Here is a 115,343-nt window from a genome sequence, read left to right on the forward strand (position 1 = left end):
CCTTTGATCCAACACAAACTTACATTTATCCGCGATGTGCGGACCAACACCAAGGATTTCCGCGAGCTGGTGGATGAAGTAGCAACATTGATGGCTTATGAAATTACAAGGGATATCCCGCTGGAAAGCATTACGGTGCAGACACCGGTTGCTGAGACAGAAGGTAAAGTGATTTCCGGACGTATGCTGGGTCTTATTCCGATTCTGCGTGCAGGCTTGGGTATGCTGGATGGCGTAGTAAAACTGCTGCCTGCAGCAAAGGTGGGCCATGTGGGACTGTTCCGCGATCCTGAGACGCTGCAACCCGTAGAATACTATACGAAGCTGCCTACAGATGTAACTGAGCGCGAATTGATCGTGATTGATCCGATGCTTGCAACGGGTGGCTCTGCAATTGCGGCGATTGATGTGTTGAAAAAGAGAGGCTGCACTCAAATTAAAATGATGAATCTGATTGCTGCTCCTGAAGGAGTCAAAGCTGTGCAGGATGCACATCCTGATGTAGACATCTATGTCGCTGCACTGGACGAGCGTCTGGATGATCATGGATATATCATTCCGGGTCTTGGTGACGCGGGAGACCGCTTGTACGGAACCAAGTAGACTGCCTTTGGCAGTTCGGCAAAATCTATGGACGTTATACAGGTCCTTATTTTAAATAATGGAAGATCTGTGAAGCGGACATTTATTATGAAAAGGGGTTCAACAGAAAATGTCCAAAATCAAAGTGATGACAATTTTTGGTGTGCGTCCGGAAGCAATTAAGATGGCTCCTCTTATTTTGGAGCTTCAGCGTCACCCGGAGCATATCGAGTCCGTGGTATGCGTTACAGCTCAACATCGCCAGATGCTTGATCAGGTTCTGGAAGTTTTCAATATTCACCCTGATTATGATCTGGACGTAATGAAGGATCGCCAGACACTGAATGAAATCTCCATGCGGGTACTTCAAGGTCTGGAACCTGTATTGCGTGAGGCCAAGCCCGATATCGTGTTGGTTCACGGTGATACACTGACGACTTTCCTCGCCAGCTATGCAGCCTTTATGCAGCAGATTGAAGTAGGGCATGTGGAAGCGGGTTTGCGAACGTGGAACAAGCTTTCTCCATATCCTGAAGAAATGAACCGTCAGCTCACAGGCGTGCTGTCTGATCTGCATTTCTCGCCTACTTCTTTATCGGCTGGAAATTTGCGGAAGGAAAACAAGCCTGAATCGCGAATATATGTTACAGGCAATACAGTAACTGACGTATTTCAGTATACGGTTCGCCAGGATTACGAGCACCCTGTACTGGAGTGGGCTCAGGGCAAACGCCTGATTCTTATGACAGCACATCGCCGGGAATCCCAAGGGGAACCGCATCGTCAGATTTTTAATGCGGTTAAGCGAATTGCGGATGAGTTTGAGGATATCGCTATTGTTTATCCGGTTCATCCGAGTCCGGCTGTGAAGGAACCTGCATTTGAGATTTTAGGCAACCATCCGCGTATTAAGCTGATTGATCCGCTGGATGTCGTGGATCTGCACAATTTTTACCCACATACACATCTGATCCTTACGGATTCCGGTGGGCTTCAGGAAGAAGCGCCTTCGTTCGGAGTACCTGTTCTGGTGCTGCGTGATACGACTGAAAGACCGGAAGGAATTGAAGCGGGCACCTTGGAACTGGTGGGTACGAACGAAGAGAACGTGTACAATCGGACCAAGGCACTTTTGACAGATTCCGCGTTGTACGATTCTATGAGTCAGGCAGCGAATCCTTACGGCGATGGAAAAGCATCAGTAAGAATTGTCAATGCGATTTTGCACCATTATGGCGTTCAATCCGAACGTCCTGAAGAATTTCACACAATGTTCACAAAAGGTGTTCGTCCGATATAATTATTCTTTACAAGGCAAGCATACAGTTAAACTGTACGGTTACCAAGGGATACAGCAATTTAAGATGCTTTGTCGTTTGATTTTATACTTTAGGGCGCTAAAATATCTCAATTGACAAAGCATCTTATATTTAAGTAAAATGGACTGGAATTGCAGGGGTGACATGGAAAAGTGGTCAAACCTTCCAAGCAAAACAACAACCGAAATAACACCGGAAATGCCTTCAAGGCAATTGGATTGGTGAGCGCGATTGGCATTGATTTGGCGATATGCACACTGGGTGGTTTCTATGCCGGAAATTGGCTCGATGCCAAACTTGGTGGCTCCGGAATTTGGATTGGCGTAAGCGTTCTCGCAGGCTTGGTTGTAGGCGCATTAAGTATTGCCCTTGTGATCGGAAAGGTATTGAGGGATAACCATGAATGAGATGACCCGTATGCAAAAAATGTTATGGATCGTAGCGCTTGGTATTATGGCTCTGTGTTTCCTGGTCTCCGCCTTCATGCCCCAACATCGTGACATTGCTCACGGAATCATTCTGGGAACGGGAGTAAGCTGTCTAAATGTGCTGTATATGGCCTACAAAATTCGACAGGTTGCGAGTGCGGCCGCCGGTGAAAGAAAGAAGAGAGTGTATGGTATTGGCTTTGGCGTTCGATTAGGGACCTCAATTTTGGCAGTGGTGCTGGCGATAGAATTTCCGGCCTACTTCCATGAGATCGCTGTAATGGCAAGCCTGGTGACTGGGCAATTTCTTCTGTTAATTATAGGCATCATATTCGCGCTTCAGGAAAAATGATAGCTCAACTGAGAAAGGGGTGAGAAAACATGTTGCATGAATCACCGATTATCCAATTGGGCGGGTTTAACATTGACTTGTCCGTCATTATTATGCTTATTGTGACCTGCGCGATTGTATTTGGACTGGCATTTGCTGCAACGCGCAATTTGTCTGTGGACAATCCAAGCAAGCTGCAAAATTTTATGGAATGGGTCGTCGAATTCGTTCAAGGACTGATTACCAGCACAATGGATTTGAAAAAAGGGAAGCCATTCCTCTCTTTGGGGATGACGCTGATCATGTTCATCTTCGTGGGAAATATGCTGGGATTACCGTTCGGGATTGTGACCGAATTCGATAATGTGCAAAGTGCCCAAGTATTTGGACATGAAATCATTCCGGTCAAAGAAGCATTAGAACAAGCACAGGCGTCTCACCCGGGAGAAGCTGCCCATGTAGGCATCAGCTGGTGGAAATCACCTACCGCAGATGCAGGGGTATCCATTGGACTGGCTTTGATGATCTTTGTCCTGGTTCATTTCCTGGGGATTTTCCGTAATACCAAAGCTTACTTCAAGCATTACGTTCAGCCATTTCCATTCTTTTTGCCAATTAACTTGATTGAGCAGTTCTCAAAACTGTTGACACATGGTATGCGTCTATTCGGTAATATTTTTGCCGGCGAAGTTTTGATCAGTGTTCTGCTGAAAATGACAGCACTTGGTGTGGGAGGTATGGTTGCTTCCGTATTGGGACTCGTGGTCTGGCAAGGATTCAGTATTTTTGTCGGCAGTATCCAAGCGTTCGTCTTCACGATTCTGACGTTTGTATATATTTCACAGTCTATTGACACGCATGAAGAAGAGCATTAGACAAGCTCGTTTTCTGGTTTTAAGTTAAGTTCAGGAGTACGCTTCGCTCTTAACTGCAAATACATGTAACACACAAATACACATCACTAAGGAGGATTTTTTAAAATGGGAGTTTGGGCATATATCGCAGCTGCAATCGCAGTAGGTTTGGGCGCTTTGGGCGCTGGTATTGGTAACGGTCTGATCGTAAGTAAAACAGTTGAAGGTATCGCTCGTCAGCCTGAAGCAAAAGCAACGTTGCAAACGGTAATGTTTATCGGTGTAGGTCTGGTCGAAGCCCTGCCAATCATCGGGGTCGTTCTGGCATTCATTTTCTACGCAGGTGCTTAATTGAATGGAAGCAAGGTTTGGCGGGGAAGGCACAGCCATCCGCGCCTTCTTTGTTCGTTTGAACATGAAAGATCCAGAACCGACGTTCACCGGAAAGGAGTGACTTCAATTGAGTTTAAATTGGACAAGTATCGTTTTCACAATCATTGCATTTTTGATCTTGTACTGGTTACTGACGCGTTATGCATTCGGACCTCTCTTTTCCGTTATGGAGAAGCGGCGTCAGCTTGTATTACAGCAAATGAATGAAGCGGCACAGACGCGTGAACAGGCTGCTGCTTATGTTGAGGAGCAAAAGCAGGCTCTCCAGCAGGCACGTAAGGAAGCGTACGACATTATTGAGCAGTCAAAACAAACAGGTAACAAACAAGCGGAGCAAATTATTGTTCAGGCCAAGGACGAAGCTGTCCGCCTGAAAGACGAAGCTGTTCGTGAAATCACAAGCGAGCGTAATAAGGCGGTTGCCGAACTGCGCAGCGAAGTGGGTAAAGCTTCGGTACAAATTGCTTCCAAACTGATTCAAAAGGAAATCAAGGAAGACCAAGTCCAGGGAGAGCTTGTCGACCAATACCTTAAAGAGGTAGGAGGCAAAGCATGAGCCGGGATACGGTAGTAGCCAAACGGTATGCGAAAGCTTTGTTTGAAGTGGCAGAGCAGGAACAGACCATTATGGAAACCGAGCAGGAGCTACGTGCTTTTGTAGAGGCTGTATCGGGGGATGCTGAAATCCGTAAATTCATTAATTCTCCTAACATTACGGAAGCGGTCAAGCTTCAAGTTCTGGCTAACAGTTTTGAAGGCAAGTTGTCTGCCTCGCTAATTAACACGATCAAACTGTTGATTCAGCGTAGTAGAGCAGATTTGTTCGAATCTCTCCTTGCCGGATACCTCGATATTCAGGAATACAAGCTGGGACTTGCTCATGCAAAGGTGTATTCGACTTATGCTTTAAGTGATCAGGAAAAAACAGCGGTAGCCGAGGAATTCGGAGCCCGTGAACATAAAACAATCCGTGTGGAAAATATAGTGGACCCGAGTCTGCTGGGCGGATTAAAAGTGGTTATCGGCGATACATTGTACGACGGCAGTCTGGCCGGCAAGCTGGATCGTCTCGAGAAATCCTTTAACAGACGAGTATAGAAGATAGGGGTGAACACACTTGAGTATCAAACCTGAGGAAATCAGTTCATTGATTAAAAGTCAGATTGAACAATATAAAAATGATATCGAGGTCGTTGAAGTCGGCACTGTTGTTGAAGTCGGCGACGGTATTGCCCGCGTCTACGGACTGGAAAAAGTTATGGCCGGTGAATTGGTTGAATTCGACACTGGCGTATTGGGCTTGGCGCTCAACGTGGAAGAAAGCAATGTCGGTGTTGTTATTTTGGGTCAATTCTCCGACATTCGTGAAGGTGGTCAAGTAAAACGTACAGGCCAGATCATGCAGGTCCCTGTAGGGGAAGCAATGATTGGACGTGTAGTTAACCCATTGGGGCAACCAGTAGACGGTAAAGGACCGATTGCTACAACAGAATTCCGTCCGGTTGAAAGTCAGGCTCCAGGCGTTATGGCCCGTAAATCGGTACATGAGCCTATGCAGACGGGGATTAAAGCTATTGATGCGATGGTTCCAATTGGCCGTGGTCAACGTGAGTTGATCATCGGTGACCGTCAAACAGGTAAAACATCTATCGCAATCGATGCAATTTTGAACCAAAAAGGTAACGGCATGAAATGTATTTATGTCGCTATTGGTCAAAAACAATCCACGGTAGCTCAAGTTGTTGAAACATTGCGTCGTCACGGTGCGCTGGAATATACGATTGTCGTTACGGCATCAGCTTCCGAGCCATCACCATTGCTGTACATTGCTCCTTACTCTGGCTGCGCTATGGGTGAGTATTTCATGTACAAAGGTGAGCATGTCCTTGTTGTTTATGATGACTTGACTAAACAAGCGTCAGCTTACCGGGAATTGTCCCTGTTGCTGCGTCGTCCACCGGGCCGTGAAGCATATCCGGGTGACGTTTTCTATCTTCACTCTCGCTTGCTGGAACGTGCAGCGAAGCTGAATGATGAGTTGGGCGGCGGATCACTTACCGCATTGCCGTTCATCGAGACACAGGCTTCCGACGTTTCTGCATATATTCCAACCAATGTTATCTCCATCACAGATGGACAGATCTTCCTGGAAGCTGACTTGTTCTATGCAGGACAACGTCCGGCGATCAACGTAGGTATTTCCGTATCTCGTGTAGGTGGTTCAGCTCAGATTAAAGCGATGAAAAAGGTAGCAGGTTCCCTGCGTCTGGATCTTGCTCAATATCGTGAGCTTCAAGCGTTCTCCCAATTCGGGTCCGACTTGGATAAATCCACAAAAGCCCGTTTGGATCGCGGCGCACGCATGATGGAAATTCTGAAACAGGGTGTTAACCAACCGCTTGCTGTAGAGCAACAAGTAGTGAGCTTGTATACTGCTGTAAAAGGCTTCCTTGATGATATCCCTGTAGCGGATGTAAAACGTTTTGAAAAAGACTTCCTGTCTTTCATGGTGTCTGACCATCAGGACGTGCTTCAATCTATCCGCGACACGAAAGACTTGGTGGCTGATAACGAAACGGCTTTGAAGGCAGCTATCGAGAAATTCAAAAAATCATTCGCCACGTCGGTATAATACATTGGAATTTGCCTGTTTATGATGAAAGATGTTCTAAGGAAGCGTGCCCTCCGGGTTTTGGCTTCCTTGGCATGTTTTACCCTCAATAACAGGCCCTCTAACATATGCCCGGCTGGATTTGAATCTTACGAAGTTAGCTTTGGCTTTGCCAAAGCTTGAAGGTGGTGAAATCATGGCAAAAGGTATGCGCGAGATTAAACGTCAGATTAAAAGTGTGCAGAGTACGAAGCAGATCACGAAAGCGATGGAAATGGTCGCTGCATCCAAGCTGAGAAAAGCTCAGGAGAAAGCGGAGTCGGCTCGTCCTTACTCGGAAAAGCTTAAGGAAGTTGTGAGTAGCATTGCTTCTGGAGCGAATAACATCAAGCATCCAATGCTGGAAACGCGTCCGGTTAAAAAGACTGCTTATCTCATCATTACATCTGATCGTGGTCTGGCTGGTGGTTATAACGCCAATATTTTACGACAGGTTACGCAGACGATTTCTGAACGTCACCGTTCACAGGATGAATTTGTGATTTTCATCATTGGGCGAAAAGGACGGGATTATTTTAGACGTCGTGAATTTCCTATCGCTGAATCAGTAACAGATCTGTCGGATACACCTGCTTTTGCAGATATCAAAACGATTGCAAGCAAGGCTGTACAAGGCTTTGAACTTAAAGAATTTGATGAGCTTTATCTATGCTATAACCGCTTTGTCAACGCATTGACTCAAATTCCAACAGTTGACCGTCTGTTACCAATGGCGACACCGGATTCAGCTACAGCTTCATCCTCAATTAACTATGAGTATGAGCCTTCACCAGAAGGAGTGCTGGAAGTATTGCTGCCACGTTACGCGGAAACGCTCATTTACGGCGCTTTGCTGGATGGTAAAGCTAGTGAACTGGGAGCGAAGATGACGGCAATGGGATCTGCTACGAAGAATGCTTCCAAGTTAATTGGTGAGCTTTCCTTGACCTATAACCGTGCTCGTCAAGCGGCTATTACCCAGGAAATTACGGAAATCGTTGCAGGAGCAAGTGCTCAGTCTTAATCAGGCTTATAGCGACTGTTTTATAGCAGAGTCTACACTATTATGATAAATTGCGGGCGCAAAACAAATCAGAGTGGTTCGGATTTGCGGCTGTGCAAGCTTGTAGGAGGGAAACCAAAAGATGAACAAAGGACGCGTAGTGAGCATCATGGGTCCGGTTGTCGACGTTGAGTTTGAACGTGGACAACTTCCGGAAATCCTGAATGCCATTCATATTGGGACTGTGCTGGAGAGCGGAGTCAAAATTGACCTGACGCTCGAAGCTTCAAAACATCTAGGTGACAACCGTGTGCGTTGTATTGCCATGTCTTCCACAGATGGTTTGGTTCGTGGAGCTGAAGCCATAGATCTGGGAGCACCTATTTCAGTACCTGTCGGCGAAGCAACTCTTGGACGCGTATTTAACGTACTTGGAACGCCAATTGATAATGGTGCTGATATGAGTGAAACGGCTAGAAACCCAATTCACCGTCAAGCTCCTTCTTTCGATGAGCTGACAACTCAAGCAGAGATGCTCGAAACCGGTATTAAAGTTATCGACTTGCTGGCTCCTTATGCCAAAGGTGGTAAAGTCGGATTGTTTGGTGGTGCTGGTGTAGGTAAAACCGTAACCATTCAAGAATTGATTAACAATATCGCTCAGGAGCATGGTGGTATTTCTGTATTTGCGGGTGTAGGTGAACGCACACGTGAAGGAAATGACTTGTACCATGAAATGAGAGATTCCGGCGTTATCAACAAAACAGCGATGGTGTTCGGACAAATGAACGAGCCTCCGGGTGCACGTTTGCGTGTAGCTCTCACAGGTCTGACGATGGCGGAATACTTCCGTGACCAAGAAGGCCGTGACGTGTTGCTCTTTATTGATAACATTTTCCGCTTTACCCAAGCGGGTTCTGAGGTTTCTGCCCTGTTGGGACGTATGCCTTCAGCAGTAGGTTACCAGCCTACGCTGGCTACTGAGATGGGTCAATTGCAAGAACGGATTACTTCTACTAAAAAAGGTTCCGTTACTTCCATTCAGGCGATCTACGTGCCTGCGGATGACTACACTGACCCTGCTCCTGCTACAACGTTTGCCCATTTGGATGCTACAACGAATCTGGAACGTAAAATTTCCGAAATGGGTATTTACCCGGCGGTTGATCCACTTGCATCAAGCTCCCGGATTTTGGCTCCAGACGTTGTGGGTGAAGAGCATTACAATGTAGCGCAAGGGGTAAAACAAATTTTGGCCCGCTACAATGAGCTTCAGGATATCATTGCCATCCTGGGTATGGATGAGCTGAGTGAAGAAGATAAAATGTTGGTAGCACGTGCACGTAAAATCCAGCGTTTCCTTTCTCAACCTTTCCACGTTGCCGAAACATTTAACGGCTTCCCGGGTAAATATGTGCCGGTTAAAGAAACTGTACGAAGCTTCAAAGAAATTTTGGAAGGCAAGTATGACCACCTTCCAGAAGCGGCCTTCCTTTTTGTAGGAGCCATCGAAGAAGCAGTTGAAAAAGCTAAAACGCTGTAAACATACAGGCAAAGATTAGCCGAGCCTTACGAAGTGAGCTGTCTGCGGACAGCTTCCAGGAGGGATTCAAGTGAGCACGTATTTACTAGAGATTGTGACGCCGGAGCGCCTGGTCTATACAGAACAGGTAAACAGCATCAGTGTTCGCGGCTCGGAAGGCGATCTTGGGATTTTGCCCGGACACCTTCCCTTGGTCACTCCCTTGAAGATTGCACCGATACGCATTAAAATCGGTGGTCAAACTGAAGTGATCGCGGTCAATGGGGGCTTTCTTGAAGTCCGCAAGGATAAAGTGGTCATTTTGGCTGAGAGTGCGGAACGTTCCGAAGAAATTGATGTGGAGCGTGCCCGTGCGGCAAGGGAGCGGGCAGAACTGCGGCTCCAGAGCAAGCAGGAACAGATAGATCATCATCGGGCGGAAGTAGCTCTGCAACGGGCGCTTAACCGTCTAAATGCTACAAGCATCAGAACCAATAAGAATTAATATTGGAGTTTAAGTGGAATTTTAAAAGGGTTCGGCATAGTATACGGATGGAACGACAAGGAGACCAATTCATAACTTCTGCCAGAAAATGTCCGGTAGAGGGTGAGGAGGAACCTTGCTTCCTTCGATCACTGTGATCGGACTCTTTTTTAGCTGTTATTACCAAATGTACAGTCCTATTTCTTGCCTGGCTGCTAGGTATTTAGTACCTTTTAAATTCACGAAACAGAAGTGATTAATCACATTTTGTCGAAATAAATGTCCTAAAAACAGAAATAGCACTGGCATATTAGGCGTTCGCCGAGTATTATAAAGAAGTCTGTGACGCAGATGGGGGGAATTAAGGTTGAACGGGAAACAGCAATTGGCAGAACAGCTAAGTCAATCGGCGAGTATGACCGCGCTGATCTCTATGATCGTATCGCTCATTTGTATAGCATTAGCTTGGTGGGCTTTACAGAGCTTAAAGCTGGATTTGTTAATCCGACAACCGAAAGGACCGCAGGGCAGATTGCTGCACTTGTTTCTTGCTATTATTTTGGGACAGTTGGTTTCGGGGTTCCTGTTGAGCTACATCTCTTGGAGCCAGATGCTCTAGAATTTGTTTTAACATGAAGTAGGCGGGTTATATGACCTTATGACTGTGTCTCTGCGGGAATTGTCGAATAACATCGCGTCATATTGTTAACAATGGTAAACAAAAGAACCATGCATGTATAGCTGGCTGAATCAGTTAGAGTACAATGGTCGTCAAGTACAAAAAAACGCTTGTATACTTGTTTTAATCAGTGGTATGATGGCAGTTAGGGTATTAGTAAAATCTTGTTTTTTTATGTAATGAAAAAGCAAGGCATGAAAATAGCGGAATATGTTCTTTTTTTCCAGAATGGAAAAGAGAAATGACGCGCGGAGGGAACCATAGATGAGCAAATTTATCGTCCGCGGTGGCAACAGATTGACCGGGAGTGTCAAAGTCAGCGGAGCCAAAAACTCAGTTCTGCCGATCATCGCCGCTTCTCTGCTAGGAGAAGAAGGAGAAAGTGTTATTATTGATGCACCTCCTCTAGACGATGTGATGACCATTAACAAAGTGCTGGAGTCCTTAGGAGCAGGCGTTACATACCAAGATGAGGTCATTCGTGTTGACGCGCGGAAGATAATTTCCTGTGAAGCCCCTTACGAGTGGGTTAGGAAAATGCGCGCTTCATTCTTGGTTATGGGACCGCTGCTTACACGTTTGGGACGCACAAGAATCTCGCTTCCAGGCGGATGCGCAATCGGAACGCGACCCATTGATCAGCATTTGAAGGGTTTTGAGGCATTGGGCGCGGAAATTAGCCTGGGCCAAGGTTTTATTGAAGCTAAAAGTAACGGGCGTCTGCGTGGAGCTAAAGTTTATTTGGATGTAGCCAGCGTAGGGGCAACCGAGAATATTATGATGGCCGCTACTCTTGCTGAGGGCGTAACTACCATCGAGAATGCCGCTAAGGAACCCGAGATTGTTGATCTCGCAAATTTCCTGAATGGAATGGGTGCCAAAGTACGTGGTGCGGGCACGGGCGTTATTCGTATTGAAGGCGTTGAGAAGCTGCATGGTGTAAAACATACCGTCATTCCCGACCGGGTAGAAGCAGGTACTTATATGGTTGCTGCTGCGATCACAGGCGGGAACGTATATGTAGAAGGCGCAATATCCGATCATTTGGGTCCGGTTATTTCCAAGATGGAAGAAATGGGTGTAACCATTCAACCTGATGAGAACGGAATTCGTGTCATTGCAGATAAGCCGTTAAAAGCCGTTGATGTTAAAACGTTGCCTTATCCAGGTTTTCCCACCGATATGCAGTCACAGATGATGGCACTTCAGCTTGCCGCTGAAGGAACGAGCATTATTACGGAAACCGTGTTTGAAAATCGTTTCATGCATGTGGATGAATTTCATCTCATGAATGCGGAGATTAAGGTCGAAGGCCGTTCTGCCATTGTAACGGGTAATGCTAAGCTGACAGGTGCGAAAGTAACCTCTACAGATTTGCGTGCAGGTGCTGCGTTAATTCTGACCGGACTCATTGCAGAAGGTACAACGGAAGTATCTGGTGTACATCACATCGATCGTGGTTACGTTCATTTGGCTGAGAAGCTGACCGGATTGGGAGCGGACATTTACAGAGTGACCGTGGAAGAGTCCAAACTGGATCATTCACCCAGTACAGAGCGCGTAATGCCGGAAGAGGCGTCTGGGAATCTGTTTAAGAAGATTCAGCCTTCCCTCGCCTAAGCTTTAACGCATGTAGCTTCATGTTGCATACGTATATTCTTAAACAACGAAGAACCAAGTCCGAGAGGACTTGGTTCTTTTTATTGTTTATAGCCAGTCTTTTTCATTCTTTCAGTTCTCTTAAAATGGTTCTATCAAAGTGGACGACTTCATATGATTGAAAATATCTGCTGGAGTATATCTATACTTCCAGCCGGACACTTAGCCCTTTGATGGAGGTTCAGCCTATGAAAGATTCGCAGGTTCGCATCCGTATACCCATTCATCATCCTAAGGAACATCGCCAGGCTTCACTTGCGGAGGAAGACACTGGCTCTATAGCTACCTTGTTACAGAAAAATAAGCTTATGCAACAGCAGCCGGACGCAAGAGGTACATTGCCGACTGGCGTCAAGCCCAATCGGCGTACAACAGCCGTGTCTTCCGCTGCGAACTCCGTTGATACGGCTCTGCCTATCGCTGGTGTAGCGGCCCATGACACACGCGTTGCAAGCCCGCTGCCGCACCTGCGTCCTTCCGCCGGGCGTGCCCCACGCTGGGGCAGCCGCCGCCCATGGCTGCCATTCGCCGCCATGGCAGGGGTGCTGGTGCTTGCCATGGCTGTGCCCGCGCTAATGGCGTGGCCTCGCCAGACGGCGCAGCCGGTGCCGCCAAGCAGCCGCACGGCAGCACCGGCTGCGCCTAGCGTGACGGCAAAGGGTGAGGCGCCCGTCACGCGCTTACCGGGCGTCCCGCCGATGCCAGCGGTGCCCGCTGCTCCAACGCGCAGCGTACCGGCGGCAGAGCCGGACGTGCGTGTGTATGTCACGTCCACCGGTCGCACGGAGACGTTACCGCTGGAGCAATACATTGTCGGCGTAGTAGCCGCCGAAATGCCGCCCAGCTTCGAGGGGGAGGCACTGAAAGCGCAGGCCATTGCCGCGCGTACCTTCATTGCCCGGCGCTTGCTGGCTGATGACACTAGCGGTGCCCCTGCGGGAGCAGATGTGACGGATACTGTTAAACATCAGGCTTATATCTCCAAAGCTAAACTTACTAGAGAATGGGGGCATTCTGGTAAATCCGCAGAGCTGGCTAAAATTCAGCAGGCCGTACGAGACACCAAGGATACGATCATGGTATATGAAGGCAAGCCCATTACGGCATCTTTTTTTTCTACTAGCAATGGCTACACCGAAAATTCAGAGGATGTGTGGGCGAAGGCAGTGCCCTATTTACGAAGCGTATCAAGTCCATGGGACAAGCAGTTGGCCCCGCGTTATACAGAAACCGTCACACTGAGTCGTCAAAGCGTGTTCGATAGATTGGGGTTAAGTCGTACTGCAATTGCCGCCTCTACTGGAGGAGGAAGTATGCCAGAAATTCGTATACTCTCCAAGACAGAAGGACATCGCATCAAGAAGATTGAAGTTGGTGGCTCAATCTTTACAGGACCGGAGATCCGTAACAAACTGGGGTTGCGTTCGGCTGAGTTTACGTGGAAGGCTGAAGGGGACCGGATTGCTATAACAACCTATGGTTATGGTCATGGTGTTGGTATGAGTCAGTGGGGAGCCAATGGAATGGCCAAAGAAGGTCATACTGCCACTCAAATACTCCTTCACTATTATACTGGCATTTCTTTTGCGCAAGCCTCTCGTATTCTAAGTTAGTAAATATTTCGAAACTTTGAAGTATAAAAGAGTTGCACCCGGTAACACTGGTTACTGAGGTGATGAGCAAATGAATGAACAAAATAAAAACCAGAACCAAAACCATGAAGAAACACCCAAAACCTTTCAGGGTGGAAGAGCTTCACGGCCGTCTTCGTGGAAAAAGCTGTTGTCCAAAAGGTGGGCATACCCGGCAGCCTACATTGCCGCAGCAGCCATTATACTAACTTTAGTGTGGGTCTATCAGGATGCCAGCCAGAAGTCTTTCAAACCTGACCCAGCTAGTCCATCGGTACAAAGCACAAGTGCAGTGAATACCGATGTTAACGGACAACAGCCAGAAAGCGTGGAAGTCGTTGCCCAGTCGGAAAATATCGCATGGCCAGTGGCAGATGCTGGCGCAGTACAGGTCGTAAAGCCGTTCTTTGATGAGAACGCGACCGCTGATGAGCAGGCGGCAGCTATGGTAGAGTACGATAAAACATTTACCGCTAACACTGGGATTGATCTTTCCCGGACTGACGATCAGGCGTTTGAAGTAAGAGCCGCCCTGAGTGGCAAAGTATCTCGTGTGGAACAACATCCGCTGGTAGGTAATGTCGTAGAAATTACGCATGATAATAATCTCAAAACGGTGTACCAAAGCTTGAGTGATCTGAAAGTAAAAGAAGGCGATCAAGTGAAACAAAACGATGTGATTGCTTCAGCGGGTCGTAACGAGCTTGAAAAGGATTTGAAAACACATTTGCATTTTGAAGTGTATCAGGATGACAAGCCTGTGAATCCAGCAGGTCTGCTTCCTAAAAAATAAATCTGGTCATGGCTTTGCATGCAAAGCGGGGAATCCATATTCCCTGCTTTTTCTTGTGTAGTTTTTGTGCATAAGGTAAACATAAGCTGCTTTTGCCAAATAAATAGGCCTTCCGAAGCATGTCTTCCCGCCAAACCGCGAATATATAGGCACGCTCCTCATATAATGTACCAAACTATCCACAGTAGGGAGGCGGGAGCGTGCACGATTACATCAAGGAACGGACCATCAAAATCGGTCGCTGTATCGTGGAAACAAGGAATACGGTCCGTACGATTGCCAAGGAATTTGGTGTCTCCAAGAGCACGGTGCATAAAGATCTGACCGAACGGCTGCCTGAAATCAACCCGGATCTTGCCGATCAGGTGAAGCACATTCTTGAATACCATAAATCCATCCGCCATCTGCGGGGGGGAGAAGCCACGAAAATTAAGTACAAAAAAACGAGTGGCAAACGAAGGGAGATTCTCGTTTCCGGCAAGTCCTAAAAATATATAGTGAATTGGCTGGCAAAGCCATTGAATCAACCCCCTGAAGTATGATATGTTAAAAGATGGTACAAGACGAAAAATGACATGTAACCGTAGGTTTATACATATATTTGCCGCTTCTTGTCGAATCTTAGCTTTTTAAAATATCACTTTGGGGGCCTTTTTAATATGTTCAGTAATGATATCGGTATCGACCTCGGTACGGCCAACGTGCTTATCCACGTCAAAGGGAAGGGGGTTGTTCTTGACGAACCTTCCGTTGTCGCGATAGAAAGCGATACAAAAAGAGTCCTGGCTGTCGGAGAGGAAGCGCGCCGTATGGTGGGACGTACTCCTGGTAATATCATAGCCATCCGTCCATTACGTGATGGTGTCATCGCCGATTTTGAAGTAACAGAAGCGATGTTAAAATATTTTATCAATCGGGTGGGGGGAAAAAGCTGGTACAGCCACCCTCGTATTCTAATTTGTGCGCCAACGAACATTACCTCAGTGGAGCAAAAAGCGATTCGTGAAGCGGCGGAACGTAGCGGGGCCAAGGAAGTATTTTTGGAGGAAGAGCCAAAAGCGGCTGCCATCGGAGCAGGAATGGATATTTTTGAGCCTAGCGGCAACATGGTAGTGGATATTGGTGGCGGAACGACTGACGTTGCAGTCCTCTCTATGGGGGATGTCGTAACAGCTTCTTCCATTAAAATGGCAGGGGACAAATTTGATACAGCCATCATGAAATATGTAAAAACGAAGTACAAGCTTCTGATCGGAGAGCGTACGGCTGAAGATATCAAGATTGCTATCGGAACTGTGCATCCGAGTGGACGTCGCGCAGAGATGGACATCCGTGGACGGGATATGGTATCCGGATTGCCCAAAACGTTAAGTATTTCTGCAGATGAAGTGCAGGATGCGCTCCGAGATCCTGTGTCGGCGATTGTTGCTGCGGCCAAGTTTGTATTGGAGCAGACCCCACCGGAACTGTCAGCTGATATTATTGACCGTGGTGTTATTTTGACTGGTGGCGGTGCCTTGCTTAGCGGATTGGACGAGCTACTTGCTGAAGAACTGCGCGTTCCCGTACTGGTTGCCGAAGATCCGATGCATTGTGTTGTTAAAGGTACAGGAATTATGCTGGATAATTTGGATCATGTGGTTAAGAAAAAGTTCTAATCTGCCGATAGTGACTATAAGAGACTCGTGTGCGGTCAGGCAGGTTGCCTAGCATTTTGGCCTTCGTGCCTCCGCGCGAGCATATGATTTTAGCAGAGTATTAGGATTGGGGTGCACGTTACATGTTGAGAGGTTTATATACTGCGGCCGCCGGATTGATGACACAACAACGACGCCATGACACCGTGACGCAAAATATTGCTAATATGAATACGACGGGATACAAACAGGAGAACAGTGTTCAGCGTTCTTTCCCCGAAATGCTTATATCCATGACGGGTGGTAACCCTGATAACCCGGACCGTACGGTCGGCAAGCTCAATACTGGCGTTTTTGCTGAGGAAAGCCTCTCCCCTTACATTCAGGGAGCATTAAAGGACAGTGGACAAGCGACGGATTTTGCGATACAGTCCAATATTAATGTGAACGACCCAGCTACTGGTCAACCTATGGCTTTTGATCAGGCGGGAAAATTCATCAATGCTAACGGTGAAGTCACCTACCGTCCAGAAGCGTTTTTTTCGGTGCGGGACAGTAATGGGAATGTTCGTTATACACGTGATGGGCATTTTCAAGTAAATGGAGCGGGAGCATTGCTTTCATCGACTGGCTCAGCGGTGCTGGATACGAATGGAAACCCAATTCAATTGACCGGGGCTGTCTCAGAGCTTAAAGTAAATGAGCGGGGCGAATTGGTAGATAGCCAGTCCAACCAGACATTGGGGACGACGCTCGGTATTAGTGTCATTGATCGTCCGTACCAGCTCGTTCGTGAGGGTAATGGGAATTTCCGTCTGAATGATACTGATGGTGCTACAGCTAGGATGATGACCGCTAATGATGCTGTATCCGTTCGTCAAGGTTACCTGGAGGTATCTAATGTAGATGCTTCACAGTCAATGGTGGATATGATGGCTGCGTTAAGAGCGTACGAAGCGAATCAGAAGGTAATTCAATTTTATGATAAAAGCTTGGACAAGGCCGTTAATGAAGTAGGCCGTGTATAACAGGGGGTAAGTGATGAACAACTCCATGATTGGTGCAATGGTATCTATGGCCAGTGTGCAGCAGCGTTTGGATTTAATTGCCGATAATATTGCCAATGTCAATACAGTTGGTTATAAGAGTAAACAGGGTTCCTTTGAAGATGTATTGGCCAATGTGAAACAACAGCCTTCAACGTATCTCCAAAATGGACGGGCCATGCCGCTCGGTTATAATTTGGGCTACGGAGTTAGAACGGCCGCAATCATGAAAAATATGGAGCAAGGTCCGCTCAAGGAGACGGGACTTCCTACTGATCTGGCGATCCAGGGTAATGCCATGTTTGAAGTTCAGGGAAATGGGCAAAAAGCTTGGACCCGTGATGGTAGCTTTCATTTTATTCCTGATCCGAATGATAGTGCGACGATGATGTTGACCACTGCTGAAGGTTATTCCGTGCTGGATAACAATGATGTTCCTATTACAGCTCCAGCGGGTTCCAAGGTGGCTATTAACTCGGATGGCGAGTTGCTGATTCGTGCTAATGGAATTGGGGATCCGACAGTTGGTCAGAGAATCAAGCTAATGGATGTACAGCGTCCAGAAGGACTGGAACAGCGGGATGATAACCTGTTCGTGTTGTTGAATGGTGTGACAGAGGCAAATGTATTCGGAGCTGCAGGTGTGGCAGGTGCTGTTCCAGCGGACGTATCTGTGCGTTCCGGTTATCTTGAGGAATCTAATGTGGATTTAGCGGGCGAAATGACGGATATGATGCAAGTTCAGCGGATGTATCAACTGGCGGCACGGGCATTAACTTCTAGCGATACGATGATGAACATGGCCAACAATCTGAGGGCTTAAGGATTTGGTGATGAAAGAAGAACAATCTGATTCCCGTCCGGTGCCTGTAAAGACGAAGTCCCGCTGGCGTACTGCTCGTTATTTCATAGTTCCGTTGCTGCTCCTGTTATCGCTGTTAGGCGGCTTAATTGCAGGATATGTAATTGTAGGTAAGCAAGGGTTGTCAGGCGTATTCGAGTGGAAAACCTGGCAGCATGTCATTGATCTTATATTTGCGCCTTAGTTTACTTTAAATGAGTGGGGGCGGGAAAAGGTCGCTCCGCGAATGATTTGATCTTACGATCGCTGTTGCAGCGGGATTTTCTTATTTTATAAATTATTCAGATGTAAAAATCCCGTTGCAAAGGCGAACGCTCGCGCTTCTCCAGATTCAAATCCTTCGCTCCGCTGCTACCCGCCATCAGGGCCACTTTTATTAAAATAAACCACCCGCAATTTGTGTGGGGAGTATAGCATAACAAAACCCTGTGCCAGTGGCGCGGGGTTTTGTTATGCTTTTAAGGGAGAGGCCTCCAGCGTAGCACGCATGGATTGTGGTCAATGAAGGCCATCACAGGGGCCTTCGGTTTTCTCTGCCCTTCACGGCAAGTGAGTATTATTGAAGCGAGGCTTTCCTTTTGGGCCAAAAGTAACTTGGCGGAGGGGTTTATTTGAATCTGGAGAAGCGATAGCGTTCGCCTTTGCCCCTAAATTTTAACCTTGCAGGTTTTATAAAATGAAAAAATTAAGGGGCAACAGCGATCGGAAGATCAAAAAAATCACGTAGCCCTCCCCCCTTGGCTCAAGTCAAACTTCGCTTCACCCCCATAATAGGAGCAACAAATATGGTACTTCCGCGTAATTTTCTTTTTGCATCTGATAACTGTATAATGATGGGGAAGTTTATAACACTGCGGGGTAAAACCAAGCACGGGCAAAAGGGCTTCTTCCGCCTCAGGTTGCATAACCGGCGGAAAAAGCCCCTTATCTCAACCTCCACTTCTGCAGTAGGTGAAGGATATCTAACATTGTTGCCGCCAAGAGCTGTTTTTATACAGCGTAGGCGGGGTAATATTATGCTTGCAGTAACTCATGATTGATACAGAGTCAGACCTGCAAGCGGGAGGAGTTATTAAGGTAAATGGACAAATTGCAATTGGATGTTAATCAAATTCAGGAGATTATCCCACATCGAGCGCCATTTTTATTGGTGGATCGTATTATTGAGCTGGAGGAAGGGAAAAGAGCAGTAGGCATTAAAAATGTAACGATGAATGAGCCTCATTTCATTGGACATTTTCCGGGGTATCCCGTTATGCCTGGTGTGTTGATTACCGAAGCACTGGCTCAAGTTGGGGCAGTCGCATTACTGCACCTAGAGAGCAATCGTGGCAAAATCGGATTCTTGGCAGGATTGGATGGTTTCCGTTTCCGAGGACAGGTGGTTCCTGGGGATACGTTGACGCTTGAAGTGGAAATCACTCGTTCCAAAGGCGCATTTGGCAAAGGGAAAGCTACGGCTAAAGTAGGCGATACGGTAGTAGCTGAGGGCGAAATTATGTTTGCTTTATCTGACCCTCCCCAATAAATAAAGCTCTTCCGACATAAGCACGAGGTCTGAACCGAGTGCAAGTGTACATAGAAATCCTGTTTTGATAAACCAAAAATGGAGAGGGGAAATTCCGTATGACGCAGTTGAGTAAAAAAGCATTAGAAGGCATTGAGAGCTGGCTGCAAGACCCTTATATTGATGAAGAAACCAAACAGGAGTTGCGCGCATTGGAAGGCAACGAGCAGGAACTGGAGGATCGCTTTTACAAAGAGCTGGAATTTGGCACAGGCGGTCTGCGTGGAGTGATCGGAGCAGGGAGTAACCGGATGAACCGTTACGTCATCGGACGTGCGACTCAAGGGTTGGCTCGCTATATTTTAGAACAGCATGCTGGTAAAGAAGGCAAACCTTCGGTTGTTATTGCACATGATTCGCGTCACTTTTCGCCAGAGTTTGCTCTGGATGCAGCTTTGGTGCTGGCAGGCAATGGTATCGTGGCTAAGTTGTTCCCTTCCTTGCGTCCAACGCCACAGCTTTCGTTTAGTGTACGTCATTTGGGAGCCAGTGGAGGGATCGTTGTAACAGCCAGTCACAATCCTCCTGAGTATAATGGATACAAGGTATACAACGATGAAGGGGGTCAGCTTGTTCCTGATCAGGCTGAACAGGTAATTAGTTATATCCGTGAGGTTCCTTCTTTTGCTGACATTCGCAGTCTGACACGTGAGGAAGCAGAGGCACAGGGATTGTTGGTTTGGCTTGGAGAAGAGGAAGATGAAGCGTTTGTAGATACGGTAGCCAGTGTGAGTGTGAACCGTGAGCTGATTGCAGCCGGACCAGGCAAAAACTTCAAAGTTGTGTTTACGCCTCTCCATGGCACTGGAAATGTACCGGTTCGTCGTGTACTGGAGAAAATCGGCTTTGAACAGGTGCATATTGTACCTGAGCAAGAGCTGCCAGATGCTGAATTTTCGACTGTTAAGTCGCCAAACCCGGAAGAACGCGATGCGTTTAAACTGGCAATTGCGCTAGGTGAGAAAATTGGTGCAGATCTGTTGATCGGAACAGACCCTGATGCTGACCGTATGGGTGCAGTTGTGAAAAACCGTGATGGCGAATATGTAGTATTGTCCGGTAATCAGTCTGGTGCGATCATGGTTTACTACTTATTGAATCAGCTGAAAGAAACAGGCAAGCTTCCGAATAATGGGGCTGTTATCAAAACCATCGTAACCAGCGAAATGGGTGCAGTTATTGCCGAACATTTTGGAGCAACCGTGTTTAACACGCTAACTGGCTTCAAGTATATTGGCGAGAAAATGAACCAGTTTGACCAAACTGGCGAGTACACCTACTTGTTTGGCTATGAAGAGAGCTATGGTTATTTGGCAGGGAATTACGCTCGCGATAAGGATGCTGTCTTGGCGGCTATGCTGATCGCTGAAGCTGCTGCTTATTACAGCACACAAGGTAAGACGCTCTATGATGTTTTACAAGAGCTGTACGAGCAGTTTGGCTACTTCCTTGAGAAGCTGGAGTCTCGTACTCTTAAGGGTAAGGATGGAGTAGCACAGATTCAGGGCAAAATGACCGATTGGCGTAGCAACGCGCCTCAAGAGATTGCAGGCGTGAAGGTAGATAAGGTACTGGACTACTCACAAGGTCTGGACGGTCTTCCACAGGAAAATGTACTCAAATTCTTACTGGAGGACGGTTCGTGGTTTTGCCTGCGCCCTTCGGGAACAGAGCCGAAAATCAAAGTATACTTTGCGGTACGCGGTTCCTCGCTGTCAGACGCGGAGCAAAGAATCAGCCACCTGGTCGATGCTGTTATGGCTCGCGTAGACGCTTGAGAAAAATCCCTTTATAATAGAATAGGTTAAGGTAATTGGATAAGATATAGTAATCGGTGACCTCTCACGGCAAAGGGCAGTACGCCGTGGAGGTCATTTCTGTATTGCAGAATAACCTGGAAGAGGCTTTGGGAAAATAGGCTTATTCCGGCAACGGAGGATTTTGCAAAATTCAATGAGTGACCTACCAAAAGGTTGAGTACGACAAGGTGGGCAGCATTGAATTTTGCAAAATCCCGAATATTAAGGAGGTTCTTTGGTGTATCAGAAATGGCAATATTGGAATACGGCTTCTCGAAAATGGTTATGGATTTTGGTGGCTGTCGGCTTGCTGGCTTCCATTCCAGTCATCGCCGATCGTGTGAAGACAGAATCCTCGAGTAAAAAAGTAGAGATTGTATTCGATTATCGGGATTTGACGGAGGCAGCCTCGTATCAGGCTCATCCGCAGGACTATCTGAATGAGCAGCTTGACCGCTTACAGCAAGCGGGTGTGAACAGCATGGCGATGTATGAAAGTACGTTGGATGATTTCCGTAAAGCGGGCCGTGTCGTAACCTATACGACTCAGAACGTTGCCGATATGGAAAAACGGCTTTCACCTGCAAATGAGAATTTTACGTATATTGTTTTTGCTGACAAAGAAAATGCGGAGGCATTAAAGCCGTTAATTTTACGTACGTTTACAAGCCTGGACATAAATGTAAAACCTTGGACTTATCAGGGACAGGAAGGGTTAGTTGTGGAAACATCTCCAGAGGATGCGTACCTCAAGCCCATGCAGCCTGACCCGATTGCGATGAAGCAGCTTCGGAGCAAAGGATTTTTTATTGTTCCACGGATGAGCGACAGTCTTCCTTACAACCAGGAGTTGACAGAAGAGATGCTTGCTTCCTTTCAGCAGAATGGTGTAAAACGCATTTTGTTTGAAGGTGATTCAGTCAAAGGCTTCACCGATAACGAGAAAGAGCATAGCTTAGCGGCATTTGCTAAATTGCTGAACAAATACGATATTGGCCTAGCTGCTATCGAAAACTTAAAAAAACCGCAAGCAGGCTTCAATAAGCTCGCTTACGATATCCACTATAACGTTGTGCGTTTATACTCATTGAGCGATAAAGATGCAACGCTGGATGTGGAAACGTTGGCCGATCGTTTTGCTCTGGCTACCAAGGATCGTAATATTCGCATGTTGTATCTGAATACCGCGCCTAGCCGTAGTATTGCTGAAGCCAAGGTGAAGGATTCGGTAGATAACCTGATCCACAGCTTGGACAAGCCGGGTAACGCTGTACAACGGATGGAGAAAAAGGGGTTTGAACTCGGACAGGCTGAACCATTCCAAGTAGTCGATTCGTCCATTCAGCGCTATCTGAAAATGATTGTCGTACTAGGTGCACTGGCATTCTTCTCCATTATGGTGTCCTATTTCGTCCCGGCATTGACTTTGCTGGCATTTGCACTCGGTTTGGTAGGTTCAGCAGGACTTTATGTTTTGAACTCCAGCTTGATGGAGCAAGGTCTAGCCCTACTCGCGGCGATTAGCGGACCAACGGTTGCAATGATCATTGCTGTGCACACGATTAGAATTAAACGTGAACAGGGGTCTGAACTTTCTGCAGGTCAGCGTTTGATTCAAACGCTTATACTGTACGTACGGACAGCGATTTTGTCGCTGGCTGCAGTACCATTTGTTATTGCTCTGTTGAATAATATTGCTTACAGCCTTGTGCTGAACCAATTCAGAGGTGTAAGCTTGCTTCACATTCTGCCGATCTTCTTGGCAGCGATATATATTTTCTTTTATCGTGGCGTTTCTATACGAGAGGAAATTTCCAAGCTGCTACGTACGCCGATTACTGTATTGTGGGTGATCGCACTGGCTGTTATCGCAGCCGCAGGTTATTACTATTTGACTCGTACTGGAAATGCGGGCACAGTGTCGAACACGGAGCTGGCATTCCGGAACTTCCTTGAAAATGCGTTTGGTGTACGTCCACGCAATAAGGAATTTTTGATGGCTCACCCACTGTTTATTGCAGGAGCGTTCCTGAGTTTGAAATATCGCAAAGCAATCTATTTGCTGATTATAGCTGCTATTGGTCAAGCCTCTATGGTGGATACCTTTGCTCACATTCACTCTCCAGCGGCACTGTCGCTTAGTCGCGGGCTGTTAGGATTGGGCTTCGGTCTGGTGCTGGGAATCATCGCAATTGTCGTGTGGCAAGTGCTGGAAGGGTGTTGGAAGAAATGGTCACCACAGCTCAAACGATAATCATCTCGGGTTATTACGGCTTTCACAATAGTGGGGATGAGGCGGTGCTCAAGTCGATTTTGACAGCTTTAGAGGAGGAGAGCCGTCAGGCGGGTATCACGGTCAAGCCTGTTGTTCTATCTTCTGACCCTGCTTGGACACAGAAAATGTACGGAGTAGAAGCTGTACCGCGGATGAGTTTGGGGGAAGTTCGTAGAGCGATTAAAAACAGCGATGGGCTAATAAGTGGCGGCGGGAGCCTGCTCCAGGATGCAACAAGCCCTAAAAGTATTCCGTATTATCTGGCGATTCTGAAATTGGCCCAATGGGCTGGAAAGCCGACATTTGTATATGCTCAGGGCATTGGCCCGGTACAACGGAAGATATTTTATCCTATGATCCGTTCTGTGTTTCAGCGCTGTGAATATGTTTCTGTAAGAGATGAGCAGTCTGCCGCACTACTGGATACTATGAAACTAAAGAACCCGGTTGTTGAAGTTGTTCCTGATCCGGTAATGGGGCTTCCATTGCCCCCAGGTTCCGAGCTGCATAAAGCAGCAACTGAGACTGATCAGGATCAACCTCCGATCGTTGGCGTATCTGTACGTTACTGGGATAAGGAATGCCGCGATTTGAAGGCTATCGCGGAGGGCTTAAAAAAATTAGCTGCTGAGCGCCGTGTACACTTACGCTTTTTACCTTTCCATCTGCCTGATGACGAGCAGGCTTCAAGGATGGTAATGGATTTGTTGGGGGATATTAGGGGGACGGGAAGCCTTGTAAGCATGTGTGATCAAGTCACCGATCCTCAACAGATGCTTTTGGAAGTCAGTCGTTGCAGTTTGATGATCGGGATGCGATTACACAGCTTGATCTATGCAGCATCCCATCAGGTGCCTCCGTTAGGGATATCCTATGATCCTAAAATTGATCATTTCCTCAGCCGTGTCGGTAGCCAGCCTGTAGGCACTACAGAGGCACTGGATGGACAAAAACTGGCTAATGAGTCTATGCGGTTGCTGGATCAGCGAAGTCAATGGATCGAGAGCCAGGGAGCAGCCATTGCTTTGTTAAAAAGTGAGGCTCGCTTACCGGCGCAGCATATCGTTAATTACTTGTGTCGCAAAGGATGATGGATACAGTGACAGTTGATAAGGTTACGAATGTGCCTACCGTCCCGATTTTCGGTGTTCCGGTATCAAGGCTTAATATGAAAGATACATTAAATGTATTAATTCAAGCAGTGGAGTCTCGCCGGCCCCATCAAGTGATCACTGCCAATCCGATAATGGTAATGGCAGCATTGGAAGATCCAGTGTACATGAACGTTATGAAACAGGCGGAGCTGATTGTCCCGGATGGGACCGGCGTAGTGTGGGCTGCAAACTATGTAGGACATCCTGTACCTGAGCGTGTAGCGGGCTTTGACTTGTTACATGAATTACTTGCAGCTGGCGAAAACTATCATTGGAAGGTTTATTTACTGGGATCAACATCTGAGGTGATTCAAGCGACCGCAAAGCGGGTACATGAGCTTTATCCCGCAATTACGGTTTGTGGCAAGCGTGATGGTTTTTTTGGACCAAAAGAGGATGAAGCCGTAATTGCAGCTATTCGTGAAGCAAATCCTGATTTATTGTTTGTAGCACGTGGAGCGGACACACAGGAACCCTGGATTGGTAAATATAAGGAAAAGTTGGGTGTACCGGTGATGATGGGGGTTGGCGGCAGCTTCGATGTTATATCAGGCAGAACCAAACGCGCACCTAAATTGTTTCAAAAGCTACGGGCTGAATGGTTATATAGACTCCTCAAAGAGCCAAGCCGTTACAAAAGAATGCTTGCGCTGCCGAAATTCGCCGCGAAAGTGATGCGCGAAAAAGAAAACGTCACAAAAGTGTGATAAATAGCTTGAATCTGCCTCCAAAACCCGCTAATTTGCCAGAATATGAAGCTTGGTATTTATTTTTGATCAGAGTATAATTCAATGCGGTTACATCTGAAAAGGGATTGCTTTAAAATTGGGGGTCGAATGATCAAATGTTATTGATCTATATTATTGGGTTCATCATGGCACTGGGACTTGCGCTGTTACTGACACCGCTCGTCAAGAAATTCGCTGTGAAGGTTGGAGCCGTCGATGTACCGAATGCCCGAAAAGTACATACCCGAATTATGCCGCGTCTTGGCGGACTGGGGATTTTCTTGGCATTTCTGTTGTCCTTATTGGCGGTGTTACCTTTTGTGCCTGACGGAATGCTGTCCTCTCGGGATATTAACTTTATCGCAGCCTTTCTGATTGGCGGTACGCTGATTACACTGATTGGTGCTCTCGATGATCGTTTCGATCTCAATGCAAAATTGAAATTTTTGGCTCAAATTGCCGTTGCGTGTATGGTCGTGTTTGCTTTTGATATTCGTGTAGATTTTGTAAATGTACCTTTTCAGGATGCATACTCATCTTTGGAAAGCTGGATTTCCATTCCACTTACGATTTTTTGGATCGTAGGTGTAACGAATGCCATCAATTTGATTGACGGTCTGGATGGACTGGCTGCAGGTGTCTCAGGCATTGCGATTGGAACTATTTTTGTGATGTCGATATTGATGGGTAATTACATGGTAGCTATGCTTTGCCTTGTGCTGCTGGGCAGTATTATCGGATTCTTATTTTTTAACTTTCATCCTGCAAAAATATTTATGGGTGATACTGGGTCATTATTTTTAGGTTTCTGTCTGGCCATGCTATCCATGCTTGGTTTCAAGCAAATTGCTATCGTATCTTTTATTACGCCATTGATTATTATCGGTGTACCATTGTCAGATACATTCTTTGCTATCATTCGTCGCAAGTTGCAGAAAAAACCGATTTTCTCTCCGGATAAAGGTCATTTGCATCACTGCCTACGCGAACTAGGTTTCAGTCACAGACAGACGGTGTTGATTATCTACGGTATTGCTGCATTTTTCGGTGTATTGGCCGTGATTCAATCGTCTGCTGCGCTTAATGAAGCGAACTGGGTCACCTTTGTCGTGATTTGTATTATGATGTTCTTCCTACAGATCGGTGCAGAGGTTATTGGTCTTGTTGGCAAAACCAAACGCCCAGTTATTAACACACTGATTCGGTTGTTGGCTAAGCCAGATTCCCAGACGCGTTCGAAATTATAATTTTAATTTAAAAGTAAGCCTTCAAGCTTGGCGGTATACCGCGGGTTTGAAGGCTTTTTTGATGTTTGCTGTAAAAAAACTCCCTCCTTTTTTGAGAATTTACTAATTTTTTGTATGTTTACTACCGATAAAAAAAGTATTGAATGATTACGTACCCCAAGGTGCGACAGAATCAAAGGAGGACAATGATTTGAAACGATTGCTATCCATGTTGCTGACGGTTGGTCTCATCATTGGCTTGGTGCCGGCGGCCCTGGTAGGTACGGCTCATGCTGCGACAGGAACTTATTTCATTTTTCCAAATGAGAAGTATGATGCGGATTCGGCCAGATCGGTGAACACCGACCGTATTACAGTTAACGGTACGATTAACGGAGTGAACGGAAGCACGATATCATATAGTGTATTCCAGCTCTCTAAAAATGGAACGACCCTTAATGTGGTGAATAAAAATGAGAGTCAAAAAGGCGGAATTACGGTCAGTGGCTCTACACTTCAAATTACAGACATCAAACTGTTTCCTGGTTTGAACCGAATTACATTCCAAAGTAGCCAAAACTCGGCTGAGATGAAGGATTCTATTTACGTAGAGTACCAGGATGGACCCAAGGTTTATGATCTGTCTGCTACGCTGAATGGTGAAACAGAACAATTAGTAGAGAACCAGACAGCTGTGTTAACAGACGCTCGCAATAGCGGTACGGATGATGTTAAAGTAGTCATTCAAGGTACGGCGCCTAATGCCGACAGTGTAACGCTTACGTCTGCAAAAAGCAGTAATACGTATAATGTATCCTCTTACACTGGCTATAAACTAACAGGTAGTGTGGTACTCAGTCCAGGTAAAAATATAGTGAATATTAAAGTGAATAACGGAACTCAGGCTCTTACAGTTACACGTGAAATTACGATTTATACGGGAAAACCGGAATTCTCTGATTTGACCTTGAATAAGGATGGGAATGTTTCTGCCGATCTGACCACTTCGCCTGACTTTACCGTATCGTCTACAAGTGGTGTGGTTTTAAAAGGTAATGTTTTGGTGCCAGGCGGTCCAACCGATCCAGGAGTTGCCACAATCAATGCGCGTTTTACCGATGTGAGTAACAATGGTAGCGCTGTGGGTAGTGCGACTGGAGTTGATGCCACAATTGATACTGCAAATGTGGTTACATCAAATGGTTATAAAGTATATCCATTTCAGGTGACTGTACCTTCAGAAGCTGTTATTGATCATTTGACCAGGGCATCTCTGGGCATAACCTATACGGATAGCAGTACACCTCCAGCTCCATCGGCTGTCCAATTTACATTGCGCAGCAGCACTCAGCCGTATATTGATGATATTAACTATCTTCCTGATTTTAATAATCAATTGTTGAGCAGAATTAAGGGAAGCGGGTCTGATCAAGCAGCTGCTATAGATGAAGCTCTGAAATTAACTGGAAGCTCTATGAAGAACAAGACTACAGATGCTCCATCTGTTCCTGTTGGTATGGAGTTCATCGTTGTTAACGGTGCACCTTCTTCAATTAGTGAACTTTCTGGTGTGTCAGTTCATACTGTAGGATCACCTCAAGATGTGATTCGGACAATCAATGGTAAGTCAACACAAGTGAAGAAAATCGTTGCTTATGTAGACACTTTGCCTAAAGAAGGACAAAACGTACTGAATTTTTACCTGAATGGCGACTCGACCAAATTAATTAAAGCAACGGTGAATCTGTTGCAGGGTCCGTTCATGAAATACGATACGATTTATGATGGGCAACAAATTCCGTTAAATACATCCAGCTCAAACTTGAATACCTATAAATTGACTCAACTGGGCTACTTTAAAGGTAAATTGCTTGATGTGAGCAACGCAGCGGATATTCATTACACTGGAAGTAACCGAAATGTATTCCTGTATGTTAATAATGTATTGGTTGATCTGGATGGTTCAGGAGCGGACTTCAAGCTTGCTGCTTCCTCAGAGACAGCCGCAGCCAATGCCTTGGCGAACGGGAATAATGAAATCAAGTTTGTGTACAAGCCAGGTATTGAGTACAGCAATACGGTAAAAGTAAACTTTACACAGACGAATATTCCAGTAATTCCTGTTCCAAATACACAAGGAATCATCCCTTTTACACCAGTTAGCGGCTTGAGCAATACACCGAAGTATAGCGAAATTGCTCCGAAATCAAAAGATGCTAATTTCACCAAAGTGGATGATACTAACTACAATACATCTCTGAAAAATATCAATGTATTTGGTACTTTCAGTATTGCCGATTTGGGTAAAGCAGATCAGGTAAATGGTTCGTTAAGTGATATTGCCAATAAAGATCAATATATTTTGGAGATTAAGGGATCGGATGACAGTGAATTCAACTGGACGTTGAGTAACGAGTTTTTCTCAGCAGAAGATGCTAAGACAACATACAATTCCGGTTCTACTACAGATAAATTTACTAATAAAGATTTAAAAGACCTGCTTGTGTACTACCATCCGGACAAAAAGTATTTCAGCTTTGTGTTGAAAAACCAAACTATTTCGCAAGATGGAACACCAGTAGCTTATAACATTACCTTGTACAATAGCGGCAAGAGCGGACCATTTGCTACTTTCCGACTGCAAGTATCAGGTCAATCTACATCTTTTGATATTTTGCGTCCGCTCCCTGAAAAGAGAATCGTGAATCAAAACTTTGTGCAAGTTGTTGTGAACGCAGGTAACGCAGATAGTGTTATGGTAGGTAAGGAAAAAGCGGTTCAAGAAGGATTTGATTCTGACTATGATGGTACCGTTGATTACCCATCAACTTACAAAGCCATCGTAACAGGTCTAAAAGCCAACAAAGATAATAAAATTGACGTAGTGGTTACAGTAGGCAAAGAAAAACTGAAACAGACCATTACTGTTAAATATGTGCCTACAAATATTCCTGGCGAGCAGTACATGGAAGCGATGAAAACATCGCACAAAGTGTTCGATGGTAATCTTACACTTGCTTTTGCGAAGGGAACGAGTCTAATTCGCCGGGATTACGATCAACCACAGCAATTCAAAAACCAGGTTTTCTCTGGGCATACTTTGTACTTTGCGATAGCAAATAGCGAAGATGGTGTGGTAGACCGTCATGAATTTGAAACTGAAAAAGCATTGTCCGATATGCGGAGCTTGATTGCAGACGGAAGTAGATACTTCAACCGGGATTTCCCAAGTCGTTTTACCAAGTCCAGTCCAGTATTCTGGATTGACCCAGGTACCGCAGATGATATCAAAACGGATGCTTACGATCCAGTGACATATGGTGCTGATCCTTATCAATTGGCTAACAAGTCGCAAAATGACAGCAGCAAGATCAAAAACTTCTACTGGCGTGACCCATCTAACGAGTTAGTACCTTCCAAGCGTGCTACATTGACGCTGACGTATGATAGTAGTATTGCTCAAGATGCAGGGAAACAAATGTCGGTGTTCTATTTTGATTCTGATCTTAAAGACTGGCAGAACATTGGTGGTGTGGTGGATCCGAAAAAACACACCATTAAAGTACCGTTTGATCGTTTCGGTTACTATGTAGTTGCTAAAGTTGGAGAAACGTATAGTGATGTCATTAAGCACAAATACGCCAGAGATTACATCGAAGCCATTTTGGCTAAAGGTGTCATGAACCCAATGGATCCAATTAATAGCTTTGGACCTGACAGCTACATTAAAAGAGGCGAATTTACGTCTATGATCGTCAAAGGTCTGCAAATTCCGCTTAATTTCAGCGGAGCGAAGCATTTTGACGACGTGTCTATTCCAAATACGATATCAGCAGATGCGCTCTATGATTATCGTTATATTGAAACAGCTGCACGCGCTGGTATTGTCAAAGGTTCGCAACCAAGAATCTTTATGCCGGAAGATGTAATCACACGCCAAGATGCAGCAGTCATTATCGCTAAGGCATTGAATTTGAAGCTTGAAACAGATCATGACAAGATCATGAAGAATCTGTCTAAGACCTTTAAAGATGCGGACAAAATTGATTACTATGCACAGGCATCTGTGTTGGCTATTGCCAAGAAAGGCTTTATTACGGGTTCACCTGTTGATGCAAGCGATCTGAAAAAAGGATATATGTTTAATCCTACTTCTCTGACCTTGCGTGGAGATGCAGCCATTATTGTAGCTAAAGTTATGGCTGATAAAAAGCTGCTTCCTAAAATCTAATTAACAAAACACCTGAAATTATTAAACATCCCTCCATGCGAAATGGAAATTCCCTTTCATATACATGAGAGGGATGTTTTTTATAAATCAGCTATTTGACTGGAATTAAGGGCCTATGCCATAATATCAATGAGGTAAGAACTTTGGATTAGCCTTACAACGTTTTTTATTTTGGATATAGCTTAAACGTCTGTAATTAATTTCTTTTTTTTAAGCTTTTATCTCAAAATGTGTTTATTATTTTTTTATATGTTTTTTTTGCGCATTTATCTGAAACTTTACGCTTATTTCATCGTAGTAGTGGATGTGTGTGCTTAAATATTACATAGAGAAGTGAGTGGGGAGTGATGAGATGTCTCAGTTTTCAATACGCCGTCCTGTAACAGTATTTATGTTAATTATTGCTTTGTTAATCGGGGGCGGTATTTTTGCGTTAAGACTTCCTGTAGAGCAAATGCCGGATATGAAGCTGCCATTCGCTGCAGTGGTGACTAGTATTCCAAATGCAACGCCTACAGAAGTTGAGGAATTGGTTACTAAACCTATTGAGAAAAGTCTGGCTTCTATTGAGAACGTGGATAAAGTCATGTCCGAGTCTTCAGAAGGAACATCTATGGTCATGATTCAATTTAACTGGGGAGTAGATATCAATCAAGCAACCCTCGACATGCGAGATAAAGTTGATGGGGTTAAAGGGTCTCTTCCCAAGGCGGCTAATTCGCCGCGTGTCCTTAAGGTGGATCTCAACGCAACGCCGGTTATTACGCTCTCTCTTACAGGAGACCAGGATATTAACAAGTTGAAGCCTATTGCTGAAGATATTATTGAGCCGCGGCTTGAAAGAATTGCGGGAGTAGCTGCAGCCAACATGTCAGGTGGGCAAACTCGGCTTGTGAAGATTACCGTAGATCAAGCCAAACTTCAAAGCTATGGCATTACGTTAGATCAAATCAGCCAAGCGCTATCGTCTAATAACGTAGCGGGTTCTGCTGGTTCGGTGTACCGAGGCAATACAGAAATCCAACTTCGGGTTCAAGGTGAATACAAAGCTGTTTCAGAAATGGGTGAAACGCCAATTCCAGTAGGGAAGGGAAGCATTAAGCTAAAGGACATCGCGAAAGTTGAAGATTCCTTGGATGATGTTACAACCATTTCTACCTATAACGGAAAGCCAAGTATCAATATTTCTGTTACTAAAGCTACAGGGGGGAATACCCTTTCAATCGCCGATTCTGTAAAGGATAGTTTAGATTCGATACGGAAGGAATTGCCTCCGGGAACTCAATTGGAGATGGTAACAGATGCATCCAAACCCATTAGCGACTCCGTACACTCATTAGTAGAGCATGCTATATTGGGAGTTATTATCGCAGCTATTGTGTTGCTGTTATTTTTGAATAGTATACGTTCTACCATTATTGCTACTATCGTTATTCCAATTTCCTTCGTAGCTACGTTTATGATGATGTATTTCACCGGACAAACCATTAATATTATTTCACTGAGCGGTTTGCTTCTGGGGTTAGGATCCTTTGTCGATTTTGCGGTTGTTATTATTGAGAATATTTTTAGACAGCGACATGAAGGGAAAAGCATGCTACAAGGGGCTATTGATGGCTCCAAGCAGGTGGGTAATGCCGTTATGGCATCTGCACTTGCGCAGATCGTAGTATTTTTACCAGTTGTTTTTGTTGACGGAATTGCGGGAGTTCTATTTAAACCGTTGGCGTTAACAGTTATTTTCTCTCACATTGCAGCCTTGCTTGTATCCCTTATGATTGTGCCGATGCTGGGCTCACGTTGGCTACCTACCGTGCCAGATGAATCCATTTATTCTTCAGGTACTTATAAGGGTGTTAACCCTATTATGTGGTTTAATATTGGCTTCGAGAAATTTAAGAGTGGGTATCGCCGTATACTGAAGTGGGGAATTAACCATAGAAAATCTGTGTTAATTATTACTTTATTAATGTTTGTGGCAGCTGGGGCTCTAGTTCCTTTCGTTAAGGCTGAATTTATCCCAGCATCCGATACTGGGGAATTCACAATTAACGTGAAACTTCCTAATGGAACGGTCTTGGAAGAAACGGAAAAGGTTGTTCAAGATATAGAAAAAGAAATTTTGAAAGTTCCGGATCTAGATAAAATGACAGTGACTGTTGGTTCTGGTGGCAATTCTGGTTATTCAGGGGCAGCTCCAACTAATTCGGCGGATCTAAGCGTAACGCTGAAGGATGGACATCAGCCAACAGATGGTGTAGTTGAGGGCCTTCGTAAGAAATTTGATAGCATTCCGGATGCAGAGATTACAATGGCGTCTACAACAGGCCTTTCAAGCGGAGCGGCTGTTAATATTAACTTAAAAGGTGACGATATTGACGTCCTGAGAGAACTTTCAGACAATCTCGTTGCGGACGTAAAAAACATACCGGGTACGGTCAATGTGAAAAGTACCTTGAGTGCTGTTCGCGAAGAATATGAGATTACCGTTAATCGGGAGCTTGCGAGTCGATATGGCTTATCAGCAACTCAAATTTTATCAGCAGTGAATACTTCTTTTAATGGATCAGTCGCCACAAGCTATCGTACAGGTGAAGATCAGATTGATGTGAAGATATCGTTGCCAGAGCAAAACCGCCATGATTTGTCAAATCTTAAAGCCTTACGGATTACCACTTCGCAAGGTATTGATGTACCTTTGTCTTCCGTAGTAAGTATTGATAAACGGACTGTACCCGATACTGTTACTCGTGAAGACCAGACACGTCAAGTACAGATTACAGCTGATATTGATGGAACAGGGGATATTCTTACTATTAATCAAAAAATAGATGCTCTTTTGAAGAGTACTCACTTCCCAGAAGGCTACAGTGCAGACACGGGTGGTGGACAAAATGAACAAATGCTGGAGTCTTTCATGAACTTGGCGATAGCTATTTTGCTATCTGTCGTGCTCATTTATATGGTTATGGCAGGACAGTTCGAATCGTTGCTCACACCGTTTGTTATTATGTTTTCCGTTCCACCTACGGTAATTGGTGTGCTTATCGGTTTAGCTGTAACCGGGGCGAGCCTCAGCGTTTCAGCTTTGACGGGTTACATCATGCTCGTCGGTTTGGTCGTCAACAATGCCATAGTTATGATTGACTTTATAATTCAGCTCCGAAAAGACGGCCAAGATCGGGATGAAGCTATTATTCATGGAGCGTCTGAGCGGTTGCGTCCGATTTTGATGACCACGCTGGCTACTGTACTAGCTTTGATCCCAATGGCATTCGCTACAGGAGAGGGTAACGAAACACAAGCACCGATGGCAGTTGTTGTTGTATTCGGGTTATCCTTCGCAGCTGTTATTACATTGATTCTTATTCCGGTAGTCTACGTCATCATGGATAATATGATACAAAAACGTAAGAATCGGAAATTAAAAAGACAAGCGAAGAGAGAATTAAAAAAAGAAGCGAAACTACAAAAAAGTGTTCATATATAAGGTGAGGTGGAGAAACATAATGAATAAAAAAAGTGCTCTGATTGCTACAACTTTGCTTTTATCAGTTGCATTAGCGGGTTGCGGTGGGGGAGAGGCCCCTGCCGCACCGACTACGGCGCAGCAAGCCATTCCAGTTCAAGTAGCAAAAGTGGCTAAAGGTAGTATTAACGATTCAACAGGTATTATTGGAAGCTTTGCTCCCAAAGAGACAGCTCAGGTGTCTCCGAAAATTAGTGGTAAAATTCAAAGTATTAACCTTACAGTGGGCCAAAAAGTAAATAAAGGCGACACATTGTTTACTATAGACCAAAAGGACTTGCAAGACTCGATTAAGCAATCCCAGGAGTCTTACCAGGTTGCCCTGGCCAATTTAAAACAAGCAGAGTCAGGTGCGGCGCAATCGGTACAGCAGGCAGAATCCAGCGTGGATCAAGCCAAAAGTGCGCTTGTCCAGCAAGACAACACCATCACCCAAGCTCAGACCAGTCTGGTCGATGCTCAGAGTTCCGTGCGTGATGCTCAAAATACGCTCAACCGCAACCAACAGTTGTTTAGTGCGGGTGCTCTATCACAATCTGAGTTAGAGCAGTCTCAAATAGCGCATAGAAGGGCTTTAACTGCAGTGGAGAATGCGCAGATAACACTTCACAATGCACAAACGTCCAAGCAAAGTGCGCAAACAACATATAGCAATGCTCAAAAATCATTACGTCTTGCCCAACAGAAAACAGGCATTGACGTAGCTCGTGCTTCTGTCAATCAAGCTAAGTCCAGTTTAGACACAGCACGTAGCCAACTGGTGGATACTGTGGTCAAAGCTCCGATTTCCGGTACGATATCGGTAGTAACAGGAACCCAGGGGCAAATGGTTAGTGCACAATCCGCGGTTGCTACAATAGCGAATACCAATCCTATTATTGCTAAAGTTAACGTTTCTGAATCTGAGCTTCTCAAGATGCAGGTGGGTTCATCTGTGACTGTAGGCGTGGACTCGTTAAATAAGCGAATTGAGGCCAAAGTATCGGCTGTCAATCCGGTAATGGATAATGATCTGAAGGCATACCCTGTTGAGGTATCAGTTCCTAATGGTTCTGGCGAATTAAAATCAGGGATGGTTGTAACTGTATACATGAAATCAGAAGCTCCTAAAAACATTTTGGTATCGCAGGATGCCATTACGGAGCAGGCAGGGAAAAAGTATGCTTATGTAGTGGAAGGAACAGTGGCTAAGCGGGTAGAGGTGCAGACAGGCCAGGAAAGTGCCAAACAGGTTGAGGTAACCAAGGGGCTTGCTGAAGGACAAAATGTTGTCGTTAAGGGCGTTAGTCTGCTTACGGATGGCGCGAAGATTAATGTAGTGAAGTAATTTGTCGCGGCTATATTTACGGTAAATCACTGTTACTCCGTCATTTCTACTACCTAAAGTGTATTAGAGTATTAGATTTCAAGGGAATCTATAGACTTTATGTACTTTATATATTCTATGGATAATTCTTAACGAATATACTCCATTAAAGGCCGATTTCATGTACGAAAATAACCCTTGTACATTTAAGGTTGATAAGGTAAAAGTTGTAGGATGACGGAGGAACAGGTTCAATAGTATAATTATGACTGTGGAAAGCGGAATACATAATTCAAAAAAATAATTTTTTTTTTGAAACAGACGCAACTTTTTGAACCCATGCTACGTCTAATTGGGTGAGTATGAAACAAAGGGGTACAAAAGCGTAAAGACAAAATTCGCTAAAAAAAATCTTTACTGCATTGTTATCACATTGTATAATACTGGAGTACGTCATAAATGGACGCTTTCTTTCAACTAGATTCCAAGCTTCTGTGATATTGTCACAGATATCATTTTATAAGGGTTCTCATAAAGCTCGGAAAGGAGGTGTAACGACTGATGAGTGACAAGATCCGACAAAAAGACAAAAATAATATTTCTGGTTATATTCAAGGAGGAGAAAAAAAGGTTATGACAAAGTTTAATAAAAAAATGATCAACGTGCTGGCAACAGCAACATTGGTTGCTGGTGTAGCAGCTCCAATCGCAGCATTGACTGCACCAACTGCAATCCATGCATCTTCTAGTTTCACAACTGTGAATACTCCTACTATTAGTGGAAACGCTGAAAACTTCACTAATCTTGATAGCAGAGTGAAAATTACAGTGAGCAAAGCTTCTGTAAGAGATGGCTCTTCTTTTACTGTTACTTTGCCTAAAGGTTTTTATTTTAACAGCAGTGATGTTGCGAAAATTGCTGGTGTAACTGGAACACAAAATGGCCCAGGTAGTGTAAGTGATGCTACTTATGGCTTAGGTGTATACGCTGATTTTGATGATAATAAAGATACTGGTATTAAAGTTGATCCAATCATCAACAATTATGACACTGATGGTAAACCAGTTAATGTAAACTCTGCAAAAATTACTTTTACGGGTCAAGATAACATTAAAGATGATGTTACTCTCTTCTTGAACTTCAGTAGAATTAATGTAGCTGGTCCAAGTAACGGTCCAGTTAAAGCAGCAATTGATGCTGCTTCCAATAGTGGTTTGACTAGTGGCGAAATTACAATCGCAAACGTTGTTTCTTCCGGTCAAGTTTCTCTTGCTGCAAACGATACAGTTTCTAGTGAAGATAACTTCACTGCAACATTGAAAGTTAAAGAGGAAACTGCAGGTTCTTTGACAGGTAGTAACTACATCAAGTTGAAATTGCCAAGTGGTTTTAAATGGGATGCTTCTGGTACAGCAGCAATTCTTTTTGGTGATATAAAAGCTGCTGACATTGATGCTAAATCCGATGGTGATACTCTTACTGTAAGATTGAAAGATACTGTGAAAAGCTCCAAACAAAATTCTTTCCAATTGCCAGTTAAATTCCATGTAGATGATGAAACAAATGCTAAACAAGGCGATGTTACTGTTAGCGTTTCTGGTAATGCAACAACTGATGTTAGCTCTCTTGTTGTTGGTAACTATGGCGAAATCGGTGGTGGTGTTACTGTAGCTACTCCAACAACTATCCTTGCTGGACATGACGAACAAAAAGTTGGCGACATCGTAATTAAAGAAACTGTTGCTAAATCCTTTGTAAAAGGACGTACTGTGACTTTGCGTCTGCCTGAAGGTGCTCGTTGGCAGGAAACTTTCAAGAGTAACAACCCAGGAAACAGCTTCGCTGGTTCTATGGAAAATACTAACGGATTGGGTGGAGCAGAGGTATCTTACACTGACTCTGACAAACGTACTTTGAAACTGACTTTCAACAACCCTAACAGCACAACTGACGCTGGTACTTTGAAACTGAGAAACGTTGAAGTTGCTACGCAACCTGGTTTCTCCGGTGATCTGAACGTTGAAGTTGCTGGTAGCCAAGGTCTGAGCGGTAATGTTAAGGTTGCAACTGTGAAACAAGCAGTTACTCTGGCTGCTGCTTCCAAACCAACCCTGACAATCGGTCTGGGTGACCAACAAGTTGGCGATATCACAATCACTGAAGCTGCTAAAGAAGCTTTCGTTAAGAAAGACGGTAGCCGTGAAGTAATCTTGGAATTGCCAACAGGCGTACGTTTTGCTTCTACTCCAGAAGTAAAAGTTACAGCTGGTGACGTTAAAGTGAAGAGCGTATCTACTGATACTTACGGCGAAAGCAACAAAGGCCGTCTGAGCTTCTACATCGACAGCGAATCTGCTACTCCAAGTACAATCACAATCTCGGCTCCTAAGCTGACTGTTGACCGTACTGTAGCTCAAGGCGACATCGTTGCTAAGCTGAAAGGTAGCGCAGTATCTTACACTGCATACAAAGGCGCAACTGACAACACTCAAAACTGGAAAGATAACAACACTGCAGCTGCTGAAGTAGCAATCGCAACTGTTGGAACTCCAGCTCCAGGTGCTACTAAAACTAAAGCTGTCTTCACATTGGGAAGTACTTCCTACACTGTGAACGGCGAAACTAAAACAGCAGAAGTAGCTGCTTATGCTGAAAACGGACGCACTTACTTGCCAGTACGTTATGCAGCTGAAGCTCTGGGTGTATCCCCACAAAACATCCTGTTTGACAAAGCAACTTCCACAGTTACCCTGATCAAAGGTAGCACTGTTGCTCAAATCAAACTGAACACAAACCTGTTGACTGTTAACGGTTCTGTGATTCGTATGGACGTTAAAGCTGTAACTAACAAAAACCGTACTGTACTGCCAATCGCTTGGGTGAGCAGAGCGCTGGATGCATCCATCACTTATGATGCAACTGCAAAAACAGTTACTGTTGAAAACAAAAACTAATTTAAGAGCAACTCTTTTGAGTTAACTGAATTAGATGAGAAGAGGGTTCCTTTTGGAGCCCTTTTCTTTTATTAGTCTTATTGACAAAGGAGAGAAATTATGAAACGTTTTGGAGTGGCAGTACTGTCCACACTGGTTCTTTCTTCTGCGTTCGCCAGTCTTGCAGGAGCTCAACCAGGTGATATAAAGGTTATTATTAACGGCGTAACTCAGCAATATACCCAGTCCCCGGTTGTTAGTCAAAATACAACCTTGGTGCCTCTGCGTGGAGTTTTCGAAAGCTTGGGTGCGAAAGTCGATTGGGATAGCAAAGCTAAAAAAGTGACAGCATCTAAAAATGACGATACGTTAACTTTAAATGTTGGTTCTAAACTTGCTTATAAAAATAGTAATCCTGTACAGCTTGATGCAGCTACTCAAATTCAAAAGGGTCAAGTACTCGTTCCTTTACGTTTTGTGAGCCAATCATTAGGCGCCAAAGTAAATTGGGATCAGACTACACGAACAGTGACCATTTCGAATCAAGGTAGTGGTAGTGCTACTGACACCAATAGCTTGTCTAGTAAGCCACTTGCAGCTCCTGTGACCAAAGTTACTTATGATACTTACTATAATAACTCCTTGACCTATGACGATGCAGTCAAACTGGCTATTGCTGATAGTACTTCAGTGAAAACAGGAGAAGTGAGTATTGATCAGGCAGGAAAAATTTTAAAAGAGACAGGCAAAAATATTGACTTTGTTCCAGCAGAAGCAGGTAATGAGGGTCAAGATAAAGCTTACAAAGGTTATGCCCAAACGAACCTTAATTATGAGGCTACCAAGAAGAATCTGGAAATGACCAAAGAAAGTATTGAATATAATGTAAAAGATCTTTACAATAAGCTCCTTCAAAAGCAAAATGCCGTTAAGCTGGCTGCTTTGAATATCGAAGATGCTGAGCGCAAGCTTAAAGTTGCACAAATTAAAAGAGATAATCAAATGTCGAGTGATTATGAGGTCACGCAAGCGACTAATCAGTTGACTCAAAATCAAGCTGCTTTAGAGAAGGCAAAAAAAGATTTAGATAGTGCATATGTATCTTTGAACCAAGTGATTGGTTACAAACCAGAGCAACGTTATGAACTGAAGGATAAGCCTGTCTATTCTGAATTTAAAGATAATGTAGAGACAAAAGTAAGCCAAGTACTTACTAGCAGTACTGCTATTTGGTTGAGTGAGCAAAAAGTGGATTTGGCTGAATTGAGCTTGAAGCTTTACAACTTCAATACTCCAGGAAATACCCCTTATGAAGCTGAACAACTTAATGTTGAAAAAGCTCAATATGCTACAGAAGGCACAAAGAGACAACTCGAAGAAGCTGTAAGAACAATTTATAACAATATCAAAGCATTGGAAAGTCAATATTCACAGATTCAAGCTGGCTTAGTGAGTGCTAGAAGTGCGGCTGATATGGCTAAGAAGCAATTTGATGTTGGGTTGGCTACAGAGCTTCAGGTTTATGAAGCTAATTTGAAAGTAACTACTGCTGAGCAACAGGCGGAAGATATAGTTTCAAGTATTGATACTTTGAAGGTGGCTTTCAATAAGCCTTGGGCTATGCAAGGTTCCACTGGAGCAAGCGCGCAATAATTAAAACTTAACTATACTTGCTATAACCTGCTGTAGGAGGACTTCATGAAATCACGCTATAAAGTATCGTTGGCTGCAGCTTTACTTGGGGGAGGAATTGTAGCAGGCTCCTTAATGAACAATTCAGTTAACGGAGCCTCCAGTTCTGGACAACCTGGTACAGCTGATGATCCAGTCGTAACCAAAAGCTATGTTGACCAAAAAATTGCCCAGGCAATCAAAGGTGGAGTGCCCGCAAGTAACACGAGTAGTAAAACGACTAGTTCGCCTACTCCAGCGACAAACGCTACCTCTAACACAACGGCGTCAGGAACTTCTAGTGCAGGAAAAACTTCCACACCAGAGCAGACAGAGGTTTTAAAGGTTGTTGATGTAAAGCCTGGTCAAAAACTGATTGCCAAAGCAGGCTCGGAATTTATTTTACGTAATGGTTATGCTGTTGTGTATAGTATGGATGCCAGTGGGGCTATTGATATTACTTCTGGAACGGAAATTGTTCATAATCAGGCTGTCGAAAAAAATCATTTATTATCGTTTCCTAGAGAAGGAAGAGGTATTCAAGTAAAAGAAGGTCAGAAGTTTGGTCTGGTCGTTATGGTACGAGGCGGTTATTCTGTTCAGTAAACTGTTTTGTATTTAAGCTGCTTTCGGCGGCTCTTTTTCTTAAATACTGTTTGGGATAGCAAATTGTTCTTGGCTAAGTTGAACCTAATCGCTGCACACTAACCCCATGAAAGACAATACATTTAGTGGAGGGTGTATACGAGATGGCGTCAAGAGGTCAAAGACGATTAATTCCCGAGAGTCGTGTCAGGTTAGATGATTTGAAGTATGAAATTGCTGCTGAGTTTGGGCTACCTGTTTATAATCCCCAATATACACATATACAACCTAAGGCTGACAGTGAATTTGCTGCAGAATTGGGGGAGTTTGCGGGGGGCGGGAATGTAGCATGGCGTGATTTAACTTCAAGACAGAACGGTTCGGTTGGTGGTGAAATTACTAAGCGACTGATACAATCTGCTGAACGTAGCTTATCTGAATATGGTACATTGTAAGTTGCAATAATTTCTACAGTTTTTGAACATATAGTAGCGTAAAATCTGGGGTAATTTACATGTAAATCAAAAATGGTTTGCATGTAGATTTACCCTAATTTCGAATGTTGTCATTGGGTGACACGAATTGACACCTTGTTTTAAATAAGATATCATGGCATTTGAGGCTTGTACGCAACCTTTTCCTACCGGAGAAGGTTCATTTTTTATTAATCAGGTGTAACAAGATACCTCCCGCCATTTGATGGCTTGAAGGTATCTGAATAATGCCATTACCATGTCAGGATTTTTTTATTAAATCCTCATGTATTTTAATTGTGGGAGGTTGAAATTCATGTCTGTAAAAGGCCGTCATTTGTTCACGTCCGAATCTGTAACAGAAGGCCATCCGGATAAGATCTGTGATCAGATATCCGATGCTGTATTGGACGCCTTTCTGGCTAATGACCCTAATGCACGGGTAGCATGTGAAGTATCGGTAGCTACTGGTCTCGTTCTCGTCATTGGTGAAATCAGTTCCAAATCGGAGTACGTGGATATTCCATCCATTGTACGTAATACGATTAAGGAAATTGGCTATACACGTGCGAAATACGGTTTCGACTATAATACTTGCGCTGTATTGACTTCTTTGAATGAACAGTCGCCGGACATCGCTCAAGGGGTTAATGCTGCCTTGGAAAGCCGTGATCCTGCTGAAGTAGATAAAGAAACGGAAAACATTGGGGCTGGAGATCAAGGATTGATGTTTGGTTTTGCTACGAACGAGACGCCGGAGTTGATGCCTTTACCTATCGCTATGTCTCACCGTATTGCACGGCGCTTGTCTGAAGTGCGTAAGGATGGAACACTGAATTACCTTCGTCCTGACGGTAAAACCCAAGTAACGGTAGAGTATGAAAATGGTAAACCTGTTCGTATTGATGCTATTGTAGTTTCTACGCAGCATGCGGAGGATACTACTTTGGAGCAAATTCAAGCAGACATCAAAGAAAAGGTTATTTTGCCAGTTGTTCCTGCCGAATTATTGGATGAGCAAACCAAGTATTACATTAATCCGACAGGACGCTTTGTTATCGGTGGTCCTCAAGGAGATGCAGGTCTGACAGGTCGTAAAATTATTGTGGATACGTATGGTGGTTATGCACGTCACGGCGGGGGAGCATTCTCCGGTAAAGATCCGACCAAAGTGGACCGTTCCGCTGCTTACGCTGCTCGTTATGTAGCGAAAAACCTCGTAGCAGCTGGATTGGCAGACAAAGTGGAAATTCAGCTTGCTTATGCCATCGGTGTAGCTACGCCTGTTTCGATTAACGTCGATACATACGGTACGGGTAAAGTGAGTGATGAGAAGCTGGTTGAATTGATCCGAAATAACTTTGATCTGCGCCCAACAGGTATTATTCGCATGTTGGATCTGCGTCGTCCAATTTATAAGCAAACTGCTGCCTACGGTCACTTTGGACGTACAGATTTGGATGTACCATGGGAGAGCGTAGATAAAGCTGAAATTCTAAAAGAACAAGCGGGGCTGTAATTCCTCGTATGTTATCAAAATAAAAGCAATAACCCAAAAAGACTGTTTCATGCTTTGCATGAACAGTCTTTTTTTGATGTGTTTCGCTGTTAAGTACGAATTTGTTCTGATGTACCGAATGCTGAGTGACTACTCGGATATCGGAGCATGGTCCAATAAATTTTTAAGTAAACGACAAACCTTTTGCAGTTCCTTGTACTGCTCCAAATACGCAAAAAGGGCTTTCAGGAGACCTTTCTGAGGGTTCGATTTCAGAGCCTCTTCCTTTAAATGAGCGTAGATTTGCTGACACTCCTGTTTCTCCTCTGAACTCCAAGAAGACAGCAGTATACTGTCTTCCAAAGAGTGGAGAAGGCTGTTAATTTGACGGCCTTGATCAAAAGGATTACTTAGAGCACTTTCGGGTAACCAGCCTTGCTTGCTCCAGAACAAATGTGGAGCTGAATCAGCATTGTTCAGGCTGGTTGCCAAGGAACTGGATAAGAAGATAATAAACTGTGTCAGATGTTCAATCGTTTCATCATTCATGCGATCGGCAAAGAAGCGAATATATTCAAACACAATGCTTTTAAGTACAAAGGTCACGTCCCATGCATGATCTTCAATGCTCGGTCCAAAAATATCAATCAGGCAGTCGCGAACCCATCTGTACAATTTGTATTCATGATTCTCGAATGCGTAATTAAGTTGTTCATTCTGGAAAATAAGCATGGAAGGCTCAGGAAGATCCATCATGAGATACACTTTGTTTTCAACGAGATTTTTCAAGTAAAGTACAATAAAACCGTGTAGTTTATCGTGCTTAGAAAGATCAGGTTTACTGTAGAGAGCCCGGATGTCTTGTTCAATATTATTTTCCAGAATGATACACATTTCTAGAGGGAGTTCTTCTTTTCCCTGAAAATATTTATAAAAGGATGCCTTCGCCATCCCACTTTCTTTGGCGATTTCTTCAACAGATGTTGAATAATAGCCTTTTCTGGAGAACAGCCGAATGGCGGCCTGTAAAATATCATTTTTTTTGCTTTCCATACATACTTCCCCCTAGGGACCGACTAACTCGACAGCATGCGAACTCACTTCATACATCATAAAGATTGATCAGGTGTGATAACTGTGTGCTGCTGTCTTTTGAGTTGACGGCGCATCTTGTATTTGGCCATGATCATATACAAGGACGGCACGACAAACAAGGTTAACAAGGTCGAGAATAACAAACCGAAAATGACGGTAAACGCCAGTGGCTTAAAGAGCAGGCTTCCCAATAGTGCCAACGGAATCATACCTACAATGGCTGCCAAGGATGTCAATAAAATCGGTCTGAAGCGAGCGGCGGCCGCCTGTATTACGGCTTCCTTCAATTCCATTCCTTCATGTCGTGCATCCTCGATAAATTCAATTAACACAATCCCATTCCGCACAACAATGCCCGCGAGTGCAATGATTCCCATGATGCTCATAAAACCGATAGGCATATCGGTTAAGAAAATACCAATAATCCCGCCGGCTGCTGCCAGGTACACGGTCGTCATAATAATAATAGGAATGGAGAGAGAATAAAATTGCATAGTAATCAAGAGTAAAATGAGCAAGACTACAACGATAGCCAGCTGTCCTAAGTCCTTGAATATGGTCGATTGGTCAGAGGTTTCCCCACCAACCTCCCATTTGTAGCCTTCTGGGAACTTCATTTGCGCCAGCTTACTTTCAACATCAACCATCGCTTCGCTTGCAGTTCGTCCGTTCAAATCGGCTTCCACCGTAATCGTCCGCTCCATATTGTAATGCTTGATTTGCTGAATAGCAAATGACGGCTTAATCTGGACAAGCTGGTTTAATGGAATTTGCTTACCAGCTGCATTAACTACACTTAATTGTTGGAAAAGCTTACTTGGCTCCTCGTCGCTGTGATTCAAATACATTTTAATATCCACCAGACTGTTTCCAGTATCAAATTGGCTGACTTGGGCTCCTTCTTTTAATAGAAGCAGGGTGCGAGTCAAATCTGTGTAACTTACCAGGTATTGATCCATCGCTTGTTTGTTGACCTCAAGCTCCAGTGCATATCGTTCAATTCCTATATCATCCACGATGCCTGTTGTGCCCTCTACTGTCGCGATCTGCTCCTTTGCCTTTTGGGCAAGAGTTTGCAGTTCATTCAGATCCTGACCTGAGATACGAATAGAAACGGGCTTACCCACTGGAATCCCGAGACGAGGAACATACATCGTAACTGTAACTCCAGGATAGGATTTCTTAACATGTTGTTCCCAAGCATCAACTGTCGTATTGAGATCGAATACGTTTTCTTTGCCGACGACAGCAATCTGCCCCACCGTTTCGTTATAACTAATATTTCCACCCGAACTATTAATGTCACTAAACAGTTGTGGGGCAGTCCCTCCAGCGCTGTAGACGACCTTGGAAGTTTCAGGTTGCTTTTTCACCCAGCCTGCAAGGTCTTTAACGACCTGGTCGGTTTCCGCAATTGAAGTGCCTACAGGCATTTTTACATTTAGTGCAACATGAGGATCTTCCGACTCAGGAAAAAGTTCAACTGAGGTAAAGGGAACTAATCCATAGGCGGCTGTTCCAAGCATGAGTCCGACCATGGCTGTCAACAAGGGACGCTGAATGACCTTAGGCATCAGTTTTTGTGAATAGAGCTTGTTTAAAGAATGAATCTGCTGGCCGAGCAAGCCTGCTGGTTTAGATTTACCCTGAGGGTGACGAGCCTGTCTGCGCTTCTCATACCATTCTCGAAAAATAGGGATGATGGTGAGCGACATGATCATAGAGGCAAGCATGGTCAGGGAGACAATAGCAGGAATAGGTTTAATAAAGGCACCTACATTTCCAGGAAGAAACAACAATGGCGCGAAAGCTGAGATGGTAGCCAGAGTTGCAACCAAAATAGAAAGCATGACCTCTTTGGTACCTTTTACAGCTGCGACTGAGGGTGATTCTCCTAATTCCGTAAGTCTACGCTCAATATTATCATTTACAACTACGGCATCATCCACGAGTATGCCGAGTACGATGATCAGACCGACAACGGAAATCTGATTTAGAGTGATGCCGAACATAGGCAAAAAGATAATGGCAATCGAAACCGAAATAGGAATGGCCAGTGCAACAAATGCAGAGGTGAGCAAATTCAGCCCCAACATACAAACGAGAATAACGGCCACAATCGCAAGAATCGTTTCACGCTTTAAGTCGTCAAAGATATGGCTTACCTGATCCTTTTGTGCAAAAAGAGTTTGAAAGTGAACACCTGCGGGAAGTGTTTTCTCCAGTTCTTTGAGCTTGGTATTGACCTTTTCGCTCATAGAAGGGATGTCTGTGCCTGTTTCTGCTCCAATACTTAACGTAATGGCCGGTTTACCCTCTACATAGGCAAAGTATTCTGTATTAGGATGGGCCAGTTCCGTTGTGCCGATATCTCTTAAATAAACAGGATTACCCTCTTTGGTGCGTGTCAAAAGGACCTGATTCAATTCATCAGCTTTTTCGGTCTCGCGAACAATAAGTTGATAGGTACGTCCGTTGTATTCAATATTACCAGTAGGGACCCGATCAATTTGAGCCTGAACCGCTTGAGCCACTTGTCCCCACGAAAGCTGGTATTGCTGAAGTTTCTGATTGTCAATATGGACACGTACTTCTTGATCAGGGAGACCATTGAATTTGACGCTAGATACGCCAGAAATGGTATTGAGCTGATCTTTCCAAGTCGTTGTTAAATCATTTAGTTTATACAGCGGTGCGGAAGAGTCAGCCGTCAGGGCATAGGAGCCGATAAAAGAGCTGGTTAGTTTGTCATTTACAACAGGCACTTCAGCGCCTTGAGGAAGATCCGCTTGTGCATCTTGCACTTTTTTACGCATATCATCCCAAACCGTTTGAGGATCAACTCCGTTTTTGGATTCAATTAAAATAGAGGAGAATCCGTTACCAGAAGTCGAATTAATCGTTTTAACACCTTCAACTTCCTTAATGCGTTTCTCCAGCTCTTTAGTTACGGTTTGTTCTACTTTTTGTGGTGAAGCACCAGGGTAGACTGTTGTTACCATAGCATTCTGTATGGTGACATCCGGCATTTCCTGCTGTGGTAACTGGAAAAAACCGAAGATTCCGACCAAAATCAGCATGACAAAAAACAGCAATGTAATTTTTCGTTTTTTTACGATGTACTCAATCATGGGCGTCCGCCTTCCTCCGACTGAATCGCATTTCCATCAAACAGGTTTTCTGCCCCTTTAACGATAATACGTTCGCCTTCACGAAGTCCCGATACGATTTGCAACTGATTATCTACAACCTGATTACCAAGCTCCACAGGGGTTTTAACAGCTTTTCCTTGAATGTCTTTGAAAATAAAAGGCTTGCTTCCCGTGTTAATGACTGCTTCGGCAGGAACGAGAATCCCATTCTTGTCGGTCACCTGTTGAGCAGCTTTAATGACCTGACCGGGTAACCAGTCTCGCTGTGGATTGTTTATAACAATCTCTACGTTAACCCTTCCTGTGTCGGTGCTGGTTGAAGGATAGACGTTAGACACCGTACCTTGACGGGTCTCTTCATAGAGCGCTACTTCTACTTGTTGACCCTTTTTCCAATCCTTAATTTCACTGTCTGGTACAGGAAGTAGTACTTTGAGGCGGTCGATGGAGCCTATGCGATAGACGGCTTGCCCTGACGCGACCAAATCACCTGTATTCACGATTTTGTCTAAGATTACACCGTTCACAGGAGAGATTAGACGTGTGCGTGAAAGTGCAAGTTCTGCCTGCCCCTTGGCAACAAGGGCTTTTTCGTAGTTGGCATGGGCTTGTTTTTGGGAAGCCACAGCCTGTTCACTGGCCGCTAGGGCTTTGCTTTTACCTGCAAGCGCATCTTGAAAGGAAGCTTGGGCGGATTGATGATCTTCGGCTGTGGCCCCTTCCAGCAAAAGGGACAGGGATTCCTTGGCTTGTTCCAGGTCTTTCAGGGCTGCGGTAGCATTCAGGCGAGCATTTTCATTATCTGATGCGGTAGCAGCGCCTGCCTCAAACAGCTTCTGTGTACGCTCGCTATCCGTCTTGGCCTTGTTATAAGCGCTTTGTGCCTTATCTACAGTAGCTTGCGCTTGTTGTTTCTCTTGAGCACGTGCGCCTTTATTGACCTTGTTAACATTCGCGCGAGCTCCTGTAATGCCGGCATCGGCGGATTGAATTGCGGAGGTAGCAGCCTGTAAATTAGCCTGTGCGTTATCAATACCAGCCTGTGCCTCCAAAATGGAGGCTGTCGCCTGTGCAACCTGCAGTCTATAGTCAGCGTCATCTAGACGGGCAATGGTTGTACCTTTCTGTACAGCCGTCCCGGTAGTGATTTCTGCGCTAGCGACGATACCTCCGTTCTGAAAAGCCAGTGTACGTTCTTCATAGGCTTGAAGAGTGCCTGACAAGTTATAGGCAGTATGAAGTGGCGTTGATTTGACGATTGCGGTCCGCACAACGGTTGGCTGTACAGATGAACCTAGAGCGGCATCTTTTTTTTCTGTAGAACATCCGGTCATTGCGATGCACAGGGATAAAGTTGATATGATGATGGCCCGTTGTTTATTCATGATTATCAATCCTTCCGATAGGGTCATAATTAGAGAAGTGAACTAATAAGTATTATTTGAACTAACGAGTTCAAATGTATTATAGTGCGCCGATATTGCATTCGTCAATTCATCGTTTTAGATTTTATGAATTAGTTGACGGGACTTTCGTAACTTTTGCCTATATAATAAGTCTATTAACATAAGAGGATTTTTTTGTTTATTGATAGAGTACATGCGCGGAACAAAACCGTTTAAATACATTGAAGATGGGAGCTATTATCCAAATGTTTTTAAGTAATAAGAAACAGAGTGAAGTGAAAGTTAATGGCAGAGGAATCGCTAAAAGATGGGCCGTGTTAACACTGGCAGGGGTATTATGGGTCGGTCCGGTTGCTGGAACGGGGGCTCTAATTCCCTTAAATGGTTGGATGTCTGCTCCAATCGCAAGTGCAACCTCTGGTTCGACTGTAAAATTGGGCGAAGAGATCATTACTTCGGGTGCAACATTATTGAAATATCGTTTTAAAGGGTCCAAAGGAACAGCACTGGCTGATATCATTCGAGTAGACTTGCAAAATCCGTACGTTAAGCTGGATGTCATGACGGGGAAGAATGGACAGTTTACGACCCGGCAGAGCACAGGCGGCATGGCAAAAGAGACTGGAGCGGTTGCTGGTGTAAACGGGGATTATTTTAATACCTCAAGCGAGGGAGCTCCGATCGGTGGACAAGTATCCAAGGGTGTGTTGATGTCTACTCCATCTGATTTAACGGGCATGTATGCCTTTGCTGTAACCAGAGATGGTTCTCCGATGGTGGAGCAGTTTACTTTTGAAGGAACAGTAAAAGCTGGAGACGGGTCGTCTTTCTCTTTGGCGGGGATGAACAAGGCTTCGTATTCGCCTGAGACGAGCGGGGGCAGTTATAGTCACTCTAATGCTATGTATATTTATACATCTGCTTGGAAAGCAATTGAGCGGCCCAAAAACAGTTCGACAACGCCTACCGAGGTATTGGTACAAAATGGTGTGGTTACGCAAGTCTCCGACAATGCTACATTGAATATGACCGTTCCGCAGGATGGCTATATTTTACGTACTCACGGTAAAGCGGCTGATTATGCCAAAGCGCATCTGACCGTGGGACAGACGGTAGAAACAAGCTATCGCCTTCGTGTTAAATCGACAGGGAGTGAAGTAGATCCTTCCAACCTTCAGATGATGATTGGTGGACATACCATATTAGTAAATGACGGTCAGAAAACCTCTTTTTCCCGGAGCACAACAAGCATAGGCGGGACGCGTGCGCGTACAGCTTTGGGATATTCCCGTGACAAGCGTTACGCTTATGTCATTGCCGTTGAGAAGAATGGGAACAGCGTTGGTGTATCCCTGAGCGAGCTGCAAACGCTGATGAAAGATATTGGCGTTTGGAAGGGTATGAACCTCGATGGGGGCGGTTCTACGACCATGGTGACTCGTGATTTGGGGGATACGACAGCGGGACTTACGTTCAATACGGAATATGGTACAGAGCAACGTAGTATCGTAAATGGAGTGGGGGTATATACCAATGCTCCTAAAGGAACGCTCAAAGGTTTCACCATCAAGGGCAATAAAACGCTGCTGATTGGTCAGACCGGAAGCTATTCCTTCAAAGGCTATGACAACTACTACAATCCCTTCGATACCTCAAAAGTACAAGTGACGTGGAAGTCCAGCAACCCGGCTGTTGTGTCAGTGAGCGGCGGCGTTGTGAAGGGGGCCCAACCGGGAACGGCTACTTTAACGGCATCCAGTGGCTCAGCCAGCGCTACAACTAAGGTCACCGTGCTTGGAGCAGATGAAATTTCATCACTCACCGCAGGAAGTGGAACTGGCTCGCTTACCGCTGGAGCTAAAATCGCTGTACCGGTAACGGCAAAGACAAAAGATGGACAGAGTGTCAGCATTACGTCAGATGCGCTCAAATGGGAGTTCATTGGCTTTAAGGGAAGCGTTAAGGACAATCAACTTACAGTAAATACGGTGGATGCAGGCGTGAAAACGGGCTATGCCATCGGTCGCTATGATGGTTTCAGCGCTGTCGTCTTCTTGTCTGCTGGCGGAGCAAGTACAAACAATTGGGAGAACTTCGAAAATGTTTCGTATCCGGTTGATTTTACTTCGAATGTGGAAGGTGTTACCGGCACAGTGGCTGTTGTACAAGGAGATGGTGACCATGCCAATTCCAAAGTGCTGGAACTGAACTACGATATGACAAATGGCAGTGGTAAAATGTATGCTTACGCCCAATTGAACGGCACGTCCGGGAAAACGCTTGAACAGGCGGCTACTTCCATCTCAATTGATGTCAGAGGGGATAAGAGTCTGAACTGGCTGCGTGCGGAGCTAGAGGATGCCCAAGGCAAAACAGCATATATTGATCTCGCTAAAGTGATCGACTGGAACGGTTGGAAAACCATTAATGCAGATATGAGCGGTTTGAATATTTCGTATCCAGCGAAGCTGAAACGTCTTTATGTGGTCAATGTGGCGGAAGGTCAGGACGAGCGTGCTAAAACAGGCAATGTTGCTTTTGATAATATTTCTTTTAATACACCGGGAACGGTCGGCACAGAAGGACTTAAAAAGGGAACAGCTCAAATGACGATCGGACAAAAATCAATGACAGTAAACGGAACACCTACAACAATTGATGCAGCTCCGATGACTCGCGATGGTTCAACGTATGTTCCGATTAAGTATGTGCTGGACGCATTTGGCGGACAAGCCAAATGGAATGCGGGCGATCAACGGATCACCGTTATGCGCGGCGGTGTGCTGATGGATTTGACCGTAGGGAAAAAAGAAGTTGTTCTGAACGGGAAGCGTCAAAGTACTGATGTTGCACCCGTTGTGCTAGGGGGTAGGACTTTAGTCCCGTTGAGACTCGTGTCTGAGCAGTTAGGAATGACTGTAAAATGGGAACAAGAAACGAAGACCATCACCCTTCAATCATGATATGGTATGATATATACTTGAAATGCTAGGATTGGAGTAGAACATTTGTGGACTTTCAAGCCGATATCATAGACCGAGTCATTAAAAATGCCATCCAGGTGATGGAGAACAGCAAATATCAGATGTTCGAAATATTGGACACGGCCCGGACCGAGCTGGTCACGTTAAATCAGGAGCTCCAGAGCGTCTTGAAGGAAACAGCAGAAACGATCGAAAAGGTGGACCAGCTGGAAATGAACTATCGGCGGTCCCGCATTCGGTTGACTGAGGTCAGCCGTGACTTCGTTCGCTATTCGGAAGAGGATATCAAGCAGGCTTATGAGAAGGCAACACAGCTTCAACTCGATGTGATGATTTTCCGCGAGAAGGAAATGTATCTCAAAGCCAGAAGAGATGATCTTCAAAAGCGGGCCAAAAGTGTTGAGGCTTCTGTCGAGCGCGCCGAAACCATCGGTTCGCAGATGGGAGTCGTGCTGGAATATTTGTCGGGCGAATTGGGACAAGTGACGCGGATCATCGAATCGGCTAAAAACCGGCAGTTTATTGGTCTGAAAATTATTTTGGCTCAGGAAGAGGAGCGTAAACGCATATCCCGTGAAATTCACGATGGACCTGCGCAGCTCCTTGCGCATCTAGTGCTTAGGACGGAAATTGTGGAAAGAATGATCGCCAAGCAGGAATTTAAGATGGTTCAGGACGAAATAGTAGACTTGAAGAAACAGGTTCGCTCCAGTCTTGAGGAAATGCGAAAGGTCATTTTCAATTTGCGTCCTATGGCCCTGGATGACCTGGGACTTATTCCGACGCTCCGGAAATATGTGCAGGATTTTGAAGAAAAAACGAAGATTAGATCGCTTTTTGAAACAAGGGGCAAGGAACACCGTCTCTCTTCCGCGATGGAAGCAGCCATTTACCGTCTGATCCAGGAAGCTTTGACCAACGCTGCCAAGCATGCTTATCCTACCTATGTGCTTGTTGAGATTACCTATCAGGCGCAGCTTGTAAAAATCGTGGTGCAGGATAATGGTTTGGGCTTCAAGCCAGAGCTTTTTCAGCAAAAAAGCAAAGATCATGGGCATTTTGGTCTGATTGGTATGCGGGAAAGGGTTGAACTGCTCGAGGGGAGAATGGAGATCGAATCAGCTGAGAATCAAGGCACCAAGATAGTGATTCATATCCCAACCAACGTGGAAAAGGGAAAGGAGTAACAACATGGAAAATCAGGAAATTAGCAATGCACCCATTAAAGTTCTCTTAGCGGACGATCATCAGTTGTTCCGTGAAGGGCTTAAACGTATTTTGAATATGGAGGACGACATTGAGGTCATCGGAGAATGTGGTGATGGTATTCAAGTGTTGGAATTCTGTAACGTAGAGAAACCGGATATTGTTCTGATGGACATTAATATGCCAATCGAAAATGGTGTAGAGGCAACTGAAAAACTGCGTGAGATGTTCCCGGATGTCAAAGTTATCATTTTATCCATTCATGATGATGAAAGCTATGTATTTGAGACGTTGCGCAAGGGAGCCAATGGTTATCTGTTAAAGGATATGGAGGCCGAGTCCCTCATTAATGCTATTCGTTCGGTTCATGAAGGCTATGCGTTTATCCATCCGAAGGTAACAGGTAAGCTCATTCAGCAACTCCGCCGGATGACCTACTTGAATGAAACAGGGGCTATGGCTGAAGGTCATACGAAGGAAGCCGGCGTGAAGTTTGTCGCAGGTGAAAATAATCCATTGACCCGTCGTGAAGCTGAAGTATTGCGTCTGATGGCTGAAGGTAAGAGCAACAAGATGATCGGTGAATATTTATTCATTAGTGAGAAAACGGTCAAAAACCATGTCAGCAGTATTTTGCAAAAAATGGAGGTTGATGACCGTACACAAGCAGTTATTAACTCAATCAAATATGGATGGGTTACGCTGTAAAGTGTAGTTTTTCCATGCATTAGACGATGCAGCTGCTAATAGATATGAATGCTGTACCGTCTTTCACTCCGGGCGATATGTCCGCTCATACAGAAACCCAGTACATAACCGTGACACCTCTTCCTGTTATACGGCATATATTGTCGCTATAGGAGGAGGTGGAACCCTCGTGACGGCTCACTTGGTTTGGATATTGCTTATATACGGCGTGGGGGCCGCTGTCGTGCATCTTATGTATATACGACAGGCGGTTCAGGCTTATCACAATGGCGAAGATTCATGCGCGATATCTCCAGGTCATCGCGCGATTCGCTATATTGTGATTACGTCCAATGACGGAGATCGTGTGGAATGGGTGATGCGTTCGTTGAACATACTTGCCTGGCTGCACCGGAGGCCGCTACATGTGACGGTACTGGATGATGAATCTATGGACGATACGCTACCGATTCTGACACGGCTAGTGCGCTATAGTCATACGGATGTTTCAGTCATTTCAAGTCGTTTTTCACCGGGGAACCCGGTTTTACCGAAGTCAGGCGGTGAAAAGCAGGTTGTTATTGATCTTAGAACAGTCAAGTCGTTGGCGGACGCTCCGCTTGTTCCTTAGCAACAGGGGATTGTGGACATCGTGGTCAAAATCGGATATAAATGTTTATAAACAGTTGCATAGGCAAGACAACAGGGATATCGTTGAGATCTACTTGATGTGAAGCACACTTCAGGCTATTAGCCACAGAAGTGTGCTTTTTTGCTGTTCTCTGGGGTGATAAGAACCCAAAAAGTAATGAATGGGGGGAGAAGGGGAAGGTGAAAATTGCAGTATATGCAGTGAGGTATAAGGGGAATTGGAATCTCCGATTATCTGTGGATATTCGAGTAGATATGACATGGTGGATGAATCCAGATGAGGGGCAGGGGAATGTTGTCGAAAGGTGGGTGTTATTAGGAGATGAGCTCCCCTTGTCCTGGGGAACAAAGCTGTGTGAAACATTTAAGGAATTAGTAGGTATGGAGCGATGGGGGAAACGGCAGTGGTGGGCTTATATTATCGCACAGCTAAAAAGTGAACTGGCTCTTGAACCTTTTGACGGAGAACGAATTTTATCTGGAAGAGTAGAGAATATATGCATTTGGGATCATGTACAAGGTTGGACTTCTCGCACAGAAAGTGGGGATGAGAGACGAGAAACAAAGGGAGTTTTACGTTCTATTCAAAAAAGGGACCTCGTCACGGGAATGGATGGATTGGAGAGGGAGTGTTTAACACGACAAGCGAATGAACTGGCTAATTTGTTGTCAGGACGCCAGTTACTCGTTCCAGAAGTCGAAGCGCTACTGGCAGAGGCAGCGCCAGGTTTGGAGCGTACTTGGCGATCCGCTGCACAACTTGCATATCTGCAAGGCCGACTCAGCTTTGCTACTGGCCTCGATCCAGCACCTCGCACGCGCTGGTCTGCCGCGCGTACGCATGAACTCCGCTGCAACCGTTGTGGCAGCGGGATAGTGCACCGCACGAGCTGCGCATCGTGCGGCCGTAAGGCGTGCGCCTACTGCGAGACATGTCTCGCACTTGGACGCAGCCGTGAATGCTCGCTGCTGCTGCGCGGTGCAGCGAAACCCGCGCTGCCGTGCACAGCAGGCATAGCCCCGGCGACGGAACTCGACCGCTGGGGGCTAAGCCCAGCGCAGCGTGCCGCCGCCGAAGCGGCGCTGCGCTTTTTAGCCGCACCGCACGGCGAAGTGCGGGGACATTTTCGCCCGGAAGGCCGTGGGCTCCGGGCGTTGTTCCGGCGCGGCATGGTTGCGCGCCGGGGATCAGAAGCTGCCTCTTCGCAGAGCAGCAACCTTGCCCGTAGCAGGCAGCCTTCGCCGAAACCTGGCGAAGGTGCGAGGCACAACGCTGCTGATCAGCAGGTGCCTGGTACTAAGGTAGAGCGTTTTTTGCTCTGGGCCGTAACGGGCGCAGGCAAGACGGAAATGATGTTTCCGCTCTTGCAATATGTGCTAGACCACGGAGGAACGGCACTTGTGGCAACACCACGCCGCGACGTGGTACTGGAGTTAGCCCCTCGTTTGGCCATTGCTTTTCCCGATGTGAGCATGGTGACGCTCTATGGGGGAAGCGCAGAACGCTGGCAAAGGGGACAGCTGACACTGGCAACGACACATCAGCTATTGCGTTATCGTCAAGCTTTTGATTTGGTTGTGATTGATGAGATTGACGCGTTTCCTTATCACAATGATCCTATGCTTGCCTTTGCTGCACGAGCAGTATGTAAGCCGAAGGGGAAGTTTATCTATTTGTCTGCTACACCACCGCAATCCTTGCAGAAAGAGGCTGCACGAGGTCTGCTGCCACACGCCAAGGTTCCCGTTCGTTTTCATCGTCATCCTCTACCTGTCCCATTTCGTTTGGGGGCTGCTTCAGTGCAACAATGGCTGCAAAAAGGTCGGCTTCCCGCATCCTTTATTCAACGCCTACGCGTATCCATACAACGTGGGGCACAGGTTTTCCTGTTTGTGACACGAATCTCACATATTCAGGGACTTGTGAAGCTGCTGATTAAACATTTGCCTTATGTACCTATTGCGGGCACCTCCTCACAGGATGAAGAAAGAACCGCTAAAGTACGCTTATTTCGAGCTACTGAAATACGTGTTCTGGTTACAACGACTATTTTGGAGCGAGGGGTAACTGTTCCACGGAGTGATGTGTACGTATTAGACGCGGACAGTAGTCTTTTTGATGAAGCCTCTCTTGTCCAAATGGCTGGTCGCGCGGGCAGGTCCAAGGATGACCCATGTGGAGTTGTTATTTTTACATCCCCCCAATGGACACGAGGTCAAAAAAGAGCAATTAGACAGATTAAACGTATGAATGAACTGGCTCGGAAAAGAGGATACCTGAAGGAGGCGAAGCACTAAATGCATTAAATAAAAAAAGTTTTTTTGGAAATGTGAAACCTGAAACAATGTCGGTACGTAAGCTACCAAGAAAGGTGCATTCTGATATGGGGATGATTCCAACAACCCGTCTATTTTTGAATTGGTTATTCCATCGCCAGTCCCAAACATGTATGGCTTGCGGCACTCTCACAGGGCGTTTTTCCGAATTCCCCGGGATTTGTACTTCTTGTTCACTTCAAATTCCTTGGGTTTACGATATTCGTTGTGTTTATTGTGGACGTCCGACGTCTTGCCCGGATTGCGTAAGGCTTGACCGATTAGTACGTTACTATGTGTGCAATCGGAGTGCAACCAGCTATACACCGATGATGAGAGAATGGATTGGGCAGTTCAAATATCGCGGGAATGAAAAGTATGGTTCCCTGCTGGGTGAGATCATGAATCGAGCCTATCAGGCGATGAGGTATGAGTTTGCAGGTCTTAAACATTCTCGTTTCAAGCGATCTTTGTGGAGTGTGGATGTAGTGACCTGTGTTCCGGTAAGTGAGAAGAGGCTGACAGAGCGAGGTTTCAATCAGGCTCGGATCTTGGCAGAAGAGATTGCTAAGCGGAATAAGCTCCCCTTCCTATCTTTACTTGCTCGTCCACAAGATACAGGCAAACAAAGCTTTAAATCAAAAAAGGAACGCATGAACACAATGAATAATGCGTTTTCTGTTCACCCCAATATGACAAATTTACTGAAGTCTTTTATTTTAAAAGCTAAATCTCAATGTGTTACGGAAAATAAGCTTTCCGTTACCGTTTTGCTTGTTGATGATATTTATACAACGGGGAGCACATTGCAGGCGTGTGCACGTGTTTTGAGAGAAAAGGCATTAGAGCAAGGAATACATTTGACTATTTTTTGCCTGACCTTAGCAAGATCATAAGTCTAAATATCTGGTATTCCCCATGAAATTTCGCTTGAAACTATGAAAAAAAGGTTATAATTCTCTTGAAAGAAGGGTTAAATGATAGAGCAAAAAGTCTTTTAAGCCGTACAATCAGCAGGATTTGACAACAAGCTAGAGAGAGGTATATAATAAAAAATATAGAGACAAACAAAAAGTAAGGAAGTGAGGGATGAAAACAGAATATTTCAATTTAGAGGTTGATTTTTTTGGAAAAGAGGAGTACAATTTCTATCTGTTGATAGCTAACATGATTGGTAATAAGTGATTAGCTAATGACTAAAGAGCGGACATTGGGAGTGTCTCGCTCAGTAGTAAAGCAGTTAATTAAAATTTAAAGTTAAAAAGAGGAGAGAACAAATCATGAAAAACGTTATGAAAAAAGTAGCAGTATCTAGCATGTTGGCAGTAAGTTTGGGTGCAGTATCTTTGTTGAGTCCACTTGCAACAGGTCAAGTAATGGCGAAATCCGGCTCCGATTACGAAAAACAACAATTGGAAGACCAAATCATGAGAGAGCAGCAAGAAGCAGCACAAAAAGCATTTGAAGCTAAGTATTTTAAAACTGAAACTACTGAAAATGCAGCAACTGTAACACCGGCTCAACCAGCTACTGAGAACAACAATCAAGCAACAACCACAAAACCAGTAACGACTACAAATGAAGCACCAGCAACTGTAAATACAATCAAAGTAAATGTTCAAGAGGGCGAAACACTGGCTTCTATTGCTGAGAAATACGGTGTAACTGTTGAGGAATTGGTTAAAATTAACAACCTGGTTAAAGTAGGTCAAGAACTGCAGGTACCGCAAACAAAAACAAATAAATAATTATTATTATAAATGTATAATGAAGTATGGTTTTTAAACCAAGCGTTTGACTATAGTATACGGGAAGGCCACTATTAAAACAATGCTTTTTTGAATAATTATTTGTGAAATAGCTTGTTTTTTTGGGTTGCAAATTTCCACTGGTGCATCTAGCTTGATTTCAGATAGGTTATAAGTTGAGATGATGTTAGGTCCATGAGATTTATGAATACCCACACTCCATGTGCGGAGCATTCGTATGGCGCCGTTCCCCCGGATTTACAGGACTTTCTTATTGTCATTCGGGGCACAGGTGAACATGAATTCTTCTGAGGATTGTTTCGCCCGGTTTTTCCCTCATCTTGATAATTAATTTCTACATTTACTCATATTCATATAGCTATTTTAATTGTATAATGAAGCGCTATTCCCGAAAACAACTGGAATGGCGCTTATTTTATTTTCTATCTAAAGTAGGGAGCAATGTTTGACGATAAATAGACACATGCAATAGGCTGAACATTAGCTTCCATGAGCTTCTTTATTTTATGTCATTGCATATTGATGCATATAGATGTTAATAAAATTTCACTGATGGATCTTTCTCTCTTATACTCTTATTATGATAACTTATAAGATGTGCGATTGTGTAAAATCTGAAAATCCCTTTTTGAAATATTTGCTAGACGAGGCTCTCCATTATAAGGTAATGTAAGGATAAAAGTATTTTAAAGATCGGAAATTGGAAAGGGGCGCTACAGAGGATGAATTTGGATAACTGTCCTCGATGTGGAAAGCTGTTTATTATGAACGTCAGGGGAATCTGCCAGAACTGTATTAAAGAAATTGAGATTGAATACGAACGCTGTGTCAAACATATACGTGAGAATAAGGGCATTCATATGCATGAGCTTTCGGAGGCTACTGAGGTATCCGTAAAGCAAATCACGACATTTATACGCGAGGGACGTATTTCCATTGCTAATGCGCCCAATATGACGTATCCTTGCGAGGTATGTGGGATACCGATTCGTGCAGGACATATGTGCGATTCTTGTCGAACACGTCTGACTAAAGACCTGCATCAGGCTGTGCGCGAAAGTAGTAATCAGGATCAAAGTAATAATATGGGCTCAGGTACCTACAGCGCGATTGATAAACTTCGTGGAAAGTAGTACAGGGGAATTAAAAACGCATTCAGCTATTCAAAAAGTTTCAAATACCGCCGATAATCTTTATAGAGCTTATCGGTTTTTTTATTTTTAGCAACCATGCACAAAATAAAGAAGTGAGGCATAATACGAACCATGTTCGACGCTATGTCGTCTGATACATTCTGACCATATCAAATAACTAAGGAAGGTGGAAGTTATGAAAATTAACGAGACCAACCGCATCGGAGCTATTAATCCATACCAACGAAATATTGAAACAGGACGTCAAGAGGAGCTTAAGAAGTCTCGCCGCAAGGACGAGGTCTCGATTTCTCCGGAAGCGATGGAAATGCTGAACCGCAGCAGTGATGCAGATCGTGTTAAGAAAATTCAGGAGCTTAAGCAACAAGTAGCTTCGGGAACCTATCGTGTAGATGCCGATAAAATTGCAGATAAGCTGTTACCTTACTTCAAGCAGTCTTCCGAAAGCTAGGTGAAGGAATATGCCTTTAGAGCGTTTGATTGATGTGCTGGAGCAGCTAGATCAAAAGCATCTTATCTTATTAGAATTAGCTAAAAGTAAGAAAAAAATTGTTATGGAAAATGATATGGATAGCCTGGTTCAGCATTTGAATCAGGAATCCAGACTCCTTAAACAGGTGGAACAGCTAGAGGAAGCTCGTATGGAGTTTTCGTTTGAGCTTCTTCGTGAACGTGGTATTAAGTCTCAGCTTAACTTGACTATAACCGAGCTGGCACGCCTTGTTTTTGATCCTGAAGATAAGAACAAACTCCTCAGTGTCCAGAGCCGCTTATCCCACACTCTCTCAGAATTAAAGGAAATTAATGCAATCAATCAAAAGCTCATCGAGCAATCGTTGGTGTTTATTGATTACTCGTTAGATCTACTTGTAGGTCGTCCTAATCAGGAGATGACTTATATGCATCCAGATCAGAAAAGTAATCAACCTGCACGACCTGGATTGTTCGACACTAAGGCTTGATCCGAGGAGGAAAATAGAGTGCCATCCACATTTCATTCCATAGAAACAGCTAAAAGAAGCCTTTTTACACAAACGGCAGCTTTAAATACAACAGGACACAATATAGCTAATGCCAACACAGAAGGCTATACACGGCAAACGGTTAAGATGAGAGCTTCTATACCTATGGAGGCATATGGTATTAACCGTTCTAATGTGCCTGGTCAGTTGGGAACAGGTGTTGAATTTGATGCTATTGAACGCATTCGTGAGAAGTTCTTGGACAGTCAGTACCGCGGAGAAAATACTGAGCTGGGTAGTTGGACAATTAGAAGTAACACACTTGATAAGCTACAACAGATTATGAATGAGCCGTCTGATACAGGGATTCGCAAGGTTTTGGATAACTTTTATAAATCTTGGTCTGATTTAAGTAAAGACCCAGAAAGTGTAACCGCACGAACTATTGTTAAAGAAAATGCGCTTGCGTTGACTGATGCAATGAATCATATGAGTAAACAGTTAAGCAATCTATCTGCGGATTTAACCTCAAATGTGGAGGCTAAGTCTAGCGAGCTACAAAGTTATGTGAACTCCATAGCGGACCTGAATCAATCAATTACTAAAATTGAAGGCTTGGGAGATAACGCTAATGATCTACGTGACCAGCGTGATTTGATCGTCGATAAAATTTCGAAGATCGTTAATGTAACGGTAACTGATACTGATCAAGGCTACAACGTTAATATGGGTGGTCAAGCATTAGTAACTGGGTTTGCACCGACTACTGGTATTAACGGCGCTTTTTTACAAGCTGCTTTTGCTTCCAATGATTTGCAAGGAGGCGAAATACATGGAATGATCATTTCCAGAGATCAATTTGTAGCAGATTATACTGCACAAATGGATAACCTTGCTAATACATTGGCCAACGGTGATATTTCTGTAACGCTACCTAAAGGCTCAGTATTGCCAGAAGGCACTGTACTGAACGGAGTGACTTATACAGGGACCAATCGCACACTTCAATCGGATTTAACAGTTACGGTTAAAGGTCTTAATGGTTTGCATCAATTGGGTTATACCCAAGAGGATAAAGATGCTAACGGTAATATGGTTGCAGGTAAACCTTTTTTTGTAGCTTCAAATAATGGCGGGGCGATAACGGCAGGCAACATCACGTTAAATACTGCTATAGTAGATAATCCTAACGCCATTGCAGCATCCCTTCGTGTAACAGGCACTGCTCCTACTGAGGAATTGGTTAAAGGCAATAATACATTGGCGTCCCTCATGTCCAATTTGAAATTAAACAATTTCACTTCTGTTTCTACAGGGAACAAGGCTACTATTGATAGCTTTTTCAGTTCTATGGTTGGTCAGTTGGGTATAGAGGCTCAAGAGGCGACAAGACAGACACAAAACTCGACAGCCCTCGTATCTCAGGTTGAAACTATGCGCCAGTCTGTGAGTGGTGTTTCACTGGATGAAGAAATGTCCAATATGATCAAGTTTCAGCATGCCTACAGCGCCGCTGCTCGGTTTATGACCACATTCGATCAATTATTGGATAAATTAATTAACTCCACAGGTGTAGTGGGAAGATAAGGATGATTAAATATCTTGTGTTTTTATATACAGGTGGTATTTAGTTACGGAGGGGTGTAATTATGCGAGTTACTAACAATATGCTGAGCTCACAGCTTCTGCTGAATTTGAATCGAAATTCTGAGCGTATGAATAATACGCAAAACCAGATGGCGACTGGACGTAAACTGAACAAGCCCTCTGATGATCCTGTAGGGATTACGTATTCCTTAAGGTACAGGTCTGAATTGTCTTCAAATGAACAATACCAACGGAATGTGGACAGCGCAGTGTCTTGGCTTGATTTTAATGATACGGTCATGGATCAGGCAGGCCAAATTATGCAAAGAGTACGTGAACTTACAGTACAGGCCTCTACGGGAACTAATCCACAATCTGCGCTGGACAGCATCAATAAAGAAATTGGCCAGCTTAAGGAACAAATGATTGATGTTGTGAACAGCCAATTGAATGGGAAATATATATTCAACGGTCAAACCTACGACAAGAAGCCTTATGACCTCCCTTTGAATGCTGATAATACGCATGATACGTCTGGCGCAGCATCCATTGCTACGGATACAGGAAATGTTAATTTTATAGTGGGTGAAAATGTAGCTTTGCCCATTAACGTTACTGGTAATGAAGTCGTAGGAACAAGCACGGATGCCGATAATTTATTTACAATTTTTAATCAGCTATCTGCAGCTTTGGCAAGTGGTGATATTAAAGCGAGTGGGGATCAACTGGCCAATATTGATACGCGTATGGACAAAATGCTGAAAGTCCGGTCGGAAATGGGAGCTAAATCCAACCGTGTGGAGTTAATGCAAAGCCGATTGAGCGATCTGGAAGTAAACTTAACGGACTTGCAGTCTAAAACGGAGGATGCGGATTACGCTGAGCTTTTAATGAATTCCAAGATCCAAGAGAATATTTACAATGCTTCTTTGTCAGCTGGAGCTAAAATAATATCCGCATCATTGGTTGATTTCTTGAGATAGTCTAAGGAGGGGGAGAGATGTCCATCATTCCGACACTTCAGATCCGGCAAACTCCGGCTATCCTGCATATTGACGCAGACCCTGGGCAGTATTCGATTCGACAGCCCTCGGCAGATATGGAATTAACGACACGCCGTGCTCAACTGGAAATTCATCAGTATAAGCCACAGCTGACCATAGATCAAAGTGCAGCCTTCTCTGCCTATAACGGTGGCAATTACCTTGAGATGAATAATCGAATCTATTCAGGGGTGCCACAGATATTTTTACAAGCTCTTGCACATAAAGTGGAGCAAGGTAATCGGATGGCGGATATTCACATTCCTGGGAATACTATAGCCAATGTTTTTGGAGAGGATACTGAAACGCATGTGCTTCCTGAATTTAGGGGTCCAGCATCTATGGATAATGTTGATATTCATGTTGAAACGCGTGCACCTGATATTGCCTTTACACCTGCTGTATCGGAAATGCATGTGACCGTTAATCGTCCAGAAATTGAGTATACTCGGGGGAAACTGGAGATTTATATGCAGCAGTATCCATCAGTGGCCTATATTCCACCTGAAATTGATGTCGCGATGTAAAATAAGTTAAGGTTATAGAGGTTATTCAAGCCATCTATAGCCTTTTTTTTATAATAAAATGTATATATCTGATTAAATATTGGAGGAATATTAGTGATTATATCCACATCTATTTGGGGTGACATTGAAGTTAATGAAAAAGAGGTATATCGTTTTGAAAAAGGAATTCCGGGATTTGAGGAGACGACCGAATTTGTGTTGCTTGATCAGGATGAGGCTCCCTTTTACTATCTCCAGTCCCTTCAACAGAAAGAACTATCTTTTGTCTTAGTGGATCCTTTTATTTTTTATCCTGAATATGAGTTTGAATTACCTGATAGTGAAACGGAAGAACTGGAGATTGAATCTAATTTAGTCGTTCGTAGCATATTAACATTACATGAGCAGGTAGAGAACTCGACGATCAATCTATTGGCACCTTTGGTATTCAACCCCGATAATAGGCTAGCCAAGCAGGTTGTTTTGCACCAGTCTCCGTATTCGACCAAGCATTCACTGCAACCCACTAAGGAAGACAAAACCATCCGTTCAAAGGAAGGTGAATAATCATGCTGGTACTTTCGCGTAAGAAAGGCGAGTCTATTATCATTCAGGATCACATTGAGGTGACGGTGCTCGGAGTAGAGGGAGATACTGTCCGTATAGGAATTTCAGCACCTAAACAGATGGACATCTTTCGCAAAGAAATCTATTTATCCATTCAAGAGTCCAATCGTGAATCTGCTGCCCATACGCAGTCAAATTTGGATGCTTTACGCAAGATGATAAATAAAAATAACGAAAAATAAAAAAAAACCTAAAATGCTATTAAAAGATCGACGAGAATGTCGATATATATAGTACAAGCTATTACGGAGGGGCGGCCGACTTCAACGAATAGCTGTAACAACAATAAACCACATGGATGTGGGACATTTACCTTCAGGGAGGAAATTTAAAATGATTATCAATCACAATATCGCTGCAATGAACACTCACCGTCAATTGAACACAAACACTTCTAACACAAACAAAGCAATCGAAAAGCTGTCTTCCGGTCTTCGTATTAACCGTGCTGGTGACGATGCTGCTGGTTTGGCAATTTCCGAAAAAATGCGTGGTCAAATTCGTGGTTTGGATATGGCTTCCAAAAATGCTCAAGATGGCATTTCTTTGATCCAAACAGCTGAAGGCGCACTGAACGAAACACACAGCATCCTGCAACGTGTTCGTGAACTGGCTGTACAATCTGCGAATGATACAAACACTGATGCTGACCGTCAGGAACTTCAAAAAGAAGTAGCAGAATTGACAACAGAAGTAACACGTATCTCCACGGATACTGAGTTCAATACTAAAAAATTGTTGGATGGCGCTGGTGTCAGCGGTGCAGTTTTCCACATTGGTGCTAACATCGACCAAAATATTAAATTGTCTATTGGTAACATGAGTGCTGCATCATTGGGTATTTCCTCTGTTTCTATCTCCACTCAAACAGGCGCTAATGCAGCTATTTCAACTCTGGATGCTGCTATTAAATCGGTATCTTCCGAGCGTGCTAAATTGGGTGCAAACCAAAACCGTTTGGAGCACACAATCAACAATCTGGGAACTACTTCCGAGAACCTGTCTGCTGCTGAATCCCGTGTTCGTGACGTAGACATGGCTAAAGAAATGATGAACCAAACGAAAAACAACATTCTTGCTCAAGCTTCCCAAGCTATGTTGGCACAAGCGAACCAACAACCGCAAGCTGTTCTTCAATTGCTTCGTTAATCTTTTGCTTAATGGAACTGCTGAGATTATTCTCAGCAGTTTTTTTGTGTTTATATTTTACATATAAGGAATTATTGTTGCCTTCATATTTTATAAGTCGAATCTAACTTATAATTATCAAATAACCGATATATATACTAACAGATTCGTAAATGCGAAATGAGAGGAATACATGATGAAAACAATTGCGTTATGTATGATTGTAAAAAACGAGCAAGAGCATCTTAGAAGATGCCTTGATAGCGTAAAGAACAAAGTAGATCAGATTGTAATTGTAGACACAGGTTCAACAGATGAAACTGTTAATATCGCTAAGGAATATACTAATGATGTACATCATATGGAGTGGGATAACAATTTTGCTGCTGCCAGAAATGAATCCATTAAATATGCCACTACAGACTATATTTTAGTGTTAGACGCTGACGAGTATCTAGAAGGATCTGCTGATTTACAAAAGGAAATCACCTCAGGTGCAGACTACTATTTCACAAAAATACACAATATTATGTCATTTGAACGTGCTTTAAACCATTTGGCAATCCGAATTTTTTCAAATAGTAAAGACCTATATTATCAGAACCGTCTTCATGAACATTTGAATATTATGGACGAAAAACGTAATTTGATAAGTGGACAAGCCGGGCTTGTTATTATGCATACTGGCTATACAGATGAAATGATGGAGGGAAGGGAAAAAGCCAAAAGAAATCTCCCTCTTATGTTGAAGGAAGTTGAAGAAAACCCAACGGTGTATAACCTATTTAATATGGGAAGAACCTATATGTGGGTTGGGAAATATGAAAAAGCAATAACCTTTCTAAAGAGAGCTTACCCAATGAGTAAGAACTTAACGATCGCTTCAGATTTAATTATAACTTTATGTCGAAGCTTAGGGGAAACGAAACGGTACAATGAGGCACTACAAATTTTACAAGAAGCAGTAGTTGTTCATCCTAAAGAGGTAGACTTGCTTCATCTACAAGCACTTTACTTTATGGAAATAGGATACTATAGAGATGCAATAGCGACGATGACAAAGTGTCTTGATATCGGTGATCAAGGCATTACCGTTACGGAAGGTCATGGGAGTTATATAGCACACTTTAGATTAGCAGAATGGTATGAACTACGAAATGATTTGACGAAGAGTTATAAACATATTTTAGAAGCTTTTAAGCTGAAAAATGACTTTGCGCCGATTATGGGGAAATATTTTAAAATTATAGAGAAAGCAAATGTTCCATTAGAAGAAGTATTCGTAAGTACAAACCAGTTGTATCCGATATCAAATAGCGGACAGCTAGAAAAATTGTTAGAAGTGATGTATCAATTGAGACACCCCCTCTTGCAAAGATATTTGACAGAGTATAACGTGACTGTTCAAGATAATGTAATGGCTACTGCAAGACAATATGCTAGGGACTACGAGGGAGCGCAGGCCCTGTGGTTGGAAATGGCGGATATTGATGAGCGGAATGGAGAGGACATTTTATTATTGTCTATTATCCTCAAGGATGAAACTCTATTGAGAAGAGCAATAACACTGCTTAATCTAAGTCAAAAGGAACAAAAAAATATATTTAAAATCATAATGAATGATCTTTCTGAAGATGATGTTAAATTAACACCACATCTCGAGAAGATGCTAGAGAAAACACTGCTGCATCTAATTCGATTACAGGAGTTCGAAACATTTGAAATGATATTGAATTATTTGTGGCAAGGTAGTGCTGATGTAAAAGTTAAAGTCTGTGAGCATCTTGTAGCCTATGGTTTCAACGAGATAGCTATTGATCTATTAGTTAAACTGTTTGAGCAATATCCAAGGAATGTAAGAATCATCGAAATATTAGGTGATGTTTGCCTTCGTTCTGAGTATTACCAAGATGCACAGCTTTTCTATGCTAAACTGTTAGAATTTCGTCCTGATTATAGCTCATATGAAAGTTGTTATTTCTTATCAGAAAAAGTTGGTGATCAAGAGGGTTCTTTTAATATTAAAGAGAGCATTAAATTGAAATTTCCTCTTTCTAAATGGGCAGTAGATTAGAATTATAGAAGTAGATTTTTTTAGTGCAAACTTGATATGGAAAGTGAACTTTCAAGTTACATTTGCATCAAGAAATAGTTTTATGTGGAACTGCATATAAGAAGTATTACCAATTCATATTCCTAAATTAAGAGTGTTTTTAGATATTTATAGAAATGGGGAGAGCTTATGAAAAAAAAACGAGTACTTGTTGGAAGTCCTATCCGACAAAATCCATCTATACTAAAAGAGTTTCTTGAATCACTTAGGGAACTTGAACAGGAAACAATCGAGCTGAGTTATCTCTTTATAGACGATAATGAAGATCCTGCCTCAAGTCAGTTACTTTCAGAATTTTCTGAATCTACAGCTAATGTAATGATTCATAAAAACAATAGTAAGGATCATTATATTCGTAACGAGATCTCGCATTCTTGGAATGAGCAACTAGTTTGGAAAGTGGCCCGACTAAAAAATATAATCATTAAAATAGCAGTAGAATTCAATTATGATTATTTATTCTTTGTGGATTCTGATATTGTGCTGCACCCTCGTACAATTGAACAATTAAAAAGCACAGAAAAAGAAATAATATCGGAAATTTTTTGGACAAAGTGGCAACCTGATTTTCCAGAACTTCCTCAGGTTTGGTTAGAGGATCACTACACTATGTTTTATAAACAGCGTAATGAGCAGTTAACTCAAGAAGAGGCTCTAAATCGACAAGACCAATTCATAAATCAGTTGAAAAAACCAGGTCTTTATGAAGTGGGAGGACTCGGTGCCTGTACATTAATCTGTAAATCAGCTCTTGAGAAGGGAGCTAACTTTAATGAGATTAAAAATTTGTCTTTTTGGGGGGAAGATAGACACTTTTGTATAAGGGCTGCAGCTCTGGGGATTGAGTTATTTGTGGATACACATTATCCTGCTTATCACATTTATAGAGAGAGTGATTTAAAAGGCGTTGTTAAATTTAAAAGTTCTTTCAATGAAACTATAGAAACGAAAGTGATGAGAGTAGTTTCAGAAGGGATTTCTGCACTAGGCTCATTTCATTATAGCTTAGGGTACCCGGTTGCATGGAAAAAATACTTTGTTAAGGAAGCAAGAATTGTTTTAGAAAATGAGATACAGAAACAAATGAGTAAGACTATTGCAGATCACACTAAGGTGAATGCATATGTTGAAAATTTGAAGTACATTTCATATAGTCCAGATATAAGTATGCATCGTGTGGAGTTTACACTTCATAACTATATTTTGCAAAAGGGAGAACGAATAGAAAGTCATTTCAAAGGTTTTTGTAATGTCTTTTATAGTAATGAACAGTGCAGTATTGCTTCTTTTAATATAGAGTCTGAATATGAAGGTCAAATAGATTTTCCAAATCACAAAATGCCAAAAAAATTAACACTTTCTATGGTAATTCAAAATGAAGGAGCAAGATTTTTAAAACAAGTTTTAGAAAGTCATGCCAAATATATTGATAGTGCTGTAATAATAGATGATGGAAGTACAGATGACAGCGTTCAGATTTGTGAAACTATTCTAAGAAACATCCGCCATAACATAATTAGTAATAGTTGCTCGAAATTCAGTAATGAGGTTGAGCTAAGAAAGCAACAGTGGGAAGCAACAATTGATGAACAGCCAGACTGGATATTAAATGTAGATGCAGATGAATTATTTGAAGAAGAGTTTTCAAAGAAGGTACATCAACTTATGGAATTGGAGAAATATAGTACCATGTGCTTCCCTTTATATGATATGTGGGATGAGAAACATTATCGCGAGGATGAGTACTGGTATGCTCATAAAACACATCGTCCTTTTATCGCTCGTTATTCTCCTGAAGCGGTATATGATTGGTTAGAAGAGAAACAACATTGTGGTCGTTTTCCTAAGAATATATTGGATATTGGTCCGAACTTGATATCAGATTTAAAACTCAAACATTTAGGTTGGATTAGGGAAGAAGATAGACTTAAAAAGTATAAGCGATATCAAATTCTAGATACAAATAAAACAGAATTTAGAACGAAGCACTACGAATCCATACTAAATGTAAAACCTAATTTGGTAGCCTGGGAAGATTAGAATTTCTAATTAATAGTGAACGAGTATAGCAATAAAATGGGGAGCGTTATTGTTAATGTTAAATGATTCTAAACTATTATTTGAATTAGAAAGATTAGCTTTGGATAATGGGTTGCTTATGCTAAAAACTCAAAAAAATATGAAAAAGAGTGTATTTGACGATCAAGTTATATCAAATATAAATGGTTTAATTGATGGTATTGTTACAATAGAAAAATTATTACGTACCCCTTCATGTGCGTACATTTTTGATGAGGTAAATGTAATATTTAATGAAGTCGGGAGTATATTTGAAGAGCTTGTTTTAACATATGAAACTAATAATTCAGATAAAATTGTAACTCTTTATAGTGATTATTTAATTCCTAGGTACTTTGAGTTTAGAAATGATCTCAGTAATTATATAGACAAAGTCACAGGAATACAGAGTGTTGTTATTAGTGGTATTAATCTCATTTCCATGAACATTAACAAACTAATTGATGTCTCAAAAGCTAGAATATTAGCATTTATTTCTGATGAATCAGAATATAACGGAAAGTTTATTGAAAATATAGCTGTTGTAAACTCAAAAGAAATTGAGAATATTGTTATTGATTTTCTAATAATAACTGATAATTATTCTTCCTATAAGGCAACAACAATTATTGATTTGAAAAAATTTGTAGAGAGTTCGTATGATTTTGAAGCTTATAGAGCCTATAAATCTTTTATTTCCTATAAGAATGATAATAATACGATCAATGGTTTTGTTACAGGGCTTTCTTATGCAGAAGTCGGGATAGATATAAAGGAATTAGAGCCTTATAATGTTGTGAATTTAGCCGTCTCAAGTCAAGATCTATACTACGATTATCAATGGGTGAAATTATTAGTAGAAAAACAAAATGTAGATTTTGTATTTGTAGGGCTTAGTTATTATAGCTTCGAATACGATTTATCTAAAAGCAGTATGAGAGATAAGATGAAGATTTATTCCTCTTTTCTAGAACAAGAAACCGAAAGAATCTCACCTGAAACCGAGCTATTTAAACAAGTTGCTAATAAAGTTTTTAAGTACAATTTCATAGAAATACTCTATGACATCCTGAAAGTTGTAGGCGAATCATGGTGGGATAATTATGTTAGTCAAAAAATGAAAAAAAATGATATGGAAATGGGGAAGGATATCGCTTATAAAGATTGTTCCAAAAATTATCCGAATACTGTGTTAGAAAATATAGAAATATTAAGGAAGATAATTTCACTATTGCAAAGCAATAATATTAAACCTATTTTATTGGTATGTCCAACTAGTAAATATTATTACAAATTTTTTTCTCAACGTATAAAAGAAGAATTTAAGAAAAATACAGGAAAAATTTCAAAAGATTTTCAGGTAGATCTTATAGATCTATTTGAATCCGAAAGCTTTGGCGACAATGATTTTTATGATGCATCACATCTAAATAAAGAAGGATCCAAAAAGTTTACTTTAATATTAAAAAAATATTTAGATAATGTTTTTGAGGGGATAAATAATTAAAAATTAAAGGAGAGATATTAATTGAGAGGCACATATATTGGAGAAGGAAAAATGTTAATATCGCCTATATGGGGAGGTAAGCTAATTGTACCTTCTAATGACCTAAGTCTTGCCCCTGATCTAATTATTGATGGGGTTTTAGAATCGCCTCTTACTAGATTTTTTGCGCAAAACGTTAAAAAAGGTAATTCGGTTATTGACGTGGGAGCAAATATAGGGTATTTCTCAGTTTTTTTGGGACATCTAGTTGGTAGCCAAGGGAAGGTTTATTCTTTTGAGGCAAATAAATATATGTATGAATTTTTATTAGATAATCTATCTATTAATTATTTACATGACAGATGTGAGACATTTAATCTTGCTGTGTATTCAGAAGAAACTTATATTCCTTTTTATGTTTCAAAGAAATATATGGGCAACAGTTCTATACACTCGCATAGTTCGGAGTATAAGAGGCATTACAAGGATGATATTGGAAAAATTGAAATTGCTACAATTGTTCTGGATGAATTTTTTCAATTACATCAAAAAATTGATTATTTGAAGATTGACATTGAAGGTGGAGAATATAATGCTTTTCTTGGAATGAAGCATTTAATTGAAAATAATGTAATTGAAACTGTTATATTTGAACTGAATAAGGGGATGTTGCAAAATGATTGGGATCCTTTTACAGATTTAATCTTGCAGTTGGAAAAAGAGGGAAAAAGATTCTACGGATTATCAAATGAAGGAAATCTCATAGACATAGAAATTAAAGAGTTGTTTGAACGAGAAGGTTACCCTTATGTTATTATGCAATAAGCCAATATATTAAAGAATGAACTTGTTAGAGGAACAAGTGGTGTCTCTCTTTTAGGGAAAATACTCGGCAGGGCTTACTTCCCTCAAGATTCTCTACATCTTACAATTAATTCAATGAGTTACCTTGTGTGGTTGCTACGTGAGTTCTTAATAGGTTAGGTTTACTGTTCTTCTAGTCTAGGGAGATCTATACACATTTCCTAATTTCTCTTCATAACTGATCATTTTCTGCCGATAAATATAATAAATAATCCCATCGGAGGTTGTAAGATGAATCTGCAATTCTCTCTTTCAACGAATGCGGTGAGTGGCAAAGCAAATGGCGTAAGCCAACATAGCGATGCTATAGCAAATCAGGATAGCCAGCAAATACAGGCCGTGAGAAATGGATCAGAATTAAGCAAGCTCGAAAGGCAGGGAGTTTCATTCTCCATGGGGGATGAGCAACTTATTAAGGCAATAGATAGAGCTGTTAAAGCTCTTCAAGGACCTACAACCACGTTAGAAATGAGTGTGCATGAAAAAACACACCAGATCTTGGTCAAAGTCCTCAATAAAGACACAGGGGAATTGATTCGAGAGATTCCTCCTGAAAAAACGCTTGATTTAGTAGCAAAGATGATGGAGATTGCAGGAATTCTCATAGATGAAAAAGTATAAGGAGGCAATTAGATGCGTATAAATGGTTTTTCAGGAATGGATATAGACAGTATGGTGACCTCTTTAATGACCGCGAAGAAGTCTCCATTAAACAAGCTGAATCAGCAGAAGCAGACATTAGAGTGGACGCGTGATAGTTACCGTGAATTAAATACTAAGATCGTTCAGTTTAGCGATAAGTTGCGCGATTTAATGACTAAGTCTGACAAAATGAACACTCAGAAATCGACGTTAACTGGTAATACAACGGCTATTAAAGCGGAAGCTAATGCTGATGCTAGCTCTACACCTATGTCTGTAGTCGTTAACAAGCTAGCAACAAAGTCCAATATGCAAACCTCTACAGGCCTACGTACTGCCGGAAGCAGTACGGCAGATGCTACTAAAAATACAACATTGGAGCAAATTGCAGGTGGCAGTGCGTCAGATACTTATGAGTTAAATATCAATGACAAAACAATCACTTTTCTTAAAACTGATACAATATCTGCAGTGATGACCCGTATCAATTCAGAAGGGGCGAATGTAAAAGCGACTTTTGATGAAATCAGCGGCAAGTTCTCCATTACAGCTAAAGATTATGGGGATAGCAATAATATTAAATTAACAGGTGCAGATAAGCAGGTTAAAAGTAGTACGCTCATGGACTTATTCCAAATTAGTTCTACAGATGTAAAGGCGGCTGAAAAAGGGGAAGTTATAGTAACGAATACGGCGGATTCGAGTTCCAAAACTTATAATCCTGATAACAACTCCCTTGTCGTTAATGGAGTGTCACTGACTCTGTTAGAGACCACGGGAAGCACTGGACCGGCTAAAATTACAACCCAATCAGATCCAACAAAAGCTATGGAGACCATTAAATCTTTTGTGGATACTTATAATGACCTATTAAGTACATTTAATACGAAACTAAGTGAACAAAAGTATCGCGATTTTCCTCCACTGACAGCCGATCAAAGGAAAGACATGAAGGAAGATGAAATTAAGCAGTGGGAAGAAAAGGCGAAAAGTGGTCTTCTTAAAAACGATTCCATAGTAAGTTCTGCTGTGTCTTCTATGCGTATGGTTATTTCCAGTAAATTAGGCGATTTAAGTTCGGTTGGTATTACTACAGGTCAATATTTCGAAAATGGTAAATTACAAATTAATGAAGAGAAGCTGAAAGCTGCTTTGACGACAAATCCGGATAAGGTTATGAGTATATTCAAAGGGTCGTCTGATGTTGTAAACAGCAAGCCTCTCTTTAGCGAATTAAGAAGTAAGCTTGATACTACGTTAGACATGTTTGTAAAAAAAGCAGGTACATCAAAATTCGATACAAATGCTAGTATGACCTTAAAGGCTGACAGTATAATGGGAAAGCAGCTTAAAAACTATAACAGCGATATTACAGAGATGACCAAAAAACTTGCTGATGCTGAAAAACGGTATTACAAGCAGTTTTCGGCTATGGAATCGGCTATGAACAAGTACCAGTCGCAGTCGTCCAGTTTGACAAGCTTTTTACAATAGTTTAGAAAAGGGTGATTCGTTTGATCTCATCTCCTTATGAAAAATATAAACAGTCTTCGGTGCAGACCTCTACCCCGGGGCAGCTCATTATTATGTTATATGATGGTGCCATTCGGTTCGTAAAGGCCGGTCTTGATGGAATATCATCCAATGATATTGCTAAAGCAAACATAAACCTGGGTAAAGCCCAAAGCATTATTAGTGAGTTAATGTCTACGTTAAACTACTCGTATGATATTTCCAAAAATTTATATGCTTTATATGAATATATGAACTATTTATTGATTCAAACCAATATCAAGAAAAAGATTGAGTCAGGTGAGGAAGTTCTGGGTTACCTGCAAGAATTGCGTGAAACTTGGATTGCAGTGAACAAGCTAACGGCAGGTATGTCATTGTCAACGGAACAGTAAGCTATGATAAATGACGCTTTATCTCAATTAGAGCAATTAACCCAACAATTCATACTTCGACTGAATGAGACAAATTACGAGGAAGTTGAGATTTTTGTCGAAGTTCGTCAGATGAAGGTGGATAAACTGCTGAGTGTCTTGAAAAATACGCCTATGACAGCGGAGCAAAAACAGAAATTAGAGTCTATTCTAAGCCACGATGCAATAATTGATCAGCACATGCAATCGCTGAAACAGGAAGCCCAAAATTGGCTTGTCCAGCGAAATATGGCCAAATCGCAACGTAATGCTTATGAATCTAACTATACGCCTGATAGCGTTCTGATGGATCGTAGGAAATAAATGTTAAAAGCTCTCTCCCAACATTGTTGTACGGTGTGGTGAGAGCTTTTTAATATTTGTGAAAGTATCTAATGTAAAAAAATGTAGAGAGAATGTAAATCCTAATTTGATAATCTGGGAAGATTAGAGGATATGATGAATATTAAACCAGCAGAGCAAAAAAAGGAGCTAGCTATTTACAATGTTGAATGATTCCAAAATATTATTTGAATTAGAAAGATTAGTATTAGACACTGGACTGTGTATGCTAAAAACTCAAAAAATTATGAGAGAGGGCGTATTTGACGATCAAGTTATATCAACTATAAATATTTTGATTGATGGTATTGTGACAATAGACAAATTATTACGTTCCCCTTCATGTGTGTACATTTTTGATGAAGTAAATGAACTATTCAATGAAGTCGGGAGTATGTTTGAAGAGCTTGTCTTAACATATGAAACTAATAATTCGGATAAAATTGTAACTCTTTATAGTGATTGCTTAGTTCCTAAGTACTTTGAGTTTAGAAATAATCTCAGTAATTATATAGACAAAGCCACAGGAACACAGAGCATTGTAATCAGTGGTATTAATCTCATTTCAATGAACATTAATAAACTAATTGATGCTTCAAAAGCTAGAATAGTAGTATTTATCTCTGATGAACCAGAATATTACGGAGAGTTTATTGAAAATATAGCTGTTGTAAACTCACAAGAAGTTGAGAATATTATTGTTAATTTTCTAATTATAACTGATAATTATTTTTACTCTAAGGCTACAACAATTATAGATTTGAAAAAATTTGTAGAGAGTTCGTATGATTTTGAAACTTATAGAGCCTATAAATCTTTTATTTCCTATAAGCATGATGATAATACAGTAAATGGTTTTGTTACAGGGCTTTCTTATGCAGAAGTAGGAATAGATATAAATGAATTAGAGCCTTATAATGCTGTGAATTTAGCTGTCTCAAGTCAAGATTTATACTATGATCTTCAATGGGTAAAATCTTTTGTAGAAGAGCAAAATGCTGATTTTGCATTTGTAGGTCTGAGTTACTATAGCTTTGAATACGATTTATCTAAAAGCAGCATGAGAGATAGAATGAAAATTTATTCCTCGTTTCTAGAACAAGAGACCGAAAGAATATCACCTGAAACTGAGTTGTTTAAACAAGTTGCTAATAAAGTTTTTAAATACAATTTTATAGAAATACTCTATGACATCCTTAAGGTTGTAGGCGAATCATGGTGGGATAATTATGTCAGTCGGATAATGGAGAAAAATGACAAGGTAAAAGGGGAAGATATCGCCTTTAAGGATTGTTCCAAAAATTACCCAAGTACTGTTTTGAAAAATATAGAAATATTAAGAGAGATAATCTCACGATTGCAAAGCAAGAATATTAAACCTATTTTAGTGGTATGTCCAACCAGTAAGTATTATTACAATTTTTTCTCTTCACGTATAAAGAAAGATTTCAAAGAGAATATAAAGAAAATTATGGATGACTTCAAAGTAGATCTTATAGATTTATTTGAATCCGACAGCTTTGACGACAATGACTTTTATGATGTATCACATCTAAATAAAGAGGGATCCAAAAAGTTCACTTTAATATTAAAAAGATATTTAAATAATGTTTTCGAGGGAATAAAAGCTGAAAGCAGTTGAATATAATTGCAAGATATTCTCGGAAGAACACCGCTTTACCGAGGCCATAATAAATCATACCAATGAACTTTTGAAAGGGTTGCTTAATGACCTCACTTCTGAACGAATATGGGTTTCATCAAATCGCAAAATCTTCTTGGAGGGGAATCATCTTATGAAGATATTACTAACTGGAGGGAATGGGTACATAGGAACCCATATTTGTGTAGAGTTAATTAAAGAAGGGTATGAAGTGATCATATTAGACGATTTATCGAGAAGTCATTTTGTATCCTTCAATAATTTGTGCGAATTAGTTGAGGAAAAGTAAAGTTTCATCAGGTAAACTTATTGAATTTAAACGATATCGACTCTGTATTTAGAGAAAACGATATTGAGGCTGTTGTGCATTTAGCCGGATATAAATCTGTAGCCGAATCTAATCGTAACTCTCTTAGGTATTATCATAACAATATGGTTGGAACCATTAATTTATGCGAAATAATGCAGAAGTATAAAGTGAAAAAAATGCTATTCAGCTCTTCTGCAACAGTGTATCGCCCTAGTAAAGAAGGAATATTTTCCGAGAACTCTCCTACAGGGAGTCCTAATCCGTATGGTCGCACTAAATTAATGATAGAACAGATGCTCCATGATCTCTATTTGTCAAATAATGAATGGAGTATAGCGCTACTAAGATATTTCAATCCGGTTGGAGCCCATCCCAGTGGAAAGCTGGGTGAAATTCCACGGGGGGTTCCTAATAATTTAGTGCCATACATCATCAAGGTATTACTGAAAGAATTACCATTTATAAATATATTTAGTAATTATTACGAGACAAGAGATGGGACAGGAATTAGAGACTATGTTCATGTAGTTGATCTTGCATTAGGACATGTGTCTGCCCTGAAAAAAATAAGCTCAATGACTGGTATTGAGACGTATAATCTGGGTACCGGTAAAGGCTATAGTGTACTGGAAATTACATGCATTTGAAGAGTTAACAAACAAGCGCATTCCGTATAGGTTTGTTGATAGAAGACCAGGTGATGTTGCTGTAAGTTATGCTAACCCTGCAAAAGCTAATGAAGAATTAAACTGGATTGCCCAACGAGGCATTGAAGAAATGTGCGTAGATACCTGGCACTGGGAGATGAACAGGCTTGGAGTCCAAGCCTAGTTGTTGAGAGAAAATTGTATTTGCTGAGGTCGTGAATGAGGAGTTTGGAATATGTCTTTAACCTGATGAATAACAGTTCATGGATGCTTCTAGAATAGAAGTGCGGTTTAGTAAATCATTTTTAGAATTCTTTGCTTATTGGGGACATGCAAACATAGCCCCCCGTTCAAAATCCAGATGGAGATGCCAAGCTTGATCCAGGTTGTCAAACTCAATATGCGTGAGTTTCCATGGTTCTTCCAGTTGCAACGCCACTTTGAACATATCCATGATTAAATAAATGTTCATTGCTACTTACTGAGGTCCACATCGTCAATCCGCTCCTATTAACGTATTACTGAGCAGTATTGACTATTTTTTTCTAGGATTCAGACTTTCAACCATTAAGTATAGCGACGAAGCTACTTTTAGTTATTGACTATTTACCCATTGTATTATATATGGAATAACTATACATGAAAACATTATCAATTCCAATTGACAATGGATAACTTTGGGTGGTATAGTCGGAAATGTGGGCGAGAGCTTCACTTCATTTGATGACGAAGGGAATGTTAGTGCATGCAAGGTAAAGTAAAATGGTTTAACGCAGAAAAAGGTTATGGTTTCATTGAAACATCTGACGGCGGCGACGTATTTGTACATTTTTCCGCAATTCAAACAGAAGGCTTCAAAACACTTGAAGAAGGACAAGACGTGGAGTTCGACATTGTCGAAGGCGCACGTGGACCACAAGCCGCTAACGTAACCAAATTATAATCATCCCCGGCATAGCCGACCTACATAATTGGTAAGATGGTTAGCAATGGATAACGCGCTAGCAACTGCCCTGGAATATACTCCAGGGCTTTTTTATGTTATCTAATTACATAAAAAAGCCCCTTACCCAGTGGTAAGGAGCTTAACACAATAGAACATTTACTCTAGAGAACCGTCAAAGTCAGCCATCTCCACAAAAATGGTATTGGAGGAGGCAGATTGTTTCTCTACGCTTCCGTCTGGATAACGGAATTGATAGCGCAGGATAACCTGGGCGATCAGATACGCGCGGAGCGCAGATTCGATGTCGAAAGAGAATACGATGGAACTGCTTTGTGGTTTGGATCAAGCCGACCTAACGGAATACCTTGGAGCAGGTTAGGATGCGGAAGTGGCACAGAATTCACGGTGACCGTTCGTAGCAAAAGGAAATCTTCGGCTGCAAATGGTGCAGTGAGCAAGAGCTCTTCCAGTGGGGTGTTTCCGATGTTTTCCACATGGACGGTAAAGGACAGGGTATCTTCTTGGCCGACACGCAAAGCGCTGGAGCTAAGCGTAAGTTTAGGGATGGCTGCAATAACGGTCACGCCGACGGTGTTGGTCTGGGAGGTTTCCTGAATGGTCTCTCTTCCACTACGACGTGAGGTATATTCGATGGTGGCCTGGTTGCTGAATGTTCCATCTGCAGGTGCTTCACGGATTTGTGCCTGTAATGTAAGGGTGAGCATCTCCCCTGGTGCAATATCCGGGAGCGTGATACCTGCAGCGAGATTAGCGCCTGGCTGTGCTTTTTCTTGAATAGTCAGGCTGTTGGGTACATAAATGAGTCCATGCGGCAACGGGTCTGTGAACAGCGGATACTGAGCTGGGATTCCTCCTTTGTTAGTAATCTGTATGGTGAAGGTGAGTGTTTCGCCTACAGAGGCATCCGTGGTACTCACCTTTTTAACTAATTCGAGCAGTGGGAATACAACTGGGATCGTAACGGTATTGGTATTCAATGTCCCCGATACGACTCTTCCTCCAGGTAACGTAAACGAGTAGGCAAAGGCAGCTTGATTTACGATGTAGCCGGATGGAGGCGTCTCTAATACGGTCACTTGATAAGTCAGTGTCAATGACTGTCCGGGTTCCACAGACCCAAGGCTAACACCGACAGTAGGATCGGTTCCTGACAGTGATTGACCGTTCAACTGTATGCTGTCAGGAATCAATAGAGTCCCGGCAGGAATGAAATTTTGCAGTGTAACTTCGGATGTTACGTTGCCAAAGTTGTTGAGCAGTACCGTATAAGCAAGGCTTTCTCCTGCGATGGCCTCCGTATTTTCCGTAGAGATACTTGCGGCAAGCTGTGGATCAAAAACAGTTATAGTCACGGTGTTGCTGGTAACCTCGCTCGCACCGTCACTGCCAGCATATTGACGGAGCATTGATATCAAAATGTACCGTCGTCTCCGTTTATTTGAGAAGCGAAAAAATTAGTTGAAAAATTATTAGGCCCAGACAGCGCAGTCAAACTGGATGTGGTAGGTCCAAACAACGCACGGTCACCAGTGATGTCCACGTCACCCTCTTGGGCGCTAATCAGCGCCCTTCCACGCAAAGTCCCCTGTATAGGCGTGGCAAAGCCACTCACCACCACATTGACCGAGCCTGTAGCGGTACTGACCCCTTCACCACCAACACGTAGCGACAGGTTACGGAAGGGCAGAGATGGGTTGTTGTACACCACAGCCAGCGTCCAGCCGGCATGGTTGGTGTTGGTGGAATCGGGAACCGTGATGGTGCCCGTCACATTTCCGACCGTGTATGCCCCTGCACCGCCTTGAATGACCAGATTTGTGACATTCGCTGTTCTCACATAGGTACTGAGACTGGTGACGTTGACTGATGTTGCAGATTCAGGGCTGACCGTAGTAGATAAAGCAGGTGTCTGAAATGTGACCGGGTTGCTGGCGCTGGACAATACATTGGTACTGCCGTTGGCATAACTTCCTCCCCAAATAAGCTCAGCATACAGCACCGTACTGCCCGCAGGGAGCACAAGGAATGCTGTCGATGAGTTACTGGTAAAGACAGAAGTCGTACCGAATGGATACGTGCCGAATCGAGAGGCTGTATTGGTTGTGATGAACGCGCCAATGCTGGTCGTCGTTCCTGGCACTCCTACCGAATTAGAGCGTGCCAGCCCAAGTGTATTCCCTATAAAGGTGACAGCCCCCGTCTGGTTCGTTACGTAACGCTGAATAAAAGCCATGGATTAGCTTCCTACTTTCCATCTCTTCCAAATCCGTTATCTTGGGATCTCCGTATAGGGAAGAGCCAGCTAGGCTGGGTGTAATAATCCTTTCGTATAAATTGTCTGGATTGTAACCAGGCCTTGCATACCGCACAAGTCCATGTACCTGTCCAGCGGGGAATATTTATATATGCACTCATTATTCACATATGTATGCAAATCAATTTTAAACATATCTGTTTTCAAAGAATGACGTTATCGGAAGTGTTTTAGCGAAAAAAGAAGAATTTTGTAAAATAGCTTCGAAATGTTGGTCTCTTTTTTTACTTGGCGTTAACAAATGTGCTATACTGGAGGAGCAAAGGAGGCGTGCCCTATGAACTTAACAGTACGAGGTCAACAGATCGAGGTTACCGACGCTTTGAAGGACTACGTTGATAAGAAATTCAGCAGACTTGAAAAGTATTTCGATGCACCCCCGACGTCTGATGGAAGTGTAACGTTAAGCACAACCAGAGATTTGCACACTGTAGAAGTAACCATTCCTTTGCCGGGGCTTGTACTCCGTGCCGAAGACGAGAGCGATGACATGTATGCATCCATTGATGCCGTAGTAGACAAGCTTGAACGGCAAATTCGCAAGCACAAAACCAAGCTAAACCGAAAATTCCGTCAGGAAGGTAGTTTGAAAACCCTTTTTGTGGAAGATCCGGCAGGTGGCGTGGCTGTTGCTGAAGATGAGGATGTAGAACTGGATGAGCTGGAAGTCGTCCGCACCAAGCGTTTCTTATTGAAACCTATGGATGTGGAAGAAGCCATTCTTCAAATGAACATGGTTGGACATAATTTCTTTGTATTTTCCAATATAGACAACGAAGAAGTTAACGTAGTTTACAAGCGCAATGATGGTAAATACGGTCTGATCGAACGGGAATAGCCTGTAAGTAGGAACTTTTTACATTTTAAAATGAATAGAACGATTTCGATTGAAGCATGCTTCATGGATATTAGGAAAATGAAAACAACACGAGCCTTATCCTTGCGAACCTGGCGGGATAGGGCTCTTTTATATGTTTTTTTTGTAAATGTAAGGAAATTTTAACTTGGATAAGTGTAACGAAGTTGTGTATTTCGTGCGTCAATTGTTTTGGTATCTTTAACCGGATGCAAATCTGGAGGCTGCTTGTGTTGCGGCATGTCCTACAAACTGTTACAATTTATGCAAAGAACATCGCACGATGGGCTGGTACAGCCGGGCCTGTCAAACATATCGGGAATCAATTTCATCATGGACCCTTTCTTATTGTGAAATTGATTCTATTAATTGTTTTGCGCGAAAGGGGTAAACCATGCTAGGAATTGTTAAGAAAATCTTCGGAGATACCAATGAACGTGATGTTAAGCGTTTAATGAAGACGGTTGAACTGATCAATAAGATAGAGCCGGATTTCGAAAAGCTCTCGGATGAGGAGTTGCAAGCGAAAACGGCAGAATTTAAAGCTCGGGTCGAACAAGGGACTACGGCTGAAGAAATTTTGCCGGAAGCTTTTGCAACGGTTCGCGAAGCGTCCAAGCGGGTGCTGGGTAAACGTCATTATGACGTACAGATGCTCGGCGGTATTGCGCTGCATGAAGGTAAAATTGCCGAGATGAAAACCGGTGAAGGTAAAACACTGGTAGGAACACTGCCGGTTTATTTGAATGCTCTGTTGGGCAAAGGCGTGCACGTGGTTACGGTCAATGACTATTTGGCGCAACGTGACAGCGGAGAAATGGGACAGATTTATAACTTCCTGGGAATGTCCGTAGGGCTGAATTTGGCCAACATGGATCATGCCGCCAAGCAGGAAGCGTATGCTTGTGACATCACGTACGGTACAAACAATGAGTTCGGGTTCGATTATCTGCGCGATAATATGGTGCTTTACAAAGAGCAGATGGTACAACGTCCGTTGTACTTCTGTATCATTGATGAAGTCGATTCCATTCTCGTCGATGAAGCTCGTACACCATTGATTATTTCAGGACAAGCTCAGAAATCGACAGAGCTGTATTTCGCGGCCGACCGTTTTGTGAAGAGCCTGAATGTTGAAGAAGATTACACGCTAGATATTAAGGTGAAGTCGGTTGCTTTGACCGAAAACGGCGTATCCAAAGCTGAAAATTTCTTTGGTCTCGAAAACTTGTACGACCAGGAAAGTGTTACAATCAATCATCACATTGTACAGGCATTGAAGGCTAATGCTATTATGCGTTTGGATGTGGATTATGTCGTAGCTGACGGTGAGGTTCTGATTGTCGATGAGTTTACAGGTCGTCTGATGGCTGGACGCCGTTATAGTGATGGTTTGCATCAAGCCATTGAAGCGAAGGAAAACATCATTGTACAAAATGAAAGCATGACGCTAGCGACGATTACATTCCAAAACTATTTCCGTATGTACCGCAAATTGGCGGGGATGACGGGTACAGCGAAAACAGAAGAAGAAGAATTTAAAAAAATATATGGTCTGGAAGTACTCCAAATTCCAACGAATCGGCCTAACCAGCGTGTAGATATGCCTGATGTTGTATACAAGAGCGTAAAAGGCAAATTCCATGCAGTGGTAGATGAAATCCTGGAGCGCAATAAAAAGAACCAACCGATATTGGTAGGTACGGTTTCTATTGAAAACTCGGAGCTTCTTTCTGAAATGCTGAAACGCAAAGGCGTTCGTCACAAAGTGCTTAACGCCAAGTATCATGCTGAGGAAGCTGAGATTATTTCCCGTGCAGGTGAAGCTGGCGCAGTTACCATCGCTACCAACATGGCTGGACGCGGTACTGACATCGTACTGGGCGAAGGCGTATCAGAACTCGGTGGTTTGCACATCATCGGTACAGAACGCCATGAATCCCGTCGTATTGATAATCAGCTTCGCGGACGTGCAGGACGTCAGGGTGATCCGGGCTCTACACAGTTTTACTTATCGCTGGGCGATGAGTTAATGAAGCGTTTTGGTGCGGACAATGTACTGAATATGATGGAGCGGTTGGGTTTCGAGGAAGACCAACCTATCGAGAGCCGTATGATTACACGTGCTATCGAATCAGCTCAAAAACGTGTCGAAGGCAACAACTTTGATCAGCGTAAAGTCGTTCTCCAGTATGATGATGTAATGAACCAGCAGCGTGCTATTATTTACAAGCAACGCCGTGAGGTGCTGGAATCAGAAAACATCAAGGAAATTGTGTTTGACATGATCAAGCCTGTCATTGAACGTGTGGTGGAAGCTCATTGCGGTGATGACATTCCTGAAAACTGGGAACTTGAAGAAGTAGCAGAGTATGTGAACAACAACCTGCTTGAGGAAAATACACTTACACGTGACGACCTGTGGGGCAAGGAAAAAGAGGAGATCGTGGATATGATCTTCGAGAAAGTTACCAACAGATACCACAGCCGTGAAGAAATGATTGGCGAAGATATGGTACGCGAGTTCGAGAAAGTTATCGTACTGCGTGCAGTCGATAGCAAATGGATGGACCATATTGATGCTATGGATCAATTGCGTCAAGGTATTCACTTGCGTGCTTACGGCGGTACCGATCCGCTGCGCGAGTATCAATTTGAAGGCTTCGAAATGTTCCATGCTATGATTGCTAGCATCCAAGAGGAAGTAGCGACATACATCATGAAAGCACAAATTGAATCCAATCAAGAGCGTCAAGCTGTCATCGACGAAGACAAAATCTCGACGAGTGGTGAACCCGCGGCTCCTAAAAAGAAATCCGCTCCTTCGCGTCCGCGTAGAAAATAACGGATTGAAATTAAGGGAGAAATCTTGAGATACACTATTCCCTGCAGTGCATATAATGGCAGGCGGCAGTTCAACCACTGACCGTCGGCCATTTTGTGCCATACAGGGGTGAGACTGATGTGTTCAATTTATAGCTCTTCTGTTTGAGGGTCAGTTTGAATATTGATGAATGGCTAGATTGCTCTCAATTCTTTTAAAACAATTATGACAAGCAAGCAGGTATCTGCTTGTTTGTCAGTTAATTCAGCAGTTAATCTGGCTCACATAACCAGAGCCAGTTATTTAAAAAGCAGTTTGACTTTACGGCGTTTACGGCGGTCGGTAGCGAAGCGGAGGATTTGAATCTGGAGAAGCGTCAGCGTTCGTAAGATCAAATCATTCGCGCAGCGTCTCCTCACCCAGCCGTAACTCACAACGCTCCACTCCCCCTAACCATATATTAAAAGGAGAATGACATCATGATTGATCCAAGTGTAAAGCATGATTTGCGAGAAATAGGCAAGAAACTAACAAACCTTAGGGGGTCTCTTTGACTTAGATCTCAAACAGGAAATGATCGCAAACTTTGAAGTAAAGATGGCTGCACCTGACTTTTGGGATGATAATGATAAGGCTCAAGGTGTAATTGCAGAAATGAACGCTGTTAAGTCATCAGTAGACAGCTATGAACAGCTTCGTCAGGAATATGAAGACGCTGGTATGATGGCTGAGCTGGCTGATGAGGAGGGCGATGAAACACTGGCTGGAGAGATCGAGAACAGTGTCACTTCTCTGCTGAGTAAGCTTCAGGAGTTTGAATTGCAATTGCTTTTGAATCAGCCGTATGACAAACTTAATGCCATTCTGGAGTTGCATCCGGGAGCAGGTGGAACTGAGTCCCAAGACTGGGGACAAATGTTGCTACGGATGTATACACGCTGGGCAGAAAAACGGGGCTTTAAGGTAGAAACCCTGGATTATCTAGCGGGTGATGAAGCAGGGATTAAGAGCGTAACCCTTTTGATCAAAGGTTACAATGCCTACGGCTATTTGAAAGCAGAGAAAGGCGTGCATCGGCTTGTTCGTATCTCTCCATTTGATTCCTCCGGCCGTCGACATACATCGTTCGTATCCTGTGATGTGGTGCCTGAAATTGCGGATGATGTGGACGTTGAGATCCGCACGGAAGATCTTAAAATTGATACGTACCGGGCCAGTGGTGCGGGCGGTCAGCATATTAATACGACCGATTCAGCCGTTCGGATTACGCATTTACCTTCCGGTATTGTCGTGACCTGTCAAAATGAACGCTCCCAGATCAAGAACCGAGAGCGTGCCATGACGATGCTCCGTTCCAAGCTCTACGAGCGTAAGATCGAAGAGCAGCGTCAGCATTTGGATGAAATCCGCGGAGAACAGTCCGATATTGCATGGGGCAGCCAAATTCGCTCCTACGTGTTCCATCCATACAGCATGGTTAAGGATCACCGTACTAGCGTGGAAACTGGCAACGTAGGGGCTGTCATGGATGGCGATCTCGATCCCTTCATCGATGGTTACCTGCGCAGCCAAATTAAGCTGGACGCAGAATAATAGCCTGTACGTTTTCCTACAGTCCGCAGACCATGTGCCTGCAGACTGTAGGAATTTTTGTGTAACGGTATTTTTTAATTAAAGGAGAACACGAATGATGCCTCAATTGAATCCTCCCGCTGCTCGCCGAAGACGACGCAAGCCTCTGATTGCCGCCAGCGGACCCGCACGCAACGTGACCGATATTTTGCTGATTATACTCGGCTCTTTCATTACAGCGCTGACCTTTAACATGTTCTTGCTCCCAAACCGGATTGCATCCGGGGGGGTATCGGGCTTGTCTATCTTGGGCGAGGAGCTGTTTGGCCTGGAACCAGCCTATACGCAGTGGGGAATGAATATTCCATTATTTATAGCAGGGGTCCTGCTGTTAGGGAAAAAATACGGTTTGCGTTCTCTGCTGGGAAGTATTATGCTGCCGCTATTCGTTTATGTTACGAAGGATTGGGCAGTTCCGACAACCAATCCGTTGCTGGCTTCGCTATATGGTGGAATCGGAGTAGGATTGGGTTTAGGTACCGTGTTTCGGGGCAGGGGCTCGACGGGTGGATTGGCTATTTTGGCGCAGATTATTCAAAAATATACGGGTTTTAGTCTTTCTCTCTGTGTTATGTTGATGGATGGCACGGTGATTACACTGGCTGGTTTCGCCCTCTCGCCGGAACGGGCGTTGTACGCGTTGATCGGCTTGTTTGTAACGGGTAAGGTCATTGATGCCGTGGAAATGGGATTGGGCTACTCCAAAGTGGCTTACATCATATCCAATCAGAAAGAAACGATCACGCAGGCTATTTTGCAGGATTTGGACCGAGGATTGACAGAGCTGGCAGGACGGGGCGGTTACACGAACGAAGAACGTCCTGTGCTTATGGTTGTAGTCGGACAAAACGAGGTAACTCGCCTTAAAACGCTCGTCCGCTTGGTAGACCCGGAAGCTTTTGTGATAATAAGTAATACTCGTGAGGTATTGGGTGAAGGGTTTAAGAAGGAAAGCTGAAACAAAGAGGGCCTTCTGGAGGTATGCTCTTAACTGAATCCATGCAGGAGAGCCCACTAATATAGTAGGCTCTTCTCTCTTCAGCATGCTTTACTAGATTCATTTTACCAATCGTTCAAGCCAATTTGCCGTTTGTCCTTGATTAAAATACGAGGTAGGCGTTCCTTTTACCCCTGTCTTGACCATAAATAGGCCGCCTGCTAAGGGTTGATCGGCACTATCATCATCTTGAGCAGTCGTAATATATAACTCATCCAGCTGTTCACCGCCAAAAGCGCACGAAGTCACACAATTGACGGGAAGTGATACCTCAGCAATTACTTCTCCATGAGCAGGATGGATACGGGAGACACGTTTACCACCCCATCTCGCGACCCACAACATGCCCTCTGCATCGATTGTCATGCCATCTGGATACCCTTCACTTTCATCCAATCTAGCCACCAGTTGCTTATTCCTAATAGTGCCTTGCACCACATCGTAATCGAAGGAGACCACCTCCAATGTTGGAGTATCAATGTAATACATTGTACGATGATCTGCGCTCCAGGCTAATCCATTAGATATGGAAGCTTTACCAACCAGTAAGGAGACCTTGCCTTTTGTGTTCAGACTATACAATGCTCCTTGCGCATGTTCGCCATTTAGACTCATGGTTCCTGCTAAAAAACGTCCGGCAGGATCGCATTTTCCATCATTAAAACGATTACCTAGTCTACCTTCCTCAGGATCATGAATTAATACTTTGGCCCCTGTCTCAATATCTAAACAATATAGACCGCTAATCAGCGCTACGATCACTTTATTTTTGAGATAAGGTACAACTGCACCAATATGTTCACCAACATTTATTGTACGATCTGTGCATGTAGAAGGATCGTAGATATGCAATTGAAAGCCTTTAATATCGACCCAAAATAAACGTTGAAACCGCTGATCCCAGCTGGGACCCTCGCCTAACTTTGCTTTTGCATCTATAACGATATTCGCTGTATATGTTTCGATGTGTAACACCCCTAACGTATAGGTTTATTTTCGACCCCAATTATCCGCTTCAGCGGTTCCTCTGAGCAGATTCACTAGATGCAGTGCATGTGATTTCCTCTTGTATGTAGTGCTACATGTACTCCCTTCATGTTCAACAAGTCCATAAAGTGCAGCAAATGACCAATCGAGATGAACTCCAATAAGTGAGATCATGTAAAGGGAATATCCCCCTTATTCTTTATGCAAAGTGGCAAGCTGTATTCAAGAAGTTCGCTGTCTATTTTTTTATTTACTTTATTATAGCTCGTATAGCTTGTCGGTCAAAAGAATAGACAAGAGCGCATATTTTAAATTAGGGGGAATAACATGACATGAGGTGTTGTATTTATATAAATAGAGTCGTATAATAATACATATTTCATACGAACGGAATGGAGGAAGGTCTGTGAGCAGCAAGTTAAAAGTGGCAATTGTCGGTTCCACCGGGTATGGCGGGGTGGAGCTGATTCGTTTTTTGGTTCATCATCCGCAAGTAGAGATTGTATCTGTTATTTCTTCGTCCAGCGCGGGTGTCCCAATCAGTGACGGATTTCCACATCTGACGGACATTGTGGTGCAGGATTTGGACGGTGTCGAAGTCCACGAAATTGCTGCTAAGGCCGATCTGGTTTTCACTGCTACGCCATCGGGCGTTAGTACCAAGTTAGTGCCGCAGCTTCTTGATGTCGGACTGAAGGTCATTGATCTTTCCGGGGACTTCAGGCTTCGAAGCGGGGAAACGTATGAAGCATGGTATAAAAAGCCTGCAGCTTCACCCGAATATCTCAAGCAAGCGGTATACGGACTCAGTGAGGTGTATGCAGAAAAGCTGGCGGGCGTTTCTTTTATTTCAAATCCAGGCTGTTATCCGACTGCAACATTACTGGGGATTATTCCTGCGCTGAAAGCGGATTGGATCGACCATCGGTCGCTGATTGTGGATGCCAAATCCGGTGTATCCGGCTCGGGTAGGGGAACAAGCCTCGTTTCGCACTATGCGGAAATGAACGAGAATTTTAAGGCTTATAAGGTGAATAAGCACCAGCACATCCCTGAGATCGAACAGGTACTGGGTGATATTGTGGGCGAGGACGTTACGATTACGTTTACAACACAACTTGTTCCTATGACCCGAGGAATTATGAGTACGATTTATGTCACGCTGAAGGGTGACCATACAGATCAAGATCTTATCGGGTTATACCGGGATTATTATAAAGGCCATCCTTTTGTCCGTGTACGTGGCGAAAGTATATGGCCAGCAACGAAGGAAGTAATGGGTTCGAATTACTGCGACATCGGTTTTGCAGCAGATGGCCGAACCGGGCGCCTTACGATTATTTCTGTCATTGATAATGTTGTGAAGGGTGCCGCAGGGCAGGCGATTCAGAATTTAAATTTGATGATGGGATGGGAGGAGAACCTCGGGCTAGGCTTCATACCGGTATATCCGTAAGTAGCAAGTAACTGCAACATGGATACGGATAACGGCAGCAAGCGGGAATTTGGAATACAAACAGCTGTCATTCATCGAATATGTTGCGAACGAGGGCACATAATTATGGGCAAAGTAGAGTTTACAGTAGTAAACGGGGGTAACATCGTAACTCCGCGTGGTTTTACAGCCGGCGGATTACACTGCGGGCTAAAAAATTCGAACCGCAACGATATGGGCGCGATTCGTTGTGAAGTAGAGGCGACAGCTGCTGCGGTGTACACCACCAATGTGTTTCAGGCTGCACCGCTGAAGGTGACCCGCGAGAGCTTGGCAGATGGTCGATTGCAGGCAGTAGTGGTGAACAGCGGAAACGCCAATGCCTGCACGGGACAACAAGGAGAGCAGGATGCTTACGCTATGCGTTCGGCTGCGGCTCATGAACTGGGTGTTGCTGAGAGCAATGTAGCCGTCGCCTCGACAGGCGTGATCGGCGAGCATTTGAAAATGGATTGTGTGCTTGAAGGTATATCCTCCTTACCTGACCGTATGAACGGGGAAAACGATGGAGCAGAGCAATTTACCCAAGCCATTCTGACAACGGACTTGGTTAAAAAGGAAGCATGTGTGGCGGTTGAAGTGGACGGTGTGACCGTGCACATCGCCGGGGCGGCCAAGGGATCGGGCATGATACATCCGAATATGGCAACGATGCTCGCTTTTATGACCTGTGATGCAGTAATCGGACAGACGGCGCTTCATCAACTATTAAAGCAGGCAACGGATACCAGCTTTAATATGATTACGGTGGATGGGGATACGAGCACGAACGATATGCTGATTGCTATGGCAAGTGGGCTGGCTGGCAACCGTGAACTGCACGTAGGGCATCCCGATTGGGACGCTTTTGCCGAGGCGTTCATCTATATCTGTCGAGAACTGGCGAAGGCAATTGCTCGCGATGGAGAGGGTGCTACGAAGCTAGTAGAGGTGTCTGTAAGCGGAGCGGTAAGCGATGCGTCCGCTCAAGCGATAGCCAAGACGGTGGTTGGGTCTAGTCTGGTCAAGTCAGCCGTCTTCGGAGCAGATGCGAATTGGGGACGGATTATTGCGGCCGTAGGGCGTGCTGGAGAGCCAGTTAATCCAGAAACGGTAGATATTCGCTTGGGTGATATTGTTGTGCTAAGCCAATCAAGTCCGGTCGCTTTTGATGAAGAAGAGGCGCTAGCCTATTTGCGGGGAGATACGGTGCAAATTATTGTTGATTTGCATCACGGAGACGGAACCGCTACAGCATGGGGCTGTGACCTAACCTATGATTATGTGCGGATTAACGCAGCTTATCGGACATAGATACCCGAATAAAATACGGATTGAATAAGGATAGTAGTTAATAGAAGCAAAGAGCGGATATAAGTCCAGCATCATTTAAAAATTGCACGGATATGCGGAGAAGAAAAGGAGAGATGATATGCAATCGGCAGTGGAACACGCGGATCAAGCGAATCATGCGGGAGTGGCACGTCGTAATTTTGTGATGAAATGCGGAGGAAGTACGCTGGCTGCGTTACCTGATTCCTTTTTTGAAGATTTGGCGCGTTTGCAGTCGGAAGGTCTTCAACCTGTCATTGTACATGGCGGTGGCCCTGCGATCTCCGACAACTTGGCGAAGCTGGGGATCGAAACAGAGTTCATTCATGGATTACGCAAAACGACCGAACCCGTGCTGGATGTCGTGGAGATGGTACTGGCGGGTAGCATTAACAAGCAGATTGTACGTAGAATAGGACTGCATGGGGGCCGAGCGTTGGGGTTGTCAGGTAGTGATGGTTATTTAATCGAAGCCAAGCCTGTGTCGAATGCTGCTGAGGTCGGTTGGGTCGGAGAGGTAACATCTGTTCAAGCCTCGATTATTACAGGTGTCCTGGATATGGACTATATGCCTGTTATTGCCCCCATCGGGATTGATCGATCGGGTCAGCGTTACAACATTAATGCGGATACAGCGGCGGGTGCGGTAGCCTCTCATCTGGGGGTCAGTCGGATGATCGTCGTTACAGATGTACCAGGCATATTGAAGAAGTATGGCGGAGAAAAGAAAGTGCTGGACTCTATCACCGTACAGGAAATTGAGGATATGATCAGCACAGGTGAAATATATGGGGGTATGATCCCGAAAGTGAGAGCGGCTATTGCCTGTATCCACGGCAAAGTGAAGGAAGTCGTCATTGTGAACGGTAGCGAACCGCAGGTACTAAGTCGTGTGCTAGGCGGAGAAGCGATTGGAACACGCATTGTGCGTATGCAGTAATTGTAATATATAGCTCGACCTATATAACCAAACGATAAAGGAGCGTGAACATAATGAGTAAGGAACCGAATACGCTGGTGAGCGAGGAAATGCCAAGTACGGATGGAAGCGAAGTGCAAACGGAAAAGGTGTCAGCAAAAGCGCAGACAAATAGCTCTCTTTTTCCAAACTACGCAAGATACCCGCTTACACTGGTGAAAGGGCAAGGAAGCTGGCTGTGGGACGATCAGGGCAAGCGTTATCTGGATTTCATGTCAGGCATCGCCGTTACTAATTTGGGCCATGCGCCTCAAGCAGTAGCTGAACGATTGAAAAAACAGATCGATGAATTGTGGCATGTATCCAATCTGTTTCATATACCGGGGCAGGAACGGGCAGCTGCCTTGCTGACAGCCCATAGCAGCGCAGATGCCGTGTTCTTCTGCAACAGCGGGGCCGAAGCGAACGAAGCTGCAATTAAGCTGGCGCGTCGTTACCACCAGAAGGTAAAGCAGACCGGTCGCTACGAAATCATTACGTTCACGCAATCCTTTCACGGACGGACGCTGGCAACCTTGACCGCTACGGGTCAGGACAAAGTGAAAGAAGGCTTTTTACCGCTTCCCGCCGGATTCAAAAGCGTTCCGCTTCATGATCAGACGGCGCTTGAAGCAGCCATCAGTGAGCATACGGCGGCAATTATGCTGGAAATGGTGCAGGCCGAAGGCGGCATGTATCCGGTAGACCCTGCTTTCGTAGACGTGATCACCAAGCTATGCCGCGAGCATGGTTTGCTGCTGATCATTGACGAAGTGCAAACAGGTATGGGACGGACGGGCAAGCTGTTTTCCTTTGAACATTATGGTATAGAGCCAGATATCTTTACATTGGCGAAAGGACTGGGCAGTGGTTTCTCTGTGGGTGCGATGCTAGGCAAAGGATATTTGCGTGAAGCGTTCACAGCGGGCAGTCATGGTTCTACCTTTGGAGGTACGCCACTTGCTATGGCGGCGGTTCAAGCTACTATTGAAACGATTATTGATGACAAGCTGCCAGAACGTGCAGCAGAGATGGGAGATTACCTCTTCCATAGCCTGCAAAAGCAGCTTGGAGATAGTCCTTTTGTAAAGGATATCCGTGGAAAAGGTTTGATGGTCGGCATTGAGTGTGCAGAGCCGGTAGCGGAGCTTGTTTTGGCAGGACAGAAGAAGGGCATTCTGTTCATTACAGCAGGACCGAATGTGATTCGCCTGTTGCCTAACTTGTATGTAACGAAAAACGAAATAGATCAGGCTGTAACATGGATTGCTGAATTGATTCGGGAGCATGTGGCTTAGTGTAAAGATCAAATCATCCCAGACTAGAGTGTAAAAGGAGACGATAGCATGAGCCAGGGCGGCGCACTGCAACAGATGAATTTGAAAGGACGGGACTTTCTGGAGCTGGACGATTACTCGCCAGAGGAAATCCAGTATTTAATTGATCTCGCTGTTGAAATTAAGCGTAAGCATAAAAACGGGGAAACCTATCAGCCGCTAAAAGGGAAAACGCTCGGACTGATTTTCGAGAAATCCTCTACCCGCACACGGGTATCTTTCGAAGTCGGTATGTATCAATTGGGTGGGCATGCCCTTTTCCTCAGCAAAAATGACATTCAACTGGGACGCGGCGAACCGATTAGCGACATGGCCCAAGTCATGTCACGTTATCTGGATGGCATTATGATTCGTACCTTTGGACACGATAATGTGGTAGAGTTGGCACGTTATGCGTCCATTCCTGTGATCAATGGATTGAGTGATTTGGCGCATCCGTGCCAAGTGCTAGCAGATTATCAAACCTTGTATGAGCAAAAGGGTGAGCTAAAAGGGCTCAAATTGGCTTACATCGGAGACGGTAACAATATGGCTCATTCTCTCTTGATTGGGGGGGCGAAGCTTGGAGTGCATGTGTCGATTGCAAGTCCAGCTGGATACGAGCCTGACCCGAGTGTGGTCGCAGCTTCCCGTGAAATTGCCAAACAGACAGGTAGTGAGATCGTTATAACCCAAAGTCCGCAGGAAGCAGTACAAGATGCGGATGCGATCTACACAGATGTGTGGGCGAGCATGGGATTTGAGGAAGAGCAGAAGGAGCGGGAGCTTGCTTTTGCCGACTTTCAGGTGAATGAGGAGCTGGTTAAGCTGGCAAAGCCGGATTATTTATTCCTGCATTGTCTCCCTGCGCATCGTGGGGAAGAAGTGAGTGCAGGCGTAATCGATGGTCCGAATTCGGTCATCTTTGATGAAGCGGAGAATCGTCTGCATGCGCAAAAAGCGCTGTTAGTTGCTTTAATGGCATAAGATTGATAGGTATTGATAGGTAAAGAAGATAAAGGCTAGAAGCATTCGGGGAGGACTTTAACAATGGCAAAAGAAAAAATCGTACTCGCATATTCCGGCGGTCTGGATACGTCGGTTATTCTGAAATGGCTCAAAGAAACTTATGATGCTGAAATCATCGCTTTCACCGCAGATATTGGTCAAAAAGAAGAACTGGACGGTTTGGAGGAAAAAGCACTCGCTACAGGGGCTTCCAAAGTGTACATTGATGATCTGCGTGATGAATTCGCCAAGGATTTTATCTATCCGATGTTTCAGGCGGGTGCCTTATATGAAGGACAATATTTGCTCGGAACGAGTATTGCACGTCCATTGATCGCTAAGCGGATGGTCGATATTGCGATTGCCGAGGGAGCAACAGCCATTGCTCACGGGGCAACAGGCAAAGGTAACGATCAGGTACGCTTCGAGCTGAACGCGGCGGCGTTGACGCCGGATATCAAGGTGATTGCACCTTGGCGGCTGGAAGAGTTCCGCAATCAGTTCCCGGGCCGTGCAGAAATGATTGCCTATGCGGAAAAACACGACATTCCGGTAACTGCTTCTGCAGCCAAGCCATACTCCATGGACCGTAATCTGCTGCATATCAGCTATGAAAGCGGCGTGCTGGAGGACCCTTGGTTTGATCCAAGTGCTCCTGAAAATAAAGAAATGTTCTTGCTCAGTAACGCGCCTGAGGACGCTCCTGATGAAGCAGAATATTTGGAGTTGGAATTTGAAGCAGGTAACTGCATCGCTTTGAACGGAGAACAGCTTAGTCCATTGCAAGTGATGGAAAAACTGAATGAGCTCGGCGGCAAGCATGGTATCGGACGCGTGGATATGGTGGAAAACCGTTTTGTTGGTATGAAAAGTCGGGGAGTCTATGAGACGCCGGGCGGTACGATCCTGTTCACAGCTCACCGCAAAATGGAATCCATCACGATGGATCGCGAGGTTATGAATCTGCGTGATAGTCTGATTACCCGTTATGCTACCTTGGTTTACAACGGTTTCTGGTTCGCACCGGAACGTGTCGCTTTGCAGGCTCTGGTTCATGAGAGTCAGAAAAATGTCAGTGGTACCGTGCGTGTGAAGCTGTACAAAGGCAACATTATCGGCGCAGGCGTTAAAAGTCCGGTTAGCTTGTACAACCCGGACATTGCGACCATGGAAGCCGATCCGACACAAGCCTACGATCAAGGCGATGCAACAGGCTTTATCCGCTTGAATGCTCTGCGTTTGAAGGTCAATGCGGGTGTAACACAAAATCATAAATAATGATGTAACCTAAAAAATGTACGGGATGCGGGCCGTTCTTGTCCAAACGACGAGGGCGGCTTGTATTGCAGAGAGGGGATCATGCAATGAGTAAGCTATGGGGCGGACGGTTTACGAAGCAAACGAACAAGCTGGTAGAGGAATATACGGCTTCTATCGGGTTTGATCAGGCGTTGGCGGAAGAAGATATTCAAGGCAGTTTGGCTCATGTGGCCATGCTAGGAAAATGTGGAATTATTCCGCAGGAGGATGCAGACACGATCAAGGAAGGACTGCACACCGTTCTGGAGCGTATCCGCCGTGGGGAAATTGAATTTTCCGTTTCGGATGAGGATATTCACATGAATATCGAAAAAAATCTAATCGAGGCTATTGGTCCAGTGGGGGGTAAACTACACACTGGGCGTAGCCGTAACGATCAGGTAGCAACGGATATGCACTTGTATTTGCGTGGACGTGTGGTATCGCTGGTGGGTATGCTGCATGATGTACAAGCTGCATTAATCGGCCAAGCAAAGGATAATCTGGACACGATTGTACCTGGATACACACACTTGCAGCGTGCGCAGCCTATTTTATTTGCACATCATCTGCTGGCGTATGTGTCTATGCTGGAGCGTGATATTGACCGACTCAAAGACAGCTACAAGCGGATTAACGTGTTGCCGCTTGGCGCGGGTGCTTTGGCCGGGACCACTTTTCCGATCGACCGTCATTTTGTAGCCGAGCAACTGGGATTTGATGGCGTATATGAAAATAGCCTCGATGCCGTCAGCGATCGGGATTTTATCGTAGAGTTCCTGGCTGGCGCCTCGCTGATTATGACGCATTTGTCTCGTCTGAGCGAAGAATTGGTGCTATGGAGCAGCACGGAGTTTGGTTTTGTCGAGCTGGATGATGCTTTTTGTACAGGCAGCAGCATTATGCCGCAGAAGAAAAATCCGGACGTACCGGAGTTGGTACGTGGTAAAACCGGACGTGTCTATGGAAACCTCGTGGGCTTGTTGACTGTATTGAAATCCTTGCCGCTGGCATACAACAAGGACATGCAGGAAGACAAGGAAGGGATGTTCGATACCGTTGCCACGCTGGAAGGAGCCTTGCAACTGTTCGCACCGATGATCGCCACGATGAAGGTGAACAAGGATCGCATGCGTCAAGCGGTCAACCAGGACTTCTCCAATGCAACGGATATTGCGGACTTCTTGGTCGGCAAAGGGCTTCCGTTCCGTCAGGCGCATGAGGTCATTGGCAAAACCGTACTGTATTGCATCCAGCATGGAAAATATTTGCTTGATCTGACACTGGACGAATTTCAGCAGTTTTCGGATTTGTTTGATGAGCGTATCTATGAGGTACTTCAACCGGAAGCGGTAGTGAATGCACGGAATGTATATGGTGGAACCGCTACCGGTCAGGTACAGGCAGCCATTGGGCGCAGTGAACAGCTCCTGGCGAATACATCAACATGGTTTGAAGGGCACAAGCCGAAAAATTAATCAGTAAAGAAAGATATTATTCTCTTGCACAGTAGCGGTATACTGTGTAAAATCAAATTTTAAGGAATTAGCAATCAAAGATTCTAAGGCACCGTTCGCGGTGTCTTTTGTGCTTTTTGGGGCATTAATTCATAGTTCCAAATACCTATTACTACACTAGTGTGAAAGTTTCTAGAATTTACATTTTTGTATACTACGTCTACGGTGATTATGGTAGAATAGCACTAAGTTTTTCATTGAATTACCAATTCAATAGGACAAGAACTATATTCAATAAATAAATGTCAAGTTACTAGGGGCTCTTTTGGTCAAGTGAATTTCATAAATGTGTAAATGAAGGGCTTGAATGAGAACAGAGGTATGTCCTGGTTTTGGGAGAACGGCATGTATATGCTTTAAGGTAGTGACGTAGCAAAAGGCAGAGTCGGGATGATTCAGGGAGGTATTATGAGAACTAAAAGGACGGCGCGTCAGTTAAAGAGCGCTTGGATCGGTTATCGCGCTTCTGAAGCCGATCAACTGATATCTTCATTGCATGAGGAACGGATACAAGCGGAGGAGTTACTGCGCGAGGAGCGGGAACTTTTTCACGCGGCGCTGGAACGAAAAAAGCAGCGGGATGCGGAGTTAAAGCAGCTGCTTGCAGATGCGCTTGCGGAAGAGCGGCGCTGGATTGAAAGGGCGGGAATTCATGGGTGACAAGCTTAGGTGGCAGGTTGGAGGAGTTTCAATTCGCCAAACCAAGAGAAGAATAAAAGAAGAGCGTCAGCGAATCGAACAACTGCAACAACAGCTAGAGGCTCAGCGGGCAGAGCAGGCTCCGGTGCTGTACAAGCTTGATTTTCATATCGAAGAGTTGGAACGGCGACTTCAGGATACAGAACTTCGTATCGAGGCTATACGGAACGCCAATGATACAGCAGCAGCTGTGGAACAATTGCTGGATGAAGGGATACAGGATGGACAGGGGCAGGAGGCTCAAGTCCAATATGCATCTGGCCAGGAACAGACAGCAGCAGGAGCTGCTATGGTCACTGCTTCCAGTATCCCTGGTACGGAAGGCGAAGAGGCAGCAACAGGAACGCGGAGCGGCCGAAACGGCAAGGCCCGTCTGGGGGATCAACTGGTGGAGAACGGGATGATCACCCGCGATCAGCTGACAGATGCCATCCGCAACCAGAAGCGCTACGGTGGTAGGCTGGGCGATATTCTTGTAGAAATGGGCTTCATTACAGCCGAGCAGCTACAGGAACAGGTTGGCGGCGACGAGTCCAAGGAGCGCCTAGGCGATATGCTGGTTCGTTCCGGTTATATATTGCCGGAACAACTGGAACGCGCACTGGAGTTCCAGGCGAAGAGCGGCGGGCTGCTGGGCGACATCTTGCTGTCATTGCAAATGCTGGAACCTGCGGATTTGTACCGCGCGATTGCTACACAGAACCGGATCGGGCGTATTGGTGAGGAACTCGCGCTGGATGCGGCGTACAAACTACCCGAGCAAGTGGCAATGGCTTATGGCGTGGTCGTTATCCATCAATATATGAACCGATATATTGTGGCGGTCAGCGATCCGCTGCCAGAAGAGCGACGCTTGAAGCTGGAGGGAATTCTGGGTATGCCGGTAGAGCAGGTGCTTGCTACGAAGGAAGAGATGGAGCAGCTCTGGGGTAAAATCTACGGTGAAGAAATGATGCAGGAGAGCACGACCGGGCTGTTGGAAAAAGAACCGCACAATTCGGCGCGGACGACTTTTACAAAGGGACAACTTTGGGTGTTCGCAGCCATGGGTATGATTACACTGCTCGGTCTCTTCTGGAACAGTTGGAAAACGGTGTTGATCATCAATATGATGATTCAGCTGTTTTATTTTGCGATGACGCTATTTAAATTTGGCATTATTTATCTTGGTTCCCGGCGTGGGGCGCAGCTTCGTTTTACGAAGGAAGAGGTTGACGCCATGGATGAAAAGAAACTGCCGATCTATACCATTCTTGTACCTATGTATAAGGAAGCGGGCGTGCTTCCGATGTTGTTGCGAAATTTGGAGCAGCTGGATTATCCCAAGTCCAAGCTGGACGTGCGGCTGCTGATTGAAGAGGATGACATTGAGACGATCGAGCTACTTCGGGAAATGAAGCTGCCGGCCTATTACACGACACTGGTCGTTCCAGACGGTTTGCCGAAAACCAAGCCGAAGGCATGTAATTATGGACTTATTCGGGCACGTGGCGAGTTTGTCGTGATTTACGATGCTGAGGATCGTCCCGACGCTGATCAGCTTAAAAAGGTCATTGCAGCGTTCGATTCACTCCCTGAGCATTATGCGTGTATTCAGGCGAAGCTCAACTACTTTAATAGTACACAAAATTTGCTGACCCGCTGGTTCACTCAAGAATACAGTATGTGGTTCGAGCTACTGCTGCCGGGTATTATGCAGTTAGATACCCCAATTCCTTTAGGTGGCACATCCAATCATTTTCGGGTATCTGTATTGAAAGATATTAATGCGTGGGACCCCTATAATGTAACCGAGGATGCCGATCTGGGCATACGTCTGTATAAAGGCGGCTACAAAACTGCTATTGTCGATTCCCGTACATGGGAGGAAGCTAACAGCCGCGTGGGCAACTGGATTCGTCAGCGGTCACGCTGGATCAAGGGGTATATGCAGACGTGGCTGGTTCATATGCGCAATCCGGTGAAGCTGGTGCGCGAAGTGGGCTGGAAAGGTTTTTTCGGCTTTCAGGTGATGATTTTGGCAACTCCAATGTTGCCGTTGCTGAATCCGATTTTTTGGGGCTTGCTTATTTTATGGTTTGGCTGGGAATTGTCCTTTATTCCCAAGCTGTTCCCGGGATATGTGTATTACCTGGCCAGCGCGGAATTTTATATCGGTAACTTTCTGTTCGTATTCAGTAACGTGGCCGGAATGTATTGGGTCATCGGGGAACTGGAAGAGCGCGGTGAACGAACATTTTCATACGCGATGGTCAAATATGGGCTACTCTCGCCGTTATATTGGGTACTAATGAGTATAGCTGCGGTGAAAGCAGCTTGGCAGCTCATTACCAAGCCGTTCTATTGGGAAAAGACGACACATGGTCTGACCGATATGCACGACTTGGATGATACCCCGGCACAGTCCTCCTGAATATGAAGAAAGAAGGAGCAAGAATGGAGACAAAAACACCTTTTTTATCCGTCGTCATTCCCATGTACAATGAAAGCTCGCATCTTGAGCGTTCGCTTAAGGTGATTGATGGGGTACTGTCTGTTGTCACCTCACGCTATGAACTCATCATTGTAGATGATGGTTCCAAGGACGATACGTGGCTTAAATTGTCTGAATTATCCCATCGAATGCCCTCTTTGCTCGCGCTCCGGTTGAGTCGGAACTTCGGTAAGGAACTGGCGTTGTGCGCAGGTCTGGAAAATGCCTCTGGCGATGCAATCATTGTCATGGACGGTGATTTGCAGCACCCTCCTGAGATGATTGGAGAAATGGTGCGTTTATGGCAAAATGAAGGTTATGATTTGGTCGAATGTGTGAAAGAATTCCGGGGAGAAGAGTCGGTGGGCAAAAAGCTTGGAGCTTCTTTGTTCTACGCGACCTTGAACCGCTTGACGGGCTTTAATCTCAAGGATGCCTCCGATTATAAGCTACTGGATCGACGAGTGGTGGATGCCTGGATGGCGATGCCAGAGCGGATGCCGTTTTTTCGCGGAATGACGGCCTGGCTCGGTTTCCGTAAAACCCAGATTTCTTTCCGAGTGGCTCCACGCGAAGAGGGTCCAAGCCGCTGGAGTCCGTTAGGGCTGACTCGACTGGCAGCAGAAGCGATCGTATCGTTTTCGACAGTACCATTGCGGGTTGTAAGTCTAATGGGCCTCATTTTTATGCTGATTTCAGTCGTATTGGGGATTCAGACCTTAATGCGTAAATTAATGGGTGACGCTGTGACCGGTTTTACCACTGTCATTTTGCTGCTCTTGATTATCGGCAGTGTACTCATGCTGTCGATCGGAGTAGTAGGAGAATATATTGCCGCCATATATCACGAAGTCAAAGCTAGACCTCGCTATCTGATAGCAGATAAACGGGCGAATGCTGACCGATTGTGGGTGGACAGGGAGTTTAATCAACATGATCAGACGTTCATATCTAAAGTATCCAATCATTAAATACGGTATTGTAGGACTGCTGGGTACAGGTATCCATGTTGGTGTACTTGTGCTGCTGGTGGAGCTGTTTACGGTACCTGCAGTAATGGCTACTACAATAGGATTCGTGGTTACGCTGCTCGTTTCCTATGTGCTGAACCGAAACTGGACGTTCGAGCCTACCGGTGAGGGAAGCCGCACCCAGTTTCTTAAATATTTATTGGTCTGTACCTGTGGCTTACTCTTAAATGCCGCCCTGATGTACGTGACCATTCACTGGATCGGTTGGTCGTATCTGATCGGTGAAGTACTAACTACCATCATCGTGCCTGTTCATAATTATTTCTGGAACCGCTACTGGATCTTCTCCGTTCCGCAACAGCGTCAGAAAGAGGTTTCATGATTTTAAGAAAACACGGAAAATTGCTGTCATTGTTTGCTTTTATTGCTGCTCTTGAACTGGCGGTGGGTGTGTATTTTGCTTGGCATCTTGGCTATATGCATACCGATGCGCTCAGTCGAGTGGCTAATGCATTTTATGTGCTATACAGTCGTGATCCACACTTGGGTGCTATCGGGTTTGTATGGAATCCGCTGCCCAGTTTGATGGAACTGATCGTGCTGTTGTTTTATCCTTTATTTCCAGTACTCGCTTCCCACGGGCTGGCGGCAGTGATTGTGAGCAGCCTGTTTGCAGGGGCGAGCGCGGCATTATTGTATGCGACGGGCAAACAGTTGGGGCTTCACGGTGCAACCAGCTTGCTGATTGCGCTATTATTTTCACTGAATCCATTTATGTTTCTGTTTGGCTTCAACGGCTTAAGTGACTCGCCATATATCTTTTTCATCCTGTTGACAGTGAGTCGATTTTGTATGTGGTTGAAGGATCGCAAGGCGGCGAATTTGATCGTATCCGGTTTTGCACTTGCACTCGCTTTTTGGGTGCGCTATGAAGCGGTTCCGCTTGGTGTTGCGATGGCTTTGGGTGTATTGCTGACGATCTTTTTTCTGCATCGGTGGCGTACAAACAGAGAGAGCGTTAGAACGCAATTGTCTTTAAAAGAGCGCCTGTACAAGGTAGAAGCGACATGGCTTCTATTGTTGCTGCCGCTTGTCTTTTCCGGTTTGCTGTGGCTCTTTTTTAACTGGATTATCATGGGCGACCCGCTTTACTTTTTACGCTCGCAATATTCCAATTCCACACAATCAGCGGCTTTGTTAGAGGATCAGCGCTTTGTGGCCATGTTCGCCCACCCTGTGCTGATGCTAAAGTTCATAGGGCAACGAACCTTATGGTATGCGGCTCCGTTAATTTCCATTTTGCTTATACGCCTATTGGACAAACGTCTGTGGAGTTGGAGCACGCTTACGCTATTAGCAATCTTTTTATCGGTACCCGGGCTTCAGCTTTTACTGATGTTTAAGCATTCTTCGTTTGGCTGGTTCCGATATTTTATGTATGTATTCCCGATTACGGTTGCTTGGCTGCCGTATGAGCTTAGTCTGTTGAAGGGGAAAATGCGGGGGATCGGAATCTCACTGGTAACGGCAGGGATGTTGGTAACAGCAGGCTTGTTATCCTACGCACTGACGAACCCCGCGATTGCAGCAGATGAACACAGCTATTTGACGCATAGTGGTAATGAAAGCTACGAACGTCAAATTATTGAGCGGAAAATAGCGCCGTGGCTGGATGAGTATTATGGTTCATCTCTTATTTTGACAGATTCTTATGCCGCCTATCCGATCATTTTGAGCAGCAAAATTCCGAAGAAGTTTATGATTACGAGTGATTATGATTTTGGGGAATCTTTAATAGATCTGCCTGCTTCCAAGGTGGATTATGTCTTGGTCACGCGCTTGGTGGATGGGGTACCGCTGGATCAGGTAAACCGGAGCTATCCTGATTTATTCGAAAAGGGAGCGCCGTGGGCCTCGTTGGTACATGACTTTGACGGGCAGTGGCGACTGTACAAAATAGAGCATGAAGAATCGAAATAATTATTATATTTTAGTGCATCGTAGCGGAGGGAAGGATACAGCTGTAGGGTGTGAGTGGGCTACAGCTGTATCACCGCAAGAAGTTTGAGGGGGAACGAGAGGAATGTCCTTTCGCAAATGGTCTGCAAGCAGATGGATGGCTATAGGTCTGTTTGTATTTATACTTGCATTGGAACTTTCTGCGGGCATCTATTTCAGCTATGTTCTGGGATATATGCACACAGACGCGCTCAGTCGCGTAGCTAACGCATTTTACGTGCTGTACAGCCGCGACCCGCATCTGGGCGCCATCGGATTTATCTGGAATCCACTACCCAGTCTTCTGGAAATGGTGATTCTACTGCTGTATCCAATCTTTCCGGCATTAGCCACCTATGGATTGGCTGCTATTATTTTGAGTGCTACCTTTTCTGCTTTGACCGCTATGTTGCTATATCGGGCGGGTGTCAGAACAGGGCTTAGCTCTAGTATGAGCTTGCTGCTGGCTTTGTTGTATGCACTGAATCCGTTTATTTTACTGTTTGGTGCCAATGGGCTGAGTGATTCGCTATACATATATTTCATTATGATGACGGTGATTGAGTTTGCATTGTGGCTCAAGGATCGCATGACGGCAAGTCTGATTGTTTCTGGATTAGCGCTTGCCATGGCGTTCTGGACTCGTTATGAAGCGGTTCCTCTGGGCGTGGCAATGGCAGGTGGCGTGGTCTTGGCGGTTTTGTTTCTCCATCGAAACATGGGCAGACGCGAGCTGGCCTTGCGAGAAAAACTGCACAAGGTCGAGGCAACGTGGTTACTGCTTCTGCTCCCCGTGGTCTTTTCCGGGCTGTTATGGATTTTCTTTAACTATCTCATTATGGGGAATGCTTTTTACTTCCTGAATTCGGAGTATTCGAACACGGCCCAATCGGCAGAGCTGCTGAATGATGATAAGTTTGTAGAGATTTTCTCCAATCCGCTGGTAGCCTTGAAATTTATTGCTTCCAAAACACTTTGGTATTCGGTACCGTTGTTGGCTATTCTGTTCATTCGTCTGTTGAGTGGACGCTTGTTCCGATGGGGAACCCTGATTATTTTGCTGCTGTTCCTATCAGTGCCGGGATTGCAGTTTTTACTTATGATGAAGCAATCTTCGTATGGATGGTTTCGTTATTTTATGTATGTATTCCCAATTACCATAGCCTGGTTGCCTTATGAGTTGAGCCAGCTTCAGGGACGATGGCGGAGGGCAGCCTTTGGCCTGGTATCCGTCAGTCTGCTGCTTACCGCTGGATTACTTTCCTATGCGTTGACTCGCCCGGATATTGCACCGGATGAGAACAGCTTTCTCACACGGACAGGTAATGTGAACTATGTGAGACAGGAGTCAGATCGTAGGATTGCCGTTTGGTTGGATGAGCATCTGCCGAAGTCTACCATTATGACCGATTCGGCTTCAGCCTACACCATGATTGTTTACAGCCAACATCCTAAACGCTTCCTGATCACCAGCGATTATTCGTTCAATAAGGCATTAAGTTATCCGCAGGATCACCATGTGGATTATATCCTTGTACCTAAGATCATGTCAGGCATGCCACTGAGTAAGATCAATATGGTATATCCGAACTTATATGAACATGGTGCCCCATGGGTTCAGCTTGAACGTGAGTTTAATGGCGAGTGGCGCCTGTATAAAGTACTGCCTAAGTCACTAACTAAAGAATCTCCATCAACGGAGACCACAACAAATCCCTAATGTGCATATAATAAATCCCCGAGCCTATCCCTTCGCCATGGTGCGATGAGAGAAGCTACGGGGATTTTTTTAACCTGTTTAGTGCTCTTTGAGCGGTAGCCATGCCAGAACATCCTGAATTTTCGCGTCCCAGTATCCCCATTCATGCGCTCCAGGACCTTCTTCGTAGGTCAGCGGAACCCCGACGGTACTACATGTTTCACGAAAAGCCTGATTTCCCTTATAGAGGAAATCCTCTGTGCCGCAGCATTGGTAGAGTCGGGGGAGTGAGGTCCCCAAGGCAGCATGACGTTGTAGCAACTCTAGCAAGTCGTGATCTGTTCCGCGTATTTCATCTGGCCCAAAAATGTTAAGCCATTCCGCTGGACTCATCGCATTTTGCATAGGATCGGTGCGTGATGCGTGTAAATCCATGACTCCCGAAAGACTGGCAGCGGCTGCAAACCGCTCTGGATGCTGGAGTGCCAGTTTGAAAGCACCATATCCACCCATAGAAAGTCCGGCTACAAAATTATCCTCACGCTTGTCGGATAGAGGAAAGAATGAACGTGCCAAAGCCGGCAATTCTTCACTGATAAAGGTCCAATAAGCCGCTCCTTGCTCCATATTCGTATAGAAACTCCGATGTACTTGGGGCATAACGACAGCCAGGCCCAATGAGGCCACGTAGCGTTCAATGGAGGTTCGACGCAACCAGGTTGAATCATCGTCCGATAGGCCATGCAGCAAATACAGCGTCGGATGTGGCCCAGTTCCTTGCTTGCCCTCTAGTCCAATTTGTGAACGGGTTGCCTGAGGAAGAATAACATTCATGGATGTGCTCAGACCAAGAACTTCCGAATAAAACTGACATTGAATAAGAGCCATAAGAAGACCTCTTTTCCTAGGGGTTTGTGACCTCATTGCGGTGTTCAGCATATGACTGAGTATTCATTCAGTATACCTTAGCCTGTCTAAATATACATATCCAAGTGAGCGACTAGGTATTAAGTCCCGTTTCTTATTTATCCTACATTAGGAGGGGGTATGGTTATATGGGACGATTTTTTTAATTTGGGGGTTATTTGGGTTTGATTTCTGGTAAAGTGTTTAAAAAAGAATGATGAATCCAATCAGAGGAGGAATTTATAGCATGGGAAAAAAGTTAAGAAATACAGTTACAGGTGTATTGAGTACAGGTCTTATTCTTAGCGCATTCAGCGCAGCGGCAGCTGCTCCTCAAACTACAAATGAACATTGGGCAGGAGATCAGGTGCAACGCTGGTCAGCCACAGGACAATTGGACGGCGCGGTAAAACCGGATGCGGCAATCACACGTGCAGAATTTATTGTTCTTCTGAACCGCAGCTTGGGTACGTTCACGCAGGATACTCCAGCTGTGACAGACGTAACGTATGCGGACAGTGTAAAAGTAAACGGTAATGGTGGCAGAACGTTCACAGATGTACCAGCTTCTCACTGGGCATACAACGAGCTGACAAGTGCCGTGAATGCAGGTTACATAAGCGGCTATGCAGGTAACAAGCTCAAACCAAATGGTAAGGTAACACGTCAAGAGGCTGCGGCTATCGTAGGCAAAGCTATTGGACTCACTGCGGGTAACGCAGCAGATGTTACTAAATTTATTGACTCCGACAAAATTGGATCTTGGGCAAAGAAAAGTGTAGCGGCAGCTGCGGAGCAAAAAATCATCAATGGTTATCCGGATGGTAAATTTCAGCCACTGAAGTCGCTGACTCGTGCAGAGGCAATTGCTATTCTGGACGCTGCTTCCGGCTACAACCTGAGCCCTGTTGATAATCTGACGACGACTCCTGGTGGAACGGTAACGGATTCCACATACAGCAACGTGACAGATTCCACTTATGGTAACACGTCGACTACTTCTGGCAGCGAAACAGAAGATAGCAGCACAAATACCAGCACAGATAGCACGACTACGAACAACTCTACAACAATAGATACCAACACAGATGCAGACACAACTACGGATACGACTACAGATAGCACCACAGACACAGTTGCAACTACGGGAGTACTGAAAGTCAACAATGTGTATGACGGAGAAAGTACAATTACGGGGACAGCTAAAGCAGGTTCCACAGTAACCGCCTATTCCAACGAACTGCCTATCGGTAGTGCAGTAGCCAAAGATGATGGCACATTTAGTATCAGTGCGCTTACTCAAAAAGCAACGGTTAGACTGGTAATCAAAGCTAAAGATGCAGACGGTAACGAAAGTGAGCCTGTAGAAATTTCTGTTTTGGGTAAACGCAGCGAGTAATATATAGCTAAAATCCCCTTTCACTCTGTCTGGAACAAGTCCAGCCGACAGTGGAAGGGGGATTTTTCGTTTATTCGCTTATACCGTCCTCGACAATAGACTTCTCGGGTTCACGTGTTTGTGGCTCAGACGATGTGCCACCGCCATAACTAGCTATAATGCGTTGCTGCGCTCGGTACGTATCGCAGCTGATTCGGGTGCGCTCTACGGCTTTTCCGTCTACCTTTTTTACTCGAAATGTTTCTACCACATACCCTTCTTTGCCCTGCCGAAGTACTTGATAGAAGCCGGGGGAAAGTGAGTCATTACGGAGTCTTTTCTCCGGTATGGGAAGTACGCGAACCGTATGGGATTCCAGTTCATACGAAATATTGGACGGAAATGTACCAAAAAATTTAACAGTAAGTGTTCGGTTTTGGACAGCCGCACGAAGTAACAAATGCTTGCCTGTATTGTTTTTAAAACGGAAATTAATGGACCCCGTAGCGAAAGTCGCATCCTGACCTTTGGGCAGATAGCTGACCGGCAAGGAATGGTTGCGGCGCTCAACAATGTCCAAACCGACTCGCAGCGCTGCATTATACACCGTGCTGGATACCTGACAAATCCCGCCGCCTATACCGGACTCCAACTGACCGTTCACGATCACTGGAGCTTCACGAAAGCCATGAGTGCGCTCAGCCTTGGCAATCAATTGGCCGTAGTCGAATATGTCGCCAGGCTTGAGAATTAAACCATCAACGGTGCTTGCCGCTGAGTTAACGTTGTACACGCGTCCTTCCGAGCTGCTGCCCAGACTGGTGGAGAACTGGACGATTTTGCGCTCAATCCCTTCGTTACGCAGACTGTCTACCGAAATTTTCGGCTCCAGCTGACGGAAAGGTAATTCCACTCGTACCGGCTCTTCATAAGCAGTAAAATCCTTGGGCAACGCCTTTTCCAGGGCAGCGTCCAGTTTGGGCCAATCCAGACGTCGTGCAGAGCGCCCCGGAATATAGCGAACCTGATCATTCCCATCAATCTGACGTACAGCATTGACAGGCATGCCGTATCGTTGCTCCTCCCAATCGGCTCCGAATCGGGCTTTCAATATCTCCTTTTGTCGGAAAGAAGCGATAGGCCATTCCTTCTCAAAGCTAAAACGTGTCTGCACACGAGTCCATAGATGCTCTGAGCTCAGCGCCTTCACGGCATTTCGAAATGCCTCCGCTTTATAACGAATCCCTGCTTCCCCAAGTGTAATTTTTATATCCTGTGCACTGCTGTCACTGTCCGTCAGAAGTAGTGGACGTTGCTTCAATGCATCCAATTTTTTATCCACCAGCCGAAGAGCGGCTGTGTGATCCATGCTTCCTACGTTAATTCCTCCGACCCTCACTCCCTCCGGCAGTGTTTGTCTGTCGGCGTACAGATGAAGTCCTCCCCACAACATGGCTAGCGCCAGAACACCAGACCATATCCAAATGACAGATAAATGAATTTTTTTCATAATGCAGATGTCTCCTGTCTGATAAGCTTGATAGCATACTCGTGTGCCATAATATTCATATATATGTGCCAAAAGCAGAAAACTTTCGGTACTATTTAGGTAACAAATTTGTTACAATGATAAACGGTATGATGAAATAGAGAAGTTTTTAAAGGAAATGCATGGAATATGTCGAATGGATATTAGGTTATGCGTAATATGATTAAGCAACGGGAAGTGATCGAGTGATTGAAATGCAGGATGTGTGGAAGACCTATACTAACGGAACCCACGCACTTCAAGGAGTATCGGTCAGAATTGACCGCAATGAATTTGTATACGTAGTCGGCCCGTCTGGAGCGGGGAAATCGACTTTTATGAAGCTTATTTATAGAGAAGAAGTACCTACCAAGGGGCAAATTTCAGTCAATGGTTTTAATATCGGGAAGCTCAAGCAGCGTAAAATTCCCTACGTTCGTCGTAACATCGGAGTCATTTTTCAGGATTTCCGGCTTTTGCCGCGTTTGACGGCTTATGAGAATGTGGCTTTTGCTATGGAAGTTATTGAAGCTCCCAAGAAGCTGATTCGCAAACGGGTACCCGAAGTGCTTGAACTGGTTGGCTTGAAAACAAAAATGAATCGTGAGCCTGCCCAGCTTTCCGGTGGGGAGCAACAGCGTGTAGCGATTGCACGGGCCATCGTAAACAATCCTTCCGTGATCATTGCCGATGAACCTACGGGAAATCTGGACCCGGAAACATCGTGGGAGATCATGCAGTTGCTGGACGAAATTAATTTTCGGGGCACGACCATTGTGATGGCGACCCACAATAAGGACATCGTGAACTCTATGCGTAAACGCGTGATTGCCATTGAAAATGGCAACATCGTAAGAGATCAGGTAAGAGGGGAGTACGGATATGACTTTTAACACCTTCTTACGTCATGTGCGGGAAGGTTTCAAAAACATATTCCGCAATGGCTGGATGTCCGTGGCATCCGTCACCTCGATTATTGTGTCACTGCTCATATTGGGCGTATTTATCATGCTGGTGCTCAACGTCAATTCCCTGGCTGATCAGGCAGATAGTCAGGTGGAGGTTAACGTATTTCTGGAGCTGAATGTAGAGCAAAACATGCGTGAAACACTGCAAAAGGAAATCGCGGCGATGCCAGAAATCAGCAAAACGACCTTTGTGACTAAAGCTCAGGGTTTGGAAGAGCTGCGCAAAGATTTGGGTGACAGCGGCAAGGAGCTGCTGGAGGGTTTTGACAAGGACAGCAATCCACTGCCGGACAAAATTGTGGTAGAGGTTATTGAACCAACAACGGTTCCATTTGTGGCCGAAAAGATTGAGAAGCTGAATACGTTGCATCCAGAGAAACCGATTTTAAAGGTTCGTTATGGAAAAGGCACCGTAGAGACGCTCTTTACGATTACGAAGCTCATTCGTAATGTAGGCTTTATATTCGTCGCTGGACTGGCGATCATGTCCATGTTCCTCATCTCGAATACGATTCGCGTGACCATATTGGCACGACGAAGAGAGATTGGCATTATGAAGCTGGTCGGTGCGACCAACTTTTTTATACGCTGGCCGTTTTTTATTGAAGGAGCGCTTATTGGTCTCATTGGTTCCCTGATTACCGTGGGTATTTTATTTACTGGATATCAGCGTTTGCTGACCGCCGTTCAGGGCGATATAGCTCTGAATATGTTGAAGCTTATGCCACTTGAAGGCATTTGGATTCAGTTGAGTGCATTGCTGATTATTTTGGGGATGCTGGTCGGAATTGTTGGCAGTACCCTGTCCATGCGCAAGTTCTTAAAAGTATAAGAAACGTTGGATGGACGTCGTGGTTGATTTAATAGAACGGGGAAGCCCGGTGTTATTTTGCGATAAAGGATGGGGAGTGCAAGTTGAAAAAAACAGGATCTGTGTTGGCCGCTACCTTGGTAGCCGCATTGCTAATCCAGCCTTCTGACGGATATGCCAAAAGCATGAGTGAGATCAATTCGCAGCTGAACAAATTGGAAAAGCAGGCCCAATCTGCCAAGCAACAACAGGAAAAGGCTGCTCAAGATAAACAGTATGCCCAACATTACAAAAATAAAACCGTGCAAAACCTAAAAATTGTGCTTGCTCAGATTAACAGTGTCAGTGATCAGCTGACTCGTGTTGCGGTTCAGATTGATCAAACGGAAGATAATCTGCGTGCGACTAAAAAAGATTTAGCTGAGGCCATTGATCGTATCCAGTCACGGGAAAAAATGCTGGAAACTCGTGTGCGTTTGATGTATACGGATGGAACCGTCTCATATATGGACGTGCTGATGTCTTCGTCCAGTTTTAGTGACTTTCTTAGCCGGGTAGATTCCCTGAAAACGATCGTGGAGCAGGATCAAATCCTGTTGGACGAGCATAAAAAGGACAAGGCTCTGGTCGTAAGTAAGAAGAAGCAGCTGGATACGGAATATAAAAATGCCAAGAAGCTGTATGCGCTCAAGCAGGGCGCCAAAGCAGAACTGAATTCGAAGGAGAAAGAGAAGCAAAGACTGATTTCCAATTATGATCATGATATTGCGGAGTCAGATGAAATCAGCGAAGAGCAAAATGACATGCTGGTAGCCCTCGCGAACAAACGTGTGGGTCTGGTGCAGGAGAAGAACAAGCTCAGAGCGGAGCAGGCTGCCAAAGCAGCACGCGCCAGAGCGGCTGCACGTGCGGCTGAAGCCAAACGATATGCATCTTCTTCCTCAGGCGCTGCCTCGAATTCCAGCCATGCGGCAGCCAGTACGTATACGGGTGGATCAGGTACGTTGGCTTTACCTGTATCTCATTACAGACTCTCATCTACTTTTGGCATGCGGGTACATCCGATTACTGGCAAGCTTAAAGGCCACACAGGTATTGATATGGCGGCTCCGCAGGGAACTGATATTCATGCAGCTGAAGACGGTGTTGTCATTGTTGCCGAGTGGTGGAGTGGTTATGGAAACACAGTTGTAATTGACCATGGAGACGGACTATGGACCCTATACGGACACATTCGCAATGGCGGTACGGTGGTTCATACGGGGCAGACTGTGAAACGTGGTCAAAAAATTGCAGAAGTTGGTTCGACGGGCAATTCCACGGGACCTCACTGTCATTTTGAGGTGCGCGAAAATAACAAACCTGTAAATCCGATGAACTATTTATAGTAAATAAGGTAAGCCCTATTTATAGCCATTACGGTTGTAGATAGGGCTTTGCTGTAATGGTTAATATCCGATGAAGAACATGTGCATTGAGACACGGAGTAGGATACAATTAACATATTCCGTACAAGCTAGACGTATACTTCGTGGATGGATATGCGTTGTAAGGCAATAGGATACAAGATAACGAGAAGGCGGTGGACGATTAGATGTTGAAAAAAAGTACAGCGATACTCTTGATGGTGATCGGGCTGCTTGGCGGCAGTCTGCTCACTTTTGCCTATACTGGAACGACTACAGTAGGGAACAGCGCTCTGGGCGAAGGACTGCTGGCGAGTGTGACAGGTAGCAGTTCTACCTCCAGAAGTGATATCCGCAAAATCGAGACGGCGATGGACCTGATTCAGGGACAATATTATCAGGATGTGGATCGTACCAAGCTGGTGGATGGCGCCATCAATGGTATGATGGAGTCGCTCGGCGACCCGTATTCCTCTTATATGGGTAAAGAAACTGCACAACAGTTCGAGCAATCTATAGAAGGCTCTTTTACCGGGATCGGAGCTGAAGTAGCGGCTGAAAACGGAAAAGTAGTTGTAGTCACGCCAATTAAAGGCTCGCCGGCTGAAAAGGCAGGGCTACGCTCTAAGGATATTATTTTGTCTGTTAATGGTGAAACAATGGACGGATTGGATCTGAACAAGGCCGTTTCCAAAATCCGTGGACCTAAAGGCAGTCAGGCGAAAGTCAAAATTCAGCGCAGTGGCTCTCCTGATCCGCTCGAATACACGATTACCCGTGACAATATTGATATGGAAACTGTAACAGCTCATATGGAAAGCGACGGTGTAGGCGTCATCACGATCACCCAGTTCTCCTTGAATACAGCAGAACGATTCAAGGAAGAGTTGGCGAAGCTCGAGAAGCAAGGGCTAAAAGGGCTCGTCATTGACGTGCGTAATAACCCGGGCGGCGTGCTTTCCGTTGTCATTGAGATTGCGCAGCAATTTGTACCTTCCGGCAAAACGATTGTACAAGTGGAAGACAAGAATCAGAAGCGTGAAGAAGAGAAATCCAAAGGTTCACGTAAAAATTACCCTGTGACTTTGCTAATGAATAAAGGTAGCGCAAGTGCGTCCGAAATTCTGGCAGGTGCTCTCCAGCAATCAGCAGGTGCTGTGTTGATCGGGGAAAACTCCTTTGGTAAAGGTACTGTACAAACCAGCTATGACAAGCAAATGGGTGACGGTAGCCTGCTCAAAATCACGATTGCCAAATGGTTAACGCCAAATGGAACGTGGATTCATAAAAAAGGGATTAAGCCGAACATCGCGGTGGAACAGCCTGAATACTTCACAGCAGCACCGCTGAACAAGGAAAAGTCCTTGAAATACAATATGAATAGCAGTGATGTGAAAAATGCACAAATCATTCTGCAAGGTTTGGGTTACAAACCAGGTCGCGAGGATGGCTATTTTGACAAAGTAACTGAAAGCTCTGTTATTGCTTTTCAAAAACAAGCGAAGCTGACGGCTAGTGGCATCATTGATGCGAAGACAGCAGCAGCGATGGAAGCCAAGCTGATTGAGAAAATTCGTGATCCGAAAAATGATAATCAACTCAAGCAGGGGATTGAAGAGATTCGGAAGGAAATGAAGACAAGCGTAGCGAAATAATAGTGAGGCTACAACAAGGGGGCTGGAAACAGCCTCCTTTTATATTGGGATTTATTTGCAGTCTGTCGGTTTGTCTTCCCTACGTTGGCAATTTCATATAGAATAAATGGATATGAAGTGTACGTGATCCGCTATACAGCGGGCCAGGGGCATAAGGGAGTGTGAATGGACTTGGAATGGGCATTACAATGGGGATGGAGCGTCTTGAATGCTTGCTTATACCTGCTTATGCAGCCGTTTTATTATATCTCAATACTCATTGTCGCACTTGGTTATCGTCGGCAAATGCTGCTGGAGCGCAAGCTATTTCATACTAAAATGCATAGCTGGGCCTCAGAGACCTGGCGTGTCGTATGGAGTGGTTTGCTTGCTGGAATGGCGCTATCCGTTCTGGGAATGTTCGTCAGCGTGCATCTGAACCCGGCTTCCATCGTGTGCCTGTGGGTAGCAACATTACTGCTCATGCTGGTACGCGTCCGTTACCTGTGTCTCGCTTATTCGGTAGGTCTGCTAGGTGTGGTTCAATTTTTCCTAAATGTGGCCAGTGGCTGGCAACCTGTGGGAGCGCTCGGAACTTCAGTAACGGCTATCCGCGGATTGGATATTCCAGCACTGTTGGTGTTGGTCGCCGTGCTGCATGTGGCTGAGGCGCTGTTGGTTCGCTGGCAAGGGGGGAAAGCTGCCACTCCGCTGTTTGTCGAGGGCAAACGGGGAAGATTGGTTGGCGGTTATCGTATGGAAGACCTTTGGCCCATTCCGTTGTTATTGCTGGTACCGACTCAGGGGGGATTCACGCTTCCCTGGACACCTTTGTTTGGCGGCGATGCCGGAACCGGGTATATGCTGACAGCCTTGCCAATCCTGATGGGCTTCAGCAGCGTGACGCTAGGCCAGCTACCACGACAGAAGGCGGTACTCACTTCGAACCGCTTGCTCCTATACAGTGTGGCTTTACTTCTGTTGAGCTTGCTGGCGGCATGGTGGAGTCCGCTGATATTGTTAGCAGCGTTATTCTCTTTTCTGGCTCATGAGGCGCTGATCTGGTATGGTAATATGGAGGAAAGTCGTCTTAGCCCGATGTTTGTCCATCCGGAGCAAGGGATGCGTGTGCTCGCTGTGCTGCCAGACAGTCCGGCGACAGCCATGGGCATACTGCCGGGCGAGGCCATTTACCGCGTGAATGGAGTTATTGTGAATACCCGTGCCGAGTTACACCAGGCCTTGCGGATCAATTCTGCCTTTTGCAAGCTGGAAGTACGCAATCTGCAAGGCGAGAGCAAGTTTGTGCAGCGAGGCATGTACGATGGCGATCATCACCAGCTAGGGGTCGTGCTTGCACCGGATGCAGACGCGAGCTGGGCCGTATCCCTACAGCCGGCCTCCATCTATCGGATTGTTGCCATGCATATAGGCGCACGGCGACGTAAAGCTGGACAGGCATCGCAGGCAGAGGGTACACAGTTGGATACCATGAACAAATAGATGTTACAATAAGAGGGTAGTCATTATTTGATTAGAGTCGAATAAGGCTACGCTCTTTTTATATGCCGACAGTAGCCTGCTTGAAATCAATATTCTGATCGGTATACAATGAATATGTAATAAGAAGCGTCGATGAACCGAATGTCTATCATGTGTGTCAAGCAGGGAGAGGAAAAGATGAACGCGATTCACTTTATTCGAGAGTACATCAGGCATCCACGCAGCGTAGGCGCTGTTATACCCAGCTCAAGACAGTTGGCCAAACAAATTGCCACACCGATTTACTTTGACAAAGCATCGTGCATTATTGAATATGGTGCAGGGACCGGTGTGTTTACGCAAGAGCTGATTTTGAACAAGCGTCCAGAAACGCTACTTTTAGTGATTGAAGCTAATGAATCGTTTTACAAAACGCTACAAAGCAAGTACGGACACTTGGAGAAGGTACACATCATTCATGGATCGGCTGAGCATGTAGCGCAGTATATACGACAGTATGAGGTTCCAAAAGTGGATTATGTCGTATCAGGGCTCCCTTTCACCAGCCTGCCAGGCGCGTTATCTAGCCTTATTTTGGGACAAACGGCTGAGGTTTTGGGCCAGGAAGGCAAATTTATTACGTTCCAGTACAGCAAGGTCAAACACAATTTTTTCCGCACCTTTTTTGCTGACATTCAGATTAAAAAGGTAAACTGCAATGTCCCGCCCGCTTATGT

92 protein-coding genes and 2 pseudogenes (2 of these 94 running past the window's edge) are annotated in these 115,343 nt (G+C 44.3%); 86 read left to right on the plus strand and 8 right to left on the minus strand.

Going from position 1 to position 115,343, the window contains the following annotated elements:
- From upp to metK, 35 genes are all read left to right on the plus strand, one after another.
- A protein-coding gene (gene upp / locus G9G53_RS06130; protein WP_013312332.1) for a uracil phosphoribosyltransferase crosses the window boundary here: on the plus strand, positions 1-603 show its 3' portion. Its footprint begins 27 nt before the window's first position; 603 of the gene's 630 nt are visible here — the last part of the coding sequence; its start codon lies off the left edge, out of view; its stop codon occupies positions 601-603.
- Positions 604-712: 109 nt separating this feature from the next.
- Positions 713-1,882 carry a non-hydrolyzing UDP-N-acetylglucosamine 2-epimerase gene (gene wecB / locus G9G53_RS06135; RefSeq protein ID WP_029518511.1) on the plus strand — a complete coding sequence of 390 codons (1,170 nt, stop codon included), beginning with the start codon at positions 713-715 and terminating at the stop codon, positions 1,880-1,882.
- A gap of 171 nt (positions 1,883-2,053) precedes the next feature.
- The gene (locus tag G9G53_RS06140) at positions 2,054-2,308 is read left to right on the plus strand and encodes an AtpZ/AtpI family protein (protein WP_029518510.1); all 255 of its coding nucleotides are present in this window, start codon (positions 2,054-2,056) and stop codon (positions 2,306-2,308) included.
- Complete coding sequence (locus tag G9G53_RS06145; RefSeq protein ID WP_165146172.1) at positions 2,301-2,681, plus strand: ATP synthase subunit I; 381 nt, start codon at positions 2,301-2,303, stop codon at positions 2,679-2,681. The genes G9G53_RS06140 and G9G53_RS06145 overlap by 8 nt, the downstream gene beginning before the upstream one ends.
- A 29-nt stretch (positions 2,682-2,710) precedes the next feature.
- The gene (atpB, locus tag G9G53_RS06150; protein WP_069290543.1) at positions 2,711-3,535 is read left to right on the plus strand and encodes a F0F1 ATP synthase subunit A; all 825 of its coding nucleotides are present in this window, start codon (positions 2,711-2,713) and stop codon (positions 3,533-3,535) included.
- A 105-nt stretch (positions 3,536-3,640) separates the two neighbouring features.
- The gene (gene atpE / locus G9G53_RS06155; protein ID WP_007432750.1) at positions 3,641-3,865 is read left to right on the plus strand and encodes a F0F1 ATP synthase subunit C; all 225 of its coding nucleotides are present in this window, start codon (positions 3,641-3,643) and stop codon (positions 3,863-3,865) included.
- A gap of 109 nt (positions 3,866-3,974) precedes the next feature.
- On the plus strand, positions 3,975-4,463 hold the full coding sequence (gene atpF, locus G9G53_RS06160; RefSeq protein ID WP_023990709.1) for a F0F1 ATP synthase subunit B: 489 nt from the start codon (positions 3,975-3,977) through the stop codon (positions 4,461-4,463).
- Positions 4,460-5,005, plus strand: a complete 546-nt coding sequence (locus G9G53_RS06165; RefSeq protein WP_029518507.1) for a F0F1 ATP synthase subunit delta — start codon at positions 4,460-4,462, stop codon at positions 5,003-5,005. Before atpF ends, G9G53_RS06165 begins: the two co-directional genes overlap by 4 nt.
- A gap of 19 nt (positions 5,006-5,024) precedes the next feature.
- Positions 5,025-6,539: a F0F1 ATP synthase subunit alpha gene (gene atpA, locus G9G53_RS06170; RefSeq protein WP_029518506.1), complete on the plus strand. Its 1,515-nt coding sequence runs from the start codon at positions 5,025-5,027 to the stop codon at positions 6,537-6,539.
- A 175-nt stretch (positions 6,540-6,714) separates the two neighbouring features.
- A complete protein-coding gene (gene atpG / locus G9G53_RS06175) occupies positions 6,715-7,581 on the plus strand; it encodes an ATP synthase F1 subunit gamma (protein ID WP_023990707.1) in 867 nt (288 codons plus the stop codon).
- Between the two features lie 121 nt (positions 7,582-7,702).
- Positions 7,703-9,103 (plus strand): F0F1 ATP synthase subunit beta, encoded by a 1,401-nt coding sequence (gene atpD / locus G9G53_RS06180; RefSeq protein WP_029518505.1) that lies wholly within the window; start codon positions 7,703-7,705, stop codon positions 9,101-9,103.
- A gap of 70 nt (positions 9,104-9,173) precedes the next feature.
- Positions 9,174-9,587 carry a F0F1 ATP synthase subunit epsilon gene (locus tag G9G53_RS06185; protein ID WP_013312322.1) on the plus strand — a complete coding sequence of 138 codons (414 nt, stop codon included), beginning with the start codon at positions 9,174-9,176 and terminating at the stop codon, positions 9,585-9,587.
- A gap of 346 nt (positions 9,588-9,933) precedes the next feature.
- Positions 9,934-10,185 (plus strand): DUF1146 family protein, encoded by a 252-nt coding sequence (locus G9G53_RS06190; RefSeq protein WP_013373430.1) that lies wholly within the window; start codon positions 9,934-9,936, stop codon positions 10,183-10,185.
- Between the two features lie 324 nt (positions 10,186-10,509).
- Positions 10,510-11,865 carry a UDP-N-acetylglucosamine 1-carboxyvinyltransferase gene (murA, locus tag G9G53_RS06195; RefSeq protein ID WP_029518503.1) on the plus strand — a complete coding sequence of 452 codons (1,356 nt, stop codon included), beginning with the start codon at positions 10,510-10,512 and terminating at the stop codon, positions 11,863-11,865.
- 227 nt (positions 11,866-12,092) lie between these two features.
- The gene (spoIID, locus tag G9G53_RS06200) at positions 12,093-13,517 is read left to right on the plus strand and encodes a stage II sporulation protein D (protein WP_165146175.1); all 1,425 of its coding nucleotides are present in this window, start codon (positions 12,093-12,095) and stop codon (positions 13,515-13,517) included.
- Between the two features lie 70 nt (positions 13,518-13,587).
- Positions 13,588-14,328 (plus strand): M23 family metallopeptidase, encoded by a 741-nt coding sequence (locus tag G9G53_RS06205; RefSeq protein ID WP_029514614.1) that lies wholly within the window; start codon positions 13,588-13,590, stop codon positions 14,326-14,328.
- Between the two features lie 200 nt (positions 14,329-14,528).
- The gene (gene spoIIID, locus G9G53_RS06210; protein WP_007432737.1) at positions 14,529-14,816 is read left to right on the plus strand and encodes a sporulation transcriptional regulator SpoIIID; all 288 of its coding nucleotides are present in this window, start codon (positions 14,529-14,531) and stop codon (positions 14,814-14,816) included.
- Positions 14,817-14,987: 171 nt separating this feature from the next.
- Positions 14,988-15,986 (plus strand): rod shape-determining protein, encoded by a 999-nt coding sequence (gene mreB, locus G9G53_RS06215; RefSeq protein WP_023990703.1) that lies wholly within the window; start codon positions 14,988-14,990, stop codon positions 15,984-15,986.
- 122 nt (positions 15,987-16,108) lie between these two features.
- Positions 16,109-16,993: a flagellar hook-basal body protein gene (locus tag G9G53_RS06220; RefSeq protein ID WP_165146178.1), complete on the plus strand. Its 885-nt coding sequence runs from the start codon at positions 16,109-16,111 to the stop codon at positions 16,991-16,993.
- Positions 16,994-17,006: 13 nt separating this feature from the next.
- Positions 17,007-17,834 carry a flagellar hook-basal body protein gene (locus tag G9G53_RS06225; protein ID WP_165146181.1) on the plus strand — a complete coding sequence of 276 codons (828 nt, stop codon included), beginning with the start codon at positions 17,007-17,009 and terminating at the stop codon, positions 17,832-17,834.
- 10 nt (positions 17,835-17,844) lie between these two features.
- The gene (locus G9G53_RS06230; RefSeq protein WP_029514611.1) at positions 17,845-18,057 is read left to right on the plus strand and encodes a DNA-directed RNA polymerase subunit beta; all 213 of its coding nucleotides are present in this window, start codon (positions 17,845-17,847) and stop codon (positions 18,055-18,057) included.
- 897 nt (positions 18,058-18,954) lie between these two features.
- Positions 18,955-19,401 carry a 3-hydroxyacyl-ACP dehydratase FabZ gene (fabZ, locus tag G9G53_RS06235; protein ID WP_013312312.1) on the plus strand — a complete coding sequence of 149 codons (447 nt, stop codon included), beginning with the start codon at positions 18,955-18,957 and terminating at the stop codon, positions 19,399-19,401.
- A 98-nt stretch (positions 19,402-19,499) separates the two neighbouring features.
- Positions 19,500-21,218, plus strand: a complete 1,719-nt coding sequence (locus G9G53_RS06240; protein ID WP_029514610.1) for a phospho-sugar mutase — start codon at positions 19,500-19,502, stop codon at positions 21,216-21,218.
- A 259-nt stretch (positions 21,219-21,477) separates the two neighbouring features.
- Positions 21,478-23,493 (plus strand): DUF5693 family protein, encoded by a 2,016-nt coding sequence (locus G9G53_RS06245; protein ID WP_165146184.1) that lies wholly within the window; start codon positions 21,478-21,480, stop codon positions 23,491-23,493.
- Complete coding sequence (gene csaB, locus G9G53_RS06250; RefSeq protein ID WP_165146187.1) at positions 23,469-24,605, plus strand: polysaccharide pyruvyl transferase CsaB; 1,137 nt, start codon at positions 23,469-23,471, stop codon at positions 24,603-24,605. The genes G9G53_RS06245 and csaB overlap by 25 nt, the downstream gene beginning before the upstream one ends.
- A gap of 8 nt (positions 24,606-24,613) precedes the next feature.
- Complete coding sequence (locus G9G53_RS06255; RefSeq protein WP_029514607.1) at positions 24,614-25,375, plus strand: WecB/TagA/CpsF family glycosyltransferase; 762 nt, start codon at positions 24,614-24,616, stop codon at positions 25,373-25,375.
- 137 nt (positions 25,376-25,512) lie between these two features.
- A complete protein-coding gene (locus tag G9G53_RS06260; protein ID WP_029514606.1) occupies positions 25,513-26,643 on the plus strand; it encodes a glycosyltransferase family 4 protein in 1,131 nt (376 codons plus the stop codon).
- A 190-nt stretch (positions 26,644-26,833) separates the two neighbouring features.
- Positions 26,834-30,853, plus strand: a complete 4,020-nt coding sequence (locus G9G53_RS06265) for an S-layer homology domain-containing protein (protein ID WP_165146190.1) — start codon at positions 26,834-26,836, stop codon at positions 30,851-30,853.
- 352 nt (positions 30,854-31,205) lie between these two features.
- A complete protein-coding gene (locus G9G53_RS06270; RefSeq protein ID WP_165146193.1) occupies positions 31,206-34,343 on the plus strand; it encodes an efflux RND transporter permease subunit in 3,138 nt (1,045 codons plus the stop codon).
- A gap of 19 nt (positions 34,344-34,362) precedes the next feature.
- Positions 34,363-35,709 (plus strand): efflux RND transporter periplasmic adaptor subunit, encoded by a 1,347-nt coding sequence (locus tag G9G53_RS06275; RefSeq protein ID WP_029514603.1) that lies wholly within the window; start codon positions 34,363-34,365, stop codon positions 35,707-35,709.
- 540 nt (positions 35,710-36,249) lie between these two features.
- A complete protein-coding gene (locus G9G53_RS06280; protein WP_165146196.1) occupies positions 36,250-38,643 on the plus strand; it encodes a copper amine oxidase N-terminal domain-containing protein in 2,394 nt (797 codons plus the stop codon).
- Between the two features lie 99 nt (positions 38,644-38,742).
- The gene (locus G9G53_RS06285) at positions 38,743-40,275 is read left to right on the plus strand and encodes a stalk domain-containing protein (RefSeq protein ID WP_165146199.1); all 1,533 of its coding nucleotides are present in this window, start codon (positions 38,743-38,745) and stop codon (positions 40,273-40,275) included.
- A 45-nt stretch (positions 40,276-40,320) separates the two neighbouring features.
- Complete coding sequence (locus tag G9G53_RS06290; protein ID WP_165146201.1) at positions 40,321-40,899, plus strand: hypothetical protein; 579 nt, start codon at positions 40,321-40,323, stop codon at positions 40,897-40,899.
- Positions 40,900-41,042: 143 nt separating this feature from the next.
- Positions 41,043-41,333: an alpha/beta-type small acid-soluble spore protein gene (locus G9G53_RS06295; protein ID WP_069009997.1), complete on the plus strand. Its 291-nt coding sequence runs from the start codon at positions 41,043-41,045 to the stop codon at positions 41,331-41,333.
- Positions 41,334-41,667: 334 nt separating this feature from the next.
- A complete protein-coding gene (metK, locus tag G9G53_RS06300; protein WP_013312298.1) occupies positions 41,668-42,870 on the plus strand; it encodes a methionine adenosyltransferase in 1,203 nt (400 codons plus the stop codon).
- Positions 42,871-42,999: 129 nt separating this feature from the next.
- Here the strand turns inward: metK and G9G53_RS06305 are convergent, their stop codons facing one another.
- Genes G9G53_RS06305 through G9G53_RS06315 form a run of 3 tightly spaced genes read right to left on the minus strand, consistent with a single transcriptional unit; the run spans position 43,000 to position 48,481 of the window.
- Complete coding sequence (locus tag G9G53_RS06305) at positions 43,000-43,902, minus strand: TetR/AcrR family transcriptional regulator (RefSeq protein ID WP_029514598.1); 903 nt, start codon at positions 43,900-43,902, stop codon at positions 43,000-43,002.
- A gap of 56 nt (positions 43,903-43,958) precedes the next feature.
- Positions 43,959-47,075, minus strand: a complete 3,117-nt coding sequence (locus tag G9G53_RS06310; protein WP_165146204.1) for an efflux RND transporter permease subunit — start codon at positions 47,073-47,075, stop codon at positions 43,959-43,961.
- The gene (locus tag G9G53_RS06315) at positions 47,072-48,481 is read right to left on the minus strand and encodes an efflux RND transporter periplasmic adaptor subunit (RefSeq protein WP_165146207.1); all 1,410 of its coding nucleotides are present in this window, start codon (positions 48,479-48,481) and stop codon (positions 47,072-47,074) included. The genes G9G53_RS06310 and G9G53_RS06315 overlap by 4 nt, the downstream gene beginning before the upstream one ends.
- A 266-nt stretch (positions 48,482-48,747) precedes the next feature.
- On the opposite strand from G9G53_RS06315, the gene G9G53_RS06320 reads away from it, so the two are divergent.
- The 27 genes and pseudogenes from G9G53_RS06320 (at position 48,748) to G9G53_RS06450 (ending at position 78,115) form a co-directional block, all read left to right on the plus strand.
- Entirely contained in the window at positions 48,748-51,465 is a 2,718-nt protein-coding gene (locus G9G53_RS06320) for a stalk domain-containing protein (RefSeq protein WP_165146210.1), read from the plus strand.
- Positions 51,466-51,512: 47 nt separating this feature from the next.
- Entirely contained in the window at positions 51,513-52,673 is a 1,161-nt protein-coding gene (locus tag G9G53_RS06325; RefSeq protein ID WP_013312293.1) for a sensor histidine kinase, read from the plus strand.
- A gap of 4 nt (positions 52,674-52,677) precedes the next feature.
- Positions 52,678-53,400, plus strand: a complete 723-nt coding sequence (locus G9G53_RS06330) for a response regulator (RefSeq protein WP_007432713.1) — start codon at positions 52,678-52,680, stop codon at positions 53,398-53,400.
- 169 nt (positions 53,401-53,569) lie between these two features.
- Positions 53,570-54,010 (plus strand): hypothetical protein, encoded by a 441-nt coding sequence (locus G9G53_RS06335; RefSeq protein ID WP_165146213.1) that lies wholly within the window; start codon positions 53,570-53,572, stop codon positions 54,008-54,010.
- A gap of 200 nt (positions 54,011-54,210) precedes the next feature.
- Complete coding sequence (locus G9G53_RS06340) at positions 54,211-56,328, plus strand: DEAD/DEAH box helicase (RefSeq protein ID WP_029514593.1); 2,118 nt, start codon at positions 54,211-54,213, stop codon at positions 56,326-56,328.
- 86 nt (positions 56,329-56,414) lie between these two features.
- Positions 56,415-57,242 carry a ComF family protein gene (locus tag G9G53_RS06345; protein ID WP_238437802.1) on the plus strand — a complete coding sequence of 276 codons (828 nt, stop codon included), beginning with the start codon at positions 56,415-56,417 and terminating at the stop codon, positions 57,240-57,242.
- Between the two features lie 384 nt (positions 57,243-57,626).
- Positions 57,627-58,094 (plus strand): LysM peptidoglycan-binding domain-containing protein, encoded by a 468-nt coding sequence (locus tag G9G53_RS06350; protein WP_039271509.1) that lies wholly within the window; start codon positions 57,627-57,629, stop codon positions 58,092-58,094.
- Positions 58,095-58,837: 743 nt separating this feature from the next.
- Complete coding sequence (locus tag G9G53_RS06355; RefSeq protein ID WP_069009992.1) at positions 58,838-59,248, plus strand: TIGR03826 family flagellar region protein; 411 nt, start codon at positions 58,838-58,840, stop codon at positions 59,246-59,248.
- Positions 59,249-59,444: 196 nt separating this feature from the next.
- A complete protein-coding gene (gene flgM, locus G9G53_RS06360; RefSeq protein WP_029514589.1) occupies positions 59,445-59,720 on the plus strand; it encodes a flagellar biosynthesis anti-sigma factor FlgM in 276 nt (91 codons plus the stop codon).
- 10 nt (positions 59,721-59,730) lie between these two features.
- Positions 59,731-60,231, plus strand: coding sequence for a flagellar protein FlgN (locus G9G53_RS06365; protein ID WP_029514588.1), 501 nt, complete (start codon positions 59,731-59,733; stop codon positions 60,229-60,231).
- 18 nt (positions 60,232-60,249) lie between these two features.
- Positions 60,250-61,818, plus strand: coding sequence for a flagellar hook-associated protein FlgK (flgK, locus tag G9G53_RS06370; RefSeq protein WP_029514587.1), 1,569 nt, complete (start codon positions 60,250-60,252; stop codon positions 61,816-61,818).
- 62 nt (positions 61,819-61,880) lie between these two features.
- Positions 61,881-62,801, plus strand: a complete 921-nt coding sequence (gene flgL / locus G9G53_RS06375; RefSeq protein ID WP_029514586.1) for a flagellar hook-associated protein FlgL — start codon at positions 61,881-61,883, stop codon at positions 62,799-62,801.
- Positions 62,802-62,818: 17 nt separating this feature from the next.
- Entirely contained in the window at positions 62,819-63,388 is a 570-nt protein-coding gene (locus tag G9G53_RS06380) for a DUF6470 family protein (RefSeq protein WP_029514585.1), read from the plus strand.
- A 93-nt stretch (positions 63,389-63,481) separates the two neighbouring features.
- The gene (gene fliW / locus G9G53_RS06385) at positions 63,482-63,934 is read left to right on the plus strand and encodes a flagellar assembly protein FliW (RefSeq protein WP_165146216.1); all 453 of its coding nucleotides are present in this window, start codon (positions 63,482-63,484) and stop codon (positions 63,932-63,934) included.
- Positions 63,935-63,936: 2 nt separating this feature from the next.
- Positions 63,937-64,176, plus strand: a complete 240-nt coding sequence (gene csrA, locus G9G53_RS06390) for a carbon storage regulator CsrA (protein WP_029514583.1) — start codon at positions 63,937-63,939, stop codon at positions 64,174-64,176.
- 151 nt (positions 64,177-64,327) lie between these two features.
- Entirely contained in the window at positions 64,328-65,143 is an 816-nt protein-coding gene (locus tag G9G53_RS06395) for a flagellin N-terminal helical domain-containing protein (protein WP_165146220.1), read from the plus strand.
- Positions 65,144-65,318: 175 nt separating this feature from the next.
- On the plus strand, positions 65,319-67,196 hold the full coding sequence (locus G9G53_RS06400) for a glycosyltransferase family 2 protein (protein WP_165146223.1): 1,878 nt from the start codon (positions 65,319-65,321) through the stop codon (positions 67,194-67,196).
- A gap of 168 nt (positions 67,197-67,364) precedes the next feature.
- The gene (locus tag G9G53_RS06405) at positions 67,365-69,275 is read left to right on the plus strand and encodes a glycosyltransferase family 2 protein (protein ID WP_165146226.1); all 1,911 of its coding nucleotides are present in this window, start codon (positions 67,365-67,367) and stop codon (positions 69,273-69,275) included.
- A gap of 55 nt (positions 69,276-69,330) precedes the next feature.
- The gene (locus G9G53_RS06410; RefSeq protein WP_165146229.1) at positions 69,331-70,800 is read left to right on the plus strand and encodes a hypothetical protein; all 1,470 of its coding nucleotides are present in this window, start codon (positions 69,331-69,333) and stop codon (positions 70,798-70,800) included.
- A 21-nt stretch (positions 70,801-70,821) separates the two neighbouring features.
- Complete coding sequence (locus G9G53_RS06415; protein WP_165146232.1) at positions 70,822-71,604, plus strand: FkbM family methyltransferase; 783 nt, start codon at positions 70,822-70,824, stop codon at positions 71,602-71,604.
- A 270-nt stretch (positions 71,605-71,874) separates the two neighbouring features.
- Positions 71,875-72,264 carry a flagellar protein FlaG gene (locus tag G9G53_RS06420; RefSeq protein ID WP_165146235.1) on the plus strand — a complete coding sequence of 130 codons (390 nt, stop codon included), beginning with the start codon at positions 71,875-71,877 and terminating at the stop codon, positions 72,262-72,264.
- A 12-nt stretch (positions 72,265-72,276) separates the two neighbouring features.
- The gene (gene fliD, locus G9G53_RS06425) at positions 72,277-73,779 is read left to right on the plus strand and encodes a flagellar filament capping protein FliD (RefSeq protein ID WP_165146238.1); all 1,503 of its coding nucleotides are present in this window, start codon (positions 72,277-72,279) and stop codon (positions 73,777-73,779) included.
- A gap of 20 nt (positions 73,780-73,799) precedes the next feature.
- Positions 73,800-74,192: a flagellar export chaperone FliS gene (fliS, locus tag G9G53_RS06430; protein WP_165146241.1), complete on the plus strand. Its 393-nt coding sequence runs from the start codon at positions 73,800-73,802 to the stop codon at positions 74,190-74,192.
- A gap of 3 nt (positions 74,193-74,195) precedes the next feature.
- Positions 74,196-74,534: a hypothetical protein gene (locus tag G9G53_RS06435; protein WP_165146244.1), complete on the plus strand. Its 339-nt coding sequence runs from the start codon at positions 74,196-74,198 to the stop codon at positions 74,532-74,534.
- A 181-nt stretch (positions 74,535-74,715) separates the two neighbouring features.
- On the plus strand, positions 74,716-76,194 hold the full coding sequence (locus tag G9G53_RS06440) for a hypothetical protein (protein WP_165146247.1): 1,479 nt from the start codon (positions 74,716-74,718) through the stop codon (positions 76,192-76,194).
- Between the two features lie 154 nt (positions 76,195-76,348).
- Positions 76,349-77,356: pseudogene (gene galE, locus G9G53_RS06445) on the plus strand (UDP-glucose 4-epimerase GalE).
- A gap of 561 nt (positions 77,357-77,917) precedes the next feature.
- Positions 77,918-78,115 carry a cold shock domain-containing protein gene (locus G9G53_RS06450; protein WP_013312263.1) on the plus strand — a complete coding sequence of 66 codons (198 nt, stop codon included), beginning with the start codon at positions 77,918-77,920 and terminating at the stop codon, positions 78,113-78,115.
- Positions 78,116-78,393: 278 nt separating this feature from the next.
- Here G9G53_RS06450 and G9G53_RS26335 read toward each other — a convergent pair whose 3' ends face one another.
- On the minus strand, positions 78,394-79,545 hold the full coding sequence (locus G9G53_RS26335; protein WP_238437819.1) for a DUF11 domain-containing protein: 1,152 nt from the start codon (positions 79,543-79,545) through the stop codon (positions 78,394-78,396).
- A gap of 6 nt (positions 79,546-79,551) precedes the next feature.
- A pseudogene (locus G9G53_RS26340) lies at positions 79,552-80,372 on the minus strand (DUF7507 domain-containing protein); the annotation flags it as partial.
- Between the two features lie 358 nt (positions 80,373-80,730).
- On the opposite strand from G9G53_RS26340, the gene hpf reads away from it, so the two are divergent.
- The 4 genes from hpf to G9G53_RS06475 all read left to right on the plus strand — a co-directional run bounded on the left by hpf (position 80,731) and on the right by G9G53_RS06475 (position 86,723).
- Positions 80,731-81,291 carry a ribosome hibernation-promoting factor, HPF/YfiA family gene (hpf, locus tag G9G53_RS06460; protein ID WP_013312261.1) on the plus strand — a complete coding sequence of 187 codons (561 nt, stop codon included), beginning with the start codon at positions 80,731-80,733 and terminating at the stop codon, positions 81,289-81,291.
- 412 nt (positions 81,292-81,703) lie between these two features.
- Positions 81,704-84,154, plus strand: coding sequence for a preprotein translocase subunit SecA (secA, locus tag G9G53_RS06465; protein ID WP_134903256.1), 2,451 nt, complete (start codon positions 81,704-81,706; stop codon positions 84,152-84,154).
- A 458-nt stretch (positions 84,155-84,612) separates the two neighbouring features.
- Positions 84,613-85,726 (plus strand): peptide chain release factor 2 gene (gene prfB, locus G9G53_RS06470; RefSeq protein ID WP_103047450.1). Its coding sequence is split into 2 segments (ribosomal slippage): positions 84,613-84,684 and positions 84,686-85,726, totalling 1,113 coding nucleotides; the frame shifts between segments, so codons are not numbered across the junction.
- A 97-nt stretch (positions 85,727-85,823) separates the two neighbouring features.
- On the plus strand, positions 85,824-86,723 hold the full coding sequence (locus tag G9G53_RS06475) for a YitT family protein (protein ID WP_029514568.1): 900 nt from the start codon (positions 85,824-85,826) through the stop codon (positions 86,721-86,723).
- A 99-nt stretch (positions 86,724-86,822) separates the two neighbouring features.
- Here the strand turns inward: G9G53_RS06475 and G9G53_RS06480 are convergent, their stop codons facing one another.
- Complete coding sequence (locus G9G53_RS06480) at positions 86,823-87,737, minus strand: SMP-30/gluconolactonase/LRE family protein (RefSeq protein ID WP_165146250.1); 915 nt, start codon at positions 87,735-87,737, stop codon at positions 86,823-86,825.
- 418 nt (positions 87,738-88,155) lie between these two features.
- Between G9G53_RS06480 and argC the strand changes: the two genes are divergently transcribed.
- The 13 genes from argC to G9G53_RS06545 all read left to right on the plus strand — a co-directional run bounded on the left by argC (position 88,156) and on the right by G9G53_RS06545 (position 104,514).
- The gene (gene argC, locus G9G53_RS06485) at positions 88,156-89,205 is read left to right on the plus strand and encodes an N-acetyl-gamma-glutamyl-phosphate reductase (protein WP_165146253.1); all 1,050 of its coding nucleotides are present in this window, start codon (positions 88,156-88,158) and stop codon (positions 89,203-89,205) included.
- 105 nt (positions 89,206-89,310) lie between these two features.
- Positions 89,311-90,537, plus strand: coding sequence for a bifunctional glutamate N-acetyltransferase/amino-acid acetyltransferase ArgJ (argJ, locus tag G9G53_RS06490; protein WP_165146256.1), 1,227 nt, complete (start codon positions 89,311-89,313; stop codon positions 90,535-90,537).
- Positions 90,538-90,655: 118 nt separating this feature from the next.
- Positions 90,656-91,495, plus strand: coding sequence for an acetylglutamate kinase (gene argB, locus G9G53_RS06495; RefSeq protein WP_165146259.1), 840 nt, complete (start codon positions 90,656-90,658; stop codon positions 91,493-91,495).
- A 53-nt stretch (positions 91,496-91,548) separates the two neighbouring features.
- A complete protein-coding gene (locus G9G53_RS06500; protein WP_165146262.1) occupies positions 91,549-92,811 on the plus strand; it encodes an acetylornithine transaminase in 1,263 nt (420 codons plus the stop codon).
- Between the two features lie 48 nt (positions 92,812-92,859).
- Complete coding sequence (argF, locus tag G9G53_RS06505; RefSeq protein WP_165146279.1) at positions 92,860-93,816, plus strand: ornithine carbamoyltransferase; 957 nt, start codon at positions 92,860-92,862, stop codon at positions 93,814-93,816.
- A gap of 63 nt (positions 93,817-93,879) precedes the next feature.
- Positions 93,880-95,115: an argininosuccinate synthase gene (locus tag G9G53_RS06510; protein WP_069010680.1), complete on the plus strand. Its 1,236-nt coding sequence runs from the start codon at positions 93,880-93,882 to the stop codon at positions 95,113-95,115.
- A gap of 86 nt (positions 95,116-95,201) precedes the next feature.
- Entirely contained in the window at positions 95,202-96,614 is a 1,413-nt protein-coding gene (gene argH, locus G9G53_RS06515; RefSeq protein WP_013312248.1) for an argininosuccinate lyase, read from the plus strand.
- Between the two features lie 447 nt (positions 96,615-97,061).
- Complete coding sequence (locus G9G53_RS06520; RefSeq protein ID WP_029514559.1) at positions 97,062-97,313, plus strand: hypothetical protein; 252 nt, start codon at positions 97,062-97,064, stop codon at positions 97,311-97,313.
- Complete coding sequence (locus tag G9G53_RS06525) at positions 97,306-99,765, plus strand: glycosyltransferase family 2 protein (protein WP_165146297.1); 2,460 nt, start codon at positions 97,306-97,308, stop codon at positions 99,763-99,765. The genes G9G53_RS06520 and G9G53_RS06525 overlap by 8 nt, the downstream gene beginning before the upstream one ends.
- 23 nt (positions 99,766-99,788) lie before the next feature.
- A complete protein-coding gene (locus tag G9G53_RS06530) occupies positions 99,789-100,796 on the plus strand; it encodes a glycosyltransferase family 2 protein (protein WP_029514557.1) in 1,008 nt (335 codons plus the stop codon).
- Positions 100,759-101,178: a GtrA family protein gene (locus G9G53_RS06535; RefSeq protein WP_029514556.1), complete on the plus strand. Its 420-nt coding sequence runs from the start codon at positions 100,759-100,761 to the stop codon at positions 101,176-101,178. The genes G9G53_RS06530 and G9G53_RS06535 overlap by 38 nt, the downstream gene beginning before the upstream one ends.
- Positions 101,175-102,776, plus strand: coding sequence for an ArnT family glycosyltransferase (locus G9G53_RS06540; protein ID WP_165146300.1), 1,602 nt, complete (start codon positions 101,175-101,177; stop codon positions 102,774-102,776). The genes G9G53_RS06535 and G9G53_RS06540 overlap by 4 nt, the downstream gene beginning before the upstream one ends.
- 103 nt (positions 102,777-102,879) lie before the next feature.
- Positions 102,880-104,514, plus strand: a complete 1,635-nt coding sequence (locus G9G53_RS06545; RefSeq protein WP_069010684.1) for a glycosyltransferase family 39 protein — start codon at positions 102,880-102,882, stop codon at positions 104,512-104,514.
- 78 nt (positions 104,515-104,592) lie between these two features.
- On the opposite strand, the gene G9G53_RS06550 is transcribed toward G9G53_RS06545, so the two are convergent.
- Positions 104,593-105,381 (minus strand): alpha/beta hydrolase, encoded by a 789-nt coding sequence (locus G9G53_RS06550; protein ID WP_029514553.1) that lies wholly within the window; start codon positions 105,379-105,381, stop codon positions 104,593-104,595.
- Between the two features lie 265 nt (positions 105,382-105,646).
- Between G9G53_RS06550 and G9G53_RS06555 the strand changes: the two genes are divergently transcribed.
- Positions 105,647-106,798, plus strand: coding sequence for an S-layer homology domain-containing protein (locus G9G53_RS06555; RefSeq protein WP_165146303.1), 1,152 nt, complete (start codon positions 105,647-105,649; stop codon positions 106,796-106,798).
- 70 nt (positions 106,799-106,868) lie between these two features.
- On the opposite strand, the gene G9G53_RS06560 is transcribed toward G9G53_RS06555, so the two are convergent.
- The gene (locus G9G53_RS06560) at positions 106,869-108,287 is read right to left on the minus strand and encodes a VanW family protein (RefSeq protein ID WP_165146306.1); all 1,419 of its coding nucleotides are present in this window, start codon (positions 108,285-108,287) and stop codon (positions 106,869-106,871) included.
- 224 nt (positions 108,288-108,511) lie between these two features.
- On the opposite strand from G9G53_RS06560, the gene ftsE reads away from it, so the two are divergent.
- From ftsE to G9G53_RS06590, 6 genes are all read left to right on the plus strand, one after another.
- Complete coding sequence (ftsE, locus tag G9G53_RS06565) at positions 108,512-109,198, plus strand: cell division ATP-binding protein FtsE (protein ID WP_023990620.1); 687 nt, start codon at positions 108,512-108,514, stop codon at positions 109,196-109,198.
- The gene (gene ftsX / locus G9G53_RS06570; protein ID WP_013312238.1) at positions 109,188-110,105 is read left to right on the plus strand and encodes a permease-like cell division protein FtsX; all 918 of its coding nucleotides are present in this window, start codon (positions 109,188-109,190) and stop codon (positions 110,103-110,105) included. The genes ftsE and ftsX overlap by 11 nt, the downstream gene beginning before the upstream one ends.
- A gap of 83 nt (positions 110,106-110,188) precedes the next feature.
- Positions 110,189-111,472 (plus strand): M23 family metallopeptidase, encoded by a 1,284-nt coding sequence (locus G9G53_RS06575; protein WP_029514550.1) that lies wholly within the window; start codon positions 110,189-110,191, stop codon positions 111,470-111,472.
- Between the two features lie 206 nt (positions 111,473-111,678).
- Complete coding sequence (locus G9G53_RS06580) at positions 111,679-113,145, plus strand: S41 family peptidase (protein ID WP_165146309.1); 1,467 nt, start codon at positions 111,679-111,681, stop codon at positions 113,143-113,145.
- Between the two features lie 165 nt (positions 113,146-113,310).
- Positions 113,311-114,627: a PDZ domain-containing protein gene (locus tag G9G53_RS06585; protein ID WP_165146312.1), complete on the plus strand. Its 1,317-nt coding sequence runs from the start codon at positions 113,311-113,313 to the stop codon at positions 114,625-114,627.
- A 177-nt stretch (positions 114,628-114,804) separates the two neighbouring features.
- Positions 114,805-115,343 carry the 5' portion of a class I SAM-dependent methyltransferase gene (locus G9G53_RS06590; protein WP_029514547.1) on the plus strand. The gene runs 19 nt beyond the window's last position, so only the first 539 of its 558 coding nucleotides appear in the window; it begins with the start codon at positions 114,805-114,807; its stop codon lies beyond the right edge, outside the window.

Origin of the sequence: Paenibacillus sp. EKM206P (genome assembly GCF_011066155.1) — a bacterium.
GTDB classification, from domain to species: domain Bacteria; phylum Bacillota; class Bacilli; order Paenibacillales; family Paenibacillaceae; genus Paenibacillus; species Paenibacillus polymyxa_D.

What these genes read in the sequence shown, in the direction of transcription:
- metK (WP_013312298.1), top strand. Translation starts at nt 41,668, where the DNA reads ATGTCTGTAAAAGGCCGTCATTTGTTCACGTCCGAATCTGTAACAGAA.
- G9G53_RS06440 (WP_165146247.1), top strand. Translation starts at nt 74,716, where the DNA reads ATGTTGAATGATTCCAAAATATTATTTGAATTAGAAAGATTAGTATTA.
- G9G53_RS06345 (WP_238437802.1), top strand. Translation starts at nt 56,415, where the DNA reads ATGGGGATGATTCCAACAACCCGTCTATTTTTGAATTGGTTATTCCAT.
- flgM (WP_029514589.1), top strand. Translation starts at nt 59,445, where the DNA reads ATGAAAATTAACGAGACCAACCGCATCGGAGCTATTAATCCATACCAA.
- G9G53_RS06230 (WP_029514611.1), top strand. Translation starts at nt 17,845, where the DNA reads ATGAAAGAAGAACAATCTGATTCCCGTCCGGTGCCTGTAAAGACGAAG.
- G9G53_RS06220 (WP_165146178.1), top strand. Translation starts at nt 16,109, where the DNA reads ATGTTGAGAGGTTTATATACTGCGGCCGCCGGATTGATGACACAACAA.
- G9G53_RS06240 (WP_029514610.1), top strand. Translation starts at nt 19,500, where the DNA reads ATGACGCAGTTGAGTAAAAAAGCATTAGAAGGCATTGAGAGCTGGCTG.
- G9G53_RS06290 (WP_165146201.1), top strand. Translation starts at nt 40,321, where the DNA reads ATGAAATCACGCTATAAAGTATCGTTGGCTGCAGCTTTACTTGGGGGA.
- atpD (WP_029518505.1), top strand. Translation starts at nt 7,703, where the DNA reads ATGAACAAAGGACGCGTAGTGAGCATCATGGGTCCGGTTGTCGACGTT.
- G9G53_RS06475 (WP_029514568.1), top strand. Translation starts at nt 85,824, where the DNA reads ATGCCTCAATTGAATCCTCCCGCTGCTCGCCGAAGACGACGCAAGCCT.
- G9G53_RS06450 (WP_013312263.1), top strand. Translation starts at nt 77,918, where the DNA reads ATGCAAGGTAAAGTAAAATGGTTTAACGCAGAAAAAGGTTATGGTTTC.
- wecB (WP_029518511.1), top strand. Translation starts at nt 713, where the DNA reads ATGTCCAAAATCAAAGTGATGACAATTTTTGGTGTGCGTCCGGAAGCA.
- hpf (WP_013312261.1), top strand. Translation starts at nt 80,731, where the DNA reads ATGAACTTAACAGTACGAGGTCAACAGATCGAGGTTACCGACGCTTTG.
- secA (WP_134903256.1), top strand. Translation starts at nt 81,704, where the DNA reads ATGCTAGGAATTGTTAAGAAAATCTTCGGAGATACCAATGAACGTGAT.
- G9G53_RS06580 (WP_165146309.1), top strand. Translation starts at nt 111,679, where the DNA reads ATGTTGAAAAAAAGTACAGCGATACTCTTGATGGTGATCGGGCTGCTT.
- G9G53_RS06395 (WP_165146220.1), top strand. Translation starts at nt 64,328, where the DNA reads ATGATTATCAATCACAATATCGCTGCAATGAACACTCACCGTCAATTG.
- G9G53_RS06350 (WP_039271509.1), top strand. Translation starts at nt 57,627, where the DNA reads ATGAAAAACGTTATGAAAAAAGTAGCAGTATCTAGCATGTTGGCAGTA.
- atpB (WP_069290543.1), top strand. Translation starts at nt 2,711, where the DNA reads ATGTTGCATGAATCACCGATTATCCAATTGGGCGGGTTTAACATTGAC.
- G9G53_RS06295 (WP_069009997.1), top strand. Translation starts at nt 41,043, where the DNA reads ATGGCGTCAAGAGGTCAAAGACGATTAATTCCCGAGAGTCGTGTCAGG.
- G9G53_RS06305 (WP_029514598.1), bottom strand. Translation starts at nt 43,902, where the DNA reads ATGGAAAGCAAAAAAAATGATATTTTACAGGCCGCCATTCGGCTGTTC.
- G9G53_RS06225 (WP_165146181.1), top strand. Translation starts at nt 17,007, where the DNA reads ATGAACAACTCCATGATTGGTGCAATGGTATCTATGGCCAGTGTGCAG.
- fabZ (WP_013312312.1), top strand. Translation starts at nt 18,955, where the DNA reads ATGGACAAATTGCAATTGGATGTTAATCAAATTCAGGAGATTATCCCA.
- G9G53_RS06380 (WP_029514585.1), top strand. Translation starts at nt 62,819, where the DNA reads ATGTCCATCATTCCGACACTTCAGATCCGGCAAACTCCGGCTATCCTG.
- G9G53_RS06500 (WP_165146262.1), top strand. Translation starts at nt 91,549, where the DNA reads ATGAGTAAGGAACCGAATACGCTGGTGAGCGAGGAAATGCCAAGTACG.
- argJ (WP_165146256.1), top strand. Translation starts at nt 89,311, where the DNA reads ATGGGCAAAGTAGAGTTTACAGTAGTAAACGGGGGTAACATCGTAACT.
- G9G53_RS06585 (WP_165146312.1), top strand. Translation starts at nt 113,311, where the DNA reads ATGGACTTGGAATGGGCATTACAATGGGGATGGAGCGTCTTGAATGCT.
- csaB (WP_165146187.1), top strand. Translation starts at nt 23,469, where the DNA reads ATGGTCACCACAGCTCAAACGATAATCATCTCGGGTTATTACGGCTTT.
- fliD (WP_165146238.1), top strand. Translation starts at nt 72,277, where the DNA reads ATGCGTATAAATGGTTTTTCAGGAATGGATATAGACAGTATGGTGACC.
- atpE (WP_007432750.1), top strand. Translation starts at nt 3,641, where the DNA reads ATGGGAGTTTGGGCATATATCGCAGCTGCAATCGCAGTAGGTTTGGGC.
- G9G53_RS06260 (WP_029514606.1), top strand. Translation starts at nt 25,513, where the DNA reads ATGTTATTGATCTATATTATTGGGTTCATCATGGCACTGGGACTTGCG.
- G9G53_RS06365 (WP_029514588.1), top strand. Translation starts at nt 59,731, where the DNA reads ATGCCTTTAGAGCGTTTGATTGATGTGCTGGAGCAGCTAGATCAAAAG.
- G9G53_RS06310 (WP_165146204.1), bottom strand. Translation starts at nt 47,075, where the DNA reads ATGATTGAGTACATCGTAAAAAAACGAAAAATTACATTGCTGTTTTTT.
- G9G53_RS06555 (WP_165146303.1), top strand. Translation starts at nt 105,647, where the DNA reads ATGGGAAAAAAGTTAAGAAATACAGTTACAGGTGTATTGAGTACAGGT.
- G9G53_RS06400 (WP_165146223.1), top strand. Translation starts at nt 65,319, where the DNA reads ATGAAAACAATTGCGTTATGTATGATTGTAAAAAACGAGCAAGAGCAT.
- G9G53_RS06315 (WP_165146207.1), bottom strand. Translation starts at nt 48,481, where the DNA reads ATGAATAAACAACGGGCCATCATCATATCAACTTTATCCCTGTGCATC.
- G9G53_RS06545 (WP_069010684.1), top strand. Translation starts at nt 102,880, where the DNA reads ATGTCCTTTCGCAAATGGTCTGCAAGCAGATGGATGGCTATAGGTCTG.
- G9G53_RS06405 (WP_165146226.1), top strand. Translation starts at nt 67,365, where the DNA reads ATGAAAAAAAAACGAGTACTTGTTGGAAGTCCTATCCGACAAAATCCA.
- G9G53_RS06275 (WP_029514603.1), top strand. Translation starts at nt 34,363, where the DNA reads ATGAATAAAAAAAGTGCTCTGATTGCTACAACTTTGCTTTTATCAGTT.
- G9G53_RS06525 (WP_165146297.1), top strand. Translation starts at nt 97,306, where the DNA reads ATGGGTGACAAGCTTAGGTGGCAGGTTGGAGGAGTTTCAATTCGCCAA.
- G9G53_RS06355 (WP_069009992.1), top strand. Translation starts at nt 58,838, where the DNA reads ATGAATTTGGATAACTGTCCTCGATGTGGAAAGCTGTTTATTATGAAC.
- G9G53_RS06285 (WP_165146199.1), top strand. Translation starts at nt 38,743, where the DNA reads ATGAAACGTTTTGGAGTGGCAGTACTGTCCACACTGGTTCTTTCTTCT.
- argB (WP_165146259.1), top strand. Translation starts at nt 90,656, where the DNA reads ATGCAATCGGCAGTGGAACACGCGGATCAAGCGAATCATGCGGGAGTG.
- murA (WP_029518503.1), top strand. Translation starts at nt 10,510, where the DNA reads ATGAGCAAATTTATCGTCCGCGGTGGCAACAGATTGACCGGGAGTGTC.
- argF (WP_165146279.1), top strand. Translation starts at nt 92,860, where the DNA reads ATGAGCCAGGGCGGCGCACTGCAACAGATGAATTTGAAAGGACGGGAC.
- argH (WP_013312248.1), top strand. Translation starts at nt 95,202, where the DNA reads ATGAGTAAGCTATGGGGCGGACGGTTTACGAAGCAAACGAACAAGCTG.
- atpG (WP_023990707.1), top strand. Translation starts at nt 6,715, where the DNA reads ATGGCAAAAGGTATGCGCGAGATTAAACGTCAGATTAAAAGTGTGCAG.
- csrA (WP_029514583.1), top strand. Translation starts at nt 63,937, where the DNA reads ATGCTGGTACTTTCGCGTAAGAAAGGCGAGTCTATTATCATTCAGGAT.
- G9G53_RS06205 (WP_029514614.1), top strand. Translation starts at nt 13,588, where the DNA reads ATGAATGAACAAAATAAAAACCAGAACCAAAACCATGAAGAAACACCC.
- G9G53_RS06330 (WP_007432713.1), top strand. Translation starts at nt 52,678, where the DNA reads ATGGAAAATCAGGAAATTAGCAATGCACCCATTAAAGTTCTCTTAGCG.
- G9G53_RS06165 (WP_029518507.1), top strand. Translation starts at nt 4,460, where the DNA reads ATGAGCCGGGATACGGTAGTAGCCAAACGGTATGCGAAAGCTTTGTTT.
- G9G53_RS06320 (WP_165146210.1), top strand. Translation starts at nt 48,748, where the DNA reads ATGTTTTTAAGTAATAAGAAACAGAGTGAAGTGAAAGTTAATGGCAGA.
- spoIID (WP_165146175.1), top strand. Translation starts at nt 12,093, where the DNA reads ATGAAAGATTCGCAGGTTCGCATCCGTATACCCATTCATCATCCTAAG.
- G9G53_RS06520 (WP_029514559.1), top strand. Translation starts at nt 97,062, where the DNA reads ATGAGAACTAAAAGGACGGCGCGTCAGTTAAAGAGCGCTTGGATCGGT.
- G9G53_RS06145 (WP_165146172.1), top strand. Translation starts at nt 2,301, where the DNA reads ATGAATGAGATGACCCGTATGCAAAAAATGTTATGGATCGTAGCGCTT.
- G9G53_RS06540 (WP_165146300.1), top strand. Translation starts at nt 101,175, where the DNA reads ATGATTTTAAGAAAACACGGAAAATTGCTGTCATTGTTTGCTTTTATT.
- flgL (WP_029514586.1), top strand. Translation starts at nt 61,881, where the DNA reads ATGCGAGTTACTAACAATATGCTGAGCTCACAGCTTCTGCTGAATTTG.
- mreB (WP_023990703.1), top strand. Translation starts at nt 14,988, where the DNA reads ATGTTCAGTAATGATATCGGTATCGACCTCGGTACGGCCAACGTGCTT.
- G9G53_RS06420 (WP_165146235.1), top strand. Translation starts at nt 71,875, where the DNA reads ATGAATCTGCAATTCTCTCTTTCAACGAATGCGGTGAGTGGCAAAGCA.
- G9G53_RS06560 (WP_165146306.1), bottom strand. Translation starts at nt 108,287, where the DNA reads ATGAAAAAAATTCATTTATCTGTCATTTGGATATGGTCTGGTGTTCTG.
- ftsX (WP_013312238.1), top strand. Translation starts at nt 109,188, where the DNA reads ATGACTTTTAACACCTTCTTACGTCATGTGCGGGAAGGTTTCAAAAAC.
- G9G53_RS06280 (WP_165146196.1), top strand. Translation starts at nt 36,250, where the DNA reads ATGAGTGACAAGATCCGACAAAAAGACAAAAATAATATTTCTGGTTAT.
- G9G53_RS06510 (WP_069010680.1), top strand. Translation starts at nt 93,880, where the DNA reads ATGGCAAAAGAAAAAATCGTACTCGCATATTCCGGCGGTCTGGATACG.
- G9G53_RS06270 (WP_165146193.1), top strand. Translation starts at nt 31,206, where the DNA reads ATGTCTCAGTTTTCAATACGCCGTCCTGTAACAGTATTTATGTTAATT.
- G9G53_RS06410 (WP_165146229.1), top strand. Translation starts at nt 69,331, where the DNA reads ATGTTAAATGATTCTAAACTATTATTTGAATTAGAAAGATTAGCTTTG.
- G9G53_RS06530 (WP_029514557.1), top strand. Translation starts at nt 99,789, where the DNA reads ATGGAGACAAAAACACCTTTTTTATCCGTCGTCATTCCCATGTACAAT.
- G9G53_RS06435 (WP_165146244.1), top strand. Translation starts at nt 74,196, where the DNA reads ATGATAAATGACGCTTTATCTCAATTAGAGCAATTAACCCAACAATTC.
- G9G53_RS06535 (WP_029514556.1), top strand. Translation starts at nt 100,759, where the DNA reads ATGATCAGACGTTCATATCTAAAGTATCCAATCATTAAATACGGTATT.
- G9G53_RS26335 (WP_238437819.1), bottom strand. Translation starts at nt 79,545, where the DNA reads ATGCTCCGTCAATATGCTGGCAGTGACGGTGCGAGCGAGGTTACCAGC.
- G9G53_RS06550 (WP_029514553.1), bottom strand. Translation starts at nt 105,381, where the DNA reads ATGGCTCTTATTCAATGTCAGTTTTATTCGGAAGTTCTTGGTCTGAGC.